This window comes from Bradyrhizobium nanningense, from assembly GCF_004114535.1.
Classification (GTDB): Bacteria; Pseudomonadota; Alphaproteobacteria; order Rhizobiales; family Xanthobacteraceae; genus Bradyrhizobium; species Bradyrhizobium nanningense.
Window position 1 is genome coordinate 339,219 of record NZ_LBJC01000020.1, and the last position, 110,314, is coordinate 449,532.

Annotated in this window: 117 protein-coding genes and 3 pseudogenes (2 of these 120 only partly in view); 78 read left to right on the forward strand and 42 right to left on the reverse strand. The window is 62.8% G+C overall.

What is annotated here, in order from left to right; genetic code table 11:
- The 5 genes from XH84_RS14510 to XH84_RS14530 form a co-directional block, all read left to right on the forward strand.
- On the forward strand, positions 1 to 150 hold the 3' end of the coding sequence (locus tag XH84_RS14510) for a hypothetical protein (RefSeq protein WP_128948367.1). 1,050 nt of this gene lie to the left of the window's left edge; only the last 150 of its 1,200 coding nucleotides appear in the window; its start codon lies off the left edge, out of view; the stop codon is at positions 148 to 150.
- A gap of 24 nt (positions 151 to 174) precedes the next feature.
- Positions 175 to 642: a Rieske (2Fe-2S) protein gene (locus XH84_RS14515; RefSeq protein ID WP_128948368.1), complete on the forward strand. Its 468-nt coding sequence runs from the start codon at positions 175 to 177 to the stop codon at positions 640 to 642.
- 35 nt (positions 643 to 677) lie between these two features.
- A complete protein-coding gene (locus tag XH84_RS14520; RefSeq protein ID WP_128948369.1) occupies positions 678 to 1,994 on the forward strand; it encodes a YCF48-related protein in 1,317 nt (438 codons plus the stop codon).
- Positions 1,995 to 2,071: 77 nt separating this feature from the next.
- Positions 2,072 to 3,529, forward strand: coding sequence for a hypothetical protein (locus XH84_RS14525; RefSeq protein ID WP_128948370.1), 1,458 nt, complete (start codon positions 2,072 to 2,074; stop codon positions 3,527 to 3,529).
- Positions 3,530 to 3,557: 28 nt separating this feature from the next.
- Positions 3,558 to 3,923 carry a hypothetical protein gene (locus tag XH84_RS14530; RefSeq protein ID WP_128948371.1) on the forward strand — a complete coding sequence of 122 codons (366 nt, stop codon included), beginning with the start codon at positions 3,558 to 3,560 and terminating at the stop codon, positions 3,921 to 3,923.
- 272 nt (positions 3,924 to 4,195) lie between these two features.
- On the opposite strand, the gene XH84_RS14535 is transcribed toward XH84_RS14530, so the two are convergent.
- Positions 4,196 to 4,534 (reverse strand): KTSC domain-containing protein, encoded by a 339-nt coding sequence (locus XH84_RS14535; RefSeq protein WP_128948372.1) that lies wholly within the window; start codon positions 4,532 to 4,534, stop codon positions 4,196 to 4,198.
- A 573-nt stretch (positions 4,535 to 5,107) separates the two neighbouring features.
- Between XH84_RS14535 and XH84_RS14540 the strand changes: the two genes are divergently transcribed.
- The 12 genes from XH84_RS14540 to XH84_RS14595 all read left to right on the forward strand — a co-directional run bounded on the left by XH84_RS14540 (position 5,108) and on the right by XH84_RS14595 (position 16,242).
- The gene (locus XH84_RS14540) at positions 5,108 to 6,442 is read left to right on the forward strand and encodes an MFS transporter (RefSeq protein WP_128948373.1); all 1,335 of its coding nucleotides are present in this window, start codon (positions 5,108 to 5,110) and stop codon (positions 6,440 to 6,442) included.
- Positions 6,443 to 6,710: 268 nt separating this feature from the next.
- Positions 6,711 to 7,625, forward strand: coding sequence for a P-type conjugative transfer ATPase TrbB (trbB, locus tag XH84_RS14545; RefSeq protein ID WP_208757083.1), 915 nt, complete (start codon positions 6,711 to 6,713; stop codon positions 7,623 to 7,625).
- Position 7,626: 1 nt separating this feature from the next.
- Positions 7,627 to 7,950, forward strand: coding sequence for a TrbC/VirB2 family type IV secretion system protein (locus tag XH84_RS14550; protein WP_128948375.1), 324 nt, complete (start codon positions 7,627 to 7,629; stop codon positions 7,948 to 7,950).
- Positions 7,950 to 8,213, forward strand: a complete 264-nt coding sequence (locus XH84_RS14555) for a VirB3 family type IV secretion system protein (RefSeq protein WP_128948376.1) — start codon at positions 7,950 to 7,952, stop codon at positions 8,211 to 8,213. Before XH84_RS14550 ends, XH84_RS14555 begins: the two co-directional genes overlap by 1 nt.
- 10 nt (positions 8,214 to 8,223) lie before the next feature.
- Complete coding sequence (gene trbE / locus XH84_RS14560) at positions 8,224 to 10,665, forward strand: conjugal transfer protein TrbE (RefSeq protein ID WP_128948377.1); 2,442 nt, start codon at positions 8,224 to 8,226, stop codon at positions 10,663 to 10,665.
- Complete coding sequence (gene trbJ, locus XH84_RS14565) at positions 10,662 to 11,390, forward strand: P-type conjugative transfer protein TrbJ (RefSeq protein ID WP_128948378.1); 729 nt, start codon at positions 10,662 to 10,664, stop codon at positions 11,388 to 11,390. The genes trbE and trbJ overlap by 4 nt, the downstream gene beginning before the upstream one ends.
- Positions 11,390 to 11,758 carry a putative entry exclusion protein TrbK-alt gene (trbK-alt, locus tag XH84_RS14570; RefSeq protein ID WP_128948379.1) on the forward strand — a complete coding sequence of 123 codons (369 nt, stop codon included), beginning with the start codon at positions 11,390 to 11,392 and terminating at the stop codon, positions 11,756 to 11,758. The genes trbJ and trbK-alt overlap by 1 nt, the downstream gene beginning before the upstream one ends.
- Complete coding sequence (trbL, locus tag XH84_RS14575; RefSeq protein ID WP_128948380.1) at positions 11,755 to 12,981, forward strand: P-type conjugative transfer protein TrbL; 1,227 nt, start codon at positions 11,755 to 11,757, stop codon at positions 12,979 to 12,981. The genes trbK-alt and trbL overlap by 4 nt, the downstream gene beginning before the upstream one ends.
- Before the next feature lie 91 nt (positions 12,982 to 13,072).
- Positions 13,073 to 13,756, forward strand: coding sequence for a conjugal transfer protein TrbF (gene trbF, locus XH84_RS14580; RefSeq protein ID WP_128948381.1), 684 nt, complete (start codon positions 13,073 to 13,075; stop codon positions 13,754 to 13,756).
- Positions 13,753 to 14,787 (forward strand): P-type conjugative transfer protein TrbG, encoded by a 1,035-nt coding sequence (trbG, locus tag XH84_RS14585; RefSeq protein WP_164937377.1) that lies wholly within the window; start codon positions 13,753 to 13,755, stop codon positions 14,785 to 14,787. The genes trbF and trbG overlap by 4 nt, the downstream gene beginning before the upstream one ends.
- Entirely contained in the window at positions 14,784 to 15,995 is a 1,212-nt protein-coding gene (locus tag XH84_RS14590; protein WP_128948382.1) for a TraB/TrbI/VirB10 family type IV secretion system protein, read from the forward strand. Before trbG ends, XH84_RS14590 begins: the two co-directional genes overlap by 4 nt.
- Before the next feature lie 4 nt (positions 15,996 to 15,999).
- The gene (locus tag XH84_RS14595) at positions 16,000 to 16,242 is read left to right on the forward strand and encodes a DUF2274 domain-containing protein (protein WP_128948383.1); all 243 of its coding nucleotides are present in this window, start codon (positions 16,000 to 16,002) and stop codon (positions 16,240 to 16,242) included.
- 175 nt (positions 16,243 to 16,417) lie between these two features.
- Here the strand turns inward: XH84_RS14595 and XH84_RS14600 are convergent, their stop codons facing one another.
- From XH84_RS14600 to XH84_RS14620, 5 genes are all read right to left on the reverse strand, one after another.
- Positions 16,418 to 17,335: a TauD/TfdA dioxygenase family protein gene (locus XH84_RS14600; RefSeq protein ID WP_128948384.1), complete on the reverse strand. Its 918-nt coding sequence runs from the start codon at positions 17,333 to 17,335 to the stop codon at positions 16,418 to 16,420.
- A 395-nt stretch (positions 17,336 to 17,730) separates the two neighbouring features.
- Positions 17,731 to 18,360 (reverse strand): FMN-binding negative transcriptional regulator, encoded by a 630-nt coding sequence (locus tag XH84_RS14605; protein WP_128948385.1) that lies wholly within the window; start codon positions 18,358 to 18,360, stop codon positions 17,731 to 17,733.
- A 1,062-nt stretch (positions 18,361 to 19,422) separates the two neighbouring features.
- Complete coding sequence (locus XH84_RS14610) at positions 19,423 to 19,656, reverse strand: hypothetical protein (RefSeq protein WP_128948386.1); 234 nt, start codon at positions 19,654 to 19,656, stop codon at positions 19,423 to 19,425.
- A gap of 1,272 nt (positions 19,657 to 20,928) precedes the next feature.
- On the reverse strand, positions 20,929 to 21,159 hold the full coding sequence (locus XH84_RS14615) for a hypothetical protein (protein WP_128948387.1): 231 nt from the start codon (positions 21,157 to 21,159) through the stop codon (positions 20,929 to 20,931).
- 178 nt (positions 21,160 to 21,337) lie between these two features.
- On the reverse strand, positions 21,338 to 22,315 hold the full coding sequence (locus XH84_RS14620; protein ID WP_128948388.1) for a hypothetical protein: 978 nt from the start codon (positions 22,313 to 22,315) through the stop codon (positions 21,338 to 21,340).
- 678 nt (positions 22,316 to 22,993) lie between these two features.
- Between XH84_RS14620 and XH84_RS14630 the strand changes: the two genes are divergently transcribed.
- From XH84_RS14630 to XH84_RS14660, 7 genes and pseudogenes are all read left to right on the forward strand, one after another.
- A complete protein-coding gene (locus tag XH84_RS14630; RefSeq protein WP_245471749.1) occupies positions 22,994 to 23,215 on the forward strand; it encodes an excalibur calcium-binding domain-containing protein in 222 nt (73 codons plus the stop codon).
- A gap of 103 nt (positions 23,216 to 23,318) precedes the next feature.
- Entirely contained in the window at positions 23,319 to 23,741 is a 423-nt protein-coding gene (locus XH84_RS14635) for a hypothetical protein (protein ID WP_128948389.1), read from the forward strand.
- Between the two features lie 17 nt (positions 23,742 to 23,758).
- Positions 23,759 to 24,058, forward strand: a pseudogene (locus XH84_RS14640) (SOS response-associated peptidase family protein); the annotation flags it as partial.
- 522 nt (positions 24,059 to 24,580) lie between these two features.
- Complete coding sequence (locus tag XH84_RS39755; protein WP_164937378.1) at positions 24,581 to 24,748, forward strand: hypothetical protein; 168 nt, start codon at positions 24,581 to 24,583, stop codon at positions 24,746 to 24,748.
- Positions 24,749 to 25,887: 1,139 nt separating this feature from the next.
- Positions 25,888 to 26,574 (forward strand): hypothetical protein, encoded by a 687-nt coding sequence (locus XH84_RS14645; RefSeq protein WP_128948390.1) that lies wholly within the window; start codon positions 25,888 to 25,890, stop codon positions 26,572 to 26,574.
- A 226-nt stretch (positions 26,575 to 26,800) separates the two neighbouring features.
- Positions 26,801 to 28,036 (forward strand): annotated as a pseudogene (gene tnpC, locus XH84_RS14655) (IS66 family transposase); the annotation flags it as partial.
- A 52-nt stretch (positions 28,037 to 28,088) separates the two neighbouring features.
- Positions 28,089 to 28,319: a hypothetical protein gene (locus tag XH84_RS14660; RefSeq protein ID WP_128948391.1), complete on the forward strand. Its 231-nt coding sequence runs from the start codon at positions 28,089 to 28,091 to the stop codon at positions 28,317 to 28,319.
- Between the two features lie 227 nt (positions 28,320 to 28,546).
- Here XH84_RS14660 and XH84_RS39760 read toward each other — a convergent pair whose 3' ends face one another.
- From XH84_RS39760 to XH84_RS14680, 4 genes are all read right to left on the reverse strand, one after another.
- Positions 28,547 to 28,819 carry a hypothetical protein gene (locus XH84_RS39760; RefSeq protein WP_164937379.1) on the reverse strand — a complete coding sequence of 91 codons (273 nt, stop codon included), beginning with the start codon at positions 28,817 to 28,819 and terminating at the stop codon, positions 28,547 to 28,549.
- Positions 28,820 to 28,847: 28 nt separating this feature from the next.
- Positions 28,848 to 29,897, reverse strand: coding sequence for a hypothetical protein (locus tag XH84_RS14670; protein WP_128948392.1), 1,050 nt, complete (start codon positions 29,895 to 29,897; stop codon positions 28,848 to 28,850).
- Between the two features lie 117 nt (positions 29,898 to 30,014).
- Complete coding sequence (locus XH84_RS14675) at positions 30,015 to 30,572, reverse strand: type II toxin-antitoxin system VapC family toxin (protein WP_128948393.1); 558 nt, start codon at positions 30,570 to 30,572, stop codon at positions 30,015 to 30,017.
- On the reverse strand, positions 30,559 to 31,332 hold the full coding sequence (locus XH84_RS14680; protein ID WP_128948394.1) for a hypothetical protein: 774 nt from the start codon (positions 31,330 to 31,332) through the stop codon (positions 30,559 to 30,561). The genes XH84_RS14675 and XH84_RS14680 overlap by 14 nt, the downstream gene beginning before the upstream one ends.
- 820 nt (positions 31,333 to 32,152) lie before the next feature.
- On the opposite strand from XH84_RS14680, the gene XH84_RS40785 reads away from it, so the two are divergent.
- The 5 genes and pseudogenes from XH84_RS40785 (at position 32,153) to XH84_RS14705 (ending at position 38,120) form a co-directional block, all read left to right on the forward strand.
- Positions 32,153 to 32,374 carry a hypothetical protein gene (locus XH84_RS40785; RefSeq protein WP_128948395.1) on the forward strand — a complete coding sequence of 74 codons (222 nt, stop codon included), beginning with the start codon at positions 32,153 to 32,155 and terminating at the stop codon, positions 32,372 to 32,374.
- An 18-nt stretch (positions 32,375 to 32,392) separates the two neighbouring features.
- Positions 32,393 to 32,796: pseudogene (locus tag XH84_RS14690) on the forward strand (hypothetical protein).
- Positions 32,797 to 33,422: 626 nt separating this feature from the next.
- A complete protein-coding gene (locus XH84_RS14695; RefSeq protein WP_128916711.1) occupies positions 33,423 to 35,210 on the forward strand; it encodes an ATP-binding protein in 1,788 nt (595 codons plus the stop codon).
- Positions 35,207 to 36,565: a sigma-54-dependent transcriptional regulator gene (locus XH84_RS14700; protein ID WP_128916712.1), complete on the forward strand. Its 1,359-nt coding sequence runs from the start codon at positions 35,207 to 35,209 to the stop codon at positions 36,563 to 36,565. The genes XH84_RS14695 and XH84_RS14700 overlap by 4 nt, the downstream gene beginning before the upstream one ends.
- Before the next feature lie 283 nt (positions 36,566 to 36,848).
- Positions 36,849 to 38,120 carry an MFS transporter gene (locus XH84_RS14705; RefSeq protein ID WP_128916713.1) on the forward strand — a complete coding sequence of 424 codons (1,272 nt, stop codon included), beginning with the start codon at positions 36,849 to 36,851 and terminating at the stop codon, positions 38,118 to 38,120.
- A 31-nt stretch (positions 38,121 to 38,151) separates the two neighbouring features.
- Here XH84_RS14705 and XH84_RS14710 read toward each other — a convergent pair whose 3' ends face one another.
- Both XH84_RS14710 and XH84_RS14715 read right to left on the reverse strand, forming a co-directional pair.
- The gene (locus XH84_RS14710) at positions 38,152 to 38,478 is read right to left on the reverse strand and encodes a hypothetical protein (protein WP_128916714.1); all 327 of its coding nucleotides are present in this window, start codon (positions 38,476 to 38,478) and stop codon (positions 38,152 to 38,154) included.
- 227 nt (positions 38,479 to 38,705) lie between these two features.
- Positions 38,706 to 38,930, reverse strand: coding sequence for a hypothetical protein (locus tag XH84_RS14715; protein ID WP_128916715.1), 225 nt, complete (start codon positions 38,928 to 38,930; stop codon positions 38,706 to 38,708).
- Positions 38,931 to 39,202: 272 nt separating this feature from the next.
- Here XH84_RS14715 and XH84_RS14720 point away from each other — a divergent pair, with 272 nt between their 5' ends.
- The 3 genes from XH84_RS14720 to XH84_RS14730 all read left to right on the forward strand — a co-directional run bounded on the left by XH84_RS14720 (position 39,203) and on the right by XH84_RS14730 (position 41,608).
- Positions 39,203 to 40,159: an N-carbamoyl-D-amino-acid hydrolase gene (locus tag XH84_RS14720; RefSeq protein WP_128916716.1), complete on the forward strand. Its 957-nt coding sequence runs from the start codon at positions 39,203 to 39,205 to the stop codon at positions 40,157 to 40,159.
- Positions 40,160 to 40,840: 681 nt separating this feature from the next.
- Positions 40,841 to 41,260: a DUF4118 domain-containing protein gene (locus tag XH84_RS14725; protein WP_128916717.1), complete on the forward strand. Its 420-nt coding sequence runs from the start codon at positions 40,841 to 40,843 to the stop codon at positions 41,258 to 41,260.
- 150 nt (positions 41,261 to 41,410) lie between these two features.
- A complete protein-coding gene (locus XH84_RS14730; protein ID WP_128916718.1) occupies positions 41,411 to 41,608 on the forward strand; it encodes a hypothetical protein in 198 nt (65 codons plus the stop codon).
- A 242-nt stretch (positions 41,609 to 41,850) separates the two neighbouring features.
- Here XH84_RS14730 and XH84_RS14735 read toward each other — a convergent pair whose 3' ends face one another.
- Entirely contained in the window at positions 41,851 to 42,828 is a 978-nt protein-coding gene (locus tag XH84_RS14735) for a LysR family transcriptional regulator (RefSeq protein ID WP_128916719.1), read from the reverse strand.
- Positions 42,829 to 42,948: 120 nt separating this feature from the next.
- On the opposite strand from XH84_RS14735, the gene XH84_RS14740 reads away from it, so the two are divergent.
- From XH84_RS14740 to XH84_RS14785, 10 genes are all read left to right on the forward strand, one after another.
- A complete protein-coding gene (locus tag XH84_RS14740) occupies positions 42,949 to 43,986 on the forward strand; it encodes a class 1 fructose-bisphosphatase (protein ID WP_128916720.1) in 1,038 nt (345 codons plus the stop codon).
- A 12-nt stretch (positions 43,987 to 43,998) separates the two neighbouring features.
- Entirely contained in the window at positions 43,999 to 44,874 is an 876-nt protein-coding gene (locus XH84_RS14745; RefSeq protein WP_128916721.1) for a phosphoribulokinase, read from the forward strand.
- Positions 44,875 to 44,902: 28 nt separating this feature from the next.
- Positions 44,903 to 46,933, forward strand: a complete 2,031-nt coding sequence (tkt, locus tag XH84_RS14750) for a transketolase (protein ID WP_128916722.1) — start codon at positions 44,903 to 44,905, stop codon at positions 46,931 to 46,933.
- Positions 46,930 to 47,937, forward strand: a complete 1,008-nt coding sequence (gene gap, locus XH84_RS14755) for a type I glyceraldehyde-3-phosphate dehydrogenase (protein ID WP_128916723.1) — start codon at positions 46,930 to 46,932, stop codon at positions 47,935 to 47,937. The genes tkt and gap overlap by 4 nt, the downstream gene beginning before the upstream one ends.
- 32 nt (positions 47,938 to 47,969) lie before the next feature.
- Positions 47,970 to 49,055, forward strand: a complete 1,086-nt coding sequence (gene fba, locus XH84_RS14760; protein WP_128916724.1) for a class II fructose-bisphosphate aldolase — start codon at positions 47,970 to 47,972, stop codon at positions 49,053 to 49,055.
- A gap of 39 nt (positions 49,056 to 49,094) precedes the next feature.
- Complete coding sequence (locus XH84_RS14765) at positions 49,095 to 50,555, forward strand: form I ribulose bisphosphate carboxylase large subunit (RefSeq protein WP_128916725.1); 1,461 nt, start codon at positions 49,095 to 49,097, stop codon at positions 50,553 to 50,555.
- Positions 50,556 to 50,566: 11 nt separating this feature from the next.
- Entirely contained in the window at positions 50,567 to 50,974 is a 408-nt protein-coding gene (locus XH84_RS14770; RefSeq protein ID WP_128916726.1) for a ribulose bisphosphate carboxylase small subunit, read from the forward strand.
- 105 nt (positions 50,975 to 51,079) lie between these two features.
- Positions 51,080 to 52,012, forward strand: a complete 933-nt coding sequence (cbbX, locus tag XH84_RS14775) for a CbbX protein (RefSeq protein WP_128916727.1) — start codon at positions 51,080 to 51,082, stop codon at positions 52,010 to 52,012.
- A complete protein-coding gene (gene rpe, locus XH84_RS14780) occupies positions 52,009 to 52,746 on the forward strand; it encodes a ribulose-phosphate 3-epimerase (protein ID WP_128916728.1) in 738 nt (245 codons plus the stop codon). The genes cbbX and rpe overlap by 4 nt, the downstream gene beginning before the upstream one ends.
- A gap of 231 nt (positions 52,747 to 52,977) precedes the next feature.
- Positions 52,978 to 53,190 carry a hypothetical protein gene (locus XH84_RS14785; RefSeq protein ID WP_128916729.1) on the forward strand — a complete coding sequence of 71 codons (213 nt, stop codon included), beginning with the start codon at positions 52,978 to 52,980 and terminating at the stop codon, positions 53,188 to 53,190.
- Between the two features lie 15 nt (positions 53,191 to 53,205).
- Here the strand turns inward: XH84_RS14785 and XH84_RS14790 are convergent, their stop codons facing one another.
- Complete coding sequence (locus XH84_RS14790) at positions 53,206 to 54,042, reverse strand: universal stress protein (RefSeq protein ID WP_164935898.1); 837 nt, start codon at positions 54,040 to 54,042, stop codon at positions 53,206 to 53,208.
- A gap of 213 nt (positions 54,043 to 54,255) precedes the next feature.
- Here XH84_RS14790 and XH84_RS14795 point away from each other — a divergent pair, with 213 nt between their 5' ends.
- Both XH84_RS14795 and XH84_RS14800 read left to right on the forward strand, forming a co-directional pair.
- Positions 54,256 to 55,803 carry a Do family serine endopeptidase gene (locus XH84_RS14795; protein WP_164935899.1) on the forward strand — a complete coding sequence of 516 codons (1,548 nt, stop codon included), beginning with the start codon at positions 54,256 to 54,258 and terminating at the stop codon, positions 55,801 to 55,803.
- Between the two features lie 276 nt (positions 55,804 to 56,079).
- Positions 56,080 to 56,442 (forward strand): hypothetical protein, encoded by a 363-nt coding sequence (locus XH84_RS14800; RefSeq protein WP_128917156.1) that lies wholly within the window; start codon positions 56,080 to 56,082, stop codon positions 56,440 to 56,442.
- 12 nt (positions 56,443 to 56,454) lie between these two features.
- On the opposite strand, the gene XH84_RS14805 is transcribed toward XH84_RS14800, so the two are convergent.
- Complete coding sequence (locus XH84_RS14805) at positions 56,455 to 56,730, reverse strand: DUF6496 domain-containing protein (RefSeq protein ID WP_128916731.1); 276 nt, start codon at positions 56,728 to 56,730, stop codon at positions 56,455 to 56,457.
- A 79-nt stretch (positions 56,731 to 56,809) separates the two neighbouring features.
- Positions 56,810 to 57,004 (reverse strand): DUF3072 domain-containing protein, encoded by a 195-nt coding sequence (locus XH84_RS14810; RefSeq protein ID WP_128916732.1) that lies wholly within the window; start codon positions 57,002 to 57,004, stop codon positions 56,810 to 56,812.
- A 352-nt stretch (positions 57,005 to 57,356) separates the two neighbouring features.
- On the opposite strand from XH84_RS14810, the gene XH84_RS40790 reads away from it, so the two are divergent.
- Positions 57,357 to 57,566, forward strand: coding sequence for a hypothetical protein (locus XH84_RS40790; protein ID WP_128916733.1), 210 nt, complete (start codon positions 57,357 to 57,359; stop codon positions 57,564 to 57,566).
- A 96-nt stretch (positions 57,567 to 57,662) separates the two neighbouring features.
- Here XH84_RS40790 and XH84_RS14825 read toward each other — a convergent pair whose 3' ends face one another.
- Positions 57,663 to 57,911, reverse strand: coding sequence for a hypothetical protein (locus XH84_RS14825; protein WP_128916734.1), 249 nt, complete (start codon positions 57,909 to 57,911; stop codon positions 57,663 to 57,665).
- A 97-nt stretch (positions 57,912 to 58,008) separates the two neighbouring features.
- Positions 58,009 to 58,266, reverse strand: a complete 258-nt coding sequence (locus XH84_RS14830; RefSeq protein ID WP_128916735.1) for a hypothetical protein — start codon at positions 58,264 to 58,266, stop codon at positions 58,009 to 58,011.
- A gap of 142 nt (positions 58,267 to 58,408) precedes the next feature.
- Between XH84_RS14830 and XH84_RS14835 the strand changes: the two genes are divergently transcribed.
- The gene (locus XH84_RS14835) at positions 58,409 to 58,630 is read left to right on the forward strand and encodes a hypothetical protein (protein WP_128916736.1); all 222 of its coding nucleotides are present in this window, start codon (positions 58,409 to 58,411) and stop codon (positions 58,628 to 58,630) included.
- 99 nt (positions 58,631 to 58,729) lie between these two features.
- Here the strand turns inward: XH84_RS14835 and XH84_RS14840 are convergent, their stop codons facing one another.
- Positions 58,730 to 60,220 (reverse strand): HWE histidine kinase domain-containing protein, encoded by a 1,491-nt coding sequence (locus tag XH84_RS14840; RefSeq protein ID WP_128916737.1) that lies wholly within the window; start codon positions 60,218 to 60,220, stop codon positions 58,730 to 58,732.
- Positions 60,221 to 60,233: 13 nt separating this feature from the next.
- Positions 60,234 to 66,530: a HAMP domain-containing protein gene (locus XH84_RS14845; protein ID WP_128916738.1), complete on the reverse strand. Its 6,297-nt coding sequence runs from the start codon at positions 66,528 to 66,530 to the stop codon at positions 60,234 to 60,236.
- A gap of 280 nt (positions 66,531 to 66,810) precedes the next feature.
- Between XH84_RS14845 and XH84_RS39770 the strand changes: the two genes are divergently transcribed.
- Complete coding sequence (locus XH84_RS39770; RefSeq protein WP_164935900.1) at positions 66,811 to 67,104, forward strand: hypothetical protein; 294 nt, start codon at positions 66,811 to 66,813, stop codon at positions 67,102 to 67,104.
- Between the two features lie 14 nt (positions 67,105 to 67,118).
- Here the strand turns inward: XH84_RS39770 and XH84_RS14855 are convergent, their stop codons facing one another.
- Positions 67,119 to 67,631, reverse strand: coding sequence for a DUF4142 domain-containing protein (locus tag XH84_RS14855; RefSeq protein ID WP_128916740.1), 513 nt, complete (start codon positions 67,629 to 67,631; stop codon positions 67,119 to 67,121).
- Between the two features lie 93 nt (positions 67,632 to 67,724).
- Between XH84_RS14855 and XH84_RS14860 the strand changes: the two genes are divergently transcribed.
- The 3 genes from XH84_RS14860 (at position 67,725) to XH84_RS14865 (ending at position 68,460) form a co-directional block, all read left to right on the forward strand.
- Positions 67,725 to 67,919 (forward strand): hypothetical protein, encoded by a 195-nt coding sequence (locus XH84_RS14860; protein ID WP_128916741.1) that lies wholly within the window; start codon positions 67,725 to 67,727, stop codon positions 67,917 to 67,919.
- 117 nt (positions 67,920 to 68,036) lie between these two features.
- Complete coding sequence (locus XH84_RS41390) at positions 68,037 to 68,168, forward strand: hypothetical protein (protein ID WP_283810264.1); 132 nt, start codon at positions 68,037 to 68,039, stop codon at positions 68,166 to 68,168.
- A 70-nt stretch (positions 68,169 to 68,238) separates the two neighbouring features.
- Positions 68,239 to 68,460, forward strand: a complete 222-nt coding sequence (locus tag XH84_RS14865; protein WP_128916742.1) for a hypothetical protein — start codon at positions 68,239 to 68,241, stop codon at positions 68,458 to 68,460.
- Positions 68,461 to 68,716: 256 nt separating this feature from the next.
- Here the strand turns inward: XH84_RS14865 and XH84_RS14870 are convergent, their stop codons facing one another.
- A complete protein-coding gene (locus XH84_RS14870) occupies positions 68,717 to 68,965 on the reverse strand; it encodes a hypothetical protein (protein WP_164935901.1) in 249 nt (82 codons plus the stop codon).
- Positions 68,966 to 69,135: 170 nt separating this feature from the next.
- On the opposite strand from XH84_RS14870, the gene XH84_RS39775 reads away from it, so the two are divergent.
- Positions 69,136 to 69,294 (forward strand): hypothetical protein, encoded by a 159-nt coding sequence (locus XH84_RS39775; protein WP_164935902.1) that lies wholly within the window; start codon positions 69,136 to 69,138, stop codon positions 69,292 to 69,294.
- A complete protein-coding gene (locus XH84_RS14875) occupies positions 69,278 to 69,472 on the forward strand; it encodes a hypothetical protein (protein WP_128916743.1) in 195 nt (64 codons plus the stop codon). Before XH84_RS39775 ends, XH84_RS14875 begins: the two co-directional genes overlap by 17 nt.
- Here XH84_RS14875 and XH84_RS14880 read toward each other — a convergent pair.
- From XH84_RS14880 to XH84_RS14905, 6 genes are all read right to left on the reverse strand, one after another.
- On the reverse strand, positions 69,443 to 69,925 hold the full coding sequence (locus tag XH84_RS14880; RefSeq protein WP_128916744.1) for a DUF3147 family protein: 483 nt from the start codon (positions 69,923 to 69,925) through the stop codon (positions 69,443 to 69,445). The two genes, XH84_RS14875 and XH84_RS14880, sit on opposite strands and share 30 nt — an antisense overlap.
- Positions 69,925 to 70,272 (reverse strand): DUF3147 family protein, encoded by a 348-nt coding sequence (locus tag XH84_RS14885; protein ID WP_128916745.1) that lies wholly within the window; start codon positions 70,270 to 70,272, stop codon positions 69,925 to 69,927. The genes XH84_RS14880 and XH84_RS14885 overlap by 1 nt, the downstream gene beginning before the upstream one ends.
- Complete coding sequence (locus tag XH84_RS14890) at positions 70,269 to 70,856, reverse strand: phosphatase PAP2 family protein (RefSeq protein WP_128916746.1); 588 nt, start codon at positions 70,854 to 70,856, stop codon at positions 70,269 to 70,271. The genes XH84_RS14885 and XH84_RS14890 overlap by 4 nt, the downstream gene beginning before the upstream one ends.
- Before the next feature lie 148 nt (positions 70,857 to 71,004).
- Entirely contained in the window at positions 71,005 to 71,556 is a 552-nt protein-coding gene (locus XH84_RS14895) for a DUF4142 domain-containing protein (protein WP_128916747.1), read from the reverse strand.
- Positions 71,557 to 71,642: 86 nt separating this feature from the next.
- A complete protein-coding gene (locus tag XH84_RS14900) occupies positions 71,643 to 71,870 on the reverse strand; it encodes a hypothetical protein (RefSeq protein ID WP_128916748.1) in 228 nt (75 codons plus the stop codon).
- A gap of 8 nt (positions 71,871 to 71,878) precedes the next feature.
- Entirely contained in the window at positions 71,879 to 73,666 is a 1,788-nt protein-coding gene (locus XH84_RS14905) for a thiamine pyrophosphate-requiring protein (protein WP_128916749.1), read from the reverse strand.
- 138 nt (positions 73,667 to 73,804) lie between these two features.
- On the opposite strand from XH84_RS14905, the gene XH84_RS14910 reads away from it, so the two are divergent.
- From XH84_RS14910 to XH84_RS14920, 4 genes are all read left to right on the forward strand, one after another.
- Positions 73,805 to 74,179, forward strand: coding sequence for a PRC-barrel domain-containing protein (locus XH84_RS14910; protein ID WP_128916750.1), 375 nt, complete (start codon positions 73,805 to 73,807; stop codon positions 74,177 to 74,179).
- Positions 74,180 to 74,225: 46 nt separating this feature from the next.
- Positions 74,226 to 74,384 (forward strand): hypothetical protein, encoded by a 159-nt coding sequence (locus tag XH84_RS39780; protein ID WP_164935903.1) that lies wholly within the window; start codon positions 74,226 to 74,228, stop codon positions 74,382 to 74,384.
- Positions 74,385 to 74,579: 195 nt separating this feature from the next.
- Positions 74,580 to 75,731, forward strand: coding sequence for an HlyD family secretion protein (locus XH84_RS14915; protein WP_128916751.1), 1,152 nt, complete (start codon positions 74,580 to 74,582; stop codon positions 75,729 to 75,731).
- Positions 75,728 to 77,347 carry a DHA2 family efflux MFS transporter permease subunit gene (locus XH84_RS14920; protein WP_128916752.1) on the forward strand — a complete coding sequence of 540 codons (1,620 nt, stop codon included), beginning with the start codon at positions 75,728 to 75,730 and terminating at the stop codon, positions 77,345 to 77,347. Before XH84_RS14915 ends, XH84_RS14920 begins: the two co-directional genes overlap by 4 nt.
- A 201-nt stretch (positions 77,348 to 77,548) precedes the next feature.
- Here the strand turns inward: XH84_RS14920 and XH84_RS14925 are convergent, their stop codons facing one another.
- The gene (locus XH84_RS14925) at positions 77,549 to 78,013 is read right to left on the reverse strand and encodes a winged helix-turn-helix transcriptional regulator (RefSeq protein WP_128916753.1); all 465 of its coding nucleotides are present in this window, start codon (positions 78,011 to 78,013) and stop codon (positions 77,549 to 77,551) included.
- Positions 78,014 to 78,173: 160 nt separating this feature from the next.
- Between XH84_RS14925 and XH84_RS14930 the strand changes: the two genes are divergently transcribed.
- From XH84_RS14930 to XH84_RS14950, 5 genes are all read left to right on the forward strand, one after another.
- Positions 78,174 to 78,911 (forward strand): SDR family oxidoreductase, encoded by a 738-nt coding sequence (locus XH84_RS14930; RefSeq protein ID WP_128916754.1) that lies wholly within the window; start codon positions 78,174 to 78,176, stop codon positions 78,909 to 78,911.
- Positions 78,912 to 78,974: 63 nt separating this feature from the next.
- Complete coding sequence (locus XH84_RS14935) at positions 78,975 to 79,976, forward strand: NAD(P)H-dependent flavin oxidoreductase (RefSeq protein ID WP_128916755.1); 1,002 nt, start codon at positions 78,975 to 78,977, stop codon at positions 79,974 to 79,976.
- 109 nt (positions 79,977 to 80,085) lie between these two features.
- Positions 80,086 to 80,505, forward strand: coding sequence for a hypothetical protein (locus tag XH84_RS14940; RefSeq protein WP_128916756.1), 420 nt, complete (start codon positions 80,086 to 80,088; stop codon positions 80,503 to 80,505).
- A 248-nt stretch (positions 80,506 to 80,753) separates the two neighbouring features.
- Positions 80,754 to 82,328, forward strand: a complete 1,575-nt coding sequence (locus XH84_RS14945) for an alkaline phosphatase D family protein (RefSeq protein WP_128916757.1) — start codon at positions 80,754 to 80,756, stop codon at positions 82,326 to 82,328.
- A 217-nt stretch (positions 82,329 to 82,545) separates the two neighbouring features.
- Positions 82,546 to 83,364, forward strand: coding sequence for an aldo/keto reductase (locus XH84_RS14950; RefSeq protein WP_128917158.1), 819 nt, complete (start codon positions 82,546 to 82,548; stop codon positions 83,362 to 83,364).
- A gap of 66 nt (positions 83,365 to 83,430) precedes the next feature.
- Here XH84_RS14950 and XH84_RS14955 read toward each other — a convergent pair whose 3' ends face one another.
- On the reverse strand, positions 83,431 to 83,658 hold the full coding sequence (locus XH84_RS14955; protein ID WP_128916758.1) for a hypothetical protein: 228 nt from the start codon (positions 83,656 to 83,658) through the stop codon (positions 83,431 to 83,433).
- Positions 83,659 to 83,753: 95 nt separating this feature from the next.
- Positions 83,754 to 84,206 carry a hypothetical protein gene (locus XH84_RS14960; RefSeq protein ID WP_128917159.1) on the reverse strand — a complete coding sequence of 151 codons (453 nt, stop codon included), beginning with the start codon at positions 84,204 to 84,206 and terminating at the stop codon, positions 83,754 to 83,756.
- Between the two features lie 159 nt (positions 84,207 to 84,365).
- On the opposite strand from XH84_RS14960, the gene XH84_RS14965 reads away from it, so the two are divergent.
- Together XH84_RS14965 and hpaD are read left to right on the forward strand one after the other, a co-directional pair.
- Positions 84,366 to 84,638, forward strand: coding sequence for a helix-turn-helix domain-containing protein (locus XH84_RS14965; protein WP_128916759.1), 273 nt, complete (start codon positions 84,366 to 84,368; stop codon positions 84,636 to 84,638).
- 18 nt (positions 84,639 to 84,656) lie between these two features.
- The gene (hpaD, locus tag XH84_RS14970; protein ID WP_128916760.1) at positions 84,657 to 85,511 is read left to right on the forward strand and encodes a 3,4-dihydroxyphenylacetate 2,3-dioxygenase; all 855 of its coding nucleotides are present in this window, start codon (positions 84,657 to 84,659) and stop codon (positions 85,509 to 85,511) included.
- A 9-nt stretch (positions 85,512 to 85,520) separates the two neighbouring features.
- On the opposite strand, the gene XH84_RS14975 is transcribed toward hpaD, so the two are convergent.
- Together XH84_RS14975 and XH84_RS14980 are read right to left on the reverse strand one after the other, a co-directional pair.
- The gene (locus tag XH84_RS14975) at positions 85,521 to 86,753 is read right to left on the reverse strand and encodes an aminotransferase-like domain-containing protein (protein WP_128916761.1); all 1,233 of its coding nucleotides are present in this window, start codon (positions 86,751 to 86,753) and stop codon (positions 85,521 to 85,523) included.
- Positions 86,754 to 86,841: 88 nt separating this feature from the next.
- Positions 86,842 to 87,369 (reverse strand): DUF3124 domain-containing protein, encoded by a 528-nt coding sequence (locus XH84_RS14980; RefSeq protein WP_164935904.1) that lies wholly within the window; start codon positions 87,367 to 87,369, stop codon positions 86,842 to 86,844.
- A 67-nt stretch (positions 87,370 to 87,436) separates the two neighbouring features.
- Between XH84_RS14980 and XH84_RS14985 the strand changes: the two genes are divergently transcribed.
- From XH84_RS14985 to XH84_RS15000, 4 genes are all read left to right on the forward strand, one after another.
- Positions 87,437 to 89,167 (forward strand): cation:proton antiporter, encoded by a 1,731-nt coding sequence (locus XH84_RS14985; RefSeq protein ID WP_128916763.1) that lies wholly within the window; start codon positions 87,437 to 87,439, stop codon positions 89,165 to 89,167.
- A 176-nt stretch (positions 89,168 to 89,343) separates the two neighbouring features.
- Positions 89,344 to 90,420, forward strand: coding sequence for a 3,4-dihydroxy-2-butanone-4-phosphate synthase (ribB, locus tag XH84_RS14990; RefSeq protein ID WP_128916764.1), 1,077 nt, complete (start codon positions 89,344 to 89,346; stop codon positions 90,418 to 90,420).
- Between the two features lie 127 nt (positions 90,421 to 90,547).
- Positions 90,548 to 91,762, forward strand: coding sequence for an acyl-CoA dehydrogenase (locus XH84_RS14995; protein ID WP_128916765.1), 1,215 nt, complete (start codon positions 90,548 to 90,550; stop codon positions 91,760 to 91,762).
- A gap of 134 nt (positions 91,763 to 91,896) precedes the next feature.
- A complete protein-coding gene (locus XH84_RS15000) occupies positions 91,897 to 92,814 on the forward strand; it encodes an MBL fold metallo-hydrolase (protein ID WP_128916766.1) in 918 nt (305 codons plus the stop codon).
- A 72-nt stretch (positions 92,815 to 92,886) separates the two neighbouring features.
- Here the strand turns inward: XH84_RS15000 and XH84_RS15005 are convergent, their stop codons facing one another.
- The gene (locus XH84_RS15005) at positions 92,887 to 93,741 is read right to left on the reverse strand and encodes a DUF1499 domain-containing protein (protein WP_128916767.1); all 855 of its coding nucleotides are present in this window, start codon (positions 93,739 to 93,741) and stop codon (positions 92,887 to 92,889) included.
- 227 nt (positions 93,742 to 93,968) lie between these two features.
- Positions 93,969 to 95,597, reverse strand: coding sequence for a fatty-acid--CoA ligase (locus XH84_RS15010; protein WP_128916768.1), 1,629 nt, complete (start codon positions 95,595 to 95,597; stop codon positions 93,969 to 93,971).
- Positions 95,598 to 95,662: 65 nt separating this feature from the next.
- Between XH84_RS15010 and XH84_RS15015 the strand changes: the two genes are divergently transcribed.
- Entirely contained in the window at positions 95,663 to 96,760 is a 1,098-nt protein-coding gene (locus XH84_RS15015; RefSeq protein ID WP_128916769.1) for an extensin family protein, read from the forward strand.
- 38 nt (positions 96,761 to 96,798) lie between these two features.
- On the opposite strand, the gene XH84_RS15020 is transcribed toward XH84_RS15015, so the two are convergent.
- Positions 96,799 to 97,485 carry a L,D-transpeptidase gene (locus XH84_RS15020; RefSeq protein ID WP_128916770.1) on the reverse strand — a complete coding sequence of 229 codons (687 nt, stop codon included), beginning with the start codon at positions 97,483 to 97,485 and terminating at the stop codon, positions 96,799 to 96,801.
- A gap of 335 nt (positions 97,486 to 97,820) precedes the next feature.
- On the opposite strand from XH84_RS15020, the gene XH84_RS15025 reads away from it, so the two are divergent.
- Both XH84_RS15025 and XH84_RS15030 read left to right on the forward strand, forming a co-directional pair.
- Positions 97,821 to 98,798 carry a magnesium transporter CorA family protein gene (locus XH84_RS15025; RefSeq protein ID WP_128916771.1) on the forward strand — a complete coding sequence of 326 codons (978 nt, stop codon included), beginning with the start codon at positions 97,821 to 97,823 and terminating at the stop codon, positions 98,796 to 98,798.
- Between the two features lie 206 nt (positions 98,799 to 99,004).
- Positions 99,005 to 99,223, forward strand: coding sequence for a hypothetical protein (locus XH84_RS15030; protein WP_128916772.1), 219 nt, complete (start codon positions 99,005 to 99,007; stop codon positions 99,221 to 99,223).
- A 144-nt stretch (positions 99,224 to 99,367) separates the two neighbouring features.
- On the opposite strand, the gene XH84_RS15035 is transcribed toward XH84_RS15030, so the two are convergent.
- Complete coding sequence (locus tag XH84_RS15035) at positions 99,368 to 100,120, reverse strand: SDR family NAD(P)-dependent oxidoreductase (protein WP_128916773.1); 753 nt, start codon at positions 100,118 to 100,120, stop codon at positions 99,368 to 99,370.
- Between the two features lie 50 nt (positions 100,121 to 100,170).
- Entirely contained in the window at positions 100,171 to 100,812 is a 642-nt protein-coding gene (pdxH, locus tag XH84_RS15040) for a pyridoxamine 5'-phosphate oxidase (RefSeq protein ID WP_128916774.1), read from the reverse strand.
- Here pdxH and XH84_RS15045 point away from each other — a divergent pair.
- Entirely contained in the window at positions 100,770 to 101,333 is a 564-nt protein-coding gene (locus XH84_RS15045; protein WP_128916775.1) for an RT0821/Lpp0805 family surface protein, read from the forward strand. The two genes, pdxH and XH84_RS15045, sit on opposite strands and share 43 nt — an antisense overlap.
- Positions 101,334 to 101,442: 109 nt before the next feature.
- Positions 101,443 to 102,405: a DnaJ C-terminal domain-containing protein gene (locus tag XH84_RS15050; RefSeq protein ID WP_128916776.1), complete on the forward strand. Its 963-nt coding sequence runs from the start codon at positions 101,443 to 101,445 to the stop codon at positions 102,403 to 102,405.
- A 400-nt stretch (positions 102,406 to 102,805) separates the two neighbouring features.
- On the opposite strand, the gene XH84_RS15055 is transcribed toward XH84_RS15050, so the two are convergent.
- Both XH84_RS15055 and XH84_RS15060 read right to left on the reverse strand, forming a co-directional pair.
- Entirely contained in the window at positions 102,806 to 103,576 is a 771-nt protein-coding gene (locus XH84_RS15055) for an anti-sigma factor family protein (protein WP_128916777.1), read from the reverse strand.
- A gap of 106 nt (positions 103,577 to 103,682) precedes the next feature.
- On the reverse strand, positions 103,683 to 104,171 hold the full coding sequence (locus tag XH84_RS15060; RefSeq protein ID WP_028144186.1) for an RNA polymerase sigma factor: 489 nt from the start codon (positions 104,169 to 104,171) through the stop codon (positions 103,683 to 103,685).
- 173 nt (positions 104,172 to 104,344) lie between these two features.
- On the opposite strand from XH84_RS15060, the gene fabI reads away from it, so the two are divergent.
- From fabI to aroC, 3 genes are all read left to right on the forward strand, one after another.
- Entirely contained in the window at positions 104,345 to 105,160 is an 816-nt protein-coding gene (fabI, locus tag XH84_RS15065) for an enoyl-ACP reductase FabI (protein WP_128916778.1), read from the forward strand.
- Positions 105,161 to 105,180: 20 nt separating this feature from the next.
- Complete coding sequence (locus XH84_RS15070) at positions 105,181 to 105,774, forward strand: histidine phosphatase family protein (protein WP_128916779.1); 594 nt, start codon at positions 105,181 to 105,183, stop codon at positions 105,772 to 105,774.
- 184 nt (positions 105,775 to 105,958) lie between these two features.
- Positions 105,959 to 107,047 (forward strand): chorismate synthase, encoded by a 1,089-nt coding sequence (gene aroC, locus XH84_RS15075; RefSeq protein ID WP_128916780.1) that lies wholly within the window; start codon positions 105,959 to 105,961, stop codon positions 107,045 to 107,047.
- A 40-nt stretch (positions 107,048 to 107,087) separates the two neighbouring features.
- Here aroC and XH84_RS15080 read toward each other — a convergent pair whose 3' ends face one another.
- Positions 107,088 to 107,636 carry a TetR/AcrR family transcriptional regulator gene (locus XH84_RS15080; protein WP_206734068.1) on the reverse strand — a complete coding sequence of 183 codons (549 nt, stop codon included), beginning with the start codon at positions 107,634 to 107,636 and terminating at the stop codon, positions 107,088 to 107,090.
- A 175-nt stretch (positions 107,637 to 107,811) separates the two neighbouring features.
- On the opposite strand from XH84_RS15080, the gene XH84_RS15085 reads away from it, so the two are divergent.
- The 3 genes from XH84_RS15085 to XH84_RS15095 all read left to right on the forward strand — a co-directional run bounded on the left by XH84_RS15085 (position 107,812) and on the right by XH84_RS15095 (position 110,019).
- Positions 107,812 to 108,246 carry an ester cyclase gene (locus tag XH84_RS15085; protein ID WP_128916781.1) on the forward strand — a complete coding sequence of 145 codons (435 nt, stop codon included), beginning with the start codon at positions 107,812 to 107,814 and terminating at the stop codon, positions 108,244 to 108,246.
- A gap of 22 nt (positions 108,247 to 108,268) precedes the next feature.
- Entirely contained in the window at positions 108,269 to 108,694 is a 426-nt protein-coding gene (locus XH84_RS15090) for a hypothetical protein (RefSeq protein WP_128916782.1), read from the forward strand.
- A 134-nt stretch (positions 108,695 to 108,828) separates the two neighbouring features.
- On the forward strand, positions 108,829 to 110,019 hold the full coding sequence (locus XH84_RS15095; RefSeq protein ID WP_164935905.1) for an adenylate/guanylate cyclase domain-containing protein: 1,191 nt from the start codon (positions 108,829 to 108,831) through the stop codon (positions 110,017 to 110,019).
- Between the two features lie 28 nt (positions 110,020 to 110,047).
- Here XH84_RS15095 and XH84_RS15100 read toward each other — a convergent pair whose 3' ends face one another.
- Positions 110,048 to 110,314: the final stretch of a hypothetical protein gene (locus XH84_RS15100; protein WP_181769499.1), read on the reverse strand. Its footprint extends 495 nt past the window's final position; 267 of the gene's 762 nt are visible here — the last part of the coding sequence; its start codon lies off the right edge, out of view; it ends in the stop codon at positions 110,048 to 110,050.

Below are 110,314 nucleotides of genomic sequence, written 5' to 3' on the forward strand. Positions count from 1 at the left end.
TCGACGGGTATGCCCAGCCCGGCGTGGTTCGTCGACCCGGCCAACAATCTCAAGTTCGTGCAACTTGACTTTGTCTGGTCTCTTTTCCGAGCTCGACGGGCAAATCATAGCGGAGCTCCCCCGGCTCAGGACCCGCTCTGCTCGAATTAGATCGTTTTGCCTAGGGAGAATGAGATGACAACGAACATTCCCGGTTTCGTACAAACCATCAAAGTCAACGATTTTCTGCCGGGTGATCCACCAATCGACATAACTGACATCGTTCGTCAGGCGGATAGCGGCGCAACTCCGCGGATACTTGCGCGGTTAGAGACGGATAAGCCAGATGGAGAGCAACCGCCGTCACCGCCAAAGTTCTTTTCGATTGCACGGCGATGCACGCATGCCGGCTGCAATATCCTCAAGGGCAGTCCGAACTGGGCGACGGCTGACCGGCCCATTGTGTTCAGCATGCTTGGGGAGGGTGCTACGGCTTATCCGGTCATCCAGTGTCCGTGTCATGGCAGCAGATTCGATCTGACCAGTGGCAAGCGCTTGCTGGGTCCGGCGCCGCCCGGTGCCAATCTGGCTCAATTTGAAACCAGGATCGAGACGGTGGGCGAAGATTCCTCTGTGTTTGTGGCGATAAACGCCATGCCCTGACGGGACGAGTTGGCGGTATTTGGCGGAGGCTGACAATGGCAGCAGCTTTGAAATGGACGGCGACGGGGGCGACACCCAGCCAGCGTTACGACGATGTCTGGTTCTTCAATCCCACTGTCGGATGGGCGGTCAACAGCTCGGGATACGTCCAGAAGACGACCAACGGCGGACAGACATGGGAGACCAAGTTCAAGACACCTATCCTCCCCGGGACTAATCGGCCGGTCTACCTTCGCTGCATGGCTTGGCCGAGCGAGCAGGTGGGGTGCGTCGGAACGCTGACAACCGAGCTCCGCCTCTATCGCACCACGGATGGTGGCGAACACTGGAATCCGGTCACTCTACCGGCCGCCGCGCCAAAGAAGGTCTGTGGATTGTATGCGGTAGATCAGTCCGTCATCTACGGTTCGGGGACCAACGATCCCAGCGACGGAGCTGCAGTGATCAAGAGCAGCGACGGAGGAAATAGCTGGATCGCGATCGACATGTCAACGCACGCGTCGAATTTGATCGACATTTACTTCCAGACCAGGGAACGCGGCTGGGTAGTCGGCGGCTTCTCCGACAAGGCGCAGCCCACATATGATGACGTCAAGCCGGTGATCCTCTTTACTGAGGACGGGGGTGAGACATGGGTCGACCGTCTGAAAGACATGCGCTCCCAATTTGTGGAGGGCACCTGGGGATGGAAGATTCAGTTCCTGAATGACCGGCTCGGATTTGTCTCGCTGGAGAACATGACACAGGCCTTCATTCTCAAGACCGAGGATGGCGGCAAGACTTGGTCGAAGTTTTCGGTACACGGCAATGCCAATATTGAAGGCATTGGCTTCCTCGATTCATCCACCGGTTGGGTCGGCGGGTGGGGCGATGAGGACTTTGCCTCGGGCAAGAGCAGCGTCACGAATGATGGCGGCCAGAGCTGGCAGAATGCGGATTCGATCGGAAAGTTCATCAATCGATTTCGCTTCTTCGGCAACCCCGTCAATCTCGGATACGCCGCGGGACGGACCATCTACAAATATGCACCGGACGTGGCAATCAAAGGCGTCGCACCGGTTGCCGTTGCCGCCGCCGCCCGCGCGGAAACCGAAAGCACTCCGTCCTACGACAAGCAGGTGCCGATCAGATTCCAAGTCCCCGCCGGGAGCGAGCGCGCAACGCTCCATATCTGGAATCGCTTCGGCAAGGAGATGCGAACGCTGATCGATGAAAAGAAGCCCGAAGCAGGGTCTCGGGAAATGGTGTGGGACCGCAAGGACGACCGCGGAGAGGCGGTTCGCCATGGCGTCTACATCTATCGCGTGACGGTCGACGGGAATGCAGAGAGTGGCGTGTTCGCGTTGCGCTAGCCGAGATATCACGCGGAAGGCGTAATCTGTATCTGTGTGGGGCGATTGTGTAGTGATGATCTAGGGAGGGATACGTGATGCAAACGCGCTTTGTCGCTGCCGGAGCTCTCCTTGCCACAATTCTCATGAATGCTCACGCCGCATCGGCGCAGGGAGCGCCGGATGTAACGCCCAAGGTGCTGCCGGACCGGATCGACGATGTACCGGACGCTGATGGGAGCCCGTTTCCGCGCTTCGACAATTTCAGTTGGCGGGCCTTCATCGCCCTGAACTGGCCGGCGCTTGAGGGGCCTGAAAATCGCGGCATGCCGGACCGGACCAAAAAGCCGGGTGATAGCGGACCGCGCGTGTGGGAGACCTACAAGGCGCGCTACGAGGTTTTCGCACCGGGGGCACCAGAACCGAAGGGCTGGACCAGTTACGAGGGGGCGAATCCGTGCGGCGGGGTCGACAACGAGACCAAGACACTGAGCGCATTCAGTCATTTTGCGGACTACAATCAGGCATCATTCGTGCTGGGGAGGCTGGCTAATCCGCTGATCGACCAGAGCAAGATGTATACGCGTTATGAGGTCCGCTTTAGCCGCGAACAGTTTGAGTCGATCGTGGATCCGAACAACAAATGGTACATCAAGCAGAATTTGCCGACGGCGGCGAAGCCTGGGACTTTCAAGGATGGCTCGGTTGAGATCAAGGCCGCCTGGCGCGTGCTCAATCCTGGTGATGGCACCGTTCGCAGCCGCTTCTACATCAACAAGGCGATGGTGTTCGATCCGGTTGCGACGGATCAGCAGGGGACAGTCGTCTGCAATGAACATGAAATTGCGCTGGTCGGATTTCATATCGTCATCAAGACGAAGTTGAGGCCACAATGGATCTGGAGTTCTTTCGAGCACGTCGACAATGTGCCGCCCAGGACTGACGAACCCGATGCCAAGGCCGTGCCTGTCCGATACTCATTCAATTCCGGGTTGCCGCCGCAGGTAGTGGCGCCGATGCCGGCGCCAGGGATGATTTCCGAGACCAACCGGCCCGACCCGAATTTGAAGATGCAGGTTATCCGCGCGCAACCGATTCAGCCGGAAACGATGCAGATGAATCGGAATTACTGGAATCTCCCTGACATCAAGGAGACCGTTTGGGCCAACTACATGCTGGTGATGACGCAGTGGCCGAGAATACCGGGCACGCCCGGCATCGGCAACGCGGGAACGCCATTTCCGACCGGTGTTTCATCCACCCTCGCGAACACGACGATGGAGACCTATCAACAGAGAAACGGCAGAAGCTGCATCGAGTGCCATCAAGAGGTTTCCAACTCGCTGGGCAGGGATTTCGTTGCCTTCATGGGCTTCGACGCTACAGATCCTGTGCAGCAGGCGATCGCCGCGACAGCATTCCGGGCCAGTTCCATCCGTGCTGCGAACGCAACCAGGAACTCGCCGAGCCTGGACTCTGTAAGGGGTCCGTCGCGAACTGCACTGGATGATGATCCATCGGTGCAGGCTTTGGTCCGGATCCTTCAGGAGCCGTGAGATAGAACGCCGAACAGGAGGGCGAAGAATGGCCGGCAAGATTAATACATACGGGGAGTTTCAGGACTTCATGGACGCCTGCTGCGTTAAGGTCCAGGCCGATCCGGACCTCTCGGGGCATGGGCGGTGGTGGCGGCAGATGGATCACAATGAGTTTGTCACCACCGGCGAGGTCAAACATCGGCGCGTAGTGGTGGTTGGCGATCCCGACAATTCAGTTATGGTCCAGGCGCTGCGAGGCGTCCCGCCGGACTTTGCCGACGATCCCGGCGCATTGTTTGGCCGTATGCCGCAAAATGCTGCGGCATTTTTCGATGTGGCCGATATCGACGAAATCGCAGACTGGATCAAACGCGGATGCCCAAACGGCGGGGGTGGCGTACCGGCTTCCTGACATGGTGACATTTCTCGGGAAGGGCTGCTCCGGGCGAGTCCGTTCGTGTGCTTCAGTACCTTATTGAGCGCGGTCCAGGCCGGACGGAGGTCGAGCTGGCCAAGGCAATTCATGGTGACAAAGGATATCAGCGACAGGTCAACCAGGACCTGGTGTTGTTGCTGGGAAAAGCAACCGTCACTCGGCGCGGTGAACCATGGCGATACTATCCCGCCTGACTTTTTCCGCTTCGGAATGCTTCAAGGCCAAGGTAGCTGGTTCTGCCTGCGGTCTCAGTAGCCCGGCACGCGATCCGTCCTGCAATCGTATGGACCGTCCTTACCCGTACCCTCAACCCTCGTATCGTAGAAATGGCCCGTGGACGGAGCGGCGAGCCATTCGTCAACAATCGGCTTCGGCATTTCGAAATAGTGGTAGTAGGTCGTTTTGAGCCGGACGACGACGTACTGATTTGAAGCGTCGTAGCAGAGCCTGTTGACGACACTGCTCCGGGTGATGTCCTGGCAAGTGAAGGGTTTGAGTTCAACCGGCCCGCGATACTTCACATCGACAGACTCTGAATCGGCCCAGGTGGCACTCATCAAGAGGAAGATCAGAGACAGGTAGCGCATTGATTTGCTCATTCATTCGAGTGGGCTGCGACTGTAAGCCTCTGGCCGCTGGCAACGTGATCGGCCCATCCGATGCACGTTTTGTCGCCCTCGATTGCTGGGAATCTACGGTGACAACCCATTCCATGCTGTTCAGTTGGAGGCGGAGATCTTGCGCCGCGCGCACGCTCAGCAGCGCGCTGGGCCGCACCGCGTATACGTGGACGACGACGCAATTCGTCCAAGTCATGCTGAACCCTGACGGTCGGCAGTGGATCAACGAGCTTTGGCAGGCCGAGTGAAAGAAGTGAACGGTTCTGCTGCTGATAGCGATCGAATCCTTGACTTGGTGAAGCACCATGTCGGGCGAAGGTCTCACTGGGACCCCGTTTACAAGAGCGGCAGGCTTGTCGGCTAGATCTGGGAGATATCTTTCGTCACATCAAAACAGCGGCCTGATTGCCCACGTGGACGAGTTGCTTCGCCGGTCCTTTCTTTTTCTACGCCAGCCTACGACCGCCGCAATTTAGCCAAGCCGACAAAAAGCTGGACGCGCTATCGGCTCGAATGAGCAGAGGAGCAAGAAGAGCTAGCATGCGGATTTCAGGGACATGGCGTCTCATCGTGCGCGTTTTTCTCCCATTTGCTGCTGGATACTATCTTTCCTACTTTTTTCGAACGATCAACGCTCTGGTCTCTGATCATCTCGTCTCGGATGCCGGGTTCGGTACTGCCGACCTCGGGTTACTCACGTCGGTCTATTTCCTGGTGTTCGCAGCGGCCCAGATCCCAATCGGTATATTGCTAGACCGCTTTGGCCCGCGTCGTGTGCAAAGTGCGTTGCTCTCGGTCGCCGCCGCAGGTGCTGGCCTATTCGCGATATCCACGGGATTGCCGTCACTCTTGATTTCACGAGCAATGATCGGTCTTGGGGTAGCGGCAGCGCTGACCGCTGGGTTGAAGTCCATTGTTCTTTGGTTTCCCAGAGAACGAGTGGCCTTGCTGAACGGTTACATGATCATGCTGGGCTCCCTCGGAGCGGTAACCGCCACGACTCCCGCCGAGCATCTGCTCACCTGGATCGGCTGGCGCCAGCTCTTCGAAATCCTGGCGGCTGCGACTGGTGCCACGGCCGTGCTCATCTATGTGGTGGTTCCTGAACGAGTCGTCGCCTCATCAACAGTACCAACGCGCGTCACGCTAAGCTCCGTTTTTGGCGACAGGCGTTTCTTGCGAGTTGCTCCGTTATCAGCGACTTGCGTGGGATCGGCCTGGTCCCTGCAGGGGTTGTGGGCCTCGCCGTGGCTGACGGACGTGGAGCGGCTCGATCGTGCGAGCCTTGTCGGGCAACTCTTCACGATGTCGATCGTGCTCTGCGGTGGTGCCTGGTTGTTCGGTACGATGGTCCATTACATCAGACGAAGAGGAGTGAAAGCGGAAACAGTATTAGCGATTGTCGCGGTGCTGTTCATCGCTGCCGAGTTTACCTTGATTCTGCGCGTGCCTCTGCCGTCCATTCTGCCTTGGTCCGTTGTCGCAATTGTCGGAACTGCGACCGTGGTCAGCTTCGCGGTCATCGGTGATTACTTTTCGCCAGAACTCACCGGTCGTGCAAACGGTGCCTTGAACGTGCTGCACTTCGGTTGGGCATTTCTGGCCCAATACGGCACTGGCTTGGTCCTCGAGCAATGGCCCACTGACGATGGTCATAAGTCCGTCCTGGCCTATCAAATTGCCTTCAGTCTCAACGTAACAGTACAGATCGCGGCGTTCGCATGGTTCGCGCTACCGTGGCTCCGATCTCTCAACCGGTGGATGGGTTCGGTTCCACTCTTCATGCCGGTTGGCGGTTCCGACGCACTCGAGCCTACCATCTCGAACGAGCAAGCGGTAGTACTAGTGCCCGCTGACGACGACGCGGAGTGGTGAGCAGCGAACTGCAACGTTTAAACTTTGCCGACGAGCATTGATCAACAACTCTCCGAACCGAACGCGTCCGGTCGAGCAGTTGTAGTATGCTCCCAGTCCTTCTTTTTCTACGCCAATCTACGATCCCCGTAAGCGCTTGTTGCGCCAAGTCAGTCGGTGCCTTTTCTAATCATTCCCATCTGAGGACGCTCTTTAATACCCTCATTCGGTGGGGACGACCGTGGCAATCCATTCCTTTCAATCTGAGGCGAATTCGCGAGGTGCGCGAATGCTTCGTAGCGCGCTTGGCACAGCCATTGCGGGCTACTTGGAAGACGACGCGATCATCGAAGTCATGCTCAATCCGGATGGTCGGTTGTGGATTGATCGACTGTCAAGTGGGTTGGTTGACACTGGAGAAACTCTGTCTGCGGTCGACGGCGAGCGCATCGTTCGTCTGGTGGCACACCATGTGGGCGCCGAGGTGCACGCCGGAGCGCCACGGGTTTCGGCCGAACTGCCCGGGACAGGCGAGCGCTTCGAAGGTCTCTTGCCTCCGGTCGTTGCAGCACCGGCCTTTGCTATCCGCAAGCCCGCCGTCGCCGTGTTTACGCTCGACGACTACGTCGCCAGGGGGGTCATGACCTCGGAGCAGGCGAAGATCCTGAGGGCCGCGGTCGATGCACGGAAGAACATCCTCGTCGCCGGCGGGACCTCGACCGGCAAGACGACGCTGACGAATGCCCTCCTGGCCGAGGTGGCGAAGACCTCCGATCGGGTCGTGCTGATCGAAGACACGCGCGAACTGCAATGCAAAGCACCAAATCTCGTGGCGCTGCGGACCAAAGATGGTGTGGCTACACTATCGGATCTCGTTCGGTCCTCGCTGCGACTGCGTCCTGATCGTATTCCGGTTGGCGAGGTCCGCGGTGCGGAAGCGCTCGATCTGCTCAAGGCTTGGGGTACAGGCCATCCCGGCGGCATCGGCACTATTCATGCGGGCACCGCGGTCGGCGCGCTACGGCGGCTCGAGCAACTCATCCAGGAAGCCGTCATCACAGTTCCGCGGGCCCTGATCGCCGAGACGATCAACGTTATCGCCGTACTGGCGGGGCGCGGCGCTGACCGTCGCCTCGCTGAGCTCGCCACGGTCTCAGGGCTCGGTACCACCGGCGACTACAGCCTTTCAACAGCAGGAGACTGACATGCGTCAGCAATTTCGCTTTCTTCGAGGTACGTCGTTGGCCGCCTACGGCGCCCTGTTTTTGGTAGTTCAACCCGCATGGGCGGCTGGTTCGAACATGCCGTGGGAGCAGCCGCTCAATCAGATTTTGCAGTCAGTGGAGGGGCCGGTCGCCAAGATCATCGCCGTCATCATCATCGTGGTGACCGGGCTCACGCTCGCGTTCGGGGATTCCTCGGGCGGTTTCCGCAGACTGATCCAGATCGTGTTCGGTCTGTCGATCGCGTTTGCGGCCTCAAGCTTCTTCCTGTCGTTCTTCTCCTTCGGCGGTGGCGTGGTGATCTGATGGATGAGGCGATCACAGGCTTTGTCGTGCCCGTTCATCGCGCGCTCACTGAGCCAATCCTGATGGGCGGCGCGCCGCGATCGGTTGCGATCGTCAACGGCACGCTTGCGGCAGTCCTGGGTCTGGGGCTGCGGCTCTGGATCGCGGGTCTGGTCCTCTGGTTCATCGGCCACATGGCCGCCGTCTGGGCCGCCAAGCGCGACCCCGCTTTTGTCGATGTGGTGCGCCGACATCTGCGCATCCCCGGTCATCTCAACACCTGAGCTCTCGGTCATGATGAACCTTGCTGAATATCGCCATTCCAACGCGCGGCTCGCCGACTTCCTGCCCTGGGCAGCCCTGGTCGACGAGGGAATCATCCTAAACAAGGACGGCTCGTTCCAGCGGACGGCGAAGTTCCGGGGGCCTGACCTCGACAGCGCAGTGCCGGCTGAACTTGTCGCCGTCGCCGGTCGCTTGAATAACGCCTTGCGTCGCCTGGGATCCGGCTGGGCCGTGTTCGTCGAGGCGCAGCGACATTTTGCAGGAGCCTATCCTCCGAGCACCTTTCCGGATGTCGCATCCGCGCTGGTCGACACGGAGCGTAGAGCTCAGTTTGAAGAGGCGGGCACCCACTATGAGTCCAGTTATTTCCTGACCTTCCTCTATTTGCCACCGGAGCAAGGGGCTGCCAAGGCAGAACGACTTCTCTATGAGGGTCGGGATCGCACCGTTGGAGCAGACGCGCGTGAGGTTCTCCGCGCATTTATTGACCAAACCAACCGCGTGCTTCAACTGGTCGAAGGGTTCATGCCGGAATGCGCCTGGCTCGATGATCAGGGCACGCTGACCTATCTGCACTCGACGATCTCGACCAAGCGTCATCGCGTTCGAGTACCCGAAATTCCCATGTACATCGATGCGCTGTTGGCCGATCAGCCGCTTACCGGCGGGCTCGAGCCGATGTTGGGCTCAGCCAACTTGAGGGTTCTGACGATCGTCGGCTTTCCGGGAGCGACGACGCCGGGGATCCTGGATGACCTCAATCTACTGCCGTTTTCGTATCGTTGGTCGACCCGCGCGATCATGCTCGACAAGACCGATGCCGCCAGGCTCGTGACCAGGATCCGCCGACAGTGGTTCGCCAAGCGGAAATCCATCGGAGCCATCCTCAAGGAGGTCGTGACAAACGAGGCCTCGACGCTGCTCGATACCGACGCCCACAACAAGGCGCTTGATGCCGACGCGGCGTTGCAGGAACTGGGGTCCGATCAGATCGGACAAGCCTTTGTCACTGCGACCATCACTGTCTGGGACCTTGATCCCAATGCCGCTGATGAAAAGCTGCGCTTAGTCGAGAAGGTCATCCAAGGCCGCGATTTCACCTGCATGATCGAGACGGTGAATGCCGTCGAAGCCTGGCTCGGTGGCTTGCCGGGCCATGTGTACGCCAATGTGCGGCAGCCACCGGTGTCGACCCTCAACCTCGCCCACATGATTCCGCTGTCGGCCGTGTGGGCCGGCGAGGTGAGGGATCTGCACTTCAAGGGTCCGCCGCTCCTGTTTGGGAAGACCGAGGGATCGACCCCATTCCGATTCTCCCTCCACGTCGGCGACGTCGGCCACACGCTCGTGGTAGGGCCGACAGGTGCCGGCAAGTCGGTCCTTCTAGCTCTGATGGCGCTACAGTTCCGTCGTTACCCGAACTCGCAGGTCTTTGCGTTCGATTTCGGCGGTTCGATCCGGGCGGCCGCGATTGCCATGGGCGGCGACTGGCATGATCTCGGCGGTGGACTGTCTGACGGGGACGAGAACCCTGTGGCTCTGCAACCATTGGCCTGGATCGATGATCCCTCAGAGCGCGGATGGGCCGTGGAATGGATTGGCGCGATCCTGGCGCGCGAAAAGGTCGAGATCACGCCGGAGGTCAAGGATCATCTTTGGTCGGCGCTCACCTCTCTCGCTTCGGCGCCGAGGGAGGAGCGCACCCTCACGGGCCTCTCAGTTTTGCTGCAATCCAATTCCCTGAAAAGGGCCTTGCAACCCTATTGCCTAGGTGGTCCCTCTGGACGCTTGCTCGATGCAGAATTCGAGCGCCTCGGCGAGGCGTCGGTCCAGGCATTTGAGACCGAAGGCTTGATCGGAACGAGCGCTGCCCCGGCCGTGCTGGCGTATCTCTTCCATCGTATCGGTGATCGTCTTGATGGTCGGCCGACACTCCTCATTGTCGATGAAGGCTGGCTTGCCCTCGACGACGAGGACTTTGCCGGCCAGCTCCGCGAATGGCTGAAGACGCTTCGGAAGAAGAATGCGTCTGTCATCTTCGCTACCCAGTCGTTGTCGGATATCGACGGCTCCGCGATCGCGCCCGCTATAATCGAAAGCTGCCCAACTCGTCTGTTACTACCGAACGAACGGGCAATCGAACCGCAGACCACCGCCATCTACCGCCGCTTCGGTCTCAACGATCGCCAAATCGAACTTCTGAGCCGGGCAACGCCAAAGCGCGACTACTACTGCCAGTCGCGCCGGGGCAACCGCATGTTCGAACTTGGGCTTGGTGAAGTCGCGCTCGCCTTTACGGCAGCTTCTTCCAAGACCGACCAGGCTGTCATCGCGCAACTCTTTGCCGAACATGGACCTGACGGCTTTGTGCCGGCTTGGCTCCAGCACCGTGACGTCGCGTGGGCCCTCGACCTGATCCCCAATCTCGTCAATCTGGAGAAATTGCTATGAAGCGTCTTGGTCTATTGGCGGCTGCTGGCACGGTCGCGCTGATCCTGGGCGTCACGGCGCCTGCAAGGGCGCTGATCGTCTTCGATCCCAACAACTACGTTCAGAACGTCCTGACTGCCGCACGAGAGCTGCAGCAGATCAACAATCAGATCACCTCGTTGCAGAACGAGGCGCAGATGTTGATCAGCCAGGCGAAGAACCTGGCAAACCTGCCGTACTCGTCGATACAGCAACTGCAATCTTCCATCCAGCGGACTCAGCAATTGCTGGCCCAAGCCCAGCGCATTGCCTACGACGTCCAGCAGATCGATCGTGCCTTCTCGACGAGCTACGCGCCAGCTACCAGTAGCCAGTCGGATCAGTTGCTGATCGCCAATGCTCAATCGCGTTGGCAGAATTCATATGCCGCAACGCAAGACGCGCTTCGTGTCCAGGCAGGCATCGTTGGCAACCTCGACACCAACCGCGTCCAGACCTCCGCGCTCGCTAGCTCGAGCCAAGGCGCTATCGGTGCCTTGCAGGCGACACAGGCCGGCAATCAGATTCTGGCATTGAACGCGCAGCAGCTCGCCGACCTCACGGCTGTCGTGACGGCGCAGGGCAGGGCGCAAAGCCTTGAAGCCGCGCAACGCGCGGCGGCCCAGGACCAAGGCCGCGAGCAGCTTCGGCGGTTTCTCACGCCAGGGCAGGGCTATCAATCATCCAACGTGCAGATGTTCCACTGATGACCGATATCCGGGCATTCACGGCGTTGTCGCTGCTTACGACAATCGGCGTCCTGGTCGTCACTGCCTGCACGATTCAGCTTCGCGGCGGAGACGGTCCTCCGCCGCCGAAGGCGGAGCAAACGGCAGACGCAACCAGCTCAGACCTCGCGCCCTGCCGCAGCGTCACTGCGGAGCAAGCAGAGCGTTATGAGCGTTGCAAGCAAGTTTGGGCCGAAAACCGCCGTCGCTTCTTTGGCAAGATGGACGGTGCCGCAGTTCCAGGCCGCGACGAATCCGCCGCCGGCGTGGCGCTCGCTCCAAAGGATCAAAGCCGGATCCCCCAGGGATATCCGAACCTGGCGACCCCTGAGGCGAGCAAGCCATGACAGGTACGGGGATCATTGACCAGTTTCTTGAAACGTTCACGCGTTATATCGACAACGGTTTCGGACTGCTCGGTAGCGATGTCGGATATCTCGCAACGACTCTTGCGGCGATCGACATCACGCTCGCCGCATTGTTCTGGAGTTGGGGAACGGACGAGGACGTCATCGCGCGCCTCGTCAAGAAGACGCTCTTCGTCGGCGTCTTTGCCTACCTCATCGGTAACTGGAACAGCCTGGCACGCATCGTCTTCGAGAGCTTTGCCGGTCTCGGGCTGAAAGCATCGGGCGCAAGCCTATCTGCATCGGATTTCCTAAGACCTGGAAAGATCGCTCAAGTCGGCCTTGATGCCGGCCGACCATTGCTCGACTCGATCTCCAACCTGATGGGCTACATCAGCTTTTTCGAGAATTTCGTCCAGATCGTCGTTCTCCTGTTCGCGTGGGTCGTGGTGCTGCTCGCCTTCTTCATTCTGGCGATCCAGCTCTTCGTCACCCTGATCGAGTTCAAGCTCACGACGCTAGCCGGCATCGTGCTCATTCCCTTTGGCTTGTTTGGCAAGACCGCCTTCGCGGCGGAGCGAGTGCTGGGCAACGTGATATCTTCCGGCATCAAGATCCTGGTCCTGGCCGTCATCGTCGGCATCGGCTCCACCCTGTTCTCGCAGTTCACCGTAGGTTTCGGCGATGCACAGCCGACCATCGAAGACGCGATGACGCTGGTGCTCGCGGCGCTTTCCTTGCTGGGCCTCGGCATCTTCGGCCCGGGTATCGCAAACGGCCTAGTGTCGGGCGGACCTCAACTCGGCGCCGGGGCCGCGATTGGAACAGGCCTTGCTGCTGGCGGCATTGTTGCGGCTGGCGCGGGACTCGCCGCTGGCGGTGCCGGTCTCGCTGGCGGTGCGGTTGCAGGCGCCGCGCGCAGTGGCAGCGCTGTCCTAAGCGGAGCATCAGCCGCATATCGAAGGGGCGGCGTTGCTGGCATCGCGGAGGCCGGCAGCTCTGCTGCGATGAGCCCTTTGCGTCGAGCCGCGGCTGCCTTCGGAGGAGGGCGAGCAGGCGAGCAAGGCGCGAGCACCTCGGCTGAAGGGCAGCCTGATTGGGCGCGCCGCATGAAGCGTGCTCAGACCATTCGGCATGGTGCCTCGGCCGCTGGCCACGCTGTCCGCTCGGGCGATCACGGTGGCAGCGGCTCCTCCGTCGATTTGTCCGAAGGAGAACGCTGAGACGCACCACTGCATCTCCGCCGCACAGCAGCGCCTCAAATCCACCTAGCGCACGACTTGAAACCGATCACTCGATATCAAGGGCAACCCGATGTTCAAACGACCATCAGTTCACTACGGGCGCATGCCCGAGCCGATTACGCCTTATCAAAAGGCCGCACAGGTTTGGGACGAACGCATTGGATCGGCGCGCGTGCAAGCCAAGAACTGGCGCCTAATGGCGTTTGGCTGTTTGATGCTGTCGGCCGGTCTCGCTGGCAGCCTTGTCTGGCAATCGAGCCGGGGATCAATCACGCCGTGGGTGGTGGAGGTCGATCATCTCGGCAAGGCCCAAAGGGTCGCGCCGGCAAACATCGACTATCAACCGACAGATGCCCAGATCGCCTACCATCTGGCGCGCTTCATCGAGGATGTCAGAGGCCTGCCGGCCGACGGCATCGTTCTGCGCCAAAACTGGCTCCGGGCCTATGATTTTACGACCGATCGCGGCGCCGCTGCGCTCAACGACTACGCGCGCAACAATGATCCTTTTGCCAGACTTGGCAAGGCGCAAATCTCCGTCGACGTCTCGAGCGTCATTCGCGCGTCGTCGGAAAGCTTTCGGGTCGCGTGGACCCAGCGCATCTACGACAACGGCTCGTTGAGCTCGACTGAGCGCTGGACTGCAATCCTAACGATCGTGATCGAGACGCCGCGCGATGCCGAACGTCTGCGCAAGAATCCCCTTGGCGTCTATGTCCGCGCCATCAACTGGTCAAAGGAGTTGGGTCAGTGACCAAGACGCCGTCTGACGTTCATTCGAAATGTTCCATTCAGAAAAGCAGGCTCAATTCGGCTTGGCCGGAGTTCGTGAGCTCGAAGCGTGCACTTCTATCCGCTCTTCTGCTTTGCTCGTCCGTGCTCGGTGGGTGCGCGACCTACATTCCGCCGGAGATCAGCTATGACGCTGAAGTTCCTCCGCTGCCGGCGACGCCCGTCGCTCTCGACGACAGATCGCGACCTCTTCACGTTCCGCCCCTCTGGAAGCCTGCTCTCGGCGGCAAGTCGGGAGGGAAAGAAGACGCTGAACCCGTGAGCCGGGTTGAGACCGCAAACGGCGCAGCCCGCGTGGAACCGCGCAAGCGGGGGTATTTCAACGCAGCGCAAATCTACGCCTACAGTCCTGGGGCGCTCTATCAGATTTACGCAGCGCCGGGGCAGATCACGGATATCGCGCTCGAGGAGGGGGAGCAGTTGACGGGATCGGGGCCAATCGCGGCCGGAGATACCGTACGCTGGGTCGTGGGCGATACCGAGAGTGGAAGCGGCGACACGCGGCGCGTCCATATCCTGGTCAAGCCGACCCGAGCTTCGATCGAGACCAATCTCGTCGTCAATACCGACCGGCGCACCTACCTGATCGAGCTCCGCGCCCGCGAACGGCCATATATGCCGTCTGTTGCCTGGTACTATCCAGAAACTGCACGGGAACGATCGCGTTCGGTCGCTCTGAGGCCCATTCTTCCGGACCCGGCGCGGCGCATCTCCCGCTATGCCATCGAAGGGGACAGTCCTCCCTGGCGTCCGATTGCTGCATACGACGATGGGCGCAAGGTCTATATCGAATTCCCGCAAGGCATCGTGCAAGGTGAGATGCCTCCGCTCTTTGTCATCGGTCCGGATGGCAAAACCGAGCTCGTCAACTATCGCGCTTACACCAACGTATTGATCGTCGATCGGCTGTTTGCTGCCGCTGAACTCAGGCTAGGCGGTGAGCACCAGCAGAAGGTCAGGATTGTCAGGACTGACGGGAGGCCGTCGTCATGAACACCCGGAATGTAAACGATGGGGAGCAAGCAGTTCCCCCGGAGACACAATGGGAGCAGTCAGAAAGTTTCCGCTTGAGAGCAGAGCATCCGCGCGTGACAAGATTGTCACGAAAGGTCTTGGCCGGCGGGATCGCGTTTGCCCTGCTTGTCATCGGCGGAGCGGTGCTGTGGTCGCTGCAGAACAATCGCTCCCGTAATCAGGCGGCCGATGAGCTTTACGGTACCGACCATCACAATGTTGCCGACGGAATTACGACGCTGCCGAAGGACTATGCTGGCGTTCCGCGCCAGCCAATACCGCAGCTTGGCCCGCCGCTCCCCGGGGATCTCGGTCGACCGATCCTCGCGGCCCAGGGCCAGCCGCCGACGATCGGCGCTGATCCGGACCAGCAGCGTCGAGAACAAGAGACCGAAGCTGCGCGTATCAGCCGTTTGTTCGCTTCGACCAATGGAAGAGACGTGCGTCCGCCCGTCCCTGCGGCGGTTGGAAGTGACCGCGTGGTGCCACCGAACGCAACGAGCACTGGCGACGATGGATCTGCGCAGAACGGCCAGGACCGCAAGCTTGCCTTCGTGAACGCCTCTGTCGACCGTCGCACGGTAAGCCCTGACCGTGTCACCAGACCCGCTTCACCATACATCGTGCAGGCTGGGACGATGATTCCAGGGGCGCTCATCACTGGAATTCGATCGGATCTGCCAGGCCAAGTTACAGCGCAGGTAACCGAGAATGTTTTTGATACGCCGACCGGCCGCTTTCTTCTTGTGCCTCAAGGAGCGCGCCTGATCGGGATTTACGATAGCCTGGTCACTTTCGGCCAATCCCGTGTGCTGCTTGTCTGGACCCGGCTGATCATGCCGAATGGACGTTCAATCGTTCTGGAGCGGCAGCCTGGCGCTGACACCGCAGGATATGCAGGCCTCGAAGATCGGGTTGACAATCACTGGGGCGAACTCTTTAAGGCTGCGGCACTATCGACGTTTCTGGCGGTCGGGACAGAACTGGGGGCCGGTTCGGACTCCAACAGCAACGACAGCGCCATCATCCAGGCATTGCGACACGGCGCCTCCGACTCATTAAGCCAAACTGGACAGCAGGTCGTTCGGCAGAGTCTCAACATTCAGCCTACTCTGATCGTGCGCCCCGGGTATCCGGTTCGCGTTCTCGTCAATCATGACCTCATACTTACGTCGTATAGAAAGTGACAACATGCCGAAACTCAAAATAGGAGAGCTTCCAGACGACAAGCCCGTCAAAGTGAGCACAGAACTGCCTGCGGCCGTGCATCGTGATCTCATTGCATATGCAGAAGCGCTTACGCGTCAGGGTGGTCAAGTGGTCGATCCGACTAAACTCATCGCGCTCATGTTGGCGCGCTTTATGGCGACGGATCGAGGATTTTCTAAACTGAAACGTGAAGGCCACGCCCCCTCCACTGACGAAGGACAGTGACGCTTAAGCGTCCCCGAAGCTGTTGGTCGACGCAAAATAGTTCCGTAATCAACCCAGGCGCTGCCGAGTTGGCGCTAACAGCTGGATATCGTATCGGAAAGTGTGTTCCCGCGTCTGCCCGGAACAACTCCGATTACCGGGTTCTCTCTGTTTTCAGACGCGAGAGTGCTGGAGTCTAGGTGCGGCTATTCGTTACCTTCAGGCGCGTTACACTACTCCGGCCATCGACGCTGACAGGCACGTCACCCTCGATCGTGGCCCGACGTACGATGCGACGCTGGTCCCCGTAGTCGTTGACCGCGTAATGCTGCGTTGCCCGGTTATCCCATATCGCAATATCGTCCTCTAACCAATTCCAGCGCACGGTGTTTTCGGGTGCGGTGATGTGCGACTGGAAAAGATCAAATAGTTTTTGTCCGTCGTATTTGGAGACCCCAACAAAGTGCTTCACCAAGGCGCCGAGCACTAGCGTCCGCTCGCCTGTTTCGGGATGGACGCGTACGACGGGATGCTCGGCCTCGAAAACTGTTCTGGTGAACACCTCGTCAAAGTGTTTTTTGTCGACATCGCGGACACGTGCCATCCCGGCGTAATCGAAAACATTGCTGTGAACGGCCCATAGGCCCTCGGCAAGCCGTTGTAGCGGCGGCGGCAGATCAAGATAAGCGGCAGCTGTGTTCGACCACAGGGTGTCGCCTCCGAACGTTGGCATTACTACTGCCCGTAGGACCAAAATCTTGGGATAGGCGTCGGCGAAAGTCCCATCTGCATGCCAAACGTCGGCGCGACCGCCGCCGCGAGTGGAATCCAACTCGAGGAGCGACCCCATCCCCTTGGTAGCACCGAGCATCGGATGTGGCACTAGCTTTCCGAGGCGAGCGGCAAAGCGCTCCTGCTCGGCGTCATTGAGATGTCCTTGATTGCGGAAGAAGATCACCTTGTGCTCGAGCAATAAGCTGCTGATCGCGGCGATCGCGTGATCCGGTAGATCGCCTGATAGTTTGATATTTTTGACTTCGGCACCGATGCGCGCTGCACGTTTCACAACATCTGTGCTCGGGATGAAGCCACCGATCAAAGCCATTGCGCTCATCTTGCTTTTCCAAGTCCTGGCCGCTCTTCCTCGCCTCTTGAAGCGAGTAATCTTCAGCAAGCATCGTGCCAAGTACCCGTCAATGCGCACTGAACGAACGGTGGTATTTGGCGCGAGCCATAAACTGAGCCGATGGTTGGGCATGCCAGGCGACGCTGGGAAAGCTATGCCGAATGGACTTTAGCTTACTATGCGCGCTGTACTGGATCTGACACCAGCTTGTGCCTCTGTCAGAATACGGACAACTGTTTCTAAACAGTGCGGTAAGTCCGAGCTGACTGTTCCGTTAGTGAATTTCGCGAGGTAATCGATGGCCCGACCGCTGGAGCCTGGGAGAGCTGTAGATGCAACATCAGGTCGAGCGGCGCTGTTGGCTGGTCATGCACATTTGTGTTTCAGTCCTGAATCGGGATAAGAGCTGCGACTTCCTGGTCCCGCGCCAGTTTGCTCGCCGCTAGGCCGGTGGCGACACCAATGCGATCTGCCGCGGGGCGGTTTTGGCTCATCTTGCGCTTGCCTTCGACTTTGGTGATCGGGATGCGCACGCCGACGATTTCACGCAACTGGGCGGTTATGAAATCCGCGGGCGCATCGCTGACCGCCCAGGGCGTCGCACGTGACGTCTCATGGATATTCGTCAGACGCGTCACGATCTCGAGCAGGCGATTGGGATCCTCGAAGAACTCAATCGGCCCATGGGCGTGGACCGCGATGTAATTCCATGTCGGAACCACATGTTCAGCTTGTCGCTTGCTGGGATACCAGGATGGCGTCACATAAGCGTCCGCGCCAGTAAAGATCGCCAGAGCTTCTCCAATCGGGGCCGTGCGCCATTGTGGATTGCCCTTCGCCAGATGCCCGTACAGCGCGCCGTGTTCGCCTTCGCTCTCATTGAGGAAGAGCGGAAGAGGGGTCGCAAGTGGCCCATCTGATGTCGCCGTGATCAGGTTGGCCAATCGGGCGCAGCGGATTGTCGCTCGAATGTTCTCGATGTCGTCGTCTCGAAACGGGACTGGTATGTACATGAAGGCTCTCCACTGGCAGCGTGGAGATAAACCTAAATCAATATGCTAGAAAACTGCCAGTTTCAGTCGTTCCCCTAACCGTGTTTCAAAACCACTACGTCCTGGCCCCGTCGAGTTGAGCAATCAACGCTGATTATCGTCATTGCTGCAGTGCTAGCAGAGCTTCTTCCGATCAGCTGGGGCAAGCTGGGTAAGACTATCCGCGGCTCGATCGCGGGCACGGCCACCGCGATTCATCACCTGCGCCCACCCGGCGGGCCCGCATCGGATCTGCCTTCCGCGTTGTTCACATATCTTGCAAATGAATTGAGGTCCTAATGTCGTTCACTTATCGCCCTATGCTCAAGACGCAAACGGGTGAGGTTGCTGCCCTGCTCCAGTTGGTCGCGCCCCAACGCGGCGCCTTGCGGCGCGACACTCGATGTACCCGGGCCGCATCGCCGAAATGATCCTGAACGGCGCGCTGAAACCGGCGACACGTTTTGCGAGAACCTCTTGGATCTGGACGACGAGTAATGACGTCGTCGCCTGTAACTCGGCAGGCTGAAACGCGGCGCACGCCAGGTCGGCATCGCGGCCGTTCTGGCTTATAGTGAGCCTATACTCTATCGCGCACTCACGGGACGACGTTTAACGCCAAAATTGCGATCACCGCCGTCACCACTGTGACCGTCATGGTCACGGTTTCGAAGCCGATCCCCCAGCTTCCGTTTTCACCAAGGTCCACCACAAAAGAACCAATCCAAATAGTACGCACGCGCCGCCGTTAACGACGACGCGATTATCTCTTATATCGACAACGAAGGAACCAAGAATGGCTATTCCCAAAATGAGAAGCGCTACTCCTGTTGCGGCAGTCAAAACGTTAGAACCGTTTTTTCGGGGCATCGCTGCTACTCCGATCTTAGTTAGTCCGAATGGTGACAAGCCTGCTTGCAACTTCGGAGCGTAATTACACTCCGCTAAATGTCTAACCGTTTCCAGTCGCAGCGAACGGCAGCAGAGCCGCCGCCATCGAAGTCTGCTGCAACCGTCTCGATGCTGAACGGCCGCGGATCCGCCTCATCCGCCGGGCTGTTGGTCCTTCGCCGAACTCCAGTCAGGACCGTGGATGCGGACCATCTCGCGATGGGACCACTTGATGAAGGCACGCTCAACACAAAAGGCGGCGGCGACCCCAGCGGCCAGCGCAAGGCCGCAGGCGATGTAGTCGTTCGTGAAATTCCAATAGATATTGCTGCCGGCGACCACGACAAAAGTGAGTGCCATCGCCGTATTGCGAAATGCCTTGACCATTTTGCCCCCAGCAAATTGCCTACGAACTTCCTAGCATTGCGACCCTGAGGATCAGCAGCGTCGATGGGGCGTCCTGCGCCGTCTTTCTGCACGGACCCCAGAAAGCCACGCCCGCATCCGAATGCCGGCAGCGGCCCGGCGATGGTTTCGCCTCGGTCGGGCAGCGCCGCTAGGCGTCCACTTGGGCGCGCTTGTGCAGCGACGTCCCGGCGATACGGTCCAGATCGGGGCCTAGTTTCCGGCCGCGCGTAATATCGCGCTCGACGGTCCGAGGCGGTGTCCTGCTCTTTGCCGGTATCCATCACGCCGATCAAACCGCCATTTTGGCGGTTTGATCGGCGATGGATCCCCGCTGTGCTGCGTCTCCGGATGCATCCCTTCATGAGCCGCCTTCCGCTTCGCGATCAGCTTCGCGCTGCGCCGACGTCAGGTCGCGGCGGATCAGGTTTCGTCGGTTTCGGTTAACGCTGCTTGCCTCGTTATCGCACGAACTAAATGGACGTCCACAAGAATGCGCCTCTGACCCAGAAAGGTCGAGAGGCCATGGTGTAGGGTTGTTGAAGGAGGGGTACGGGAGATTGCATCGATGGAAACGTGGTGTCCAAAGCCAATGGCGCGTTCCCCGACCTGGGGCAGGGGCAACTCGCCTTGGACAGCTTCAGCTACACGATCTCCGACGGTACGCTGGGCGATACGGCAAGCACTAGATGATCTTGGAATCGCGGTCGCTGAGAAGAACCTCGTAGAACAGTTGACCTTTGTTACTCTTCAGGCGCGGCCCACCATTGATTGACCTCGTCATGATTTGCGTCAACACAAGGGAATCACGCTCGCCGGCTCGCCTCGGCCGAGGGAATATCCGCTCCCCGGGGAGGACCGGAGTTGATCGATACAGACCCAAAACGACACGATCGACCCGTTCGGACCTTCGATCGGCACCGGAACTACGGGCGACAATGACTTTGGTGAGCGTTGTTTGAGCTGCTCTGGCTTAGGCGCAGGACTTGATAAGGTATCTTAGGTGTGGTGAGTGTGGGGAAAGGCGGTAGCGCTCCCCCGCTATCAACGATCCCCCCGACATAGCCATGTTTGGGAATAGGGCTGGATTGCCGCAGAGGGCCGCTAGCCGCCCCTTGATATCAATCCGCACACTCCGGTCATCCTCGGCATTAGCCTTTGTCCCGGCACCGCCCGGTCGGCTGGGACTGGCATGCACGACAATGGCCGTCACCAATTCGCGGATGGCCGCGAACTCGGTCGGGGCACCGCGCTTCAACTCTGTAGCCAGTTCCACAACGGCGCGCTTGTAGCGGTCGAGCGCCTTGGGGGCAGGGCGATGATGTTGTCGCCTTCTTTGGCGCTTTCGAGCCCGGCTGCGACCATGATCTTCTCTGCCTCAAGTTCCTGCATGCGGGCGACGAGCTGCTCCGGCGGTATGCCGGCAACTACGAAGCAGTCAACGATCCGCGGCCGAGTTGGCGGCCGAGCGCTTTCGTGCAGCATGTGATCCACGCTGATACGGCAGCCGTGCGACGTTCTGCACCAGATCGCGTGCGGTAATCGACGACATCGGGGATCAAAAGGCACAGCGGATGTAACCGGCTTGATGACCTTGAAGGGCCCCGACGTGCAATATCGTCGGGGCCGTTGCCTAGGAAGCACGCGCAAATCCGTTCTTCATCTATTCAGCGGCTCTAGGAAATGTTTCGTTCGCTGTGAGGCGGCCCTGCGCGCATTGAGTGACTTCGCAAGCACCCGTGCTTTGCGTTATTTTGACGCAAACCTTTGCTGGGGTATCCTGATCATATTGCTCGGAATACCGCCCCGGGTCGGAACTCGAAAACTGCGTCACTGAGCGAGTTTTTTGAACAAAGTAGCCGCCCGGGTGCTTTGGATGGATGCAGTCCCCCACCTGTCCGGCGCTGCAACCCGGGTTGGGGCCGTGCGAACAGGTCTTCATTACGGTATCCGAGGTTACAGGCTGAGTATCCCATACAACCTGGGGCGGATCCCTTACGATGACCTTGGAGTTCGTTTCACCGCCGACCTTTAGCTGAAGAAAAACATCGCCGTTGCCAGTACGCTCAATGACTATTTGCTCCGTTTTTCCCTGAGTCCACTTCTCGGGCTTGCTGACTAGGGTGCCACCTTTTACGAGAGGTGGTGCATCATAGTTTGCATTTGCATCGTCGAGGTTTCTTCCAACCCAGAACGCCTCGAACGTGAGAAAATCTCCCTCTCTACTGCGCAACCAGATAGGCAGCCCCGCCGATTTGTGATTGAGGCAGCTTTCGTAAGCGGCTATGGCCCGCGCCGAGTAAGTTTGTGAAAAATAGCTTGTCGCATAGGAGCTGCGGTAGTCAAATTTCGTAGCTTGAGCTATCCGAACAGCTTTTTCCTTGGCTTCAGCGTAGCTGCCCGAGCCGGAAATCAACCCATAGGAACCACTCAAGGCGCCGCTCTTTTTTGCTTGATCGAATTCCTCCTGACTTGCGGTAAGAACAAAGGCCAGCTCGGTTTCTCCCGTGGCGCGAATGTCCTTCATCTCTTGAACCAAGAAAGCTCGCGGGTCACATTGCGCTTCTGCGTAGTTTGTGAAAGCAAACAATGCGACGGCGCTTGCGCACATAGCGCAAAGGAACGCACTGAGGCGGGTCATTTTCCTAACCTCCGCATGAGATGATTAAACAACCAATGCTTGAGCGCCGCTCACCGCTCGTCAAGGGCGAACGTAACTATTCTTAGTACTTGACATTGCGGCAACGGATGCGTGTACATCAACGGCAGGTCGCCCCGCGTGTTGGAAAAATGCCGCGAACCCAAAAACTCGCCCCAGGGATCGACTGAAAGACCTCATCGCAACACGCGCAGCTAACGCGCGCGTCCCATGCGCGTGATGAGGCGCACGCGATCGCCGTCGCGCTCCATGCGGAGGCGATATCCGTCGTACTTCACCTCATGGAGCCAATCTGGGCCGTTCGGGACCGTGGTGCCTTTGGTTGGCAGGCAAAATTCGAATGAACGCATGCGGGAAAAATAGGCATTCTCGCCTGATTTGCGAGGGCGACTTCGTGAGCGCGGACTAATGGGCTGTGGGCTAGGCTCCACAACCTCTGGCAGAGACATTGCTACCAAGCTACTTGGAATAGACTTTTTTCAGTCAGACGCTTTTGTATAGCACTTCCTTGGTTTGGCCATGCCGCACCTTCCGAACCTCAATCCGGTTCGCCCCGGTCCCGGTCCTGAACAGCGACTGCGCAACTTGCAGCGCAGGTTCCGTGCGGTGTCGTCGCGTCATGATCGTGCTATCAAGCTGCGCCGTGTCATGAACGCGGCGATGGCGATCTCAGCCGTTACACTAGCTGTTGCGGTCTTCGGGGTCTTGGCTTCGAGCCCTTGGCCGGTCACGACAACGCTCAGACATATCGCGTCCGCGCCCAACTGTGAGTTTGCCCGCTTGTTTGGCTTGGCACCGGCGAGGCTGGGAGAGCCGGGGTACTGGAGACATCATGATCGCGACAGGGACGGAGTTGCTTGTGAGCCATGGCCGTCGCGGTAGTTTAAGGTTCGTGTTTCGGCCAATTCTCTAGCGGCCCAAGGCTGAGCTCCAAGACATTTAATGGGGCCCCCAGCCGGAAACATGTTGAAACGGGAGGAGGTAAATGTGGGAGCTTACCTACGAACTGATAAAAGCGCTGATCGTTGAGGCTTTGAAATGGGGAATTCTCGCCCTTGGCGGCTGGCTAATCCTGAATGTTGCGCCAATCACAAGATCGATTGCCAAGAAGGGCATTCCTCGCTCTATGGTCATCACCATCATTGCGGCTGTGACCATATCTGGCTTCCTGAATGGCGCTATCACAATACTCTACAACGATTACCAAATAGCTCGCCTTGGCGAGTGGGGCCAGGATCCTGGTCCCTTGGACCCCAAAAACGTCAACGGCGGTTATGGGCCAGTCACGGCGACTTGTCCAAAAGGCTCTTACGTCGTGGGCGTCCGCAACTACGGTAACACGGCTAAGCCATATTGCATCGGGTGCTTCGTGGCCGTTCAGGTATTGTGCCGAAAGCTGAATAACTGACCTTGTTGTTTGCCCACATGTGCAACCTTTACAGCATCACCACCAACCAAGCCGCCATCCTCGCGCTCTTCCGCGTGGTCAACCGCTACGTCGGCAACCTACAGCCAATGCCCGGAGTCTTTCCGGACTACCCGGTGCCGGTGATCCGCAACACGGAAGGCGGGACTGAGATGACGCTCATGCGCTGGGGCATGCCGCCGCCGCCGCGCGCGGGTGGCCCGCCAGTTACTAACATCCGTAATACGTCATCACCACATTGGCGCGGCTGGCTAAAGCCCGAGAACCGTTGCCTTGTGCCGTTCAACAGCTTCGCCGAATAACCGCTTCCGACGAAGCCGCAACTGAAATCTATCGACGGCTGATGGAGCAACTACAGCGGGCGGGATTGCGGCGGAGCGGTTACATTATTTCCCTCATGATCTGGGCGATAAAGAACAAATCGCAAAGTGAGATATTAAACGAGGCGGTCCTTTTGCAGAACTTGATCGACTATGTTCTGGGGCGCATGGATTACACATCAGTTCTGCGACGAGAGTTTGATTTCCACTCTAAGGGGGCATGCTCATCTCTAAAGTGAAGAAGAAGGCGTACACAGGCAGCTCGAAGCAGCCTGAGGATTAGGCGGGTTTTCTATCCGATCGCGCCGCCCTCGATCCGGTGTGGACGTCATTCACCGATGGATACCAGATACTCAGGTTAGCTGTGTCGGGGGGAACGCAGGTAGCGCTCCCCCGCTACCAACGCTTCAGTATGGCGTTCACTTCGATAGTCCGTCCGATGCTCAGACAAAAGCGACGCATCTTAACGACCTCGCTGCGGTGGCGACGACGAAATCGAACATGACGTTCGAGGACGTTAAGGAGTTGCCGTTCCCGCTCATGCAGGGTTACCGCATCATGCGCCTTTGCAATCGCGCCCTATATGAAGTGAGGGACGCGAAGCCCGATGGTGTTTCGCGGATCGAAGTCAACGTGGTTCAGCTCGGCATTGCAAAGGGGGAGTTCTAGTGGAGCGAATCCAGTACGCGCCCCGGCGGGGCGCAACGTATGAAGCGTCGCTGGACATCCTCGTGCCTGCGCTCGCGAGGCTGCGTGAATGTCAGACCTCGATTGATGCTCTCGTGCTAATTGACTCGCTGCCGGACATGATCTTGCCCGGCTTGGCTTACGTGGCTTCGCGCCGACAGTACGTTCCGCGCGACGCGGTGCAGGCCGTGGTGACGTACTGCGGGCCGTTGTTCCTAGAGCGGTGCCTGGGGCGTCGTCGTTCGCGAGAACTGCTTAAGCGCTGCCCCAAGCGGGCGGCATGCTCAGGCCTCGTGAGGTACGATGCCTGACAGTCTGTAAGGTTTGTCGCCTCACAAACCTTACGTTCTGGGCGCCTATTATCGTTGTGACACGCGCGTCGTCTAGGTAGCGAAGCCCTCGCACGCGAAAAATAAAGCCGTTGTCGATCCGGGTCAGTTCGCACAAAAGTCGGTCGAGCCGCTGATTCCAGGGCGGGTCATTTATCAAACCGAGGGTATGGGGCAAGGGGAATGCAACTAATCGCTACAAGGCACTACCACGACTGTAATCCCGTCACGCGTGAAGAATACGAGCTGCAAGACCGGATGTACCGTAAGTCTGACGTTGATTTCGTCCTGAGGGTGGCAGGCTCCCTGCCGGGCGATCCCGCAATCGAACAGTCGTACGGTCTCGAAGGTGTATTTGAGTGGCTGCGAGAATGTCCGGAGCAGATCGAACGGACGGTAATCGAGAAGACCTAGCTCGACTCATGGAGCTGGTAGTCACGCGGCACATATGGGGCCGGGGCCTGACCGCGGAGCAGATGCAAGACACCCTTGCGTCTGCTCTCGACGAAGGCCGACGCCACTTAGTGCGCGTCCGCAAGGGACCGGACGAGCAGATGGAGATTGAATTTAAGGCTGAACTAGGGGATGTGGGACGCGCGTTCGTTGAAGCGTCCAAGAGCGCTCCCGACAACCGGCCTAGTTGAACGCCATGAGCTTTGACGGGTTACCGGCGCTTTCGCACTCGCGGTAACAGGCGGGTACGCGATTGTCCCGAGCAAAAATCGCTCGCCGCAATTGAAGGCGAGGCCTCCGTAAGATAGGCTACGCGAGCAGCCATCCGGGAGGCGGCCCATGACAGGCAAAACCTTCAAGCAGCAAGTCATCGGAACGATCTTAATAGTGCTCCTACTTTCCCTACTTTCGTTAGCCGCTAGTTGTTGGGGTAACCCAAATGCTAGCGACCCATATAGCAGCGCCCTGCGGGTCGTTCCTGCGGTTTTGATTCCTATCGGGGCTGCTTGGCTCGCGTTCTGCGTTCAGCGGAGGGTTGCTTTCACGAAAGCCCTCTTTGATGTGTGGCAGAAAATTGTGGTTACAGTTCAGGACTCAATACAGTACACGCATTCGCCAACGCACACGCAGGCTGAATACGCGAAGGTCATGCACAGCCTAAGTTGCCGAATAGATGATGTACGGGGTGCGTTTCGGAATGTAGGGGAAGAGCGCACAGCTTTGTCCCATGAAACCAGAAAATTCGTTTTGGCCATTCAACATGCTAAATCACTAAGCGCCTGCGCAAGTGCGTTGGCGACGTACGGCTTCCCAGAAAAGAAATCTATCGGTCTTTATCCATTCGAAAGTCTAAAGCAGATTTCTGCCGTCATCTCACGCTTGGGCTACGGCAGTTCGATAACGTCGCAAGACTCCGAAATCGCACGGGATACAATATTAGCACTCTGGGGGATACTCCGTGGAGAGTTGTTGAAGGAGCTCGACAGAGATTATCCTGATTACCCTGATACACCGTTCAAAGCTTAGTGGCCTCATCGATGTCACGCTTCATGTGCTCAGCCCGAATATGTATTGAACCTACCGTGCTTGACGCCTCGAATGTACCCGCGCGACACCCGCTCTTCCATCTCGCGCTCTAAGAACTCATTCGCAATCAACAGCGCCTTCACAGCTTCGCGGGCGCGCCGCAAGCTGCGATTGCCTGATCGGCAGCAGCGTCTAAGCTGGCCGCATCTGCTGAGAGATTCGGTGCGTGCCGGCGCACCTGCCACGGATCGAGGTCGTCGTCGACATCGAGGACAAGACCTGTCCCTGCTGCCAGGGCGAGTTACACCGGATCGGCGAGGATAGAAGCGAGCGGCTCGACCTAGTCCCGGCGCAGTTCCGGATCCTCGTGACCCGGCGTCCCAAATATGCCTGCCGTGCTTGCGAGGATGGTGTCATGCAAGCGCCGGCCCCGGCGCGGTTGATCGAGGGCGGACTGCCGACCGAAGCAACCGTCGCCCAGGTTCTGGTGTCCAAATATGCCGATCACCTGCCACTCTACCGGCAGGCGCAGATTTACGCCCGCCAGGGCATTGAGCTCGATCGTTCGACGCTGGCGGACTGGGTGGGGCAAGCAGCCTTCCACCTGCGTCCGTTGCATGAGCGCCTCCTCGGCAAGCTCAGGCAACGGCCCAAGCTGTTCGCCGACGAGACGGCGATGCCGGTGCTCGATCCCGGCCGCGGGCGTACCAAGACCGGCCAGCTCTGGGCCTATGCGGCGGACGACCGGCCGTGGGGCGGTGCCGATCCACCGGGCGTCGCCTATGTCTATGCCCCCGATCGCAAGGCCGATCGACCGATCGCCCATCTGGCAGGCTTCAAGGGAATCCTGCAGGTCGACGGCTATGTCGGCTATGGCAAGCTCGCCGAGCGTGGCGACGTTCAGCTTGCATTCTGCTGGTCGCACATGCGGCGCAACTTCTACGAACTTGCCGCCCCCGGTCCCGCGCCTATTGCAAGCGAGGCGCTCAAGCATATCGCCGAGTTCTATGCCATCGAGAAGGAAATCCGTGGTCGCAGCGCCGACGAGCGACATCTCGTTCGACAACAGAAGAGCCGGGCGCTCGCCGACGCATTCCAAAGGTGGCTGCGAACGAAACTCGGTTTGATCAGCCAAAAGGGTAAGCTGGCCGATGCCATTCGGTATGCGCTCTCACGCTGGGAGGGCCTGACGCGCTTCATCGAAGATGGCCATATCGAGCTCGACAACAACACCGTCGAGCGCTCGATCCGCCCGATCACGCTCAATCGGAAAAACGCACTGTTCGCAGGTTCTGACGGCGGTGCCCAACACTGGGCCGTCATCGCCTCCTTGATCGAAACCTGTAAGCTGAATCACATTGATCCGCTGGCCTACATCACCGATGTGCTCACCAGGATCGTCAACGGTCACACGAACCGCCAACTCGACAGTTTGTTGCCATGGGCCTACGGAAACGGCTAGAATCCGGCCTGGGCGAAGAAAATCGACCAACCGACATTCTTGAGGCGCGCCGATGAGCGACAAGAACATCTTGTGGCAACAGGACGGGGTAGATCCCGGTTGGTTTATAGCCGAACAAATCGGGTCGATTAGGAACAGCACGAGTTACCGCCCGGGCGGTTGGTGGTTCTTGCCTGCTTGGCTGCCCGACACGCAAGAACACGACGTTGGTCCGTTTAAAACCAAAACTGCGGCACTAGCTGAGGCGGAACGGCTGGCAGCCCTCCACAAACGAAAAACATAGAGATCAGCTAACGTCTCGAACCCGTGTGTTCGGAACAGCGCTTACTGTTTTTGCATCCCGCTTTTGCAAAAGACCTATTGGGACAGGCCAGCCTCATTGATGGCGACACGCTAGAGATTCACGGCACCCGTATACGGCTGTGGGGGATTGATGCGCCTGAAACCTCGCAGCTCTGCCGGGGTGACGACAGCTTGCCTTATCGCTGCGGCGTTAAAGTGGCGAGCGCGCTAATCGCGCCGTGTTCGATGCAACCCGTCAACATCTTTGGGCACATAGCTGCGGGCGTATTCCACCAAGGTCTTTAAGTCGCGGCCCAGTTTCCATTCCCACGTATTAGGTGCATTCAAATAGCTTTCTCCGCCAAAATTCTTGCCTATGGCGCGGTCAAGAAGATGGTTTGCGAACGCGTCTATATTGTCTGCAAGTTCAGCGAAGTTATGATGTTCGGGCAACTTCCTGTAAGCCCGTCCGAGACGTGACAGACGATTGAACAGTCTCATACTCTATCTCTCTTTCCACGCGCGCTGTTCACTCGTCCCCGTTAAACCAGTCGGGGTGTTGCTGCCGCATGCGTCCTTCAACCGCTCGAAATTGATTGACCATCATCAAGTCTGATTGAGGGTCTGGGTGGTTCCAGCTTAGCTGGCTCAGCGTTTCTCGGTCGCTCTCAGCTCGCCAAAGATTATGATTGTGGAGAGCAGAATCCAAGAAGTGCTCTCGGTCTGAGTCCGCGAACTTGGACCACGACGGGAAGTCGGTCGGCCTGAAGCGGCGATAAAAGGAAGACCGTAGAGCCGGATCACGGGCGCCAAGTAGCGCTTCGTCCGCCTTCAGCAAGTCAGCTAGCCGCGAGCGTAGAAAGTATCCCGCGTCCACTTGATCGGCGCTTTCGGTTGAAAAGTACCAGCGCCTAATCATCGCTGTTGGGTCCACACCACGCGCGGGATGGCATGCGTTCAAGAGGTAGTACAAGACACTCGCCCACCGGGGTGTAACGGGGACTGTTGCTGCTAGCTGCCACGCGCAGGAAAAGACCTTGTGATACGAATAATCGCTGTATCCGTCCAAATATGTTTCATCGTACGGAGTGGACATGCGGGGATTTTTTGCGAGTGCGATGATGGCCGACTCGAACGTTTCATCGCTCAATGAATCGAAGGGGGATTTTCGTTCGAGAAGTTTTTCGAGGATGCTGTCGCTTAATGTTGAATTCGAAAATAGCGCGCAAAGCTCCTGGGTGTCAGTAGGCAAAGAAGCGTGAAGTAAAAATCGATCACCAAAGGGGTCAAACCCACCGCTTGGAAAACTAGCTAGGAGCGTGCAACGGATGCCCCGGTGTTCCCGTTCGTATATTCGTTGCGCGACGCCTGCGTTAACGCCGTAACGGGCTAGGCCGAACTCAATGAATGCGTCATTGCGGAGGTAGAGGATTTCTTCTTGGTGCTTGTTGTCGTCGCGCATGAGAAGCGGCGTTTTGCTCGCGCTCTCTCGCCTTCGTTTCAGCCACTCGACTGCCTCTGACGGTGGGCAGACTTCCAAAAAAGCTCCTTCGATTATCTCTTCCGTGCTCAATGCCATGGTAGACGATCAGCCCCCGCATTCAATTCAAGCTACAATCTCGCGGCGCAGTTGCTTCTCAGCTTCGCCCGCGCCATCAAGCGAATTCGTTTGTTCTTATGGCTGGTCCGCGAGGCCTTAATCTTCGGCGGTTGTCGCGCGATCAGCGGCCGGTTCGAGTTCTAAACTGAGCTGAGCCTTTTCAGGCGGCAGGGGTAAATCAGACAAGCTAATGACCTTGATCTTCGCGAGCGCCCCGAGCGCGGCAACGTCTCCATCGTCGGAGTAAATTTCGGTCGCGCCGTGAACCCTCGCGATGGCAACAATCTGACGGTCGACTTTCACCTTCTGCCAAGGGGCTTTTGTTGGCCCTCGCTTATTCCCGTTTGCGAGCGCTGTGCGCAGCATCGCTGCGGCTTCCAAAGCAGCGCGGGTATCAAATGGCTCGATTGCGAACACGGCGTACTTCTGCAAGTCCTCTACGATTTTCTGAGAGGCTTCCGGCCCGGCTGTGACTAGGGCCTCGCTGAGCGCGGGCGTCGGTATGATGATTTTCGATTTGTCCTGACTCAGTCGGTGCACCAAGTACTGGATTCTATCCCGAGGGCGGGTGATGGGCGCGCCGTCCGCTCCATTCGGAATGCGGGTACCTGGGCGCAGCAACAGCAAGAGATTCGTGGAGTCAATGACCACCATTCTTGCTGCCTCCCGGTCCCTTTCGCATATCGATCAGCTCTTGATATGCGTCGTCTCCCCATTCGGTGGGAATGTCGCGTAGAGCCGCGAGCGCGTCGGTAAGCTGAGTCTCGCGGAGAGCTTCAAAGCTCTCCACCCGGAAGCTCTCAAGTGTCCAAGTGCCGTCCGCATCGCGAGTCCACTTGCCCTTGCCGAACAGTCGCACAGGCTCGAAGAGCTTAGCCCCGAGCTGTTTGGCTATGGCGCGTGTGGTTTCGCAGCCGCTTATCTGTTGAGTTTCGGATTGCAGCGTTATGTGGATGGAGCTGTCTTTGCCGCGAATGCCGGTGACAATGCCGTCAATCGAGCCTTGCTGTTTGACGGTGAATCTATCCTCCACCGCCTCGCGCCCGGGGAAGCGGATAATAACCCCACGGGGCGCGGCGTCTCGCAGCACGCCGACCGCGTTGTCGGCCTTAAGAAGCTTGTTCAGGCTGTTGAAGGCCCGGAGGGTGTCTCCGCTAGCATCCCCCGCGCGTACGGCTACCACGCGTGCGCGGACCTTCGGCATGGCCTCCCGGTCAACACGCGCGTTTAGGATCGTGCTGCCCTTTGTGAGGCCTCGAAAGTGCACCGCGTCCCGCTCGCCAAGTAGCGTTGCTAATTCTGCCATGTACTGAGCTAGCCGTCCCATCGGCATGGTTGCCGGGCTATAGGCGTCAATCCTGAATTGATATTCGCTGCCGTGCGGGCGGGTCGCTTTGTTCGGAGGCTTTGCCATCGGCGTCAACTCTTAAGGGGCGCAGGCCAGTAAAGCAGAGCCGCCTTAATATTACTACCAATGCGGGCGCGAACCGACGAAAGTAGAGCAGGGCGCGCAATCGCCCTGCGCCAGGCCGGACGCGGGGTACTTAAGTCAGGCCGCCCGGTAAGTCTTTGAAAACAATGGTTCGAATTGGGTGGGGGACCGTTCGTAGCGCTCCACTGACTCGAACCCCCGACGGTCAGGAACGACTCTGGCCGCACCTCTGTCCTGATCCTGGAGCCGGGCAGGAAGCCTTGAAAGCCTTACCGAATTTGCCGACCGCGAGATACATCACCGGTGCATCGATTACGGCGATTGGCACGTGTGCGGAAGCGAAGATTGGCTGGTCCATGTCGCGACGAAACAATACAAGCCGATCCAGGTCAACGAACAGTGCGAAGTCTTGGGCTCTTGGGCGATTTGGCAGAGGGCAACGACTGCAGGGCCAGCCTGCATTTACACGCTCCACCGACCCTGACGTCGCGGATGGCCTGGTCGAGAAGGCTCCGGACCTGAAAAGAGATGGCCGAGGCGAAGCCTCCCGACGGCAGCGGCTCGATGGCACCGGACCCGGCGATGGTCAGTCCGCGAGGAACAGGCGCCTAGGTGTATTCACTAGCGCACACCGCAGTTCTCCGGAGGAGAACGGAACATCCGGAGGCGGGGGAATATGGCTATCATCTCATGTTGCTCGCATGGCTATCATCTCATGTTGCTCGCGCTGTTATTGCCAAGTCCAAGCCGTGGTGTAGAGTTCGCGAGATTTTGAACACTCTTAAATTCGACGCCGCCGCGATTGCGTTACGATAGTTTTTTCTTCTGGGGGTTCCCCACCACCGCGCTTTTGCGCGCGGTTCTGGACGAGGTCTGTGAAAAAGTCTTCCGGGCCGAGACCGGAGCCCGTACCCACGTGGCGTCGAAAATTCTGGAAGCTGCGACCAGAGGCGACACATCGCCGGACCGCCTCAAGCAGTTTGTTCGCCAAGCTCTCTCGCAAGCGCCGACGATGTGGCGCTGACCGGCCGAGGGGGCGGGGGTGAATTTCCAGGTCACGGTACTAAAGATCCTGGTGAGCTACCCGGGCGGATTTGCCGTGATGGCCGACCTCAAGCGCGACATGGCGATCTTGGCGACCAGCGGTCGCGATTGGGCCAATCGCACCAAGCGGATGGCTGAGCGCATTCCGGAACTCGACATCTTTTCGCAAGGCCTCATTGAGCGCGAAGACGGCGGCCGGAAGATCACCGCCAAGGGGCGCGTCGTGCTGGAATTCATGGAGACCGCCCCGCCGCCGAGCCGCCGATGGAGTCGGGACCGGCCGAGCAAGAGGATGCGCCAGTGCCACCGCTCCCGCAGCCCGCCGAACGGGCCAGGCGGCGGCGCGAACGTCGCGAGCGCCGGCGCGAGGCGCGCGAATGGGCGAGGGCGAACGCTTCCTAGCAGCGTCCTTTCAGAAGAAGCCTGGCGCATCTCGACTATAGCTCAGTGCGACGGTGCCAATAGACCGCATATACAGGGCCCGCGCGAAGGAGATTGCTCAGGGGTGTGCTGGTCTTCGCCTTCGGACCCGGTGAAACTCCAAGAACCGGATACCCGCAACCCCAGGCAAAAATCCGAACCCAGTGGGCGCCGTTCTCGGCGAGAACGGCCGCAACGAAATCGCAACGAATTAGGCGAAACGACCGTGAACAAAGCGTGTCGAAAACGGACGCCATGCCGAGAAAAATCAATAACTTAGAGGATATACGCTGCGTTCGGGACGCAGGGGTCGCAGGTTCGAATCCTGCCACTCCGACCATTCTTCCAAAAGTCGACGTTTTCCAGAGGCTTGGCCGACCGGCCGCCGGCACCTCGGAGCGCCTTTCTGCAACGATTTTCGGGGCGGGTCCACGGCGGATTTGGCCGGGCAGGGCGGCTTGTCGCGGCGGCATGGCTTTGCGGCCGCTCCCGTTGGCTGTCCACCAATGAACGGACGGCTCGGCGTTCCCTTGGCAAGCCCCGTTATCCGCCGCGGCGCCGGTCGCGCGATGTGATACCTAGCGATATCGTCCCGATCCGGAGCGCAGATGCAACCTCCTCGTCCAGCCCTGCTGCGGCAAACGCTGATGGGCGCCCTTGCGCTCGCGGCGATCGCGGCGGTGGGCTGGCTGACCTACGTTCTTGCCCTGGATGCCGGGTTTGCGCGCATGCAGCGGGAGGCCAAGGACCGGCTCGCGCTGATCGCCAGCACCTTCGACGCGACGGTCGCGCGCTATCGCTATTTGCCGGCGGTCCTGTCGCTCGCCGATCCCATCCGCGAGCTCTACCGCGATCCCCACGATGCGGCCGCGACTGCCGCCGCCAATCGCTACCTCAAATCGCTCAACCAGGGCGCGCGATCTGCCGAGCTGTATGTTCTCGACAGCACAGGCCTTGCGCTGGCGGCGAGCAATTTCGACCAGGATTCGAGCTTCGTCGGACACAATTACGCCTTCCGCGCCTATTTCGTCGATGCGATGCGAACCGGCGAGGGCCATTACTACGCCGTCGGCGCCACCACGGGACAGCCCGGCTATTTCCTGTCGCACCGGATCGTGGAGGGCGGCAAAACCCTCGGGGTCGCCGTGGTCAAGATCGATCTCAGCGCGCTCGAGGCCGACTGGGCGCGGGCCGGCGACCTCGTGGCGATGGAGGACGAAAACGGCGTGATCTTCCTCGCCAGCCGCGAGGACTGGAAATATCGTCCGCTGCTCCCGGTCCCCGCCGAGCGGCTTGCTGAATTGAACGCCGTGCAGCAATTCGGTCAGGCGATCGATGCAGCTCCGGTCTTCGTGCCCGAGCGGGACCGGCAGCGCGTTCAGATCGGTCGCGCGCGCGGCAGCGGCAATGTGGAGCTCGGCGAATACGCACTTCAGGTCCATCCGCATGACCAGGGCTGGAAGCTGCTGCTGTTCTCGGACGTCGCGGATGCACGGCGCAGTGCGGCGACTGTTGCGATCGCGGGCGTCCTCGCTCTCGTCGCTTCGCTGCTGGTCGTGCTGGTTGCCTATCAGCGGCGGCAGGCCGTCAGGACGAAGCTCGAGGCGCATGACGTTCTCGAGCGGCGCGTGGCCGAACGCACGGAAGAGCTGCGCCGCACCCTCGAAAGTCTCGTGCAGAGCGCCAAGCTCGCGAGCCTCGGTCAGGCGCTCGCCGGTGTCGCGCACGAGATCAACCAGCCGCTCGCGGCGCTGATCACCTATGTCGCGAGCAGTCGCGTCCTGCTCCGTCGCAACGAGGTCGATCGTGCCGCCGCCAACCTCGATCTGATGTCTTCGATCGCCGAACGCATGATGGCGCTGATCGATCACTTACGGATGTTCGCGCGCAAGGAGACCGGCACACGCAGCGCCGTCGAGCTCGCGCCTGTCATCGACAATGCGGTTCGCCTGCTGCAATACCGGATCAACAACGAGCATATCGAGATGGTGCGCACTGCGCCCGCCGAGCCGCTGCATAGTCTTGCCAATCCGATCCGGCTCGAGCAGGTGATCGTCAACCTGTTGTCGAATGCGATCGACGCGATGCGCGATTCCGAGCGGCGGGTGCTCGAGGTCGCGCTCGGCCGGCGGGGCGACAGCGCCGTGATCGAGATCAGCGATACCGGTGCCGGCATTGCGCCCGAGCACATCAAATCGCTGTTCGACCCGTTCTTCACCACCAAGGAGATCGGCGAGGGGCTTGGCCTCGGGCTTTCGATTTCGTACGGAATCGTCAGGGAGTTCGGAGGAAATATCTTGGTGGACAGCGCGCCCGGCAGGGGCTCGACCTTCAAGGTCGTCATTCCGGTCATGGATGCCGCGCCGGCCCCGGAACATCGGGAATTGCAGGCGTGAGCGGTTCCGTGCTCGTCGTCGACGATGAGGAGATCGTCCGCAATTCGGTGCGGCAATGGCTGGAGCTCGGCGGCTTCACGGTCCGGGTTGCCGCCGGCGCGGACGAGGCCATTCGCCTCGTGAAGGAAGCTCCGCCCGAGGCCGTGCTGACCGATTTTCGCATGCCGCACCGATCCGGGCTCGAATTGATGGGTGACATTCATCGCGCCGACCCTGATATTCCCGTGGTGCTCCTGACCGCGCATGGCGACGTGCCGCTGGCCGTGGCTGCGATGCGGGAGGGCGCCTACGACTTCCTGCAGAAGCCTCACGATCCCGAACTGCTTTCGGCGGTCATCACCCGCGCAATCGAGCGGCGGCGGTTGAAAGTGCAGCTCAGCCAGCTCGCCGATCGTCTCGCCGCTCCTGGCGCGATCGATGCCCGCCTGATCGGCCTGTCGAAGCCGATGGCCGCGGTGCGCGCCAGCGTGCTCGAGCTCGCCGGTCACGATCGCGACGTGATCGTCACGGGCGAGACCGGAACCGGCAAGGAGGTCGTGGCGCGCGCGTTGCACGATTTCGGACCGCGCGCGAAGGCGCCTTTCGTCGCCGTGAACTGCGCCGCGATTCCGGCCGAATTGTTCGAAAGCGAATTGTTCGGCCACGAGGCCGGTGCCTTCACCGGCGCCCGTGGCGCCCGCATCGGAAAGTTCGAACACGCCAGCGGCGGCACGCTGCTGCTCGACGAGATCGAAAGCATGCCGCTTCCGTTCCAGGCCAAGATCCTGCGGGCGCTCCAAGAGCGCGCGATCGAGCGGGTCGGGTCCAACAAGCTCCTGCCCATCGACGTTCGGATCATCGCGGCTGCCAAGGGCGATCTCGCGGCGGACAGCCGCCAGGGACGTTTCCGCTCCGATCTTTACTTCCGTCTTGCCGCGGCGGAGATCCGCCTGCCGGCGCTGCGCGAGCGCGACAATGATGTCCTGCTGCTGTTCGAGCATTTTGCCGCCGCTGCCGCCAAGGGCGCGGGCCGCACGATGTCGCCGCTGCGGGCGGACGATCTCGACGCGCTGCTTGCACATGACTGGCCCGGCAATGTGCGCGAGCTGAAGAACGTTGCCGAACGTTATGCGCTGGGACTGGTCGCGACCGGCCGCAGCGTTGCCGAGATCCTTCGGCGCGGCGAACCGGGAGCGCCGCAGCGGTCGCTCGCCAACCGTGTTGCGGCCTATGAGCGCGCGCTGATCGAGGCTGCCTTGCGCGAGCATGACTGGTCGATCGCTGCCGTCACCGAGGATCTCGGCGTGCCACGCCGAACGTTGAACGAGAAGATGGCGAAATACGCGCTGACACGGCCCGGCCGCAAGGAGTCCTGAGCCGGCGGCGATCGGCGGAAATCCGCCGATGCGGACATTCGCGTCGGCGGATTCCTGCCGATGTTTTGGCCCTCGAGAGGCCGTATTCCTCCAGAATCCGCGCAGTTCCCGGCAATTCTCCGCGTTTCCGCACTCCGCACGCGATTGGCACAGCCGTTGCTGAAGGCGTGCCGAAACCATCCGGTTTTCCAATAAATCTGCGGAGGACGTCGTGAGTTCACAGGAAGCCTCAATTCAGACTGTCGGAGCGCCCCTCAGGGAATCGCGTGCCGATGTCAGCGACATGAAGCGCCGGTTGCGCGCGATCTTCGTCGGCTCGGTCGGCAATCTCGTCGAGTGGTACGATTTCTACGCCTATGCGGCGTTCTCCCTCTATTTCGCCAAGGCGTTCTTCCCTGATGGCGACGAGGTGGTGCAGCAGCTCAACGCGGCGTTGCTGTTTGCGGCGGGCTTCCTGGTACGTCCGCTCGGTGGCTGGCTGTTCGGCCATCTCGCTGATCGCTATGGCCGGCGCAATGCACTGACACTGTCGGTCGTGATGATGTGCTTCGGTTCGCTGATCATCGCGGTGACGCCGACTTATGCTTCGATCGGCCTGGCCGCTCCTGTCATCCTCGGCCTGGCGCGGGTGCTGCAGGGGCTGAGTCTCGGCGGCGAATACGGCACCAGCGCCACCTATATCAGCGAAGTCGCCGACGAGAAGAACCGCGGCTTCTACTCCAGCTTTCAGTACGTGACCCTGATCGGCGGCCAGCTCTGCGCCATCCTCGTGCTGCTTCTGTTGCAGAAAGTCTTTCTGTCGACTGACGAAATCCGCGCCTGGGGCTGGCGCGTGCCGTTTGCGTTCGGCGCCGTTCTCGCCGTCGTCGCGGCCTTGATGCGCAGCAATCTGCACGAAACCGATGCCTTCAAGAGCAGCCAGGCCGCGGTGAAGAAATCCAGCTCGATCCGCGCGTTGCTGAACTATCCGCGCGAGCTGATGCTGGTGGTGGGACTGACGATGGGCGGTACGGCGGCCTTCTATACCTACACCACCTACATGCAGAAATTCCTTCGCCTCTCGGTGAAGCTGACCGACGACCAGACCACCATGGTGACGGCAGGAAGCCTCGTCTTCGCGATGGTGCTGCAACCGGTTTACGGTGCGATCTCCGACCGCATCGGGCGCAAATGGCTGCTGATCGGCTTCGGCGTGTCCGGCACGCTGTTCACCATCCCCCTGTTGACGACGCTGCAGGCCACGCACGATGCATTTTCCGCCTTCCTGCTGATTGCCGCTGCCTGGATGATCGTATCAGGCTATACCGCGATCAATGCGGTGGTGAAGGCGGAACTGTTTCCGACCAGCGTGCGCGCGACGGGCGTCGGCGTGCCCTATGCGCTGACCGTCTCGATCTTCGGCGGCACCGCCGAATCGATCGCGTTGTGGTTCAAGTCCATCGGTCACGAAAGCTGGTTCTACTGGTATCTGACCGGCTGCATCGCGGTTTCGCTGCTGGTCTATCTGACGATGCGCGACACCAAGGCGACGTCTGCAATGGACCGTCACGAATAGGGCGGGGACGTCCAGCGGGCGGTGGATCTTCTCACCGCCTCGCCACCAACACCCCCACCAGAAACGCCACCATCAGTGCCGGCAGGGGCGCCTCGCGGACCATGCCGCGAAGGACGTCCGGCCAGTGCTGCTCGGGGACCAGTCTTGGCGATCGCACGTTCGGCGCCGGCGCGATGCCCCAGTGTGATGCGAGCTCGGCAACTTCGCTCGACGCCAGCCGCACGTCGTCGCGCACGCGGAAGATCGCGGCCTCCGCGCGCTCGCGCGGCGCGAGCTGCATCAGTGTCGCGACGGCCGTGCGCAACGTCATTTCGCCAAAACCTTGCAGCCTCACCTGCTCCTCGGGATCGGACGTCATGTGAAATCCCTCACAGCGCCAAATTCTTCACAACGCGAAGTGGCGCGCGAGGGCGAAGGCGGCCGTCGCGCACAGGACCAGCGTGGACACCGCGCCGGCCACGCCGCGCGCGAGATGGGCTCTTGTCAGGTGCCTGGTCATGATCGTGCTCCATGCTCTCATGGAAATGGCGGCACGTGACGTTGGTTCCTTCAGCGCCCCGAATCGACGAACTCGCCGTGTGCTGATTATTTCCGCAGCAGCTCGCTCAAGGCCGCCGTCGCCTCGGCGCAGCGGATGTCGTCGATCTCGCGCGACAGGCTGAGCGCGCTCGCTCTCAGCTCTTCGAGCTTCCAGCTCTCCGGATGCTGGCTTTCGAGCTGACCCAGACGCTTGTTCAGATCGTCCAGTCTGGATTGGAGCTGCCCGATGCTGGCATCCCCGTTCACTTTCCAAACGCGTTGTGCACGCATCGCCGTTCCCCTGATAGTCTCACGGCCTTGTGAGAGCGGTTCGTGGCCGGAATGGGAGTTTGTTTTGTCCGGCTTCAGACGGTGGGGAACCGTTGCATATCCGCAACGAAGTTCCCGGACTTTCGCGAATGATCGCGCGGCGCCGCACGATGATACCCATAGGCATGGAATTTGATTGTGTCCCGTCAGGACGATGGGGAAGCCGGCCTGTGCATGCGGTGCGCCGCTCGATAGGCTCAGACCCGACGCACTCGGAAACGAAGGAATGACGCGTGGCGAGATTTGTGACTGTTGCAGCCGGCCAGCTTGGCCCGATCGCCAGGACCGAGAGCAGGACCCAGGTCGTGGCCCGGCTGATGGCCTTGATGCGCGAGGCGAAGGCTTGCGGCTGCGACCTGATCGTCTATCCCGAGCTTGCGCTGACGACGTTTTTCCCGCGCTGGTATTTCGAGGATCAAGCCGAGATCGACGGCTTCTTCGAGCGCGAGATGCCGGGCCCGGAGACGCAGGCCCTGTTCGACCTTGCGCGCGCGACCGGCATCGGCTTCACCCTCGGCTATGCCGAGTTGACGGTCGAAGCCGGAATTGTCAGGCGCTACAACACCTCCATTCTCGTCGACAAGAACGGCGCCATCGTCGCCAGATATCGCAAGGTCCATCTGCCAGGCCATGCCGAGCATGAGCCGTGGCGAAAATTTCAGCATCTGGAGAAGCGCTATTTCGAGCCGGGCAGCGGCTTCGGTGTCGTCGATGCCTTCGGCGGCGTAATGGGCATGGCGATCTGCAATGATCGCCGCTGGAGCGAGACCTATCGGGTGATGGGCCTGCAGGGCGTCGAGATGGTGATGATCGGCTACAACACGCCGGTGCACAATCCGCCCGCGCCCGAGCATGACGATCTCTCGCTGTTCCACAACCATCTGGTCATGCAGGCCGGCGCCTATCAGAACGGCACCTTCGTGGTCGGCGTCGCCAAGGCCGGCGTCGAGGAGGGCGTGGACCACATCGGCGGCAGCTGCGTCATCGCGCCTTCGGGCGAAATCATCGCGCGGTGCACGACCAAGGGCGACGAGCTCGCGCTCGCCCGCTGCGATCTCGACCTCTGCAATTCCTACAAGCGCACCACCTTCAATTTCGACGTCCACCGCCAGCCGCGCGCCTATGGGATGATCGTGGAGCGGAAGGGTGTGACGACGATGGCGGATGGAACGCCGGTGCGAGTGAGGTGATGATCTCTTCTTGGTAGCCCGGGTGAGCGCAGCGATACCCGGGACAGTGCTTGCGCAGACCCGGATGTCGCTGCGCTCATCCGGGCTACGGTTCCGTCACCCTGAGGCGCTCGTCTCCGACCGAGCGCTTGCAAAGCCAACAGACCGGTGAGCGGACGGGGTCAAGGCCGTTAGCCGCCGAAGGCGGGGGCGCGCCAGCGCCAGCCTTGAGCCTGGCCGCTCACCGGTCTAACTCCAGCACAGTTGCTCTTGGCTTTGAGGGCGGGGTGATCAATCAAACCTCGGGCGAAACGCGCCGCGATTGCCAGCCAATTTTGTCGCGAGCTCCTCGCAATGACGGCGCGGAGAACGCCTGCGTCCCACTCCGCTCTCGTGCCTCGGACGCAGGTGCAGCGGCCCGGCGATGCGAAGCATCGTCCGGGGTGGTGCGCTGCAGAGCCGGGGCCCATCCATCCGCATTGTGCCGTGTCGCCCTGGGTCCCGGCTCTGCGCCGCAACGCTCAACGCGTTGCAGCTTGTCCGGGACACGCGCACCCGAGCCAGCCTGCAGGCCTCCCGGAGTGGTGCTTTGCGGCTCGTTTACCAATCCCGTGGGGGTGCAATTTCCATCTCGCGGTTTGCCTGCCGCTGTAGTACTTTCGTCTCAATCGGACCCGGTTAACGGGCAGCAGGGGGAGACTGATGAAGCGTGCGGGGCTGTTTGGCGTACCGCGGGTACGGCCGTGGTCGTGGCAGGCGTTTCTGCTTGGATGCGTCGTTGTCGCTGTGTCGGCTGTGCTTCAGGGCATCTGCGTCGCGCTCGGCGCAAAGCTGTATTTTGCAGTGTTCCTGCCCGCCCTGTTCGTGCTCGGCCTGATAGCGGGCGCGCCGGCGGCGGTGTTCGCCGCGCTGTTCACCGTTCCGCTGGTGTGGTGGGCATTCATTCCGCCCTTCTTCGAATTCAACGCGCTATCCAGCGCAAATACCGATTCCATCAACCTGTTCTGCCTGCTCGCCGTGCTGCTGATCGGCCTTGCCGATCTTTGCCGCGAGACGATCAGGATCATCCGCCGTGGCGGGCTGAATCCCCCGGGCGAGAGCGCGGCAACGAATCCGCAATAAATCGCTATCGAGATCGTCCTGGCACGACGTTGCGCGTTGCGTGCGCGCAACAGTCCGGCAACCATCCGCGAGCTTGTCGCGCGCCGCTAACTTTTCGAAAAAGATTTGACCGCAATTTCTCCCGCGGGAATGACGAGGGAGTTTTCGGACATGAACGGTCACGCCATCTTGGAGAACGTGCGACGCTATCGCGGCATCGCATCGCTCTATCGCCAGACCGCTGCATTCCGCCCGGGCCAGAGCTGGTCGCTGCTGGAGCAGGCGCGGGAGTGGGAAGCGCGGGCGCTGTCGGAGCTGGAAGCCTATTTCGCGTTGCGCACGGACTACGCCGCTCCGCTCGCAGCCTGATCGTTAACGACCGGCGCAGCCGTGAACCGGCCCGCCGCAGGCGCGATCGCCCTCGTGGCAATTACGGAGTTGTCTCGCGCGGCGCCTGTGCTAGCAACGGGCCGATCGAAATCTCCTTCACGCCGGCCGGGGCAAGCAATGACCACCTTCAACCGCATCTTCACGACGGAGCGCCTGCTCCAGATCATCGTGATCCTGGCGGCCACCGTCGCGATGAAGCTGATGAGCTGAGCGCCGGCGGATTATCCTCCGCCGAACTCGGGCACGTCGGGCAGGTAGTTCGACCCTTCCGAGCCCAGAAAATCGAACATCGCCTGCGCCGGCGGCAGCAGTACCTTGTCGCTGCGGCGGATCACGTACCATTGCCGCACGATCGGCAGGCCCGCGACGTCGAGCACGACGAGCCGGCCCTCGGCGAGCTCATGCGCCACCGTGTGGGCCGAGATGAAGGCGATGCCGAGCCCGGCGATGACCGCCTGCTTGATGGTTTCGTTGCTGCTCATCTCCATGCCGATGATCGGCTCGAGGTCGGACTTCTGGAACATGCCCTCCATCAGCGTCCGCGTGCCCGAGCCGGGCTCGCGGGTGAGGAAGGTTTCGTGCACGAGATCGGTCAGGTTGAGGCCGGAATCCTTCTCCAGCCAGTGCCCCTTGCGCGCGACGATGATGTGCGGGTTGCGCCCGAGCTGGCGGACGTCGACGGAGACGTCGGCCGGTGGCCGACCCATCACCGCGAAATCGAGGTCGTAGCCGTGCATGGCCTCGCGGATCTCCTCGCGATTACCGATGGCGAGCTTGATCTCGATCTTGGGGTACCGCTTGGAGAACGCCGCGATCGCATGCGGCACGAAATATTTCGCGGTCGAGACCGCGCCGAGATGCACGGTGCCGCCGGTCCGGCCCGCGAGCAGGTCAAGCGCGCCCTGACAGTCCATGATGGCGGCCTCGACCCGCTCGGCCAGCGTCAGCACCTCCTTGCCCGCCTCGGTCAGCAGCATGCCGTCGCCGGTCCGCTGCACCAGCGGCAGGCCGGCGAGATCCTGAAGCTGCCGCAGCTGCTGGGTCACGGCCGGCTGGGTCAGCCCGAGATGCCCGGAGGCCGCCGTCACGCTGCCCTTGACCGAGAGCGCCGCAAGCGAGCGCAGCTGCCGGATCGTCAGATGCCGGAGCTGAGCCGCCGCATGGCTGGGGCCATTATAAGAAAATTCTTTGACGCTCATTATGAATAGAAATTTTCCTTATTAAGCCGCCCCTGTCAATCTCCTGATGCCGGGACTGATCGCACCAACCTCCAGCGGGGAGGCAATTGGAGGCGGCGCCGGCAAAGGGGATGGACGCAGATGACCGGGCAACTCAGGCTGGACGATCACCTTCAACGGTATTCCGAGACCGCGCCGCATGCGCTGGCCGTGGCAGCCGCGGTCGATGCCATCGCGGCGGCAGCCATCGAGATCGCCGACCTCATCGCCGCGGGCGATCTTGCGGACGCCTCCGGCCTGACCACCGGCCGCAACAGCGACGGCGACCTCCAGCGCGACCTCGACGTGCAGGCCGATGCGATCCTGCGCCGCTGCCTCAGCAAGATGCCGATCGCAGCGCTCGCCTCGGAAGAGATGCGCGAGGCTCAGATCGGCGATCGCGAGGCAAAGATCTGCATCGCGATTGATCCGCTCGACGGCTCCTCCAACATCGACATCAACATGACCGTGGGCACGATCTTCTCGATCCTGCCCGCCCCGGACGACCTGACGCTCGCCTTCCATCAGCGCGGCTCGGCGCAGCTCGCGGCGGGCTTCGTCACCTACGGTCCGCAGACCTCCCTGGTGCTGACGCTCGGCGAGGGCGTCGACATCTTCACGCTCGACCGCAAGGCGGGCTGCTTCCGCCTCACGCGCAGCGGCGTGCAGATCGCCGAGGCCTGCGAGGAATTCGCGATCAATTCGTCGAACCGTAGGCACTGGGATCCGCCGGTGCGTGCCTTCATCGACGAATGTCTCGCCGGCGTCGATGGGCCCGCCAACCACGATTTCAACATGCGCTGGGTCGGCTCGCTGGTTGCCGAGGCCTATCGCATCCTCACCCGCGGCGGCATCTTCCTCTACCCTTCCGACGCGCGTCCCGGCTACGGCGACGGCCGCTTGCGCCTGACTTACGAGGCGCACCCGATGGCGATGATCATCGAGCAGGCCGGCGGCTCCGCCACGACGGGACGCGAGCGCATCCTCGACCTCTCAGCGCAGAGCCTGCACCAGCGCGTGCCGCTGATCATGGGCTCAAGCAACGAGGTGCGCCGCGTCGAGGAGCTGCATTGCGATCCGCTGCTGGTCGCCAGCGTCTCCGCACCGCTGTTCGCGCGGCGCGGCTTCTTCCGGTTGTGAGCGAGGCGTCCCATGTCCAGGAAGCATCCGATCATCTCGATCACCGGCTCCTCCGGCGCCGGCACCACCTCGGTGAAGAAGACGTTCGAGCAGATTTTTTTCCGCGAGAAGGTCAACGCGGCCTACATCGAGGGTGACGCCTTCCACCGCTACGACCGCGCCGAGATGCGCGCGCAGATGGCCAAGGAGGCTGATCGAGGCAACAAGCATTTCAGCCATTTCAGCCCCGAGACCAACCTGTTCGAGGAGCTGGAGCGTGCGTTCCGAGATTATGGCGAGACCGGCACGGCGGTGACGCGGCACTATGTTCACGACGCCGAGGAATCGGCGCTGCACGGCGTGGCGCCCGGCACATTCACCGATTGGGAGAAGCTGCCGGAGAACTCGGACCTGTTGTTCTACGAGGGCCTGCACGGCGCCGTGGTTACCGACAAGGTCAATGTCGCGCGCTATGCCGACCTCAAGATCGGCGTCGTTCCGGTCATCAATCTCGAATGGATCCAGAAGCTGCATCGCGATCGCAGCGCGCGCGGCTATTCGACCGAGGCGGTCACCGACACCATCCTGCGGCGGATGCCCGACTACATCCACTACATCTGCCCGCAATTTACCGAGACCGACATCAACTTCCAGCGCGTGCCGACGGTGGACACCTCCAATCCGTTCGTCGCGCGCTGGATCCCGACGCCGGACGAATCGATGGTGGTGATCCGCTTCAAGAACCCGCGCGGCATCGACTTCCCTTATCTGCTGTCGATGCTGCCGCAGAGCTGGATGTCGCGCGCGAATTCCATCGTCTGCCCCGGCGCGAAGCTCGATCTCGCGATGCAGCTGATCCTGACGCCGCTGATCATGCAGCTCATCGAGCGCAAGCGGAACCTGAAGTGACGAAAACCAACGACAATGGGAGGATCCGATGAACATCTCGGTTCATGCCGAAGCCGACCTCAATGCGGTCGCGCACAATGATCTCGCGAACGCCGTCCGCTTCCTCGCGGTCGATGCCATCGAGACGTCGCAGTCGGGCCATCCCGGCCTGCCCATGGGCATGGCCGATGTCGCGACCGTACTGTTCTCGCGCTTCCTGAAATTCGACTCGGCGCATCCCAATTGGCCGGACCGCGATCGCTTCGTGCTGTCGGCCGGTCATGGCTCGATGCTGCTCTATGCCCTGCTGCATCTGACCGGCGGCGACGTCAGCCTCGACGATATCAAGGCCTTCCGGCAATGGGGCTCGAAGACGCCGGGCCATCCGGAATACGGCCATACGCCGGGCGTGGAGACCACGACAGGGCCGCTGGGGCAGGGGATCGCAACCGCGGTCGGCATGGCGCTCGCCGAACGGATGGCCAATGCGCGGCATGGCGACGGCCTCGTCGATCACTTCACTTATGTGATCGCCGGCGACGGCTGTCTCATGGAAGGCCTCAGCCAGGAGGCGATCTCGCTCGCCGGCCATCTCGGGCTCGGCCGACTGATCGTGCTGTTCGACGACAACGGGATCTCGATCGACGGACCGACCTCGCTGGCCACGTCCGACGATCAGCTCGCGCGTTTCGCCGCCTCTGGCTGGTCGGTACGCAGCATCGACGGGCACGATCCCGAAGCGATTGCGCAGGCGATCGCAGAGGAGCGGGAGACTGCAAAACCGTCGCTGATCGCCTGCCGCACCATCATCGGCTACGGCGCGCCGGATCGGCAAGGCACGGAGAAGGCCCATGGTGCGCCGCTTGGGATCGAGCAGGCCGCGGCAGCGCGGCGGGCGCTCGGCTGGGACTATCAACCCTTCGTGGTGCCGATGCCGGTGCTAAAGGCATGGCGGATGATCGGGCAGCGCGGACAAGTCGATCGGCTCGCCTGGCTCGATCGCTATGAACGCGCGACACCCGAGCAGCGCGATCTGTTCGTCGAGGGCAAGGCCGTCGCTCTGCCTGCCGCCTATGCGCTGGCCGCCGCGAAATTACGGGAGCGCTTTGCTAGCGAACGTCCGAAGCTCGCGACACGGCAGGCCTCGCAACAGGTGCTCGATGGCATCGCCGGGACGATTGCCGGTTTGGTCGGCGGCTCCGCGGACCTGACGCATTCGAACCTCACGCACGCCAAGGCGCAAGCTCCCGTCAAGCGCGGCGCTTTCGCCGGCGACTACATCCACTACGGCATCCGCGAGCACGGCATGGCCGCCGCGATGAACGGCCTCGCGCTCCATGGCGGCTTCATTCCCTATGGCGGCACCTTCCTGGCGTTCTCCGATTACAGCCGGCCCGCGATCCGCCTTGCGGCGCTGATGCGGCTGCGGGTCATCCACGTGATGACCCACGACTCGATCGGCCTCGGCGAGGACGGCCCGACGCACCAGCCGGTCGAGCATCTCGCCTCGCTGCGCGTCATTCCGAATCTTCTGGTGTTCCGTCCCGCCGACGCGGTGGAGACACTCGAGGCCTGGGACTGCGCGCTCAGCTCCGAGAACCGTCCGTCCGTGCTGTGCCTGTCGCGGCAGGCGCTGCCGACCTTCCGCAGCGATGCGCGCGGCAGAAACCGTGTGTCACGCGGCGCCTATCTCGTCGTCTCGCCGGACGGCGGCCGCGACGTGACGCTGATTGCGACCGGCTCGGAAGTGTCGATTGCCTTGGAAGCCGCTCGCTTGCTTGCGACTGAGTACATCCGTGCAGCCGTGGTGTCCGCACCCTGCTTCGCCCTGTTCGAGGAGCAGCCGGACGATTACCGCGCCACGGTGCTCGGCACCGCGCCGCGCGTCGGAATCGAGGCGGCCGTCGCCGGTGATTGGCATCGCTGGCTCGGCGCCGAGGGCGAATTCGTCGGCATGCGCGGCTTCGGCGCCTCGGCGCCGGCGCCGGTGCTGTATCGCGAATTCGGCATCACGCCGCAGAGTATTGCAGAGGCGGCCAGGCGCTCCGTCGCACGTCGGAACCAGGGAAAATCAGCATGAGCTTGCGTGTCGCCATCAACGGGTTTGGCCGGATCGGTCGCAACGTGCTGCGTGCGATCGTCGAGTCCCGCCGCAACGATATCGAGGTGGTCGCGATCAACGATCTCGGTTCGGTCGAGACCAATGCGCATCTGTTGCGCTTCGACTCGGTCCATGGCCGCTTTCCGGGCGACGTCAAAGTCGACGGCGATACGATCGATATCGGAGGCGGTCCGATCAAGGTGACTGCGATCAAAGATCCGGCGCAGCTGCCGCATCGTGCGCTCGGCATCGACATCGCATTGGAATGCACGGGCTTGTTCACCTCGCGGGAGAAGGCCGCCGCGCATCTTGAGGCCGGCGCAAAGCGCGTGCTGGTCTCGGCGCCGGCGAGCGAGGTCGATCTCACCGTCGTATTCGGTGTCAACCATCTCGCGCTGACCGGTGATCACATCGTGGTCTCCAATGCCTCGTGCTCGACCGACTGCCTCGCGCCGCTCGCGCAGGTGCTGGACGAGGCCGTCGGGATCGAGAAGGGCTTCATGACCACGATCCACTCTTACACCGGCGACCAACCGACGCTCGATACGTTTCACAAGGACCTCTATCGCGCCCGCGCCGCGGCGCTGTCGATGATCCCGACCACGACCGGTGCGGCCAAGGCGGTGGGGCTGGTGCTGCCGGCCCTGAAGGGCAAGCTCGACGGTGTGGCGATCCGTGTGCCGACGCCGAACGTTTCGGTGGTCGATTTCAAGTTCGTCGCCAGGCGCGCAACGAGCGCGAAGGAGGTCAACGAGGCGGTTCAGGCAGCTGCCAAGGGACGGTTGAAGGACATTCTGGGAGCGACCGACGCGCCGAATGTCTCCACCGACTTCAACCACGATCCGCGCTCGAGCATCGTGCATCTCGACCAGACCAAAGTCATGGACGGCAATCTGGTGCGGGTCATGAGCTGTTACGACAACGAATGGGGCTTTTCCAACCGCATGGCCGACACCGCCGCTGCGATGGGCCGGCTGATCTGAGCTGACGGAAAGACAGGAAACGGAGAATTCCCTTGGCACGTATTACCCTTCGACAATTGCTCGACCACGCCGCGTCTCATGGCTACGCGGTGCCGGCATTCAACATCAACAACATGGAGCAGGGCATCGCGATCATGCAGGCAGCCGCCGAGGTCGATGCGCCCGTGATCATCCAGGCCTCGCGCGGCGCGCGCAGCTACGCCGGCGATCTCATGCTCTCGCACATGATCGACGCGCTGGAGCGGACCTATCCGGACATCCCGCTTTGCATGCACCAGGATCACGGCAATGACGAAGCGACCTGCGCGTCCGCGATCGCCCACGGCTTCACGTCCGTCATGATGGACGGCTCGCTCAAAGCCGATGCCAAGACGGCGGCCGATTACGACTACAATGTCGCGATCACCCGCCGCGTCGTCGATCTCGCCCATTGGGTCGGCGCCTCCGTCGAAGGCGAGCTCGGCGTGCTCGGCTCGCTGGAGCACGGCGGCGGCGAGCAGGAAGATGGTCACGGGGTCGAGGGCAAGGTCAGTCATGACCAGCTCTTGACCGATCCCGACCAGGCGGTCGACTTCGTCCAGGCCACCAAGGTCGATGCGCTCGCCATCGCGATGGGTACCTCGCACGGCGCCTACAAGTTCAGCCGCAAGCCGGACGGCGACATCCTGGCGATGCGAGTGGTCGAGGAGATCCACCGCCGTCTGCCAAACACGCATCTGGTGATGCACGGCTCCTCCTCGGTGCCGCAGCCGCTGCAGGACATGTTCAACCAGTTCGGCGGCGAGATGCCGCAGACCTGGGGCGTGCCGGTCGAGGAGATCGTCCGTGGCATCAAGAGCGGCGTACGCAAGGTCAACATCGACACCGATTGTCGGCTGGCGATGACCGCGGTGTTCCGCCAGGTCGCCGCGCAAACGCGCTCGGAGTTCGATCCGCGCAAATTCCTCAAGCCCGCGATGGATGCGATGCGCGAGCTTTGCCGCGAACGTTTCGAGCAGTTCGGCACGGCCGGCAACGCGAGCAAGATCAAGGTCATTCCCTTGAGCGAAATGGCACGGCGCTATCACGCGGGCGAGCTCGATCCGCGCGTCGACGCCCGCGAGCCGGTTGCGGCCTGATCAATCAGAAAGAGCAGAGAAGAAGAACAGGAGAGAGACATGAACGCACATGCAGGTACGGTCCGCGGCAAAGAGCGCTATCGCTCCGGCGTGATGGAATATAAGCGCATGGGCTATTGGGAGCCCGATTACACGCCAAAGGACACCGACGTCATCGCACTGTTTCGCGTGACGCCGCAGGAAGGCGTCGACCCGATCGAGGCGTCGGCCGCGGTGGCCGGTGAATCTTCGACCGCGACCTGGACCGTGGTGTGGACCGATCGCCTGACCGCCGCCGAGAAGTATCGCGCCAAATGCTACCGCGTCGATCCGGTCCCGGGTGCGCCGGGTTCGTATTTCGCCTACATCGCCTATGACCTCGACCTGTTCGAGCCGGGCTCGATCGCGAACCTCTCGGCCTCGATCATCGGCAACGTGTTCGGCTTCAAGCCGCTCAAGGCGCTGCGGTTGGAGGACATGCGATTCCCCGTCGCCTATGTGAAGACGTTTCAGGGGCCGGCGACCGGCATCGTGGTCGAGCGCGAGCGGCTCGACAAGTTCGGCCGGCCGCTGCTCGGCGCGACGGTGAAACCGAAGCTCGGGCTTTCGGGCCGCAACTATGGCCGCGTGGTCTATGAGGCACTGAAGGGCGGGCTCGATTTCACCAAGGACGACGAGAACATCAACTCGCAGCCCTTCATGCACTGGCGCGATCGTTTTCTCTACTGCATGGAAGCCGTGAACCGCGCGCAGGCCGCCTCCGGTGAGGTGAAGGGCACGTACCTGAACATCACCGCGGGCACGATGGAGGACATGTACGAGCGCGCCGAGTTCGCGAAGGAGCTGGGGTCGTGCGTCGTCATGATCGACCTCGTGATCGGTTACACCGCGATCCAGTCGATGGCCAAATGGGCGCGGCGCAACGACATGATCCTGCATCTGCACCGCGCCGGCCACTCGACCTATACGCGGCAGAAGAGCCATGGCGTGTCGTTCCGCGTCATCGCCAAATGGATGCGCCTTGCCGGCGTCGACCACATCCATGCCGGCACGGTGGTCGGCAAGCTCGAAGGCGATCCCAACACCACGCGCGGCTATTACGACGTTTGCCGCGAGGACTTCAATCCGACCAAGCTCGAGCACGGCCTGTTCTTCGACCAGCACTGGGCGAGCCTGAACAAGATGATGCCGGTTGCCTCCGGCGGCATCCATGCCGGCCAGATGCACCAGCTGCTCGACCTTCTGGGCGAAGACGTCGTGCTGCAGTTCGGCGGCGGCACCATCGGTCACCCCATGGGAATTGCGGCCGGCGCGATAGCCAACCGCGTAGCGTTGGAAGCGATGATCCTCGCCCGGAACGAGGGCCGCGACTACGTCCACGAGGGCCCGGAGATCCTGGCCAAGGCGGCCGAGACCTGCACGCCGCTGAAGGCCGCGCTCGAGGTCTGGAAGGACGTCACCTTCAACTATCAATCCACCGACACGCCGGACTTCGTGCCGACGGCGCTCGAAACCGTTTGAGGAGATTTGACATGAAGCTGACTCAAGGCTGCTTCTCGTTCCTGCCCGATCTCACCGACGATCAGATCACCAAGCAGGTGCAATATTGCCTGACCAAGGGTTGGGCGGTGAACATCGAGTTCACTGACGATCCGCATCCCCGCAATACTTATTGGGAGATGTGGGGCCTGCCGATGTTCGACCTTCAGGACGCCGCCGGCGTGATGATGGAGCTCGCCGAATGCCGCAGGGTGTACGGTAACAGCTACATCCGCATCAGCGGCTTCGATTCCAGCCATGGCTGGGAATCGGTGCGGATTTCCTTCCTCGTCAACCGGCCGCCGCAAGAGGCGGAGTTCGAGCTGGTGCGGCAGGAAGTCGGCGGCCGCGCGATCCGTTACACCACGGTTCGGAAGCCGGCCGCCCACGCCTCTCAATAGCCATTCTCTTCTCTCTTCCGCGCGGAGCTCTCCCTGCTCCGTATCCTTGGCGGACCACTGCTTCGCCGCTCCCCCGCGGCGAAGCTCTTTTCTTCGAGGGTAGCTATGCTGGATGTTCCCCACGCAACCACGACCGAGCCCGGCGAGACCCATTTCGATCTCCGCAAGGAAGCTGAAGCGGCCGGGATCACCGACACGCTTCAGCAGCTCGAGCGGGAGCTGGTCGGATTGAGGCCGGTGAAGAGCCGCGTGCGCCAGATTGCCTCACTGCTGCTGATCGAACGTATCAGGCAGCGCGCGGGCCTGGCCTCCGCGCCGCCGACGCTGCACATGTCGTTCACAGGCAATCCCGGCACCGGCAAGACCACGGTGGCGCTGCGCATGGCCAAGATCCTCCACGGCCTCGGCTTCGTGCGGCGCGGGCAGGTGATCTCGGTCACACGTGACGATCTCGTCGGCCAATATATCGGCCACACCGCGCCGAAGACCAAGGAGATCCTGAAGAAGGCGATGGGCGGCGTGTTGTTCATCGACGAGGCCTATTACCTCCATCGCCCCGACAACGAGCGCGACTACGGCCAGGAGGCCATCGAGATCCTGCTCCAGGTGATGGAGAACCAGCGCGAGGACCTCGTCGTGATCCTCGCCGGCTATGGCGAGCGAATGACGAGCTTCTTCGCTTCCAATCCCGGCTTCCGCTCGCGCATCGCCCACCACATCGAATTCCCCGACTATGCGGAGGCCGAGCTGCTCGTCATTGCCGAGCTGATGCTGAAGGAGCGGGGTTATCGCTTCTCGGCCGCGGCACGGGAGGCGTTCGAAAAATACATCGCGCTGCGCCGGACCCAGCCGTTCTTCTCCAATGCGCGCTCGATCCGCAATGCCGTCGACCGCATCCGGCTGCGGCAGGCCGATCGCCTGGTGTCCGATCTCGATCGCATGCTCGATGTCGCCGACCTCGAAACCATCGATCCCATGGACGTCCTGGCGAGCCGCGTTTTCAGCGGCGGCGCCGATACGCGGAGTGCAAAGCCATGACCAGAGAGATCATCATCGCCCCCTCGATCCTGGCTGCGGATTTCGCGCGTCTCGGCGAGGAGGTCGCGGCAATCGACACGGCCGGCGCCGACTGGATCCATTGCGACGTCATGGACGGACACTTCGTGCCGAACATCAGCTTCGGTGCCGACGTCATCAAGGCGATCCGGCCGACGACCAAGAAGATCTTCGACGTCCATCTCATGATCGCGCCTGTCGATCCTTATCTGGAATCGTTCGCGAAGGCCGGAGCCGACGTCATCACGGTGCACGCCGAAGCCGGCGCCCATCTCGACCGCTCGCTGCAGGCGATCCGTGCGCTCGGCAAGAAGGCCGGTGTCAGTCTGTGTCCCGCCACGCCCGAGAGCGCGATCGCCTACGTGCTCGATCGCGTCGATCTCGTGCTGGTGATGACGGTCAATCCGGGATTTGGCGGCCAGTCCTTCCTCGAATCCCAGCTCGCGAAGATCGAACGGATCAAGGCCATGATCGGCGACCGGCCGATCCGGATCGAGGTCGACGGCGGTATCACGCGCGACAATGCGGCTGCCGTGGCGGCCGCGGGCGCCGATACGCTGGTGGCGGGTTCGGCCGTGTTCCGCGGCAAGGGCGCCGCCGACTACGCCACCAATATTGCGGCCATTCGCCTCGCTGCCGAGGCCGGCCGAGTTCCGCACGTGCAAGTCAGTTCTGCGCAGCGGGTACGCGTAGGCGATGGAGGTCGTCTCCGGTAGACTATGTCCAATCTCGAGGCGACGCCGCAATCGGCCGAGACTGTCCGCCCTTGGCGGGGGGGGGGGGGGGGCCGAGTGTCGGTCGGCGCCAATTGGAACTTTCGCCTGAATACGCATTTCAAGAGCGGGCCGAGATCAGGTGCGCGGTGGGCGCAGCAAATCTTTTGCATAACCGCCATTTGCCTGACGCAAATAAGGGCAATAAGCTCTGCAAATGCGAGGGAGGGTCTCATGGAGAACGTACGTCGCTACCGGGCGCTGGCGTCCCTCTGTCGTCAGCAGGCGGCCTACCGGCCGCTCCAGAACTGGCAACTCCTCGGCCAGGCCGAGCATTTCGAATATCTCGCCGAGGTCGAGCTCAAGGCGCATTTCGACGCCTGCAACGTGAAGCACGACGATGGCGCCGCGGCGCCCGCGACATGGGAGGCCCCAGTCGCGGCATGACGGCGCCTGTTCGTCTCAATGCGACATCAGCGTCGGGACCGTCATGGCTTCCAGCATGGCGCGGGTGACGCCGCCGAGAACGCGTTCCTGCAATCGCGAATGGCCATAGCCGCCCATCACCAGGAGATCGAGCCCCTCGTCGGCCGCCAGCGACAGGATGGTGGGCTGGATGTCGGCGCGCGTCGCCGACAGGCCGACCGTGCGGGTCGACAGTCCACGCCGGCCGAGATGTCTTGCCAGATTGCTCGCTGAAGCTTCGTCCGAGACCGCTCTGGTTTCGTTGATGGTGATGATCACGATCTCCTCGGCGCGTGCCAGGAACGGTGCGGCGTCGTGCACGGCCCGCGCCGCGACGCGGCTGCCGTCCCAGCAGATGCCGATCCGCCCCGCCTTGAACGCTCCATGGAAGGTGTAGGGCAGGAACAACACCGGGCCGCCCGACTGAAACAGGATTTCGCCCGGCACGTCGTTGTCGAACGAGCCGTGCGCAGGCTCCGGCTGAAGCACGACGCTGAGGTCGTGCAGCCGCGCCATCTCGCCGAGCGAGCCGGCTGCGTCCACCGGGATCGCGCCGAGCGGGTGGCAGGCGTAGGAAATGCCGGCGTTCGCCGCTTCGATCCCGAACACCGAGAGCGCGGCCTCGGCCCGCTCCACGGCGCGCTCGCGTTCCAGCTCGAACACGGCCGCCACCGCGGCGCCGCCCTCCATCACGTAAGCTGCACTTGTCGCGACATAGCCGATCGCGACCGCGTCGAGATGGGCGTTGAGCTGCGCCGCCAGCGAAATCGAGCCATCGATCGCGGAACGCATGGGACGTTCGGTGGGGATGTGGACGAGAATGTCTTTGTACATGGGGCGCCTCCGATGAATATCATCCGGTGGCCGCAGTTTTTCACTGCCCGCAAGACCTGCGTTGAGCTGCATCAAATGCGCGGGGACGATCTTCCCGCTTGTGTCCGCTCGCATGTTGTTTGCCAAGATTTAATCGGACGGACGGGACGTCGTAAGGTGACGATGTCCATGTTTGGTGCAAGGCGACACCTTATCCAACATGGACATTTCGACATGAACGATCGCGCCAATTCCGACACCACGACGTCCCGCAAGATCTTGAAGCCACGCCGGCTCGCGCTGCTCGGCACCGTGGCCGCGCTCGGCGTGGCCGTGCTGGCGGCTTCTCCCGGCTCTTCAAATTTCGGTACGAGCTCCTTCATCGCGCCAGCCCAGGCCGCCGAATCCGCCGCGACGCCGCCGGGCTTCGGTGATCTTGTCGGCAAGGTCAAGCCGGCCGTCATCTCGGTGCGGGTCAGGATCGAGCAGGACAACGACAAGAGCGCCATGCTGCAACAGAACCGGATGGACCAGGACGAGGCGACGCCGTTCGACCAGTTCTCGCGGCAGTTCGGCTTCCGCTTCCCCGGCGGCCCGAATGGCATGCCGCGCCAGCGCCATCAGATGATCACGGGCGAAGGCTCCGGCTTCTTCATCTCCGCCGACGGCTACGCCGTGACCAACAACCACGTCGTCGACCACGCTGCGTCGGTGCAGGTGACGATGGACGACGGCACGAGCTACACCGCGAAGGTCGTCGGCACCGATCCGAAGACCGATCTCGCGCTGATCAAGGTCGACGGCAAGACGGACTTTCCGTTCGTCAAATTCTCCGACCAGAAACCGCGGATCGGCGACTGGGTGGTCGCGGTCGGCAATCCCTTCGGTCTCGGCGGCACCGTGACCGCCGGCATCGTCTCGGCCAGTGGCCGCGACATCGGCAACGGTCCCTATGACGACTTCATCCAGATCGACGCGCCCATCAACAAGGGTAATTCCGGGGGCCCGGCCTTCGACATGAGCGGCAACGTGATCGGCGTGAACACCGCGATCTTCTCGCCCTCCGGCGGCTCGGTCGGCATCGGCTTCGACATTCCGGCTTCGACCGCAAAACTCGTCGTCGCGCAGCTGAAGGACAAAGGCGCGGTGACCCGCGGCTGGCTCGGCGTGCAGGTGCAGCCGGTGACGTCGGAGATTGCCGACAGCCTCGGCCTGAAGGAGGCGCGTGGCGCCATCGTCGACAATCCGCAGGATGGCAGCCCGGCGGCGAAGGCTGGCATCGAGGCGGGTGACGTCATCACCGCCGTCAACGGCACCGCGATCAAGGACTCCCGCGACCTCGCCCGTACCATCGCCACCCTGGCGCCGGGCAGCTCGGTGAAGCTCGACGTCTTCCACAACGGCACGACCAAGACGTTGACGCTTGCACTCGGCGAGTTGCCGAACGAGCGGCAGGCCAAAGCTAATGGCGGCGCCGACGAGGGCAGAGGGCAGCCGAGCGCCGGCGCGCCGCGTCTCGGGCTTGGCCTGGCTCCGGCCGGCGACGTCCAGGGCGCTGGCCAGAAGGGCATTGTCGTCACCGAAGTCGATCCGCAAGGACCTGCGGCGCAGCGCGGCATCCAGACCGGCGACGTTATCCTCAATGTCGGCGGCAAGGCCGTCGCCAATGTCGGCGACGTCCGCTCGGAGCTGGCGCATGCCAAATCGTCCGGCAAGCGCAGCGTGCTGTTGCAGGTCAGAAGCGCCGAGGCGACGAGGTTCGTCGCGGTGCCGCTCGCCTGAGGCGAACATCTATCAGCCAAAATCAAAAAGGCGGCCCTCGGGCCGCCTTTTCCGTTCGCCCTTGGGATCTGCGAGGGCCACTCGATAACATTCTCGTTAACGGCAGAGATGGTGACCCGGTTCGTCCGAAAAAGCCGTGTTCGCTCATCACAGTTCCGGATCGTGCATGTCTGGCGCGGCAATGACGCCGTCCAGACTGAGTTGCAAGCGTGGAACTTCGAACCCCCTAGCCGCTTTGTGGAACTGGCCGGTGGTTCGCATTTGATCGGTGCCGACATGGATCGATTGAAGCTCTCGCTGAGGGGGGCGCTGCTTGCGGCGCCGTTGCTGCTTTGGGGTGGCAGCGCGCTCGGGCGGGATGACGGCCGCTATGCGGACTCGCCCCTCAAGCCGTGGTTCGACAGCCTGCGCAGCCATCTCGGTCCGTGCTGCTCGGACGCCGATGGTTTTGCCGTCGCTGATCCCGACTGGGAATCCCACAACGGACATTATCGCGTGCGTCTGGACGGGGAATGGGTCGAAGTCCCGGATGAAGCCGTCATCACCGAGCCGAACCGCGCCGGCCGCACCATGGTGTGGCCGGTGAAGACGGCCTTCGGGGTCTCGATCCGCTGCTTCATGCCGGGCAGCATGATCTGAGACAGGTCAGCGTCAACGCTTGCTGGATTTGCGCTTCGATTTCTTGGCTGTTTTCTTCTTCGTCGTCCTCTTCTTGGACGTCTTCTTGCTGGCCTTCTTCGGGACCTTCTTGCCCTTCTTGCGCGCCTTCGACAGCCCGATCGCGATCGCCTGCTTGCGACTCTTCACGCGTCCGCCGCGGCCTTTGCGACCGCTCTTGGCCGTGCCCTTCTTGTAGCGGCGCATCTCGCTTTCGACATCGCTGCCAGAGCTGCGTGAGTAGCGGCGCTTCTTTGCCTTACGTGCCATGCATGTTCTCCCTTGGCCGAGGAGAACCATTCGACACGGGCATGGTTCCGAAACAGCGAACGGCCTTCCAGGCGAAAGCCTAGAAAGAGTTCGCCAGCTCGATCTCCGCTTCCAGCACCTGGATGCGCCGCGCGGCCTCGGTGAAGGACAGATCGCGCGCATATTGTGCGGGCTGATAGGCCTCTTCGCTCAGTCGTTTCAGCCGCAGCCCTTGTGCCCGGGTCATCTGCTCGGCGAGAAAGATCCGGGCGTTGTACTTGCCTTGAACCTGCATCTGGCTTCTCCATCCTGAAATCGTGGCTTGACTATATGTTCTTATTTTGTTCTAACAAGCTATGGACAACCGAATTAATGAAATTCGACGTAAAATCAGTGCCTTGAGGCTGGAGATGGCCGACGTCGAGGCTTCCGTGCGCGATCGCATCAACGGCGATCGCGATTGCACCGAACAGGCCCTGGCGCAGATGGATCTGCGCCGAAAGATTAACTGATCGGCGAATGGAAGGCTGCCGGCGGCGGCGATGTCCTGCCTGACGGGCGCGACCGGGTGCGCCTTCGTCTCGTGAAGACAGTTGGTATTCCCGGCCGCACGAGCACACGGCGCTGAAATCTCTGAGGGGGGCGCCGTGGATGGGGACCCGGACACTTACCGGATCTTGAGGTTACGCGCCGAGATTCTCGAACTGGGCTCTGCCATCCGGCAATTGCAGCGCGCAGGTCTCGATGATGCTGCGGCCCAACTTCTGATCGGACGCAAGCGGGCGCAGCTCGAGCATCTCGTGAAGACGAATGCTGCGGGCCGCGGGCTCAACCTTGAAACGCGCCGGCCGCAATGAGCTGACGCCCGACGATGTGACGCTCGGTCGCCGATCGAGCATCAAGAAGAAGGCCCCGCGTCGCCGCGGGGCTTTTGACGGCGTGCCGGCCTGAGCTCACTTAGTGTTGCTCATGCCCTTGCTGGTCTTGTTCGTCATGGTGCCGCCCTGGTCTGATCCGGGGCCCGAACCGCCCTGGCCGGAGGGATCGGCGCCCTTGGACGCCTTGGTGTTGGCGCCGGTGGTCTGCGACGACGACATCGAAGACCCATGTTTCGCCTTGTGCGACTTGGCCTGTGCGGCGAGCGGCGCGGCGGCGAGGCCGGCGGCCACCATTGCGGTGAGAACGAGCTTGGTCGTTGTCATGCGAGGGAACTCCCTGGGTTAAATTGACGCAGGCAGCCAACCGCCCTGGAGCGCAGGAGTTCCCAACAAAGGTTCGCCGTCACGCATGGCGCCCGTTTCAAGACCGCTTGTCTTCGGCCAAGATGAACACCACGCCGGTGAGTGTCGCGCCGATGGCGAACGTCGTCACCAATGTGAGAGCGAAGACGATCGCGGCCTGGCTCCCGCCGTGATTGAGCAAGCTGGCGACGGCGGGATTGCACAGGATCAGCGCGAGACTGAAGGCGAGGCCGAGGGCTGCGCCCATCATGGCATGCGTCATCAGCTTGATGAGGCCGGTCGCAGAGATCAGGTCCGACGACTTTTTTGCGCGCATGGGAACTGTATCCCGATCTGACATGCAAACGCGGGCGATAATCCGCTGGTTCCATATGAATGAAGGAATTGTCATCGCTGGCTTCATCGGACGTTCATGCCGGGCTTGCGAGGATAGGCGCCAGCAAAACGGGAACATCGATATGGGTAAGGTTGTCTTTCTTTACCGCTCGCTGGCCTATCGCAACGCGGCTGCGGACATTCTTCGCAAGGCGCGCAAGCTGCCGCGCGGCGCGGAGCGAAGCGCCGCGCGCCGCTATGCCAGGGCGCTACGCGATCTCGCCCAGACGGAAGCCTGGCTCGAGGGGCGGGTCGCGCGCGAACCGCGGACGGCGCGACGCATGACGAGCGCGGCGTCCGGCTAATGGTTTTTTCGCTCCGTCAGAATCGGAACGGAAGCTCTCGCGTCTCGCCTTGACGCATTCTCTCGCAGTGAACGGCTCGTTCTTTCGCCGGAAAGCGCTCTAACCGGATGCGCGCTGCAATTCGGCGGAGCTGGCGTCCTCGAACTTGGCGGATGCGGTCGTCGCCACCGTCTTGCGTGTCAACGGCACCTCCAGGCGGCACAACAGGCCTTCGGCTCGCCAATCGAACCGCGCTTGTCCGCCGAGCTGGGACTCGACGCTCGCAAGCAGGCTCCGCGTGCCGAACCCGCGCGATTTCGGAGTCATGACGAGCGGACCGCCGGATTCATCCCAGCTCAGCGTCAGCAATTGGTCCTCGACCTGCCAGCCGATCGTGAGCCGTCCCGACCTGGTCGAGAGGGCGCCGTACTTGGCCGAGTTCGTGAAGAGCTCGTGCAGGGCGAGCGCCAGCGTCTGGGCCGTCGCCGGCAGCAACTGGACCTCCGGACCTGCCAAGATGATCTGGCCGCCGAGCGAATAGGGCGCCAGCTCCTCGTCGATCAGCCTGGAGAGCTCGGCACCCTGCCAGCTCGACAGCGACAGGATGGTGTGCACGCGCGCGAGCGCATTGATGCGTCCCTCGACGGCGTTGACATAGGCCTTGACCTCGTCGGCCCGGGTGAGACGCACGATCGACTGCGCCAGCGCCAGCGCATTCTTGGCGCGATGATCCACTTCCCGCGCCAGCAGATTCTGCCGTTCCTCGGCGCGCTTGCGCTCGGTGATGTCCACGGTGACGCCGCTCACGCGCACGACGCGACCGCTATCGTCCACCGTCGCCGCCGCCGTGCCGACGCACCAGCGCACTTCTCCGTCGGGGCGCATGATGCGGAACTCGGTCTCGTAGGCCCGCGTGCCCCTGTTGAACTCGGCGATCGCCTTGCGCAACTGATCGACGTCATCGGGATGCAGCAGCGCCTGAACGTTGGCCGGGTTGACCTCGAAGCTCTCGGGGCTGACGCCAAAGATGCGATATTGCCCTTCGTCCCACATCCAGTCGCCGCTGATCCAGTCCCAGTCCCAGGATCCCATCTTGCCGGCCGCGATCGCCATGCTGCGCCGTTGTTCGCTCTCGCGCAGCTTCGCCGTGGAGTTCTCCAGTTCCGCCGTGCGGGCGCGGACGCGGTCCTCGAGCTCCTGGTTCAGTCGTTCGAGCTCGCGGGTCTTGCGGTAGAGCTCGGCAAACACCTTGATCTTGGCGCGCAGCACCTCGGGCACGACCGGGACCGGTACGTAATCGACCGCGCCCATCTCGTAGCCGCGCAATCGGTCGATGTCGCTGACCTGGATGGCGGAGATGAAGATCATCGCGGTCTTCTGGAAGCGTGGATGCTCGCGGATCATCGCGGCGAGCTCGAAGCCGTCGAGCTCGGGCATGCAGACGTCGACCAGGATCACCGCGATCTCGGTCTTGAGCAGGACCTCCAGCGCCTCGCGCCCCGACGAGGCGATCACGAGGTTCTCACCGAGCTCCTTCAAGATCACCTCATAGGCGAGCAGCTTGGCCGGCTGGTCGTCGACGAGGAGGATGTTGACCTTTTCGTGGTCCATACGCGGATCCAACTCAGCGGTGCAGCCACATGCGGATCGCAAGCAGCAATTGATCGGTGTTGACGGGCTTGGCGAGATAGTCGGACGCGCCGGCCTCCAGACACTTCTCGCGGTCACCCTTCATCGCCTTGGCCGTCAGCGCGATGATCGGAAGGCGGGCGAAAGCCGGGTTTTCGCGAATGACACCGATGGTCTGATAGCCATCCATCTGCGGCATCATGATGTCCATCAGGACGATGGCGATTTCCGGATTGGATTCGACCAGCGCCACCGCCTCGCTGCCGGTCGTGGCCGTCAGCACTTTCATGCCGCGCCGTTCCAGCACGCTCGACAGCGCGAAGATGTTGCGGGCGTCGTCGTCGACGAGCAGGGCGGTCTTGCCGATCAGGTCCTCGTCGGAGCTGTTCAGCTTCTCCAGCATGCGCTGCTTCTCGACCGGAAGTTCGGTGATCACGCGGTGCAGGAACAGTGCGGTCTCGTCGAGCAGCCGTTCCGGCGATTCCACGCCCTTGACAACGATGCTGCGTGCCATGGTGTGGAGTTCCGCGTCCTCCTCCGCCGAAAGCTCGCGGCCGGTGAAGACGACCACCGGAACGTTCGACAGCGCCTCGTCGTTGCGGATCTGGTCCAGCACCTCGAAGCCGCTCATATCGGGCAGGCGGAGGTCGAGCACCACGCAGTCGCAGGGGGTCTCACGCAGCGTCGAGAGCGCACCGGCGCCGGTGTCCGTCGTCACGATCTCGATATCGTCGTGATGCAGCAGCTCGCGGATCGAGAGCTGCTCAGCCTCGTTGTCCTCGACGATCAAGAGCCGCTTGCGCCGCGGCCGAGCATATTCCTTGATCTGCGTCAGCGCGGCGGAAACGCCTTCGGTGGTGGTCGGCTTGTTGACGAAGGAGAACGCGCCGCGCGCCAGCGCATGCTGGCGATCCTCGTCCAGCGTGATGATCTGCACGGGGATGTGGCGGGTCAGCGGATTGTGCTTGAGCTGGCTCAGCACGGTCCAGCCGAGCATGTCAGGCAGGAACACGTCGAGCGAGACGGCTCTCGGCTGGTATTGCTTGGCGAGCTCGAGCGCCTCCGCGCCGCGGGCGGCGACAAGCACCTTGAAACCCTTGTCGCGGGCCAGGTCGACCAGCACGCGGGCGTAGTGCGGATCGTCCTCGACGATCAGGAGGATGGTGTCACCGGGCTCGAGGTTGAGCCGGTCGTCGGGAAGCTGCTCGATGACACGCTGCTGCTCAGGTGCGGCCGTCTGCAGCGCCGGCGGCTGGCTGTGTTGCTGTGACGCGGGCGTCGCGCGCGGCGCGAGCGTCGGGCCGGAATATTTGAGCGGCAGATAAAGCGTGAAGGACGAGCCCTTGCCGGGCGAACTGCGCAGATGAATCTCGCCGCCGAGCAGGCTAGCGAGCTCGCGGCTGATCGCAAGTCCGAGGCCGGTGCCGCCGTATTTGCGGCTGGTGCCGGCGTCGGCTTGCTGGAACGCCTCGAAGATCAGCTTCTGCTTCTCCAGGGGAATGCCGATGCCGGTATCGGACACTTCGAACGCGATCACGGCCGGTGCGGAGTTCAGCACCGGGTGATCCGTTCCCCAGCCGCCGACCGCGGCGGTGACCTTCAGGCGCACCTCGCCTTCGGCGGTGAACTTGAAAGCGTTGGAGAGCAGGTTCTTCAGGACCTGCTGCAGACGCTTGGAGTCGGTGACGATGCTGCGTGGAAGGGTCGGATCGACGTCGATCTTGAACGACAGATTGCGGTTGTCCGCCTCGTGCCGGAACGGCCGCCCGACGGTCTCGAGCAGGTTCGCGGTCAGGATTTCCTCGGCGTCGACCGTCACCGTGCCGGATTCGATCTTGGACAGATCCAGAATGTCGCTGATGAGATTGAGCAGGTCCGTGCCGGCACCGTGGATGGTGCGGGCGAATTCGACCTGCTTGGCCGAGAGGTTGCCATCCGGATTGTCGGTGAGCTGCTGTCCGAGGATCAGGATCGAGTTCAGCGGCGTGCGCAGCTCGTGGCTCATGTTGGCGAGGAACTCGGACTTGTACTTAGAGGTCAGCGCGAGCTCGGTCGCCTTTTCTTCCAAGGCGCGGCGGGCCTGCTCGATTTCCTGGTTCTTGCGTTCGACCTCGACGTTGCGCTCGGCGAGCTGCTGCGCTTTCTGCTCGAGCTGGTCGTTGGTCTGCTGCAATTCGCGCTGCTGGGTCTGGAGCTCGCCGGCGAGCTGCTGCGACTGCTTGAGCAGGCCTTCGGTCTGCATCGTCGCCTCGATCGAATTGAGCACGATGCCGATGGAGTCGGTGAGCTGCTCCAGGAACGTCATCTGCGAGGTCGTGAAGGAGACGAGCGAGGCGAGCTCGATCACGGCCTTGACCTGACCCTCGAACAGCACCGGCAGCACGACGAGGTTCTTCGGCGCGACGCGGAACAGCGCCGAGTTGATCGGCACCACGTCGGACGGAATGTCGCCGACGACGCGCGGCCGCTTGTCGAGCGCGCACTGGCCGATCAGGCCTTCGCCGAACTGCAGCACGCGCGGATACGGATAGACGCCGTCGCTGGCGTAGGAAGCCAGCAGCAGAAGCTGCGGGTTGTCCTCGCTCTCGACCTGGTAGATCACGCCGGTATGCGCGTTGACCAGCGGCGACAGCTCGGTGAGCAGCAGCCGGCCGACGGTGGCGAGATCGCGCTGGCCCTGAAGCATGTTGGTGAATTTCGCCAGATTGGTCTTCAGCCAGTCCTGCTCGGTGTTCACGTCCGTCGTGAGACGGAGATTCGTGATCATCGTGTTGATGTTGTCTTTCAGCTCGGCCACCTCGCCGCGGGCGTCGACCTGAATCGATCGCGTCAGGTCGCCCTTGGTGACGGCGGTCGCGACCTCGGCGATCGCGCGGACCTGCGAGGTGAGGTTGGCGGCGAGCAGGTTGACGTTACCGGTGAGATCCTTCCAGGTGCCGGCGGCGCCCGGCACGTTGGCCTGACCGCCGAGCCGGCCTTCGACGCCGACTTCGCGTGCCACCGACGTCACCTGGTCGGCGAAGGTTGCCAGTGTCTCGGTCATGTTGTTGATGGTGTCGGCGAGGGCGGCGACCTCGCCCTTCGATTTAACGGTGAGATTCTGCTTCAGATCGCCATTGGCGACGGCCGTGACGACCTTGACGATGCCGCGCACCTGCTCGGTCAGGTTGGCCGCCATGAAGTTCACGGTGTCGGTGAGGTCCTTCCAGGTGCCGGCGACGCCGGGCACCTGGGCCTGGCCGCCGAGCTTGCCTTCGGTGCCGACCTCGCGCGCCACGCGCGTGACTTCGCCGGCGAAGGCGTTGAGCTGGTCCACCATGGTGTTGATGGTGTTCTTGAGCTCGAGGATTTCGCCCTTCACGTCGACGGTGATCTTGCGGGAGAGGTCGCCGCGCGCCACCGCCGTGGTCACTTCGGCGATGTTGCGGACCTGGGTGGTGAGGTTCGCGGCCAAGAGGTTGACGTTGTCGGTGAGGTCCTTCCAGGTGCCGCCGACGCCGGGGACGACGGCCTGACCGCCGAGCCGGCCCTCGGTGCCGACCTCGCGCGCGACGCGCGTCACTTCGGCGGCGAAGGAGCGGAGCTGCTCGACCATGGTGTTCAAGGTGTCCTTGAGCAGCAGGATCTCGCCGCGCACGTCCACCGTGATCTTCTTCGACAGGTCGCCGCCGGCGATTGCGGTCGCGACTTCGGCGATGTTGCGGACCTGGGCGGTGAGGTTCGAGGCCATGAAGTTGACGTTGTCGGTGAGGTCCTTCCAGGTGCCGGCGACGCCGGGCACCTCGGCCTGGCCGCCGAGCTTGCCTTCGGTGCCGACCTCGCGCGCCACGCGCGTGACTTCGCCGGCAAAGCCGTTGAGCTGGTCCACCATGGTGTTGATGGTATTCTTGAGCTCGAGGATTTCGCCCTTCACGTCGACGGTGATCTTGCGCGACAAGTCGCCGCGCGCCACGGCGGTGGTCACTTCGGCGATGTTGCGGACCTGGGCGGTGAGGTTGCCCGCCATCGAGTTCACGCTGTCGGTGAGGTCCTTCCAGGTGCCGGCGACGCCGGGCACGTTGGCCTGACCGCCGAGGCGGCCCTCGGTGCCGACCTCGCGCGCGACGCGCGTCACCTCGCCCGCGAAGCGGTTGAGCTGGTCGACCATCGTGTTCAGCGTGTCCTTGAGCTGAAGGATCTCGCCGCGCACGTCCACGGTGATCTTGCGCGACAAGTCGCCGCCCGCGATCGCGGTCGCGACTTCGGCGATGTTGCGGACCTGGGCGGTGAGGTTGCCCGCCATCGAGTTCACGGAGTCGGTCAAGTCCTTCCAGGTGCCGGCGACGCCGGGCACGCCGGCCTGACCGCCGAGCTTGCCGTCGGTGCCGACCTCGCGGGCGACGCGCGTCACTTCGCCGGCGAAGGCGTTGAGCTGGTCGACCATCGTGTTCAGCGTTTCCTTCAGCTGAAGGATTTCACCCGACACGTTCACCGTGATCTTCTTCGACAAATCGCCCTTGGCGACCGCGGTCGCGACCTCGGCGATGTTGCGGACCTGGCCGGTCAGGTTCGAGGCCATCGAGTTGACGCTGTCGGTGAGATCCTTCCAGGTTCCGCCGACGCCGCGCACGACCGCCTGTCCGCCGAGCTTGCCTTCGGTGCCGACCTCGCGCGCGACGCGCGTGACCTCGCCGGCGAAGGCGTTGAGCTGGTCCACCATGGTGTTGATGGTGTCCTTCAGCTCCAGGATCTCGCCGCGCACGTCCACCGTGATCTTCTTCGACAAGTCGCCGCCGGCGACAGCGGTCGTCACCTCGGCGATGTTGCGGACCTGGGCGGTCAGGTTCGACGCCATCGAGTTGACGCTCTCGGTGAGGTCCTTCCAGGTGCCGGCGACGCCGAGCACGTTGGCCTGTCCGCCGAGCCGGCCTTCGGTGCCGACTTCGCGGGCGACGCGCGTGACTTCGCCGGCGAAGGCGTTGAGCTGATCGACCATGGTGTTGAGCGTCTCCTTCAGCTGAAGGATTTCGCCCGAGACGTTCACCGTGATCTTCTTCGACAGATCGCCGCTCGCGATGGCGGTTGCGACGTCGGCGATGTTGCGGACCTGCGCGGTCAGGTTCGAGGCCATGAAGTTGACGTTGTCGGTGAGGTCCTTCCAGGTGCCGGCCACACCGGGCACCTGGGCCTGTCCGCCGAGCTTGCCCTCGGTGCCGACCTCGCGCGCCACGCGCGTCACTTCCGAGGCAAAGGAGTTGAGCTGGTCCACCATGGTGTTGATGGTGTCCTTCAGCTCCAGGATTTCGCCGCGCACGTCCACCGTGATCTTGCGCGACAGGTCGCCGCGCGCCACGGCGGTGGTGACGTTGGCGATGTTGCGGACCTGCGCGGTCAGGTTGCCGCACATCGCGTTGACGGAGTCGGTCAGGTCCTTCCAGGTGCCGGCGACGCCGGGCACGATGGCCTGGCCGCCGAGCTTGCCGTCGGTGCCGACCTCGCGCGCCACGCGCGTCACTTCGGAGGCGAACGAGCGGAGCTGATCCACCATCGTGTTGATGGCTTCTTTGAGCTGGAGGATCTCGCCGCGGACGTCGACCGTGATCTTCTTGGAGAGGTCGCCGTTCGCCACCGCGATCGTCACCTCGGCGATGTTGCGAACCTGGTTGGTCAGGTTGTTCGCCATCGAGTTGACGCTCTCGGTGAGGTCCTTCCAGACGCCGGTCACCTCAGGCACCTGGGCCTGTCCGCCGAGCTTACCTTCGGTGCCGACCTCGCGCGCCACGCGCGTCACCTCGGAGGTGAACACGCCGAGCTGCTTGATCATGGTGTTGACGATGGTCGCCGACTGCAAGAACTCACCGCGGAGCGGACGGCCGTCGACGTCGAGCTTGACGGTCTGGAGCAGGTCGCCCTGGGCGACGGCGGCGACAGCGCGCGTCACCTCGCGCGTCGGCCACAACAAATCGTCGATCAGCGTGTTGACCGAACCTTCCATGTCGGCCCAGGAGCCCGAGGCGAGGCCGAACTTCACGCGCTGCCGGGTCTTGCCTTCGCGGCCGACCACCTGGCCGACCAGCTCGAGCTGCTGCGCCATGCGCTGATTGGCGGCGATGATTTCATTTAAAGTATCGGCGATCTTGCCGTCGATGCCGAGATAGTCGCCGCTCATGCGCACCGAGAAATCGCCGCTGCGCATGGCCTGCAGGGCCTGCAGCAATTCGGCCCGAGAATCCGGATCCGACAGACCGTTGGTTTTTGGCTTTGGGACGCGACGACCGGAGCGTGATGCAGTTCCGGGATCGAGGTCGCTCATACGATTTTTCCCCCGCAGGCGTCGGCCGAATCCAGGCAAGACGCGATTGGTCAAAATAGAGCGTCAGCCAAATTCGAAATCAAGCGCCAAGGTTGCGACGCGAGGAAATGGAACCTGTCTTGCTCAGCCCAACGAAAACAACAGCGATCCGCCGGATTGGTTCCCTGCGGGCCCAAAAGAATGACGCCGGCCATCCCGGACGTCTCCGTTGGTCTATCCACGCCTGCCCCGGAACGGAGCGCCAAGCCTCGCGGTTAGCCCGCAAATGAGGAGAACGGATATGAAATCAGCACTTGTCGCGATCGTCGTCATGCTATTTGCCGGGTCGGCCTTGGCGCAGGGCGGTGCGCCCAGCGGCCGCGGGGCGGTGACTGGCGATCCCGCCGCCAGCTCCGCCAGCCCGCAGGCGGATCCACCGACCACGGGGGCGGCGACCCGGTCCAACCCGAGCGGGAGCGGTACCTCGACGTCGGGCGGCAAAGACGACAATGGCGATGCGGGCCGGGACAAGATGCCGGAGAGCGACCGCACCGTGCGGCCGCAGAGCCAGCAACATCATCCGAACGACAAGTAAGACAAGTAAGGAGGCTACTTGTCCGCCATGGTTCGCTCGGCATCCTTGACCTGCGCGCGCAGCAGCGGGAGCTGCTCGCGCGCGAAGGCTGCGAGCGCAGTGTTGTCGGGCGCCTTCAGGTAGCTTTCGAGCAGCTGGATGGCCGATTCATATTCGGGAATCTGCGAGGCATAGAAGCTTCGGACGTAAGTCGGTCCGTCCGAAGTTTCGGGCTCGATCAGGCTGGCGCCGACGGACGTCGTCTTGCCGACGCGGGGCTCCGCGCCGATCGCCTCCTGAATCTGCTTCAGCGCCTTGTCGCGTTTGGCCGCTTCCTCGGCGCGCAAGGCGGCGAGGTTCCTGACCTCGGCGTTGCCCTTCAGATCGGTGCTCTCCAGCAGGCCCTGCTGAAAGCGGCTGAAATTATATAGGCCGCTGATGACTTCGGTTGCGCCCGGCGGGCGGTCGCCAAGCTTTCGTTCGCCATTGCTGTCGGCAAGCGCAACGGTGCTGATCAATGCCAGAATGATGGCGACGAGAACTCGCATCGCGATCAACTGCGGATGGCGGGCGAAGTTCCCCTGACGTTACGATGCGGTAAGGGCATTGCGACCCGGGAGTTCCGTCCCCACGTCTTTCTCATGAAACAGTCTGACATCTTCAGGGACAACGCCGACAATTGCCTTCAGCTCGCCGAGCGCGCCGAAGGACAACCCGCCCACAAGCGCTATTCGCGCATGGCGGACGCCTGGACGGCGCTCGCCCACGAGCAGGATTGGCTGGATGGCGAGATTCCGCCCATTGCGGGTCGTTTCCCTCACCAGCGGGACGCGTGAACGCTCTCGGTTTCGTGAATCCGCGTGTGAGACCGCTCACGGAATGCAAGCGACCAATCCAGGATGATCGGGAAATCGTCAATCGCGTCGGTTTTCATTCCAGAAGGAGGTTTTGCGATGGCTCCACGTCTGGCTCTGCTTTCATTCGTTCTCGCCTTTGGCGTCTCGGTCGCATTTGCGACGGTGACGACGGTGCGTCAGGTGCATCTGGAGAATGCATCGGCCGCGGTCCACGCAACGCACAGCTAACACCGCGCCGGAACATTCGGCGCCACTATGCGTAAGCGCTTCGAGACATCAGAAGAGGCGAAGGCACATCATGGCCCATTCCGACCACGGCATCGTCAGGGACAAGCGGGCGGAGCAGCAGCCGCGCGACAAGCAGCGCGCGCAGTCCGTGCACAAGACTGATCCGCAAAAGCCGAATTCGAAGGGCTCGCCGTCGCGAGAGGCGACGCGCGATCCCAAGCTGAACGACAATAGCAAGACGCCGGGGTCCGGCATGACGCCGGACGATTCCGGCGACGCGCCGAGCGGCTAAAGCATGATCCGGAAAAGTGCGCAGCGGTTTTCCGAAAAGATCATGCTCAAACAATAACCCAAAGCGCGATGACGATTCCTCTAAACTCATCGCGCTTTAGACGAAACGGCAGGTTTCGCACGAGGAACGAATCCCCGCGCGTGGAGTCGACAGGTTGCTTCCGGTTGTCATGCCCCCGGTGCGCCGGAAGCAATCTCCAAGGACGGCCCCGGCACCCACCGTGCCGGGGCCGTTCGCTCGTGGAAGGCCTCCGGGCTCAGTCCTCGGTACCGCCCTCGGAATCTGCCTGAGTATGTCCCTGAGGTCCGCGGCCGAACACGCCGAAGCTGCTCGACTTCACACCGGCGGCTGCGTCGACGCCTGCGGCAGCCAGTCCGAACTTGAGGAGCTCGCGGACCGCCGCTGCTCTCGTCGGCATGCGATGTTTGAACCGGAAATTGTCAACGGCGGCCAACTCTTCCGGCGAGAGCATGACCTGGAGGCGGTCGGCGCGAAGCTCGTTCATGGTGATCACGCAAATTGAGTAGGTTGAGTAGTTTACTCAACGAGCCAATTTGGCGGTAGTTCCATAAGAGGCGAGGAAGCCCCCAAATGAGTATGAATATGCAATAAAATCAATGCGTTATTATGAACGACTTTCGCCTGAGCGCATTCTCCTGGAAAGGGAGAGAAGTCATGACCGACGAAGTCAGGTTGCCCCGTAAGCTTTCCGAAGAGCCCGAAGCTTCCAAGCCGGTGCGGCCAAGCCACCAGAAGGTCATGGAACAAGTCGAGCGCTGGGCCAACAGCCCGGAGCTGCAGCCACCGAGGACGGAAGATGCGAAGACGATCTGAGCCACATACGTTCGAACAGCGTCTCGAGGCGCAGAAGCTGCGGCTCGAGCACGAGCTCTCGGGTTTGCCGGACGGCCATCAGCGCAACGTCGTTCTTGCGCGCATCGATCAGCTTCAGACGGCTGCCGAGATGTATGGCTTTCTGATGCTACGGGAAGATGCCGCGGCCCTTCGCTGATCGCGCGATGCGCCCGGTCTGCAGCGTACGGGTGATGCGAAGCTTTCGTCTCAGCCACCACGCCAAGACCGACACGGCCGCCCACACCAGAATGGCGGCGACGAACGCGCCGATTGTGGTCGTCGGAACCACGACGTAAAAGACCATGGCGAATGCCGCAAGACCGATGCTTCCAAGGCCAGCGCCCGCAGCATCGAGCGCTGCGGCCTGCTGTCCGCGCCTGCTCCCACTGAGGCCGGCCTTTTCCTTGGCGCGGCGCTCATGACTTTCGATCAGCGTTGCGCTGGCGCAGAAGATGGCAGGGAGCGCGAGGAAGAGCCCGCCGACGGAGACGCCGAAACGTGAACTCAAGATCCCCGTGAGGACCGTTGCCAGCCCGCCGAGCACAAAGCGAACGCCATACTCGTACCATCGGGTCTGTTTGAGCGCCGACGAAGACAGCTTGATCGGCATCAGGCCGCGCCTCCGAAACCCGCGAGCAGGCCGAAGGCGACGACGAGCCATACGGCAAAAGCGGCGATGGTGGCTGGTAGCGCGCTGAGATGAAATCTTATCAGGAGCTGGCAGACGGCGACGCTGTAGCAGGCGAGCGCAATGGCACCATAGATCATCGTCCAGCTTTCGGCGGCGGCATATTTTGGGCCGTGCTGGACGACGGCAATGCTGAGAGTGGCCAGCGCGACCGACGGCGCCGCGCCGAGCAGCCCGGCAAAACTCTTCGGTTTGAGCATGTCTCCCAGGATCGCGAAGGCGGAGACGATGACCCCGCCCGCGATGAAGCGCAGGAGATATTCCGTCATGACCGCACCCGCGAGGCAGCAGGCCGCTGCTGCCGTAGCTTTGCGAGCGTGAACGGCCTCAACAGTCGCTCGATGACGATGCCGAGGGTGAAGCCCGCCACCACGTCGCTGGCCCAGTGGGCAAGCACGACGACGCGCGTCAATGACAGAGCCACGGCGAGCGAGCGCACCAGCCGGCGTGGGACGGGGTTCAGCAGCCCGGCTGCCGAGGCCAGCGCGCCCATGTGCAAGGCATGGCCGGAAGGGAACGCATCGCGGGACCGCCCCGAAATGGGAACGCCGTGTGCATGACCGCGCACCGTCAGTCGGTCGGGCCTTGTCTGGTCAAACAGGGACTTCAGCAGGTGCGGCAGCACCGCAGTCGCCAAGGAGACCGCCAACACGTGATTTGCTGCTGGGCGCGCTTCGGGTCGCCGGATCTGGGCATAAAGCCATCCAGCCGCAGCGAGCGCGAGCAGCACGTGCTCGTCCGCAGCCCAAGTCAAAGTCTGGGCGGCTTGCTCGATGCCTGAATTGGTGTCGTGCGCGATTTCGCTTGCGAGCGCCTGATCGATCCGAGTGGGTTTTACTTTCACGAGTGCCATCGGTCTGGCGAGATATCTTTCGTGGCTGTCTTGTAAATTCTGTATGACAATGAATGTTCCGGTGACGTGCCGCCTCGCATATCTCCCGTTGGTCGGCGTCGTTGCGGGACGAGGAGGACGCCGAGCGGCGGCCTCCTCAGCGACCCCGTTATTTGGACTGGCCGACGCTCGGCGCCTTGCCGAGCTCCTTGGCCATGTCGAGATGGTGCTTGAGCGCCGGCAGAGTCTTGCCGGCCCAATCCTTCAGCGCGGAATTGTCGCCACCCTTGGCGTAGCGTTCGAACAGCGACACGGCGTCCTCATGGGCGCTGACCTGATAGGAATTGTAGTTCGAGCTGAAGTCCTTGCCCGTGGCGCTCTTGAGCTTGTCGAGCTTGCTCTGGTGCGAGCTGTCGAGCGCCGTCGGAAGCGTCGCATCAACCTTCTTGTCGCCGACCAGGCCTTTGAGTTCGGTGCTGGTCTTGGTGTGGTCGGTCACCATCTGCTGCGCGAAGCTCTTCTCCTGCGCGTTACCCTTCTGCTCGGCGAGCTTGCTCGACTCGATCTCGAACATGTCGCTGATCGCGACCTCCTTGACGAAGTCGGCGGTCGCAGGCGCGACGCCGAGCGCCGAATTGACGCCGGTCTTCTCGCCCAGCGACTGGGCGAGTGCGGGGCCTGCGAAGAGCACGCAAGCAAGTGCGATGACGGCACGTTTCATGTCTGGTCCCTCCAATTGGACGCGCGGCCGCTTGCCGCGCCATGTTGCGCCGATCAACACGCCGCAGGGGCCGTGGTTCCTAACGACTAATCCGCGGGATTTCGTCCGGTGCGCGGATTGATCGGGTCGGTCGGTTTGCGTCGAAGCCGCTCGGGCAGGAACGGCTCGGCGGGGGCGGCCGTGGCGTCGGCACGCACGTCGGCATGGCGCTGCGCGCGCTCGTGCGGCGTCCTGTTGTCGTTGAAGTGGTACTTCACGTCGACGCCATCGACAGGATCGTTGACGCCGTGCTGGATATCGCGGAAATCGCTCATGGTTCACCTCATTCCTTTCCGGGCAGGATCGTTTCGAGCACCTGCCGCGCTGCTCCCTTGATCATCCCGCCTTCGTCCGGATCGCCCTTCATCAGCGCGAGGGAGAAGTTCTTGGCCTGTTGCAGCGTGATATGCGGCGGCAGCGGCGGCACTTCGGGATCGGTCTTCACCTCCAGCACGACCGGCATCTCGTATCCCAACGCCTGCTCCCAGGCCGAGCCGAGCAGCTCTGAGCTATCGACGAAGATGCCGCGCAGGCCGATGAGCTCGGCGAAGCGGGAGTAGGAGACGTCGGGAATGCGCTGCGAGGCCTCGAATTTCGGATCGCCGTTGATGATGCGCTGCTCCCAGGTCACCTGGTTGAGGTCCTCGTTGTTGAAAACGCAGACGACGAAGCGCGGATCCTTCCAGTTGCGCCAGTACTTCGCGGCAGTGATCAATTCGGCCATGTTGTTCATCTGCATCGCGCCGTCGCCGACGAGGGCGATCACTGGCCGATCCGGATGGGCGTACTTCGCGGCGAGCGCATAGGGTACGGCGGCACCCATCGAGGCGAGGCCGCCGGAGAGCGAGGCCGTCATGCCGCGTCGCATCTTCAGATCGCGCGCGAACCAGTTGGCGCAAGAGCCGGAATCGCTGGTGACGATCGCGCGGTCGGGCAGGCGCGGGGACAATTCCCAGGCGACGAGTTGTGGATTGACCGGCGCCGCCGGCTGATGTGCCTGGCCGTCCAGCGTCTTCCACCATTTTGCGACGTCATCTTCGATCCGCTGACGCCAGGCGCCGTCACTCTTGGGTTTCAGTCGCGGCAACAATGCGCGCAGTGTCTCGGCGGCATCGCCGACGAGGCCGACCTCCATGGGAAAGCGGATCGAGAGCATGCTGGCGTCGATGTCGATCTGCACGCCGCGCGCGGCGCTCTCCTTGGGCAGGAATTCGGCATAGGGAAAGGCGGAGCCGACCATCAGCAGCGTGTCGCATTCCATCATCATGTTGTAGCTGGGCTCGGTGCCGAGCAGGCCGATCGAGCCGGTGACCCATGGCAGGTCGTCGGGCAGCGCGGCCTTGCCGAGTAGCGCCTTGGCGCAGCCGGCCGACAGCCGGTCGGCGACGGCGATCACCTCGTCGGTGGCGCCAAGCGCGCCGGCGCCGACCAGCATCGCAACCTTCTTGCCGGCATTGAGGACCTCCGCGGCGCGATCGAGATCGGCCTCGTGCGGCGTAATGCTGGGTGCGCTGTAGCCGATGCCGGAATGCAGGGTGCCGTGTGCGTGGGGCGGGCTTTCGTAAGGCTCCTCCTGCAGGTCGTTGGGCAGGATGATGACGGTGGGGGTTCGCCGCGCCAGCGCGATCCGAACCGCGCGATCGATCAGGTGCCGCACTTGTGCGGGCGAAGATGCCTGCATGACGTAGGCTCCGGCGACGTCCTTGAACATCGAGAGAAGGTCGAGCTCCTGCTGGTAGTGCCCGCCGAGGGCGTTGCGTGCCTGCTGACCGACAATCGCCAGCACCGGCTGGTGATCGAGCAGCGCATCGTAGAGCCCGGTGATGAGATGCGAGGCGCCGGGTCCGGAGGTCGCGATACAAACGCCGAGCCGACCGGAGAACTTTGCGTAAGCACTCGCCATGAATGCCGCCATCTCCTCGTGCCGCGCCTGCACGAAGCCGATCTTGCCTTCGGCCCGGTTCATCGCGCCGAATACCCCGTTAATGCCGTCGCCGGGATAGCCAAAGATGTGGCGCACGCCCCATTGATGCAGACGCTGGACGATGAAGTCGGAGACGGTCTGGGACATCGCGCGGTCCTTGGTTGTGCATGAAGCTCAGAGAACGGCTCCTTCCCTGCGATGTTCCTGGCTCGCCGCTGGAACATCGGTGCCGGAACGATCGCTGGTTGATCCGGTTGATTCACATTGGCTGAGTGGAGAATCGAGATGCTGAATCAAGGCGAGCTGGGCCGCAGCGAGATGGGCCGGCTGATCGGCAGCGATAAGGTCGAGGGAACGTCGGTCTACGGCGCCGATCGCAATCGGATCGGTTCGATCGAACGCGTGATGATCGACAAGGTCAGCGGCAAGGTGTCGTACGCCGTGCTCGGATTCGGAGGGTTCCTTGGCCTCGGCAACGACCACTATCCGTTGCCCTGGCAATCGCTGAAATACGACACGGAGCTCGGCGGGTACGTCACCGGCATTACCACCAAGGAGCTGGAAGGGGCGCCGAAATACGGCGAACGAAGCGATTGGAACTGGGGTGACGATGCCGCGGTGCGCGGCATCAACGCCTATTACGGCGTTCCCCTCGCTTGAGGTTTCAGGGAACGCTTCGCTTGAGGTTTCAGGGAAAGATAGATCGATGAGCAAAGAACGGCCCAATGACGATCCCCGGCAACAGAACGACTGGGGTTCGCACAGACAGACGGACAAGCCCTGGAAGGGCAATCCCGAGAAAGAGCAGGGATCGGGCGAGGTGAAGCCCGATCTCGAGAAGTGGCACGAGACCAAGACGCACTGACGAAGCTGTTCTCGTCCTGCAGCTTTAAAGCGAGCGCGGCATGAACGATGCCGCGCTTTTTGAGCGGTGCGATCACGAATGATCGCGCTGGTCTTGCAGAGCGGAACCATGCTTCCGCGCGGTCGTTGGGCTCCGGCGTGCGAGTTCGGCTCAAGCCGCTGATCGCCGGTTCAAATCCCGAGAAAGGTATCGGCCGTGGATGCTCAGACACGGGAGCGTGGACCGTCCGCGGAGCAGCCGCTGCGGACGAAGGAAGCTCCAATGACCGCCCCAGGTCCGGCGCAGGACGCCCAGGAGAAGTCGGCGAAAACGCCTTCGCTGCGTGACCGGCTTCGCGAGCATTGGCTGATCGCAGCTCTCGGCACCATCGTGCTGATCGCCGCGCTCGTCGGCGGTCTGCGCTACTGGCTCGAGATACGCCATTACGAATCCACTGACGATGCATTCGTCGCGGCGCGCAGCTTTTCGGTGGCCTCGAAGGTCGGCGGCTATGTGACCGACATCCCGGTTACGGACAATCAGCACGTCAGCGCCGGCGATCTTCTCGCCAAGATCGACGAGCGCGACTATCGCATCGCCGTCGATCAGGCCAATGCGCAGGTTGCCAATGCCAAGGCGAACAACGCCAATGTCGAGGCGCAGATCGATTCGCAGCAGGAGCAGATCAAGCAGGCTCAGGCCCAGCTCGAACAGGCCGAGGCCCAGCTTCAATTCTCGCAGGAGGAATTCGCGCGCGCCCAGGATCTGGTCGAGAAAGGCGCCGGCACCGTGCAGCGCCAGCAGCAGACCCGCTCGGATCTCCAGGCGCAGCAAGCCAACACCGAACGCGCCAAGACGGCCGTGACTTCGGCGCAACTCGGTATCAAGACGCTGCAGGCCCAGCTCGAAGGCGCCAAGGCGCAGCTCGCGCAGTCGCAGGCGCAGCTCGATCAGGCCAGGCTGAACCTGCAGTACACCAGCGTCGTCGCGGCCCAGTCCGGCCGCGTCGTCAAGCTCTCGGGCGCCAAGGGCACGTACGTCACGGCGGGACAGAGCCTCATGATGTTCGTCCCCGATGAGGTCTGGATCGTCGCGAACTACAAGGAGACGCAGCTGAACGACATGCGACCGGGCCAACCGGTCGAGATTCGCATCGATGCCTATCCCGGTCGCAAGCTCACCGGCCATGTCGATTCGGTGCAGCCGGGCTCCGGCACCGCCTTCAGTCTGCTGCCGGCTGAGAACGCGACCGGCAATTACGTCAAGGTCGTGCAACGCGTGCCGGTGAAGATCGTGGTCGACAGCTGGCCGGCCGATCTGCCGGTCGGTCCCGGCATGTCGGTCGTGCCCTGGACCAGGGTGAGATGACCGACGTTGTGCAAGGCGGCGCGTCAGCGGGCGGCTGGTCGCCGGAGCGTTCGGCGGCCGGCGGGCACAATCCCTATTTGATCGCCTTCGTGGTCTCGATCGCGACCTTCATGGAGGTGCTCGACACCACCATCGCCAACGTCGCGCTGCGCCACATCGCCGGCGGGCTCGCGGTCGGCATCGACGAGAGCACCTACGTCATCACCAGTTATCTGGTCGCCAACGCGATCGTGCTGTCGATCTCGGGCTGGTTGTCGACGGTGATCGGCCGCAAGCGCTTCTACATGATGTGCGTTGCGACGTTCTCAATCGCCTCGCTGCTGTGCGGCTTCGCCTGGAATTTGCAGTCGCTGGTGCTGTTTCGCATTCTTCAGGGCCTCGGCGGTGGCGGCATGGCCACCAGCGAGCAGGCGATCCTCGCCGACTCCTTCCCGCCGCACAAGCGTGGCCAGGCTTTCGCGATCTACGGCGTGGCCGTCGTGGTCGCGCCGGTGATCGGTCCAACGCTGGGCGGCTGGATCACCGACACCTACAGCTGGCACTGGGTGTTCCTGATCAACGTGCCGATGGGGCTGCTTTCGCTCCTCCTGGTCGGCACGCTGGTCAAGGAGCCCTCAGGCGCGGAGGCGGAGAGGGAGCAGCTGCTGAGCAGGGGCCTGCGGGTCGACTATGTCGGCTTCGCCCTTGTCGCCCTCGGACTCGGTTCGCTCGAATTCGTGCTCGATGAAGGCCAGCGCAACGACTGGTTCGGATCGAACATGATCATCGTCTTCGCGCTGCTGGCCGCGGTCTCGCTGCTGGCGCTGATCCCATGGGAGCTGACGCGGGAGGATCCGATCGTCGATCTTCGCCTGCTCAGCCGACGCCAGTTCGCCGCCTGCTTCCTCGTCATGCTCGGCACCGGCGCGGTGCTGATCTCGACCACCCAGCTGCTGCCGCAATTGCTCCAGACCGAGCTGAACTACACGGCGATGCTGGCGGGCCTCGCGCTGTCGCCTGGCGGCATCGCGACCCTGGTGCTGATGCCGGTGGTCGGCCGTCTGGTTGGTACAGTTCAGCCGAAATACCTGATCATGTTCGGCGCTGCCGTCGTCGCGTTCTCGATGTGGCATCTCACAGGGCTCACCGGCGACATCACCTACGGCTACGCTGCGTTGTCGCGTATCTTCCTTGCGGTCGGTCTGCCCTTCCTGTTCCTGCCGGTGACGACAGCCTCATATGATGGCGTTCCGCCGGACAAGACCAATCAGGCCTCGGCCCTGATCAATGTCGCCCGCAACATCGGGGGATCCATGGGCGTCGCGCTGGCGCAGACGATCCTGGCGCAGCGCCAGCAATTCCACCAGAGCCGCCTGGTCGAGCACGCCGCGCCGTCAGATCTCGGCTACCAGCAGACCATCGACGCGATGACGCGCTACTTCCAGGCGCAAGGCTCGAATGCGAGCGATGCGGCCTCACAAGCGCTCGCCTGGGTCGGCCGCACCTTGCAGCAGCAAGTGGATCTGCTCGCCTATGTCGACGTGTTCTGGACGCTTGCGATCATCGCGGTGCTGATGATCCCCACGGCGGCGGTGCTGCGGCCGATCAAGCTGGGTGCGCCGGCGCGGGGGCATTGAGGGATTGGGGGATTGGGGTCCTGATCTTACCGCACCCAACGCTCTATCTCGTCACCCTGAGGTGGTCGCTTCTTCAGCGGCCCTCGAAGGGCGACGGCCCTGTCATAGCTTGGCCGTACATTCCTCGAGGCTCCCCATGGGACGCGTTGCGTCCCATGCCTCGCACCTCAGGATGACGGGGCTGCAGCTCAAACCTGGCACTCACCCCACCGCCTGCTTTTGCCCTGGCCCCGCATGCACGTGCACTTGCTTGGCATGCAGCACCTCGCCGCATTCCGAGCACACCATGACCGGATCGAACAGCTTGCCGCAGGTCTTGTGCTGATGCAGCAGCGGGCGGCCGCGCTCGTCGCCCATATGGGTGTCGCCCCAATGCACCATCGCCATGATGATCGGGTAGAGGTCGAGGCCCTTTTGCGTGAGGATGTATTCGTAGCGCTTCGGCGCGTCGGAATAGGGAACGCGACGCAGGATGCCGAACCGGACCAGCTTCTTCAGCCGCTCCGAGAGCAGATGGCGCGTGATCTGGAGCGAAGACTGGAACGCCTCGAACCGGCGCACCCGCAGAAAACATTCGCGCAGGATCAGCAGCGTCCAGCGATCGCCGACCACGGCTACTGTGCGGGAGAGCGAGCAGGTCTCCTCGTCCAACATGTCCCACTTCATGATCCCGACTCCGTTGTCATCAGTTTGAAAAAGGAACTGATGTGAAATATCAGATCAATTTCGAAATAAGGCTATCACTAAAGCTCATAATTTGACAGTTCTATTTTAGAACGATAGCCTCTTGCCAATCACACCACCACGCTCACCGGAGGAGGCGACCTTGCCCAAGCGAAACGCGACAGCCGCCGTGATCGGGGCCGGCGATTTCATCGGCTCCGAGATCGCCAAGAAATTCGCGGCGGAGGGGTTCACGGTTTTCGCTGGCCGCCGCAACGGCGACAAGCTGGCGCCGCTGGTGAGCGACATCGAGGCCGCCGGTGGCGAGATCCACGCCCGCTCGCTTGACGCGCGGAAGGAGGATGAGGTCATCTCCTTTCTCAACGACGCCGACAAGCACGCACCGCTCGAAGTCTGCATCTTCAACGTCGGCGCCAACGTCAATTTCCCGATCCTCGACACCACCGAGCGCGTGTTTCGGAAAGTGTGGGAGATGGCCTGCTATTCCGGCTTCCTCGCAGGGCGCGAGGCGGCGCGGCTGATGCTGCCGCGCGGTGGCGGCAACATCTTCTTCACGGGCGCCACCGCCTCGTTGCGCGGTGGCAGCGGATTTGCGGCCTTTGCCAGTGCCAAATTCGGCCTGCGTGCGGTGGCGCAGGCGATGGCGCGCGAGCTCGGGCCGGAGAACATCCATGTCGCCCATCTCATCATCGATTCCGGCGTCGACACCGAATGGGTGCGGCAGCGTCGGCTGGAGGCGCTCGGTCCGAACGCGCTCGATAATCCCGATCTGTTGATGCCGCCGTCGTCGGTCGCGGACGCCTATTGGCAGCTGTATCAGCAGCCGAAGAGCGCCTGGACCTTCGAAATGGAGATCCGTCCGTTTGGAGAGAAATGGTGACCGCGGCGCAAAAGTCCGGCTAGACTGAATCCAACCTAAGCAAATTCCGGGAGGAGAACTTACGTGAAGACCGCGATCACCGAACTGTTCGGCATCGAGCATCCCATCATCCAGGGCGGCATGCATTTCGTCGGCTTTGCGGAGCTTGCCGCCGCCGTCTCCAATGCCGGTGGGCTCGGCATCATCACCGGTCTCACCCAGAAGACGCCGGAATTGCTCGCGAAGGAGATCGCGCGCTGCCGCGACATGACCGACAAGCCGTTCGGCGTGAACCTCACGTTCCTGCCGACCTTCTCGGCGCCGCCTTATCCGGAATACATCGCCGCCATCGTCGAGGGCGGCATCAAGGCGGTGGAGACCGCGGGCCGCAGTCCCGAACAGTACATGCCGGCGCTGAAGGCGGCCGGCATCAAGGTCATCCACAAATGCACCTCGGTCCGCCACTCGCTGAAGGCCGAGCGCATCGGCTGCGATGCCGTCAGTGTCGACGGCTTCGAGTGCGGCGGTCATCCCGGCGAGGACGACATTCCGAACATGATCCTGCTGCCGCGTGCGGCGGAGGAATTGAAGGTCCCGTTCGTCGCCTCCGGCGGCATGGCCGACGGGCGCAGCCTCGTCGCGGCGCTGTCGCTGGGCGCGGCCGGCATGAACATGGGCACGCGCTTCATCGCCACCAAGGAGACGCCGGTGCATCAGAACGTGAAGAACGCGCTGGTCGCGGCAACCGAGCTGGACACCCGCCTGATCATGCGCAGCTTGCGCAACACCGAGCGCGTGCTGAGAAATGCCAATGTCGATCGCCTCATCGAGATCGAGCGCGAGAAGGGCGAGAAGCTGAAGATCGACGACATCCACGACCAGGTTGCGGGCGTCTACCCCAAGATCATGCTGGAAGGCCAGATGGACGCCGGCGCCTGGAGCTGCGGCATGGTCGCAGGCTTGATCCACGACATCCCCTCCTGCAAGGAACTCGTCGACCGAGTCATGGCTGAGGCGGAACAGATCATCCGCAGCCGTCTGATGGGTTTCCTGGATGGGACGGGGGCGACGCGAAAGGTCGCCTGACACCGCCAAACTTCTTAACCACGGCGGCACTTGGCCGCTGGAATTGCGCGCGACGCCTCCTAAATAGGGGTAAATTACCCCTTTCATCATGGAATTTCAGGAGGCGTCCGTGGTCCTGAAAAGCGGTTCTTTTGCAATTGCCGTTGCCCTCGTTATCGCATGGGGCGGCATGGCGCGCGCCGACGACTACAAGCCAGACGAATATCTCGGTCTCGATCTCTCCAAGGCTGTGCTGTCTCCAAAACGTCTCGGGCCCGAGACGCAGTTCGCACCGGTCGCACTCGAAGCGCGCGGCGGCAACGAGGCGCAAGCGCGCGCGGAGCCCGTCGATGTGCCGAAGAAGGTCGCCGCCGAACGCGTCCGTGTGGCCGAGCCGAAGGTCGCGCATGCGAGGCCCGCGGAGCCGCGCGGCGCAGCCCGCGCGAAGCTGGCACACCGCCACGGCAACCCGCTCGACGCACAAGCGATGGACACCCGCATCCAGACCTGGCCCTGCCGCACCGGCGGCATCTGCAACTGGAAGCGCTGAGGCGTGATGAGATCAGACTTGATTGCTCCAAGGCAGGTGCGCTCCCTCTCCCGCTTGCGGGAGAGGTGAACGACCCGCAGCAGTCGATTTGACCTAAACCCATTCCGCGCTAGGCAGCGACGCTGCGGCCGCTTCACCTCGCCCGTCATCCTCGCGTCGCAAAACCGTCGGCGGGGAGTCAAGAAAACGTAAGCTGGAAGTCAAGGAGCGCAGGCACCTTCCGTCGCGATTCGACGAAGGTTTCCTGAATGGCGACGCTCCGCGCTTCGCGCGCATGGACCCGGCGGCAATTCCTGGTCCGCTCGACTTCAAGCCTGGCGGTTGCCTCGCTCGGCGCGCTCGCGACACCGTACCTCAGCCGCGCCGCCGATCGTCCGCGGATCGCCGGCGGCATCCAGTCCGGCGACGTCTGTGATGGCTCCGCCGTGATCTGGGCGCGCGCGGACCGTCCCGCCCGAATGCACGTGGAGTGCTCGACCGTCGAGAGCTTCAAGTCCATCATCGCGTCGTCCTCGCGCAACGCCCTGCCGGACGCGGATTTCACCGCAAAGCTGCAGCTCGACGACCTGCCGTCCGGGCAGGACATCTTCTATCGCGTCCGCTTCGACGACATCGCAACCGGCCTTCGCGGCGAAAGCCGCCTCGGCCATTTCCGCACTGCGCCGGCAGCCAGCCAGTCGATCTCGTTCGTGTGGTCCGGCGACGTCGGAGGGCAGGGCTGGGGCATCGACGTCGCGCGCGGCGGCTATCGCAGCTATCGTACCATGCTCGACAACCGCCCCGATTTCTTCATCCATTCCGGCGATCACATCTACGCCGACTGCACGATTCCGGCCGAGCAGAAGCTGCCGAACGGCGAGACCTGGCGCAACCTCGTGGTGGAGGAGAAGTCCGAAGTCGCGCATACGCTGGCGCAGTTCCGCGGCAATTACAAATACAACCATCTCGACGAGAAGTTTCGCGCCTTCCACGCGGAGGTGCCGATGTTCGCACAATGGGACGACCACGAAGTCACCAACGACTGGTCGCCGACCGGCAGCTATGATGACGCTGGCTTCGAGGATGATGGTACCCCGCGCCTGGTCGCGCGCGCCCGCCGTGCCTTCTTCGACTTCATGCCGATCCGCAATATCGGCGCGCAGCAGGGCCGGGTTTATCGGAAGATCGGCTATGGCCCGCTGCTCGACATCTTCATGATCGACATGCGCAGCTATCGCGACGATAACTGGAACAAGGGCAGCGACCATCGCGGCTGGATCCTTGGTGCCGAACAGCTCGCCTGGCTGAAGCGCGAGCTCGCCGCCTCGCGCGCGACCTGGAAGGTGATCGCGGCCGACTTGCCGATCGGTCTGATCAGCCTGGACGCCGTCGCGCTCGGCGACGGGCCGCCCGACCGGCGCGAACACGAGATCGCCGATCTTCTCTGCTTCATCAAGCGCGCCGGTGTGCGCAACATCGTCTGGCTCACCGCCGACATGCACTACACGGCCGGGCATTATTACGATCCGAACAAGGCGCAATTTAGGGATTTCGAGCCGTTCTGGGAGTTCGTCTCCGGACCGCTGCATGCCGGGACCTGGGGCCCGGCCGAGCTCGATAACACCTTTGGGCCGGTCGTGATGTACCAGAACGGCTGTAGCGCAGCGCAGGGCGATAATCTGGCGCCCTGTTTCGGCCTGCAATTCTTTGGCCGCGTCGACATCGACGGCGGGAGCTGTGTGATGACCGTGACCTTGAAGGACGTGGACAATCGCAGCCTCTGGTCGGTCGACATCGCGCCGCAGTCGCAGGCGCGTCCGGCAGTGGTCGCGCAGCATTCGTGAGGGGGCACGATGCGCTCCGGCGGCGAGGCGTGGATGGCCGGGACAAGCCCGGCCATGACGATGGAGAGGCACCGCATCTAACCCGATCTTGATTGGCCGCGCTGCGTCTCCCGGGCTATACTGTCCGCCCCGCCATCTCTTTTCCATCACCGAAAGGTCTGCTCGCGCGGCAACGCCGCGCGAATCCGGTGGGATGAACGACGTCAGGAGCCTGTTCATGGACAATCTGAAGACACAAGGCATCAGCATGCCCAAGCTCGGCCTCGGCACCTTTCGCATGCAGGGCGATGTCTGCCGCGCCGCGGTCGAGACCGCGCTGTCGATCGGCTATCGCCACATCGACACCGCCGAGATGTATGCCAATGAGGAGCCGATCGGATCAGCCATCGCCGCGTCCCGCCTGCCGCGCGGCGAGCTTCACGTCACGACAAAGGTCTGGCACGAGAACCTCAGCCCCGACGCGATCCGTCGCGCTTTCGATGCCAACCTGAACAAGCTTCGGCTTGACCATGTCGATCTCTATCTCGTGCACTGGCCCTCCAGGGCTGCGGACTGGGGCGCGGTGTTCGAGACCTTGATGACGCTCAAGGAGGAGGGGCGCGTGCGCGCCATTGGCGTCGCCAATTTCACCACGGCGCTGCTCAAGATCGCGGTCGAGGATTTCGGGGCGCCGATCGCCTGCAACCAGGTCGAATATCACGCGATGCTCGATCAATCGAAGGTGCTGGCCTATCTCGCGGCGAAATCGATTCCGCTCGTCGCTTATTGTCCGCTGGCGCAGGGGCGCATTGCCTCGGATCCGGTGCTGGCCGAGATCGGCGCCAGGCGCAACGCGACCGCCGCGCAAGTCGCGCTGAAATGGCTGCTCGACCAGGACGGTGTCGCCGCGATCCCCAAGGCCTCGCGCCGCGAGAGCCAGCAGGCCAACCTCGATGCGCTGAAGATCACGCTGGACGATGCCGATCGCCGCAAGATCGCCGCGCTGCCGAAGGATCGCCGCTGCGTCAATCCGAGCTTTGCGCCGGCGTGGGACTAGTCCGAAGGGCTTTCAATACGCAAAGAAATGACCCCGCGAGGGGCCATTTCCACGTTGCGCTCTGAATTAGTCCCAGTGATGGTGGCTGCGCTTGACCACGACGACCCTGTCGCCATGGTGACGCCAGCCGCGATGCCAGCCATAGTCGCGATGCTCGCGGAATTCGGCGCGGGCGCCGTACGGCCCGTGATGATGATAGCCGCGCTTGATCACCACCGTCTCCGCGCTTGCCAACGTCGGCGCCGCAATCACGAGCGCGCCCAGGGCCGCAACCACATAACCAAGCTTCTTCATGATGTCCTCCTCCAATCGAATGCACATCTAAACCGGGCATTCACGCGAACGTTCCGGGCGAATCGCAGGAGAATTCTGAACAGCTGTTCAGGTGACTATTCGCAACGCTGTTGTGTCGGCGTCGGGGCGCCCGTCGCGACGTATTTGCCGTCCCGGATCGTGTACTCGCCGCGCTCGCTGCGATTGTAGATCGCGCGCAGGCTGCCGTCCTTTAGGAGCAGCAGCCCGAACTCACGCGCCTGGCGCAGCGAGGGGAAGTACACCATCACATTGAGCAAGCCCTCGGCGTTGACCGTGGCCGACACCACCTCGCTCTCGTCCCTGGCCTCGCCGAAATTGCGCCGGTACATCACCCGGCCGTCCTGCCGGATCTCGTAGGTCAGCAGCGCGCCCTTGTCGCGGTCGGGCCGGGCGGCGCAGTCGACCGCCCATGATCCGAGCAGGCCCCATTGCTCGACCGTCGCGGCCAGTGTCTCGGCACCCGCCGCGGGGGCGATCGCCGCCCACAGTAGGGCAGCCGCGATCCAGCGGCTCATACAACGCGTCATGTCCTGAAGAAACCCCGCCTCGAAGAATTCCAAAGTGTAGCATCCCGCCCGCTTCCGTCCATGGCAGCCGCCGATCGCTCGCGAATTTGATCCGCGTCAATGAGGGCGGTCTTTTCCCGCGTAAGATGACGCTTCCCGAAGGCGAACCTGGATAGACCAATGCTGAATCAAGTCATGGATTTTGCGGGCGAAGTGCTGCCGGGGAGCTGTGCCGTGCCGCCTTATTCCGAGACCGAGTTTCTGACCGAGCTGGGCGATCGCCTGCGGTCCTCGCGCATGCGCTGCGACCTGTCGCGCCGCGAGCTGGCCCGTCGTTCCGGGATTTCCGAGCGCTATATCGCCCAGATCGAGGCCGGCAAGGGCAACGTCTCGATCGTCCTGTTGCTGCGGCTGGCCTCCGCGATCCACGGCAGTCAGCCCCAGGCGGCCTGACATTTCGAGGTGACCGCCATGGGGCAGCTCGTACTCGCCGCCAAGGTCACCCACGTTCCATCATTGATGCTGTCGGAGCAACCCGGCAGCCCGTTGCGCGCCGCGCGCGAGCCGGCGGTCAGGTCCTTGCGCGAACTGGGCCGGCGGGCCAAAGAGCGCGGCGTGACCTGCTTCGTGGTGTTCGACACCCACTGGCTCTCCAATTTCGGCTACCACATCAATGCCAATGCGCGGCATCGCGGCTCGTTCACGAGCCACGAGGCGCCGCAAATGATCCAGGATCTGCGCTACGATCTGCCGGGCGATACGGGCTTGGCGAAAGCCATCGCTGATAGGGCCGGGGATGCGGGCCTGAACGTGATCGCCCATCAGGTGGCGAGCCTCGGGCTCGAATACGGCACGATCGTGCCGATGCACTACATGAACCCGGACGGCTTCGCGAAGGTCGTCTCGGTGGCCTCGCCGCTCTTCACCTCATTCGAGGAGAGCCGGATCCTCGGTGAAGCGACCCGCCGGGCGATCGATGCATCCGATGAACGGGTCGCCGTCATCGCCAGCGGTTCGCTCTCGCATCGGCTCTGGCCGAACAAGAAGCTGGGCCCCGAGGCGTGGACCTCAATCGCCAGCGAGTTCAACCGCCAGGTCGACCTGCGCGTGCTCGAGCTGTGGCAGAGCCGCCGCTATCGCGAATTTCTCGACATGCTTCCGGACTACGCCACCAAGTGCAACGGCGAGGGAGGCATGGCCGACACCATCATGCTGTTCGCCGCGCTCGGCTGGTACGACTATTGCGGCGCCGCCGAGCAGCTTTGCGACTATTTTCCGTCCTCCGGCTCCGGCCAGGTCAACGTGGAATTTCACGTCGAGGCGTGAGGCGGCGCCTCAGGCCCGCTTCTCCACGTTGGCGCTGCGGGCCGGCACGCCGAATTCCTTGCGGCAGACCTCGGCCAGCACGGCGACGCCCTCGCGGATCTGCTGATGCGTCGGACTCGCAAAGCACAGCCTGAGCCGCGAGCTGGAATGGCCCTTGTTGGTCGACCATTCCGGCCCCGGATTGATCGAGACGCCCGCCGCGAGCGCGGCCTGATACAGCTTCAGCGCATCGACCTGGTCGGGCAGCTTCACCCAGAGGAAGATGCCGCCCTTGGGCTCCTCGAACTCGGCGGCCGTGCCGAACTGCTCGTTCAGCGCTTCCATCAGTGTGTCGAGCTTGGTGCGCAGAGCCTTGGTCAGAGCCGGCACGTGGCTTGCGAAATGCGGTTTGCAATACGCCGCCAGCACCATCTGCTCCAGCGCGCCTGAGCCGGCATCCGTCTTCAGCGCCAGCATCCGCGACATCACATCCCAGGGCGCGACGATGAAGCCGACGCGCAGCGCCGGCGCGATCGATTTCGAGAACGAGCCGATATGGATCACGCCGCCGTTCGGGCTCATCGCGTAGATCGCCGGCGGCCGCTGCCCCGACCAGACGAGGTCGGCATAGCAATCGTCCTCGAAGATGGGCACACCATACTCGGTTGCGAGCCGTACCAGCTCGGCGCGGCGGCTCTCCGGCATGATGCTGCCGGTCGGGTTCTGGACGGTCGGAATGGTGTAGACGTATTTCGGGCGGATGCCGCGGCTCTTCAGATCGGCCAGCGTCGCGGCCAGCAGGTCCATGCGCATGCCGTCCTTGTCGAGGGGGACGCCGACCACGTTGACACCGAGCCGGGCCAGCCGGGTCAGCGAGCCCTGATAGCTGTCCTGCTCGAAGATCACGGTGTCGCCGCGGGTCAGCAGCGTCGCGTTGACGAGGTCGAGCGCCTGCAGCGAGCCGGAGACGATCAGGAGATCGTCGACGGTGCAGGTGAAGCCGGCATCGCGCTTGAGCTTGGTGACCAGGAATTCGCGCAGAGGCAGGTAACCCTGCGGGCCATGTGCCAGCCCGTAAGTGGCGAGCGAGCGGCCCTCTCGCCGCAGGACCGTGTTGGTCGCTTCGATCAACTCGTCGAGCGGCACTTGTTCGGAATCGTTGTTGCCGCCGACGAAGCTGTATTTGGCAAGGCCTGTCCAGCGCGCAGAGGGGGCCGGCAGCCCTGCCGGAAACAGGGGCGCGAAATCGAAGCTGGACGTCATGGGGCGTTCCTCGTTTCTGTTCTTGTTGAGCCGGCCGGCGTTGCACCGGCCAGCCTTACTTCCTGCCAGCCGTCCGGGTCGGACGGCCTTACTTTTTTGTGGCCGTCCGGGTCGGACGTCCCTGGCTGATGAAAGCGTAGTGCGCATTGGCGACGCCGCCAACCATCAGGGCCTCGACCACGGGCTCGGCGATCTCGCCAGTCGCGGCCCAGTCGACCAGGAAATTGGCCCCGGTCCCGCCGCGCACGTCGTCGGTCGGAATGAAGATCGAGACGGTGGCCAGCGGCTGCAAGGCCACCGGCGCTTTCAGATAGCTCTCGACCTGCTTGCCTGCGGTGTCGAAATAGGCGATGCGTTTGATCACCAGCGGCTGGGTCTCGGAGGCGTTGTGAACACTCAAGGTCACCGAGAAGTCGACGCGCAGCTTGCCCTGGCTCATCGCGACGCTGGAGTAAGCGGGCACGTAGAACCCGCCGGAGACGGCGAGCTCCTCCTTCGGCATTGCGGTGAGGGAATCGGCAAAGTTCTGTTCGATATTGACCTTGGATTGTGCGGCGGCCGGCACGGCGAAGGCGAGGGGGCCTAGCAGCATTGCTGCGAACAGCCCTTTTCGCATGTGACGAATTGCTCGCTTGCCGCGCCGCAACCCGTCTCTAGGGTGCGGCAAAACGGACCAATTTGGTATGCACGAGCTCATTCGCGACATCACTCTCTGTATCTTGTTTGCCTGGATGCTGGGCCTGCTCGCCCATTTCTCCCGGCAGCCGCTCATCCTGGCCTATCTTATCGCCGGCTTCTTCATAGGTCCATTCGGCGCCGGCTGGGTCAAGTCGCAGGAATCGATCGGCGTCATCTCCGAGCTCGGCCTGATCTTCATGCTGTTCATGATCGGGCTGGAGATCGACCTGAAGAAGATCGTGCGGGCGGGAAAGGTGATCCTGTTCGCGGCGGGCGGCCAGCTGCTCGGCGGCTGCCTGCTCGGGGTGCTGTTCTTCGTCGGCATCGGCCTGTCGCTCGGCGGCGGGCACTTCGATGCGGTCTATCTCTGCGTCGCTTGCGCGCTGTCGAGCACCGTCATCATCGTCAAGGTGCTGTATGAGAAGCGCGAGCTCGACACGCTGCCGGGGCGCATCACGCTCGGCGTGCTGGTGCTTCAGGACATCTTCGCGATCCTGTTCCTGGCGGTGCAGCCCAGTCTTGCCAATCTGCAGGCCAGCGTCATCCTGCTCTCGATTGGCCGCGTCGCGGTGCTGGTCGCCGCCGCGCTGCTGGTCAGCCGTTATGTGCTGCCGCGGCTGTTCCACCAGATCGCCCGGCGCCCCGAGCTGATCCTGCTCGGCGCGCTGGCCTGGTGCTTTCTCGTCGCCGAGACCGCCGAACGGCTGTCGCTGTCGCGCGAGATGGGCGCCCTGATTGCCGGCGTCTCGCTCTCGACTTTTCCCTACGCGCTCGACGTCACCGCCAAGGTCACCACGCTCCGCGACTTCTTCATCACCCTGTTCTTCGTCGCGCTCGGCATGACCATTCCCGTGCCAGGTCTCTCCGTGATCGGGCTGGCGCTGATGATCGCAGCCTTCACGGTCGTGAGCCGCCTCGTCACCACCTTCACGCCGCTCTATCTGATGAAGCAGGGCTTGCGCGCCAGCCTGTTGCCGGCGCTGAACCTTGCGCAGATCTCCGAGTTCTCGCTGGTGGTGATCCAGACCGGCGTCACCGATCACCACATTGCAGCCGAGACGGCGAACGCCACCTCCTTCGCCTTCGTGGTGCTGGCGGTGCTCTCGACCTTCGCGATGAGCCGCAGCGACGAGATCACCCGCTGGGCGATCGGTCCCTTGAAGCGGATCGGCCTGCGCGACCTCGACCACGGCAGCGGCCACGCCGAGGAGGGGCACGTGGGCGGCCACGGCGAGGCCCGCCGTATCGTCATCCTCGGCTTTTTCCGTGCGGCGAGCGCGCTGCTGGCCGAGATCGAGCGGCAGACGCCGGTCCTGCTCGAGCAGATCACCGTGGTCGATTTCAACCCCAATGTGTACCAGACCCTGCTTTCGCGCGGCCTGCACGTGATCTACGGCGATATCAGCAATGTCGATACGCTGCTCCATGCCGGTATCGGCAAATCCGAGATGATCATCCTCAGCGTGCCGGATTCGCTGCTGAAGGGGGCCACCAACGAGAAGCTGGTCCGCCACGTCCGCGCGCTCAATCCGGCCGCCCTGATCGTCGCCACCGCCGACCTCTTGGCCGACGTCGGCGCCCTCTACGAGGCCGGCGCCAACTACGTCACCGTGACCCGGCTCAGCGATGCGCACGAGCTGTTCACGGTCATTGAGGCGGCCCAGGCCGGCCTCCTGGACGACAAGCGCGCTGAGCTCGATCAACGGCTCGGCGAGCGGCGAGAAGTGTTGCCCTGAGGGTGTCTGCGCCAGCCTTTTACCCGGCCCGTCCGCGCCTATATCCCTGGTATCTTCGGTGCAAGCCTGCCCCGCCTTGGCAGGCCTGCCAGCGGCATATGCGGTTGCGTCCAGGACACTAGCGCCCCGGCCCAAGTCCGGCTAAGCCTCCCGCCATAACCGATAGAGATTGGGAAATGCCCGATAGCGTTCAGGAAGTCTTGCAGGCCTTTGCCCGGGGTGAGCTCGTCGTCGTCACCGACGACGAGGACCGCGAGGGCGAAGGCGATTTGATCGTCGCCGCCTCGCTCTGCACCGCCGAGAAGATGGCGTTCATCATCCGCCACACCTCCGGCATCGTCTGCGCGCCGGTGACCACCGAGGACGCGCGCCGCCTGCGGCTCGATCCGATGGTGGCCCACAACGATTCCGCGCACACCACCGCGTTCACGGTGTCGATCGACTACAAGCCCGACGGCGGCACCGGCATCTCCGCCGAGGAGCGCGCCTCCTGCTGCCGCGCGCTGTCCAATCCCAATGTCGGCGCCAACGATTTTGCCCGGCCCGGCCACATCTTCCCGCTGATTGCCAAGGATGGCGGCGTGCTCTTGCGCTCGGGCCATACCGAGGCCGCCGTCGATCTCTGCAAGCTCTCCGGCCTGCCGCCGGTCGGCGTCATCAGCGAATTGATGAACGACGACGGCAGCGTGATGAAGGGCGAGCAGGTCGCGCAGTTCGCGGCCAGGCACAAGCTGAAGCACGTCACCATCGCGGACATGATCGCCTATCGCCAGGCGCGCGAGAAGCTGATCGAGCGGGTCTCGACCTTCGTCACCGAAAGCCCGATCGGACCGCTGCAAGGCTATGCCTACCGTTCGCCGTTCGATTCCATCGCCCACGTCGCGTTCGTCTACAACGGCGTCGGTGACGGCAAGAACGTGCTGACGCGCTTCCACAAGCCGAACATCGTCAGGGACACCTTCACCGGCCATAAGCGCATGGCGGCCGTGCTCGAGCATTTCAAGAAATCCGGCCGTGGCGTTCTCGTCTACTTGCGCGATGGCGCGGCCGGTGTCCCCGTGGCGCCGCTGCCGGACGAGTCGGCGACGGAGGCCGACCGCAACCGCCAGTGGCGCGAGGTCGGCGTCGGCGCGCAGATATTGCGCGACCTCGGCGTCACCTCGATCCGGCATCTCACCTCCTCGGTGCACGACTACAAGGGCCTGTCGGGCTTCGGCATCGAGATCGTCGCCAACGAGCAGCTCGAAAGCTGACAACGGCATTTCCGGTTCGCGTTGTTGCGCGACCCGGAAGGACCGCACCAGGACGCAATTGCACTTGTTGCCGCGGCGCTCTAGTTTGTCGGGCAAATTTTGACGGAACCAGACGAAAGGACGTTTCATGAGCGTGCGCCCTCAGGCCAAGGACAAGCCGGCTACGGCTTCTTTCCAGTGGGACGATCCGTTCCTGCTCGACGAGCAGCTGACCGAAGACGAGCGCATGGTGCGCGACACCGCCCGCGCCTACGCCCAGGACAAGTTGCTGCCGCGCGTCACCAAGGCCTATCTCGAAGAGACGACGGATCGCGAGATCTTCAACGAGATGGGTGAGCTCGGCCTGATCGGCATCACGCTGCCGGAGGAATATGGCTGCGCCAATGCGAGCTACGTCGCCTATGGCCTGGTCGCACGCGAGATCGAGCGGGTCGATTCCGGCTACCGCTCGATGAACTCGGTGCAGTCCTCCCTGGTGATGTACCCGATCTACGCCTATGGCGACGAGAACCAGCGCAAGAAGTACCTGCCGAAGCTCGCCAGCGGCGAGTGGGTCGGCTGCTTCGGCCTGACCGAGCCGGACGCGGGCTCCGATCCGGCCGGCATGAAGACGCGCGCCGAGAAGGTCTCGGACGGCTATCGCCTCACCGGAAGCAAGATGTGGATCTCGAACGCGCCGATCGCCGACGTGTTCGTGATCTGGGCCAAGTCGGCCGCGCACGACAACCAGATCCGCGGCTTCGTGCTGGAGAAGGGCATGAAGGGCCTGTCCGCACCGAAGATCGGCGGCAAGCTCTCGCTTCGCGCCTCCATCACCGGCGAGGTCGTGATGGACGGCGTCGTGGTTCCCGAAGACGCGCTGCTGCCCAACGTCTCGGGCCTGAAGGGTCCGTTCGGCTGTCTCAACCGCGCCCGCTACGGCATCTCCTGGGGCGCGCTCGGCGCGGCCGAGGACTGCATGCATCGCGCCCGCCAGTACACGCTCGACCGCAAGCAGTTCGGCAAGCCGCTCGCCGCAACCCAGCTCGTGCAGAAGAAGCTCGCGGACATGGAGACCGAGATCGCGCTGGGTCTTCAGGGCTCGCTTCGCGTCGGCCGCCTGATGGATGAGGGCAAGTTCGCGCCCGAGATGATCTCGATCATGAAGCGCAACAATTGCGGCAAGGCCCTCGACATCGCCCGCACCGCCCGCGACATGCACGGCGGCAACGGCATCTCGATCGAGTACCACGTGATGCGCCACGTCCATAACCTAGAAACGGTCAACACCTACGAGGGCACCCACGACGTCCACGCCCTGATCCTAGGCCGCGCGATCACGGGCATTCAGGCATTTTTCTGATTTGGCTCTTCGTCATTCCGGGGCGATGCGAAGCATCGAACCCGGAATCTCGGAGCCGCATAGCTCGTGTTCGTCGAGATTCCGGGGTCGCCCTTTGGGCGCCCCGGAATGACGCCAAGAACAAAGAAGAAGCCATGTCCGACAACGACGACGTCCCGTTCAACCGCAATTTCCCGCTGAAGCCCGGCATCGTCGAGGAAGTCCGACCCGGCTTGCGCCGGGTGCTCTGCAACAATCCGAGCCCGTTCACCTTCACCGGCACGGTCAGCTACATCGTAGGCCAAGGCAATGTCGCGATCATCGATCCCGGTCCGGACGATGAGGCGCATGCGGCTGCTCTGCTCGATGCCGTGCGCGGCGAGACAGTGAGCCATATCTTCGTCACCCACACACATCGCGACCATTCGCCGAACACCGCACGGATCAAGCAGGCGACGGGCGCGCCGGTTTATGCCGAGGGTCCGCACCGGGCCTCGCGGCCGCGGTTCGAGAGCGAGAAGCACAATCCGGAATCCGGCGCCGACCGCGATTTTGCACCGGACGTCAACGTCGCCCATGGCGACGTCGTCGAAGGCGACGGCTGGCGGCTCGAGGCCGTGGCGACGCCGGGGCACACCGCCAATCATCTGGCATTCGCCTGGCCGGAGCGAAAGTTCAACTTCGTCGGCGATCACGTGATGGGCTGGTCGACTTCGATCGTGGCGCCGCCTGATGGCTCGATGATCGACTACATGGACTCGCTCAACCGCCTCGCTGCACGCGAGGAAGATCTCTATTTCTCCGGCCACGGCCCGGAGATTCCCGACGGCCAGCGCTTCGTCCGCTTCCTGATCCGGCACCGCAAGGCGCGTGAGGCCTCGATCCTGCACCGCCTCGCCAAGGGCGAGACCGACATCCCGACCATGGTTCGCGCGATCTATATCGGCATCGATCCCAGGCTGACGACGGCCGCCGGCTATTCCGTGCTGGCGCATCTGGAAGATCTAGTCGCCCGCGGCGTGGTCGCGACCGAGGGCGATCCCGTGATCACGGGGACGTATCGGATGGCCTGAGGGCGAATAGCGAATGGGGAGTAGCGAGTAGGAGGTTTCCATTCGCTATTCGCTACTCAGCATTCGCCAATTTCACTTCTTCACCGTCTTCGCCGGTGCCTTCGGCGGCGTCACCGGCGTCTTCTTCACCGGCTTCAGCGCGTCGGCATCGGCGGCGGTATTGAGATCGTCGATGAATTTCTTGACGAGCGCGGCGTTGCTGCCGAGATCGCTGTCGAAATTGCGCGAGGCCGAGCGGATATCGACGCGGGAATCATCGCCGTCTGCCACGAACCTCATCGAAATGTCCTCGCGGAAACCCATGATCGGCGTGCGGGCCACCGCTTCGATGCGGCCGATCCGGCGCGGCGGCTGCGGCGCTCGCTCGTCGATGACGATCCATTTGCGCTTGTTGACGAGCTGGAGCGCGATCGCATAGGCGCGGTCGACGGAAATCTCGAGCTCGACGGGCTCGATATCGGGGTAAAAGTGGCGCTGCTGCTCCGCCGAATAGAGGCCGGCATAGACCGCGGGATTGGTGCCATCGCCGGTGCGCAGGCGCGCCAGCGCCTCGAAACGCGGCGGGTCGATCGGGTCGGTGGTGATGTCGTAGATCGCCGGCAGTTTGCGATATTGCAGACCCAGATAGGCGGGATAGGCGAGGATCGCTCCGTCGATCAGGAAAGCGAGCAGGATGCGCGCCATGCCGCGCGAGCCGTTCTGCCAGATCGCGGCAAAGCCGGCGAGCCCGAACAGGATCGAGAGGCCGGCGATCGCAAGCCCGCCGAAGAAGGTCGCAAGCGCCGGTTTCGGCTCCAGGAAGTCGAAGCGGACGATGATGATCGACACCACCACCGCCACCACCGCGAACACGGCCAGATTGCGCGCCCAGCTCGCGAGGCTGGACACGGGCTCCGACTGATAGGGAGCGGAAAACCTGCGGGCCATCGAGTGAGCTCTGCCGGGGTTGGCGATGCCGGCCGGTTGGGCGCGACGATGAGCCGTTGAGACCACGGCACGGGGGCAAATTCAAGGGATACCGGGCTGTTACGGCCCGTCATTCCGGGGCGCCCGAAGGGCGAACTCAGGTGCGCCCTGTGGCGCACCTGAGAATCTCGAGATTCTGGGTTCGATGCCGTTGGCATCGCCCCGGAATGACGGCGTGCTTGGGCCCGTTACGCTGCCGCGTTCGGGAAGCGATAATCCTTGAACTGGTCGCGTAGCGCCGTTTTCAGGATCTTGCCGGTGGCCGTGTGCGGAATACCTTCGACGAAGGCGACGTCGTCGGGCATCCACCATTTGGCGATCTTGCCGTCCATGTATTTCAGGATCTCCTCGCGCGTGGCCTGCTGGCCCTGCTTGAGCTGCACGATCAGAAGCGGCCGCTCGTCCCATTTGGGGTGGAACACGCCGATCACGGCGGCTTCCGCCACGGCCGGATGGCCGACCGCGAGATTTTCGAGGTCGATCGAGGAGATCCACTCGCCGCCGGACTTGATGACGTCCTTGGAGCGGTCGGTGATCCGCATGTAGCCGTCCTCGTCGATGGTCGAGACGTCGCCGGTGTCGAAGAAGCCGTCCTCGTCGAGGATGTCGGTGTCGACACGGTAATAGCCCTTGGCGACGGCGGGGCCGGAGACCTTGAGGCGCCCGAAGGTCTTGCCGTCCCAGGGCAGCTCCTTGCCGGCGTCGTCGGTGATCTTCATCTGCACGGCGAAGGGTGCGTAGCCCTGCATCTGCAGCACGTCGAGCCTGGCATCGCCAGTGGCATTCTGGAACGGCGGCTTCAGCGCCGCGACGCTGCCGATCGGGCTCATCTCTGTCATGCCCCAGGCGTGACGCACGTTCGAGCCCATGTCGAGGAACGCCTTGATCATCGAGCGCGGCATCGCCGAGCCGCCGCAGATCACCATCTTCAGGTCCGGCAACTTGAGATTATTGGCGGCCATGTGCTGGAGCAGCATCAGCCACACCGTCGGCACGCCGGCGGTGTGCGTCACCTTCTCGGTCGAGAGCAGCTCATAGACCGAGGCGCCGTCGAGCTTGGCGCCGGGCATTACCAGCTTGGTGCCCTGCGAGGGGGCGGAGAAGGCGATGCCCCAGCTGTTGGCATGGAACAGCGGAACCACCGGCAGCATTGTCTCGGACGCACTCGTGCCGAGGGCGTCGACATTGTTGGCCATCAGCGCGTGCAACACGTTGGAGCGATGCGAATACAGCACACCCTTGGGATCGCCGGTGGTGCCGGAGGTGTAACACATCGCGGCTGCCGTGTTCTCGTCAAACTCCTTCCATTTGAATTTGCCGTCCGCTTGCGCAATCCAATCCTCGTAGGCGATCACGTTCTTGAGCGTGGTCTCAGGCATGTGCGCCTTGTCGGTGAGCACGACGTAGCGCTCCACGCTCGGCAGCTTGTCGGCGATCTTCTCCAGGATCGGAACGAAGGTGATGTCGGCCATCACGATGCGGTCCTGCGCATGGTTGATGATCCAGGCGATCTGCTCGGGGAAAAGGCGAGGATTGACGGTATGGCAGATGGCGCCGATCCCCATGATGCCGTACCACACCTCGAGATGGCGCCAGGTGTTCCAGGCGATCGTTGCGACACGGTCGCCGAGCTTGATGCCGTCGCGCTCCAGCATCTGCGAGACTTTGAGCGCGCGCTTGTGGATCTCGGCGTAAGTGGTGCGATGGATCGGTCCCTCGACCGAGCGAGTGACCACCTCTTGCTTGCCATGAATTTTGGCGGCGTGTTCGATGATCCGGTGGCAGAGCAGGGGCCAATCTTGCATCAAACCAAGCATTCCGACGTTCCTCCGAGAAAGTCGCTGGGCGCGTTGTCGCTCTCAGCGTTGGGCCAAAGATTGCCATGAGTTTTAGCCTGCCGGACTTTCGCCGCAAATGGTCTTGTCGCGGCTATATGTCCGCCGGCGCGGCGATGGTTACTGCCGCGCTCGGACTATCGCTCGTGCTGGCCGAAAGGGCAGAGGCGCGGAAATATACGTCCCCGCTGGACATATTCGGTATCGCCGCACCACGGCCGCGCACAACGGTTCATTCCGCCAAGATCCCGCTCCCCAGACCGCGCCCCAAGGAGGCGCCCAAAGCGCCGGAAGAGGCCCCGGCCGAGGCCGAGGGCAAACCTTCCCCAGACAAGCCGTCTCCCGATAAGCCAGCGGACAAGCCCGCCGAGGCCGCGGCACCGCCCGAGAAGCAGGCCTCGGCCTGCCGTCTCGCGCTGACCGAGGAGATCGCGATCGCGCCCTCGATTCCGGATATCCGCGGCCCCGGCGCCTGCGGCGGCGAGGATCTGGTGCGGCTGGAAGCCGTCGTGCTGCCGGACAAGCGCAAGGTGACGGTCAAGCCGGCGGCGATCCTTCGCTGCCCCATGGCATCCGCGATCGCCGATTGGCTGCGCAAGGACATGGTGCCGCTGGCCAGCAGCCTCGGTTCGACCATCAGCGACCTCGATAATTTCGATTCCTTCGAGTGCCGCGGCCGCAACCGCGTCGCCGGCGCGCTGCTGTCGGAGCACGGCAAGGCCAACGCCATCGACGTCCGCGCCATCAAGCTGGCCAACGGGCAGTCGATCGGCCTCACCGATCGCACCCTGTCCCGCGACGTGCGCGAGCGCGTGCTGCACTCGGTCTGCGCGCGGTTTTCCACCGTGCTCGGCCCGGGCTCGGATTGGTACCATGAGGACCATATCCATCTCGACCTGGCGCAGCGGCGCAACGACTACCGGATCTGCCAGTGGAATGTCTGGGACCCACTGCCGCAGGTCGCTCCGCTGCTGCCGGCCGAACGTCCCGAGGAGGCGCCGCCGCGCGAGGTCGCGGCCAAGCCCGAGGCCAAGGAAGGAGCTGACGACGAGGCGGTGGAGAAGGCTCCAGCGCCTGCGGAGAAGCCGGCGGCCGAGAGCAGCAAGTCCCACTCGCACAAGCCGGCAACAAAAAAGCGCCGGTGAAAACCGGCGCTCTTGGATGTCAGGGGATCAGGAGGCGATCAGTAGCTGCCCGCCTGGCCAGTTTGGCCGCTGCCGAGCGCAAGCCGCGAATTGTAGGGCGAGTCGCCGTGCTTCGGCTCGAGCACCACGACGATGGTGCCGACCTTGACCCGGCTGTAGAGGTCGATCGCGTCCTCGTTGGTCAAGCGGATGCAGCCCGACGAGATCGAGGCACCGATATATTCCGGCTGGTTGGTTCCGTGGATGCGGAACAGCGTGTCCTTGCCGCCGGAATAGAGGTACATCGCGCGGGAGCCCATCGGATTGTCCGGACCGGGCGCAACATAGGTCGGAACGCCCAGGCGTGAGATCTCGCCCGGGGTCGGATGCCAGGCCGGCCATTCGGTCATGCTGCCGACCTTGGCGATGCCGGACCAGGCCATGGCCTCTTCGCCGACGGTGATGCCGTAGCGGATCGCCTTGCCGCCATCCAGCACGTAATAGAGATAGTGATTGTCGGAATCGACCACGATCGAGCCCGGCGACTCCTTGCGGTGGTATTCGACGATGGCACGGCGGAACGGCTCCGCGACCGGGGTGTTCTCGTACCGAACCTTGGCGAGCAGTTCCTTGTCCTTCGGCTTGAAGGCCTTGGTGTCGGTCGCCTCGAAATGCGTGGCCTGCATGCAGCCCGACAGCATCAGACCAGCGGCCAAAATCCCAAACTTAACTTTCAGCGACGACATGGTTTGGTTCCAATCAAAACAATACCGTGCGGAATGCCTGAGCTTAACGCCCAAGTTCCTCGACTCCATTAATCCCATTATCGTTGAAATCTGCCACAATTCCAGCACTGAAGCCTTTCTTCCGCGCTGCGAGAGCCCAGCTGTGGCTTTTCTGCCGCAATTTTTACGGCCCCGTGGAGGTTTTGGGGCGGGGAATGGCGGAGTGTCGATTCCGTGCCACAGTTGAGCCATGGCGTCGCCACAAATGCAAACGCTTCCTTAATGCAGTTGTCATCGTGAAACGGCCAGAATCGCGCTAAGGGCTGTCATTCTGTCGCAGGTCTCCGGAGTCGTGCATGTTTTCGGTGTTTGTTCCCTCCGAGTCCGCCCTGAAGAAGGTCGTGATCGAGGATCTTTCCGCATTGCCCGAAAGCGCTGTCTGGATCGATCTCGTCAATCCGACCGCGGCTGAGGACAAGGCGGTGGAACGGCTCGCGGGCATCGCCATCCCGACCCGGGAAGACATGCAGGAGATCGAGATCTCCAGCCGCCTCTATATCGAGAATGGCGCGCGCTACATGACCGCGACGCTGATGTGCCACTCCGATACCGACATGCCCAGGACCACGGCGGTGACCTTCATCCTCGGCGACCACCGCCTGGTGACGGTGCGCTACGATCTGCCGAAGCCGTTCGCCCTGGTCGAGGCCAAGCTGGCCCGCTCCTGCACGCCGTCCATTACCGGCGAGGCGGTGCTGATGGAACTGCTGGACGCCGTGATCGACCGTTGCGCCGACATCCTGGAGCGATGCGGCGCCGAGATCGACCAGGTCAGCCACGACATCTTCGAGCCGGAGAGCGAGCGCCACGGGCAGGCAAAGAGATATTCCCAGATCCTAATCTCGATTGGCCGCAAGGGCGACCTGACCTCGAAGGTTCGCGAAAGCCTCGTCTCGATCGGCCGCGTCGTGACGTTCCTGTCCGCGGTGGTGGAGGGCGTGAAATGGTCAAAGGACATGCGCGAGCAGCTCAAGACCATGCAGCGCGACGTGGCGTCACTGACCGACCATGCCTCCTATCTCTCCAACAAGATCACCTTCGTGCTCGACGCCATGCTGGGCGTCGTCAATCTCGAGCAGAACAACATCATCAAGCTGTTCTCGGTCATGGCCGTCGTCCTGATGCCGCCGACCCTGATCGCCTCGATCTACGGCATGAACTTCAAGGTAATGCCGGAACTCGAATGGGTGCACGGCTATCCGATGGCGCTGGTGATGATGCTGATCGCCGCGATCGTCCCGTACTGGATCTTCAAGTGGAAGAAGTGGCTCTGATCGCCTCGCGCTCTCGGAAAATAGCTACCGAGACCTTACGCCGGACGCAGAGACACGGTGAATCGTGTCGCAGAATAGATCGGGATTGAGGCGTCGCGGTGATGGGTGCACCGGGCCGCAATTCCTCCGGTAAAATTTGAGCGGTGGGCTGAACGTTTGCGCGAAACTTGTCTGCGATAAGCAGTGCGTAGCCGCGAGGAACAACCATGGTTGAAAAACACATAACGTCGCCCCGCAACGTCATCGATCTGGCGAACTACCGTCAGGTCCTGGCGAGCGGCAAGGCGTCGTCGATGTCGGCGCGGATGTGCCGGCACTGTGGTGCTCCGCTGCTCGACGGTGAGAACGACGACGACTGCTCGACTGCGTTCAGCTCGGCCGCCCCGCGGCCGCGCGACAGGTCACGTCGGATTCGAATCGATTGAGGAACGGAAGGCGAGGGCGATCCAGGTCTTGCGGCGGCGTTGTCTGGATCGCCTTGCTCCGTCCTTCGGCAAACCAGCTATCGCGTCACGATCTGCGCCGTTGAGATAAGGGTCTCGGCGATCGCGCCGTCTTTCGCGCCTTGCCTACACGTGCTGGCCGCCGTTGATGTGGATCTCGGCGCCGTTGACGTAAGAGCTGGTCTCCGTGCACAGCACGTAGATGATCTTGGCGACCTCGTCGGGCGTGCCGAGGCGGTGCATCGGGATCTGCTGCTCGACGATCTTCTCGGTACCCGGCGACAGGATCGAGGTGTCGATCTCGCCCGGGGCGATCGCGTTGACGCGCACGCCGACGCGGCCGAAATCGGAGGCCATCTCGCGCGTCAGCGAGGCGAGCGCGGCCTTCGAGGTGGCGTAGGCGGCGCCCGCGAACGGATGCACGCGCGAGCCGGCGATCGAGGTGACGTTCACGACCGAGCCCTTGGCCGCCTTCAATTCCTCGATCAGCCCGCGCGCGATCATGATCGGGGCGAAGAAATTGACGTGGAAGACATGCGTCCAGGTGTCGAGATCGGTGTCGACCGAGCCGAGCCGGGAGCCGCCGGGGCCCTTGGGCGAGATCGCAGCGTTGTTGACCAGCGCATGCAGCATGCCGCCCTCGAGCCGGTTGCGGATCTCGGCGATCGCGCGCGTGGTGTCCTGGGGATCGCCGAGGTCGACCTGGATGTGGTCCTCGGGGCCGGCGTCCCACGGGCAGTCCTCGGGGAAGGGGTGCCGCGAGCAGGTGATGACGCGCCAGCCCGCGGAGGAGAAGCGGATCACGGTGGCGTGGCCAATGCCGCGGCTGGCTCCGGTCAGGAGCAGCGTGCGGCGCGGCGCATTGGACGAATGCGGCATGGACATCTTTCAGGTCGGCCTAGAGCTCAAGACGAGGATCGAGATGAGGCTCAAGGGTACATCCGCGTCTTGGACCACTTCTGGCCGGCCGCGTCACGGCGAAATTCGATGCGGTCGTGCAGACGGAATGGGCGGTCGTGCCAGAACTCGATCCGGGAGGGCGTGATGCGCCAGCCGCTCCAGCCCGGCGGCCGCGGCACTTCGCCGATGACGTATCTGGCCGCGACTTTCGCGATGGCTTGTTCGAAAGCGAAGCGGCTCTCCAGCGCCTGCGACTGCTTGCTCGCCCAGGCGCCGATCTGGGCCTGCTTGGGCCGGGTGGCGAAATAGGCGTCGGCCTCGGCGTCCGTCACCGGCGTCACGTTGCCGCGGATGCGGACCTGACGGCGCAGCGACTTCCAGTGAAAAAGTAACGCTGCCTTAGGATTTGCGGCGAGTTCTCGGCCCTTCTGGCTGGCGATGTGACTGTAGAAGACGAAACCCTCGGTATCGAAGCCCTTCATCAGCACCATGCGCACGTCAGGCAAGCCGTCGGGGTCGACGGTTGCGAGCGCCATGGCGTTCGGATCGTTCGGCTCGCTCTTGATCGCCTCGTTCAGCCAGCTCTCGAACAGCGCAAATGGCTCGTCGGCGGCGGTGAAATCACCGGATGTTAAGGGTGTCTGGTGTTTCATCGAGGTCGTGTCGGTCATGTCTGGAGTCCGAGTTGCGTCCCGCGGCCCAAAACGCGTTGTTGTCCGCTACCGCCCTATATAGGGCATGGGGACGCGTTGGCCTATCGGCGATCCGGCCGTCAGGCTTTGTCATCACGATCATTCTCGTCGGGCTCGGGGCGGGGGGATGCAGCTTTTCCCGCAACGACCAGAGCGCCTATGCCAAGGCCGACGACAGCGACCTCACCGGCTCGATCGGGCGACCGGCGAAGGACGCCCCGCCGACCGAGACCGATCTCGCCTTCGCCCGCAACGCCGCCTCCGACGTCCTCAGCAAAGGCGACAAGGATTCCAGCCAGCATTGGGAGAATCCGGCGACCGGGGCGCGCGGCTCGGTGACGCCGATCGCGCAATCCTATGCCGCCGAGGACGGCCGCAAATGCCGCGATTTCCTGGCGAGCTACGTCAACGGGGCGACCGAGAGCTGGCTCCAGGGCGCCGGTTGCCAAAGCAGCCGTGGCCGTTGGGAGATTCATACGCTAAAGCCGTGGCGGAGCTAGGAATCGGCGCACGCCCCTAGTTGCAAAAATGCCACTCTCTTCCCACATGGATCGCAGGTGGGGCGGGGAGCCCTTTGAACAATTCGATTTCTTGAAGGAGACGTGACGGATGCGCGACCCCTATGAGGTCTTGGGGGTGCCGCGGAGCGCTAGCGCTGCCGCGATCAAAAGCGCCTATCGCAAGCTTGCCAAGAAGCATCATCCCGACAGCAACAAGGACGACCCGAAAGCCGCCGAGCGCTTCTCCGAGATCAACTCGGCGAATGAGATCATCGGCGACGAGGACAAGCGCAAGCAGTTCGACCGCGGCGAGATCGACGCCGAGGGCAAGCCGCGCTTCCAGGGGTTTCCGGGCGGTGGCGGGCCGCGCGGCCGCGCCGGCCCCGGCGGGTTCGAAAGCTATACGTTCCGCTCCGGCGGCGGCCCTGGCCAGGGCGGCGGCGCATTCGAGGATATCCTCAACAGCATGTTCGGCGGCGGGACGCGCGGCGCGCGGCCTGGGGCCGGCGGCGGCGCCCAGTTCGAATTCGACACTGGCGGCATCGGACTCGATCTCGACGTGAATGTTGCCATGTCCGTCTCGCTGGAAGAGTCGGTCAAGGGCGGCGAGAAGCGCGTCCGGTTGCCGACGGGCAAGGAGCTCAACGTCAAGATTCCCGCTGGCGTCACCGAGGGCCAGCAGATCCGGCTGCGCGGGCAGGGCGAGAGCGCGCAGGGCCATCCGCCCGGCGATCTCCTGATCACCATCAGCATCGCGCCGCACCCGTTCTTCAAGGTCGAGGGCGCCGACCTCAGGATCGACTTGCCAGTCACGCTCTACGAGGCGGTGCTCGGCGGGAAGGTCCGCGTGCCGACCCTCGGCAACGCGGTCGATCTTTCGGTCCCGAAAAACACCTCCAGTGGCCGGACCTTCCGCCTCAAGGGCAAGGGCCTGCCGAAATCTGGCGGAACCGGGGATCTCTTCGTCACCATCAGGATTATGCTACCGGACGGGAACGACGCCGAGCTTGAAGCATTGATGGAGAAGTGGCGGGATCAACACCCCTACAATCCGCGTAGCGGGCTTGGCTAAGCATGATCCGGAAAAGTGCGTAGCGGTTTTCCGGAAAGATCATGCGCAAACAAAGAGCTAGAGCGCGAGGCATCGCGCTTTAGGGCGCGATCGAACTGAAGGGGTCCTCCTAAAGGCCTAGGGCATCGTCCTGGAGATGATGCTCATCATGTGCCTGAGGCGTGGTAGCGCTTCATGAACTCGACGTGTCGGCTGTCCGGCGGGGCAGCCGATAAAAAGGTGCGGCCTCGAGAGGGGGACCAGCGCGGTACCAAAAACCCCAATCGAGGCCGCCCGCGTCGATCGGCGGATCGAACGCTGCTCATTTTCGCGTGATCATCCGGTGCGATAATGAGACGCGCCGATGTCTTCATTTGAAATTTTCAATGTCGGAATCTGGGCACCGTGATTGAGCGGTCCCTCAGGTGCCGTTTTTCTCGGCCTGGTCGTAGACCGCCTGCGCCACCTTGGTCAGCCGGTCGCGATCACCGCCGCCGCTGACCACGTAGCCGACGCCGCGCTCTGCCCAGAACAGCGCGCCATCCTTGTCCGTTTTGGCATAGCGCATTTGCGTTGCACCATTCTCGGTCTTGGCGGTGTAGATCGTATAGCGTTCGCCCGAGGCGCCCTCATACATCAGGAACGAGGCCGGACCGCTCGGCCCCGGCAAGAGCCGGCCGCCGACGAGCTTCAGCCCGCTGGCCTCCAGGTTCGGCGCGAACACGGTCCAGCCGCAGCGCCGGGTCAGCCAGGCCTGGAGGTGGTCGCGCTCATTGCCGCCGACCTCGACGGGGTGGCGGACCTCGACGACATAGAGGCGGTGAGCGTCGAGCGCGTCCGCGGTGAAGTTCTGGAAAGTCGAGGGGGCGCTGGCGGCGCCATGCGCGACCCAGCCAGCCGTGCCGCCGGCGACGAAAGCAACCAGCACAGCCGCGGCGGCGCCATAGAGCCATTGCCGCGGGCGGCGCTCCAGCCGCTCAAGCTCCAGCCGCGCCGGCACCGGCTCCTGGGCGATGGAATCGTAGCGGGCGTGCAGCATCTCCGCCATGGCGCGCCAGGACTGCACGCGCTCGGCCTCTTCAGGATGGGCGGCCAGCCAGGCCTCGACGTCGGCGCGGCGCTCGGCCGGCAGCTCGCCGTCGACATAGGCGTGCAGTTCGTCCTCGGTCACTGGGATCTTGCGCTCGTTCATTTCGATCGTCTCTGGCTCTGTGGCCCTAAATGTCGTTCAAAGTTCAACTTCGCGTAGCTCACCGGCATGCTGCAGGCGGACAATATGCGATGCATCAACCCTGCCATCATTTCACTCGCCTGAGTGTCGGGCGCTCGCCTTCCAGCGAGGCCTTGACGTGGGCACGGGCGCGGGCGAGGCGCGACATCACGGTGCCGATCGGCACGCCCTGGATGTCGGCGACCTCGCGGTAGCTCATGCCTTCCAGCATGACCAGGAGCAGCACCGAACGCTGCTCCTCGACGAGCGTCGCCAGCGCCCTCTCGATGTCGCGCCCTTCGGCTTCGGTGCCGCTGGCATCCGGGTTGTTCTCCGTCAGCTGCATGAACTGCGGCCGCCTTGCCAGCGAGCGCCGCCGGTTCTTGTTGAGGTTGGTCAGGATCGTGTAGAGCCAGCTCCTGACGTCGCCTCCGAGAAACAATCGCTCCGAACGCAGTGCCCGCACCAGCGTGTCCTGCACCAGATCGTCGGCCGCATCCGCGTCGCGCGTGAGCGCACGGGCGTAGCGGCGCAACGCCGGGATCATGGCTTCCACACTCTGGCGAAACGCACTCATTGCGGTCTTGACGTCCTGGTGTCAGGCGCGAGCGCCTATAGCGATCATAACACCCGAATGGAACGGCTATTCCGGTGCTCGAAACAGCGTTAACGCGACGTATTAGGGCTGTACCGCAGGGGAGGGCTGGTGTACCTCCAGACTTCAGCAAGAGTTCGACGGGACGTTCAAACATGGCGCAGAATTCAGGTCTGATGCAGGGAAAGCGCGGGGTGATCCTCGGCCTTGCCAACAACCGCTCGATCGCCTGGGGCATCGCCAAGGCATGCCACGCCGCCGGCGCCGAGCTCGCCTTCACCTATCAGGGCGATGCGCTGAAGAAGCGCGTCGAGCCGCTGGCCGCCGAGATCGGTGGTCTCGTCCTCGGCCATTGCGACGTCACCGATGCCGCGACCATCGATGCGGCGTTCGCGGTGCTGAAGGAGAAGTGGGGCAAGATCGACTTCCTGGTGCACGCGATCGCCTATGGCGAGCAACTCGACGGCCGCTACGTCGACACCACGCCGGAGAATTTCTCCAAGTCGATGCTGATCTCTTGCTACTCGTTCACGGCCGTGGCGCAGCGCGCCGAGAAGCTGATGACGGATGGCGGCTCGCTGATTACGCTAAGCTATTACGGCGCCGAGAAGTGGATGCCGCATTACAACGTGATGGGCGTCGCGAAGGCGGCGCTGGAGGCCAGCGTGCGCTATCTCGCCGCCGATCTCGGCGAGAAGAACATCCGCGTCAACGCGATCTCGGCAGGTCCCATCAAGACGCTCGCCGCCTCCGGCATCGGCGACTTCCGCTATATTCTGAAGTGGAATGAATACAACGCGCCGATGCGGCGCAACGTTTCGACCGAGGACGTCGGCGGCAGCGCGCTGTATCTGCTCTCTGACCTCTCGCGCGGCGTCACCGGCGAGGTGCACCACGTCGATTCCGGCTATCACGTGCTGGGCATGAAGCGGCCCGATGCGCCGGACATTTCGTTCGGCGGCAAGGACTAGCCGTTAGCTCTGGAACGCCCGTGCCCACCATCTACTTCCTTCGCCACGGCGAGACTGAGTGGAATGCACTCGGACGGCTCCAGGGCACCCAGGACGTTCCGTTGAATGCGCGCGGCCGCGGTCAGGCCGTGCACGCCGCCGGCGTATTGGCGGATCTCTTCAGGCGCGAGGGCAAGGACCGAGCGGCGCTGCCTTACGTGTCGAGCCCGCTCGGCCGCGCGCGGCAGACCATGGAACTCGCGCGCGGCAAGCTCGAATTGCCGCCTTCCGACTATTCGCTCGACGATCGCCTGCGCGAGATCGGCTACGGCTCCTGGGAGGGGTTGACGCTGGCCGAAAGCGAGGCGTCCGATCCGGACGTCTATGCGAGGCGCCTCGCCGACAAATGGACGGTCGCGCCCGCCGGCGGCGAGACCTACGCGGCGGTGCAGCTGCGCATGCTGGATTGGTACGAGTCACTGCTGGTCGACACTGTTGCGGTCGCCCATGGCGGGACCTGCCGGGCCCTGATGGTCGCCCTCGGCATCGAGACCCCCGCCAGCGCCGCAGAACTCTATATCCAGCAGGGCGCCGTCTACGTGTTCCGCGACGGCCGGCTGGAGAAATTTAGTTGACGGCGGCGCCCGTCCTCGCCGTCATGCCCGGGCCTGTCCCGGGCATCCACGAGCTTTCTTGTTTTTGGCAGCAAAGAACGTGGATGGCCGGGACAAGCCCGGCCATGACGACTGCGGTGGGCATTTGACCCTCATTTCAGGGCGCGTTACCACAAGTCAGCACTGACTTACGAGCTAGAGACGGATGTCCTTCAACACCTTCGGCCACATGTTCCGCGTCACCACCTTCGGCGAAAGCCATGGGGTGGCCATCGGCTGCGTGGTCGACGGCTGTCCGCCCATGATCCCGCTCACCGAGGCCGACATCCAGGGTGACCTCGACCGCCGCCGGCCCGGCCAATCGCGCTTCACCACCCAGCGCCAGGAGCCGGACCAGGTCAAAATCCTCTCCGGCGTGATGGCGCATCCGGAGACTGGCGTGCAGGTGACGACGGGGACGCCGATCGGGCTCCTGATCGAGAACACCGACCAGCGCTCGAAGGACTATTCCGAGATCAAGGACAAGTTTCGCCCCGGCCACGCCGACTTCACCTATGAGGCCAAATACGGTCTGCGCGATTATCGCGGCGGCGGCCGTTCCTCCGCGCGCGAGACCGCGACGCGCGTTGCCGCCGGCGCCATCGCGCGCAAGGTGCTGCCCGACGTCAGGGTGCGCGGCGCTCTGGTGCAGATCGGCCCGCACAAGATCGACCGCGCGAAGTGGGACTGGGACGAGATCGCAAGGAATCCGTTCTTCTGTCCGGACAAGGACAAGGCCGCGTTCTTCGAGACCTATCTCGACGGCATCCGCAAGAGCGGCTCATCGATCGGCGCGGTGATCGAAATCGTCGCCGAAGGCGTGCCCGCCGGACTTGGCGCGCCGATCTACGCCAAGCTCGATTCCGATCTGGCGGGTGCGATGATGACCATCAACGCAGTGAAAGGCGTCGAGATCGGCGCCGGTTTTGGCGCGGCAGAGTTGACTGGGGAGGAAAACGCGGACGAGATGCGCACTGGGAACGATGGCACGCGCTTCCTGTCCAACCATGCCGGCGGCGTGCTGGGCGGAATCTCCACGGGGCAGCCGGTGGTGGTGCGTTTCGCGGTGAAGCCGACGTCCTCGATCCTGCAGCCCCGCCGGACTGTCGATCGCAAGGGCGCAGACACCGAAATCTTCACGAAAGGCCGCCACGACCCCTGCGTCGGCATCCGCGCCGTCCCGGTCGGCGAAGCCATGATGGCCTGCGTGCTGGCCGACCACTTTCTGCGCGACCGCGGGCAAGTGGGGCGCTAGGAGGACGCTGAACCAGGGCGCTTCGCCAAGCGCCAGCAGCTTACTTGCGGCGCGCCTCCCCAGCATCGATCCGCGCCTGGTTCAGCAGCGCCTGCGCCGCCCACGCCGCGGCAGCGAGCGCCTCATCGACGCTCGCGCCGCCGATGTCCCGGATCGCCAGTGCGGCCTCGCTGCCCATCACCATCGACAGTGCGTGCGCCAGGCGCTTGCGCGCCGAAGGTGACAGCTCCCCTTTCAGCGACTCGACGATCGGTCCGATGTATTTCATGCGGCGACCGGGCCGCGGCGGCCGCGCGCTTGGATCGTTGTCGATCCAGACGGCCATGAACGAGCGTTCCATCACGTGCAGGCCGATTTCGTCATTCAGCATGAGCTTCATCATGTCGCGCGCGGCGCGTGAGATGCCGCCGGCAGGATCGTCGCCAGGGCGCCAGAAGTGCTCCAAAGGCAGCAGCCCGCGTTCCGTTGCCGTCTCACTGATCAGCGCTTCGACTGACGAGAAGTAGCGATAAGCGGTGGCGCGCGACACCAGCGCGCGCTCGGCCACCTCGGCCAATGTCGGGTTGTAACCCTCGTCACGAAACGCCATCGCGGCGCTGATCAGAGCCTGGCGCGTGCGGCGCTTCTGGTTTGCGCGGCCATCGCTCTCGACCTGATCTCCATCCGCGCGCCGGCTTGACTTTCGATTTGGCATATGTGAGACACTCGTCTTATTAAGAGGCGTTAGTCTCATTATAGACACTAATCCAATAAAAGGGAAATGGATGAACGACGAATTGAAGAAGACCTTTGATCGCATGATCGACCGCCACTTTCGCTTCGAGGCCGAAGATGACGTCGATGGCGTCCTGAGCACGATGGTCGATGACGTCGAGCACGATGTCGTCGGCTATCCGACCGGCCCGGTGCACGGTAAGACTGCCGCTCGCGGCTTCTACGATACTTTGTTCGCTGACCTCTCGGGCGAGAAGGTCACGACGCTGCGGCGCTACTACGGAGCGGATTTCGTGGTCGACGAGAGCCTGTGGGCCGGGACCGCACCCGGCGCGCCGTTCGGAATTCCCGGTCATGGACGCAAGTTGAGTTTCCGACTGCTGCATGTGTTCGAAATGGCACCGGACGGCCAGATCAAGCGCGAAAACGTTTGGCTCGATTTCGCGTCGATCCTGCAACAGCTCAATGCGCCGCTGGCCTCCTGAGGATCATCGAGGAGAAAGTGCCATGAACGACAACCCGCGCGCTCGCGCCTGGCTCCGGCTGGCGACCTTGTACTTTGCCGTCGGGGTGATCCTCGGGGTGGTGATGGGCGCGTCAGGCGACCATTCGCTGTTCCCGCTGCACGCCCATATCAACCTGCTTGGCTGGGTCTCGATGGCGCTGTTCGGGCTGATCGGCATCGTCTGTCCGTCCGTCAGCGTAGGGCGGATCGCCACCGCGCAGTTCTGGATGCACAACGTCGGCCTGCCGGTGATGCTGGGTGCGCTGGCGTTCAAGCTCAAGGGCACCGAGGCCGCCGAGCCCGTGGTCGGCGTCGCGTCCATCATCGTGGGCCTCAGCGTATTGCTGTTCGCCTGGCTGGTGTTTACGCGCATCGGCTCGCAGAGCCGGCCAGCGCAGTCTGCCAGCCAGCGAAGCGCCGTGACCTAGTCCATCGACGTCCCGGCCGAAACGACCGGGACGTCGATCAGGATTGCCGAGATTGACATATCAGAGTTGCCTTCGAAACCCACCAGCCCACCGCGCAGCTTGACGATCCCGCAACTTCGTCCGCAAATGCTGGCATGGAAAGCTCCGAGCTCCAGCGCATCACCAACTGGCTGATCGACGGCGCGAGATCGTCGGGAACCCCGGCCGAGATGATCGCGGACGTTTGCGAGCATCTGGTCGAAGCCGGCCTGCCGCTATGGCGGTTCGGCATCTTCATCCGCACGCTGCATCCGGAAATCTTGGGCCGGAACTTCATCTGGCGGCAGGGCGAGGAGGTCGAAATCGGCACCGTCGATTTCGACATTCTGGACACGCCTGAATTCGCCGCAAGCCCGCTCCGCATCGTGTTCGAGCAGGGGATCGAGGTCCGCGGACGGATGGACGATCCCGACAGCAAGCGCTTTCCGTTCCTCGATGACATGCGGGCTGAAGGCGTCACCGACTATGTCGCGATGCCGATGCCGTATCTCGACGGCTCGATCCACGCGACGAGTTGGGTCACGCGCCGTCCCGGCGGCTTCAGCGACGACGACATCGCGGCGATCCGGACCATCGTGACGCCGCTGGCGCGCGTCAGCGAGATCATCAGCCTGCGCCGCACCGCCGAGATGCTGCTCGACACCTATGTCGGCAATCGCGCCGGCGCGCGCATCCTCGGCGGTCAGATCCGCCGTGGCCACAACGACACCATGCAGGCTGCGATCTGGCTGTCGGACCTGCGCGGCTACACCGCGCTGTCGGACCGCCTGCCGGCCGAGACCGTCGTCCAGATCCTCAATCACTATTTCGACTGCCAGGTCACCGCGATCCGGGGCCATGGCGGCGAGGTGCTGAAGTTCATGGGCGACGGCCTGCTCGCCGTGTTCCCGATCGACGAATATGTCGGCGATGCCGCCCACGTCTGTTCGCGCGTGCTGGAGGCCGCGCGTGAATCCCGCGCCAGCGTCGAGGCGCTGGCTTTTCCAGTCGGCGAGGCCATCGAGCGCTTCCGCTTCGGCGTCGCGCTGCACGTCGGCAACATCCTTTACGGCAATATCGGCGGCGGCAACCGCCTCGACTTCACCTGCATCGGCCCCGCCGTCAACCTTGCCGCAAGGCTCGAGAAGATCACGGGGCGCCTGGGACGGACCGTCGTCGCCTCGGAAGGTTTTGCCAATGTCTGCCGCCACGACTGGCACGAACTCGGCGAATTTCCGATCGCGGGCTTTTCCAAGGCGCAGCGCGTATACGGCTTGGTGGAGGAAACGCCGGTCGTGATGGCCTAGCGGTCGGCGCCGTTAGCTGTCGGCGGCGTCAGCTGTCGCGAACATAGGACTGCTTCAGCCCGAGCGTGAGGACGCTCAAGGTGATCCACAGCCGCAGCATGGCGAAGCTGAAGATGAAGACGAAATAGATCAGGTTCTTGGTGAACTGCGTCGCCGATGAGGTCTGCCAGAAATTCCAGATCGCAGTCCGCACCGCTTCCTGTCCATGGGCGAGCGCGATGTTGACGACGCCGAGGATGATGACGGCGGCGCCGAGCCACAGCCCGCGCCGTGCGAATTCGCCGATCGCGGCGAA

Coding starts and splice junctions, on each gene's coding strand:
- XH84_RS14515 (WP_128948368.1), top strand. CDS start 175: ATGACAACGAACATTCCCGGTTTCGTACAAACCATCAAAGTCAACGAT.
- XH84_RS14520 (WP_128948369.1), top strand. CDS start 678: ATGGCAGCAGCTTTGAAATGGACGGCGACGGGGGCGACACCCAGCCAG.
- XH84_RS14525 (WP_128948370.1), top strand. CDS start 2,072: ATGCAAACGCGCTTTGTCGCTGCCGGAGCTCTCCTTGCCACAATTCTC.
- XH84_RS14530 (WP_128948371.1), top strand. CDS start 3,558: ATGGCCGGCAAGATTAATACATACGGGGAGTTTCAGGACTTCATGGAC.
- XH84_RS14535 (WP_128948372.1), bottom strand. CDS start 4,534: ATGCGCTACCTGTCTCTGATCTTCCTCTTGATGAGTGCCACCTGGGCC.
- XH84_RS14540 (WP_128948373.1), top strand. CDS start 5,108: ATGCGGATTTCAGGGACATGGCGTCTCATCGTGCGCGTTTTTCTCCCA.
- trbB (WP_208757083.1), top strand. CDS start 6,711: ATGCTTCGTAGCGCGCTTGGCACAGCCATTGCGGGCTACTTGGAAGAC.
- XH84_RS14550 (WP_128948375.1), top strand. CDS start 7,627: ATGCGTCAGCAATTTCGCTTTCTTCGAGGTACGTCGTTGGCCGCCTAC.
- XH84_RS14555 (WP_128948376.1), top strand. CDS start 7,950: ATGGATGAGGCGATCACAGGCTTTGTCGTGCCCGTTCATCGCGCGCTC.
- trbE (WP_128948377.1), top strand. CDS start 8,224: ATGATGAACCTTGCTGAATATCGCCATTCCAACGCGCGGCTCGCCGAC.
- trbJ (WP_128948378.1), top strand. CDS start 10,662: ATGAAGCGTCTTGGTCTATTGGCGGCTGCTGGCACGGTCGCGCTGATC.
- trbK-alt (WP_128948379.1), top strand. CDS start 11,390: ATGACCGATATCCGGGCATTCACGGCGTTGTCGCTGCTTACGACAATC.
- trbL (WP_128948380.1), top strand. CDS start 11,755: ATGACAGGTACGGGGATCATTGACCAGTTTCTTGAAACGTTCACGCGT.
- trbF (WP_128948381.1), top strand. CDS start 13,073: ATGTTCAAACGACCATCAGTTCACTACGGGCGCATGCCCGAGCCGATT.
- XH84_RS14590 (WP_128948382.1), top strand. CDS start 14,784: ATGAACACCCGGAATGTAAACGATGGGGAGCAAGCAGTTCCCCCGGAG.
- XH84_RS14595 (WP_128948383.1), top strand. CDS start 16,000: ATGCCGAAACTCAAAATAGGAGAGCTTCCAGACGACAAGCCCGTCAAA.
- XH84_RS14600 (WP_128948384.1), bottom strand. CDS start 17,335: ATGAGCGCAATGGCTTTGATCGGTGGCTTCATCCCGAGCACAGATGTT.
- XH84_RS14605 (WP_128948385.1), bottom strand. CDS start 18,360: ATGTACATACCAGTCCCGTTTCGAGACGACGACATCGAGAACATTCGA.
- XH84_RS14610 (WP_128948386.1), bottom strand. CDS start 19,656: ATGGTCAAGGCATTTCGCAATACGGCGATGGCACTCACTTTTGTCGTG.
- XH84_RS14615 (WP_128948387.1), bottom strand. CDS start 21,159: ATGCTGCACGAAAGCGCTCGGCCGCCAACTCGGCCGCGGATCGTTGAC.
- XH84_RS14620 (WP_128948388.1), bottom strand. CDS start 22,315: ATGACCCGCCTCAGTGCGTTCCTTTGCGCTATGTGCGCAAGCGCCGTC.
- XH84_RS14630 (WP_245471749.1), top strand. CDS start 22,994: ATGGCGATCTCAGCCGTTACACTAGCTGTTGCGGTCTTCGGGGTCTTG.
- XH84_RS14635 (WP_128948389.1), top strand. CDS start 23,319: ATGTGGGAGCTTACCTACGAACTGATAAAAGCGCTGATCGTTGAGGCT.
- XH84_RS39755 (WP_164937378.1), top strand. CDS start 24,581: ATGACGTTCGAGGACGTTAAGGAGTTGCCGTTCCCGCTCATGCAGGGT.
- XH84_RS14645 (WP_128948390.1), top strand. CDS start 25,888: ATGACAGGCAAAACCTTCAAGCAGCAAGTCATCGGAACGATCTTAATA.
- XH84_RS14660 (WP_128948391.1), top strand. CDS start 28,089: ATGAGCGACAAGAACATCTTGTGGCAACAGGACGGGGTAGATCCCGGT.
- XH84_RS39760 (WP_164937379.1), bottom strand. CDS start 28,819: ATGAGACTGTTCAATCGTCTGTCACGTCTCGGACGGGCTTACAGGAAG.
- XH84_RS14670 (WP_128948392.1), bottom strand. CDS start 29,897: ATGGCATTGAGCACGGAAGAGATAATCGAAGGAGCTTTTTTGGAAGTC.
- XH84_RS14675 (WP_128948393.1), bottom strand. CDS start 30,572: ATGGTGGTCATTGACTCCACGAATCTCTTGCTGTTGCTGCGCCCAGGT.
- XH84_RS14680 (WP_128948394.1), bottom strand. CDS start 31,332: ATGGCAAAGCCTCCGAACAAAGCGACCCGCCCGCACGGCAGCGAATAT.
- XH84_RS14695 (WP_128916711.1), top strand. CDS start 33,423: ATGCAACCTCCTCGTCCAGCCCTGCTGCGGCAAACGCTGATGGGCGCC.
- XH84_RS14705 (WP_128916713.1), top strand. CDS start 36,849: ATGAAGCGCCGGTTGCGCGCGATCTTCGTCGGCTCGGTCGGCAATCTC.
- XH84_RS14710 (WP_128916714.1), bottom strand. CDS start 38,478: ATGACGTCCGATCCCGAGGAGCAGGTGAGGCTGCAAGGTTTTGGCGAA.
- XH84_RS14715 (WP_128916715.1), bottom strand. CDS start 38,930: ATGCGTGCACAACGCGTTTGGAAAGTGAACGGGGATGCCAGCATCGGG.
- XH84_RS14725 (WP_128916717.1), top strand. CDS start 40,841: ATGAAGCGTGCGGGGCTGTTTGGCGTACCGCGGGTACGGCCGTGGTCG.
- XH84_RS14730 (WP_128916718.1), top strand. CDS start 41,411: ATGAACGGTCACGCCATCTTGGAGAACGTGCGACGCTATCGCGGCATC.
- XH84_RS14735 (WP_128916719.1), bottom strand. CDS start 42,828: ATGAGCGTCAAAGAATTTTCTTATAATGGCCCCAGCCATGCGGCGGCT.
- XH84_RS14740 (WP_128916720.1), top strand. CDS start 42,949: ATGACCGGGCAACTCAGGCTGGACGATCACCTTCAACGGTATTCCGAG.
- XH84_RS14745 (WP_128916721.1), top strand. CDS start 43,999: ATGTCCAGGAAGCATCCGATCATCTCGATCACCGGCTCCTCCGGCGCC.
- tkt (WP_128916722.1), top strand. CDS start 44,903: ATGAACATCTCGGTTCATGCCGAAGCCGACCTCAATGCGGTCGCGCAC.
- gap (WP_128916723.1), top strand. CDS start 46,930: ATGAGCTTGCGTGTCGCCATCAACGGGTTTGGCCGGATCGGTCGCAAC.
- XH84_RS14765 (WP_128916725.1), top strand. CDS start 49,095: ATGAACGCACATGCAGGTACGGTCCGCGGCAAAGAGCGCTATCGCTCC.
- XH84_RS14770 (WP_128916726.1), top strand. CDS start 50,567: ATGAAGCTGACTCAAGGCTGCTTCTCGTTCCTGCCCGATCTCACCGAC.
- cbbX (WP_128916727.1), top strand. CDS start 51,080: ATGCTGGATGTTCCCCACGCAACCACGACCGAGCCCGGCGAGACCCAT.
- rpe (WP_128916728.1), top strand. CDS start 52,009: ATGACCAGAGAGATCATCATCGCCCCCTCGATCCTGGCTGCGGATTTC.
- XH84_RS14785 (WP_128916729.1), top strand. CDS start 52,978: ATGGAGAACGTACGTCGCTACCGGGCGCTGGCGTCCCTCTGTCGTCAG.
- XH84_RS14790 (WP_164935898.1), bottom strand. CDS start 54,042: ATGTACAAAGACATTCTCGTCCACATCCCCACCGAACGTCCCATGCGT.
- XH84_RS14795 (WP_164935899.1), top strand. CDS start 54,256: ATGAACGATCGCGCCAATTCCGACACCACGACGTCCCGCAAGATCTTG.
- XH84_RS14800 (WP_128917156.1), top strand. CDS start 56,080: ATGGATCGATTGAAGCTCTCGCTGAGGGGGGCGCTGCTTGCGGCGCCG.
- XH84_RS14805 (WP_128916731.1), bottom strand. CDS start 56,730: ATGGCACGTAAGGCAAAGAAGCGCCGCTACTCACGCAGCTCTGGCAGC.
- XH84_RS14810 (WP_128916732.1), bottom strand. CDS start 57,004: ATGCAGGTTCAAGGCAAGTACAACGCCCGGATCTTTCTCGCCGAGCAG.
- XH84_RS14825 (WP_128916734.1), bottom strand. CDS start 57,911: ATGACAACGACCAAGCTCGTTCTCACCGCAATGGTGGCCGCCGGCCTC.
- XH84_RS14830 (WP_128916735.1), bottom strand. CDS start 58,266: ATGCGCGCAAAAAAGTCGTCGGACCTGATCTCTGCGACCGGCCTCATC.
- XH84_RS14835 (WP_128916736.1), top strand. CDS start 58,409: ATGGGTAAGGTTGTCTTTCTTTACCGCTCGCTGGCCTATCGCAACGCG.
- XH84_RS14840 (WP_128916737.1), bottom strand. CDS start 60,220: ATGGACCACGAAAAGGTCAACATCCTCCTCGTCGACGACCAGCCGGCC.
- XH84_RS14845 (WP_128916738.1), bottom strand. CDS start 66,530: ATGAGCGACCTCGATCCCGGAACTGCATCACGCTCCGGTCGTCGCGTC.
- XH84_RS39770 (WP_164935900.1), top strand. CDS start 66,811: ATGAAATCAGCACTTGTCGCGATCGTCGTCATGCTATTTGCCGGGTCG.
- XH84_RS14855 (WP_128916740.1), bottom strand. CDS start 67,631: ATGCGAGTTCTCGTCGCCATCATTCTGGCATTGATCAGCACCGTTGCG.
- XH84_RS14860 (WP_128916741.1), top strand. CDS start 67,725: ATGAAACAGTCTGACATCTTCAGGGACAACGCCGACAATTGCCTTCAG.
- XH84_RS41390 (WP_283810264.1), top strand. CDS start 68,037: ATGGCTCCACGTCTGGCTCTGCTTTCATTCGTTCTCGCCTTTGGCGTC.
- XH84_RS14865 (WP_128916742.1), top strand. CDS start 68,239: ATGGCCCATTCCGACCACGGCATCGTCAGGGACAAGCGGGCGGAGCAG.
- XH84_RS14870 (WP_164935901.1), bottom strand. CDS start 68,965: ATGAACGAGCTTCGCGCCGACCGCCTCCAGGTCATGCTCTCGCCGGAA.
- XH84_RS39775 (WP_164935902.1), top strand. CDS start 69,136: ATGACCGACGAAGTCAGGTTGCCCCGTAAGCTTTCCGAAGAGCCCGAA.
- XH84_RS14875 (WP_128916743.1), top strand. CDS start 69,278: ATGCGAAGACGATCTGAGCCACATACGTTCGAACAGCGTCTCGAGGCG.
- XH84_RS14880 (WP_128916744.1), bottom strand. CDS start 69,925: ATGCCGATCAAGCTGTCTTCGTCGGCGCTCAAACAGACCCGATGGTAC.
- XH84_RS14885 (WP_128916745.1), bottom strand. CDS start 70,272: ATGACGGAATATCTCCTGCGCTTCATCGCGGGCGGGGTCATCGTCTCC.
- XH84_RS14890 (WP_128916746.1), bottom strand. CDS start 70,856: ATGGCACTCGTGAAAGTAAAACCCACTCGGATCGATCAGGCGCTCGCA.
- XH84_RS14895 (WP_128916747.1), bottom strand. CDS start 71,556: ATGAAACGTGCCGTCATCGCACTTGCTTGCGTGCTCTTCGCAGGCCCC.
- XH84_RS14900 (WP_128916748.1), bottom strand. CDS start 71,870: ATGAGCGATTTCCGCGATATCCAGCACGGCGTCAACGATCCTGTCGAT.
- XH84_RS14905 (WP_128916749.1), bottom strand. CDS start 73,666: ATGTCCCAGACCGTCTCCGACTTCATCGTCCAGCGTCTGCATCAATGG.
- XH84_RS14910 (WP_128916750.1), top strand. CDS start 73,805: ATGCTGAATCAAGGCGAGCTGGGCCGCAGCGAGATGGGCCGGCTGATC.
- XH84_RS39780 (WP_164935903.1), top strand. CDS start 74,226: ATGAGCAAAGAACGGCCCAATGACGATCCCCGGCAACAGAACGACTGG.
- XH84_RS14920 (WP_128916752.1), top strand. CDS start 75,728: ATGACCGACGTTGTGCAAGGCGGCGCGTCAGCGGGCGGCTGGTCGCCG.
- XH84_RS14925 (WP_128916753.1), bottom strand. CDS start 78,013: ATGAAGTGGGACATGTTGGACGAGGAGACCTGCTCGCTCTCCCGCACA.
- XH84_RS14945 (WP_128916757.1), top strand. CDS start 80,754: ATGGCGACGCTCCGCGCTTCGCGCGCATGGACCCGGCGGCAATTCCTG.
- XH84_RS14950 (WP_128917158.1), top strand. CDS start 82,546: ATGGACAATCTGAAGACACAAGGCATCAGCATGCCCAAGCTCGGCCTC.
- XH84_RS14955 (WP_128916758.1), bottom strand. CDS start 83,658: ATGAAGAAGCTTGGTTATGTGGTTGCGGCCCTGGGCGCGCTCGTGATT.
- XH84_RS14960 (WP_128917159.1), bottom strand. CDS start 84,206: ATGACGCGTTGTATGAGCCGCTGGATCGCGGCTGCCCTACTGTGGGCG.
- XH84_RS14965 (WP_128916759.1), top strand. CDS start 84,366: ATGCTGAATCAAGTCATGGATTTTGCGGGCGAAGTGCTGCCGGGGAGC.
- hpaD (WP_128916760.1), top strand. CDS start 84,657: ATGGGGCAGCTCGTACTCGCCGCCAAGGTCACCCACGTTCCATCATTG.
- XH84_RS14975 (WP_128916761.1), bottom strand. CDS start 86,753: ATGACGTCCAGCTTCGATTTCGCGCCCCTGTTTCCGGCAGGGCTGCCG.
- XH84_RS14980 (WP_164935904.1), bottom strand. CDS start 87,369: ATGCGAAAAGGGCTGTTCGCAGCAATGCTGCTAGGCCCCCTCGCCTTC.
- XH84_RS14985 (WP_128916763.1), top strand. CDS start 87,437: ATGCACGAGCTCATTCGCGACATCACTCTCTGTATCTTGTTTGCCTGG.
- ribB (WP_128916764.1), top strand. CDS start 89,344: ATGCCCGATAGCGTTCAGGAAGTCTTGCAGGCCTTTGCCCGGGGTGAG.
- XH84_RS14995 (WP_128916765.1), top strand. CDS start 90,548: ATGAGCGTGCGCCCTCAGGCCAAGGACAAGCCGGCTACGGCTTCTTTC.
- XH84_RS15000 (WP_128916766.1), top strand. CDS start 91,897: ATGTCCGACAACGACGACGTCCCGTTCAACCGCAATTTCCCGCTGAAG.
- XH84_RS15005 (WP_128916767.1), bottom strand. CDS start 93,741: ATGGCCCGCAGGTTTTCCGCTCCCTATCAGTCGGAGCCCGTGTCCAGC.
- XH84_RS15010 (WP_128916768.1), bottom strand. CDS start 95,597: ATGCTTGGTTTGATGCAAGATTGGCCCCTGCTCTGCCACCGGATCATC.
- XH84_RS15015 (WP_128916769.1), top strand. CDS start 95,663: ATGAGTTTTAGCCTGCCGGACTTTCGCCGCAAATGGTCTTGTCGCGGC.
- XH84_RS15020 (WP_128916770.1), bottom strand. CDS start 97,485: ATGTCGTCGCTGAAAGTTAAGTTTGGGATTTTGGCCGCTGGTCTGATG.
- XH84_RS15025 (WP_128916771.1), top strand. CDS start 97,821: ATGTTTTCGGTGTTTGTTCCCTCCGAGTCCGCCCTGAAGAAGGTCGTG.
- XH84_RS15030 (WP_128916772.1), top strand. CDS start 99,005: ATGGTTGAAAAACACATAACGTCGCCCCGCAACGTCATCGATCTGGCG.
- XH84_RS15035 (WP_128916773.1), bottom strand. CDS start 100,120: ATGCCGCATTCGTCCAATGCGCCGCGCCGCACGCTGCTCCTGACCGGA.
- XH84_RS15045 (WP_128916775.1), top strand. CDS start 100,770: ATGTTAAGGGTGTCTGGTGTTTCATCGAGGTCGTGTCGGTCATGTCTG.
- pdxH (WP_128916774.1), bottom strand. CDS start 100,812: ATGACCGACACGACCTCGATGAAACACCAGACACCCTTAACATCCGGT.
- XH84_RS15050 (WP_128916776.1), top strand. CDS start 101,443: ATGCGCGACCCCTATGAGGTCTTGGGGGTGCCGCGGAGCGCTAGCGCT.
- XH84_RS15055 (WP_128916777.1), bottom strand. CDS start 103,576: ATGAACGAGCGCAAGATCCCAGTGACCGAGGACGAACTGCACGCCTAT.
- XH84_RS15060 (WP_028144186.1), bottom strand. CDS start 104,171: ATGAGTGCGTTTCGCCAGAGTGTGGAAGCCATGATCCCGGCGTTGCGC.
- fabI (WP_128916778.1), top strand. CDS start 104,345: ATGGCGCAGAATTCAGGTCTGATGCAGGGAAAGCGCGGGGTGATCCTC.
- aroC (WP_128916780.1), top strand. CDS start 105,959: ATGTCCTTCAACACCTTCGGCCACATGTTCCGCGTCACCACCTTCGGC.
- XH84_RS15080 (WP_206734068.1), bottom strand. CDS start 107,636: ATGGCGTTTCGTGACGAGGGTTACAACCCGACATTGGCCGAGGTGGCC.
- XH84_RS15085 (WP_128916781.1), top strand. CDS start 107,812: ATGAACGACGAATTGAAGAAGACCTTTGATCGCATGATCGACCGCCAC.
- XH84_RS15090 (WP_128916782.1), top strand. CDS start 108,269: ATGAACGACAACCCGCGCGCTCGCGCCTGGCTCCGGCTGGCGACCTTG.
- XH84_RS15095 (WP_164935905.1), top strand. CDS start 108,829: ATGGAAAGCTCCGAGCTCCAGCGCATCACCAACTGGCTGATCGACGGC.